The 115,343-nt window shown below is 70.6% G+C and carries 99 protein-coding genes (2 of these 99 running past the window's edge); 46 read left to right on the top strand and 53 right to left on the bottom strand.

Annotation, left to right across the window (positions count from 1 at the left end; translation table 11 throughout):
* Positions 1-992: the beginning of a beta-L-arabinofuranosidase domain-containing protein gene (locus BM342_RS04545; RefSeq protein WP_092964278.1), read on the bottom strand. The gene continues 3,163 nt to the left of window position 1, outside the view; the window shows 992 of its 4,155 coding nt (coding positions 1-992); the start codon lies at positions 990-992; its stop codon lies beyond the left edge, outside the window.
* A gap of 33 nt (positions 993-1,025) precedes the next feature.
* A complete protein-coding gene (locus BM342_RS04540) occupies positions 1,026-3,725 on the bottom strand; it encodes a LamG-like jellyroll fold domain-containing protein (protein WP_092964277.1) in 2,700 nt (899 codons plus the stop codon).
* Positions 3,726-4,104: 379 nt separating this feature from the next.
* On the opposite strand from BM342_RS04540, the gene BM342_RS04535 reads away from it, so the two are divergent.
* The 6 genes from BM342_RS04535 (at position 4,105) to BM342_RS04510 (ending at position 16,843) form a co-directional block, all read left to right on the top strand.
* Entirely contained in the window at positions 4,105-6,927 is a 2,823-nt protein-coding gene (locus BM342_RS04535) for an immunoglobulin-like domain-containing protein (RefSeq protein ID WP_255368514.1), read from the top strand.
* Positions 6,928-7,073: 146 nt separating this feature from the next.
* A complete protein-coding gene (locus BM342_RS04530) occupies positions 7,074-9,968 on the top strand; it encodes an immunoglobulin-like domain-containing protein (RefSeq protein WP_143109758.1) in 2,895 nt (964 codons plus the stop codon).
* Between the two features lie 29 nt (positions 9,969-9,997).
* On the top strand, positions 9,998-12,196 hold the full coding sequence (locus BM342_RS04525) for a family 43 glycosylhydrolase (protein WP_143109757.1): 2,199 nt from the start codon (positions 9,998-10,000) through the stop codon (positions 12,194-12,196).
* A gap of 138 nt (positions 12,197-12,334) precedes the next feature.
* Complete coding sequence (locus BM342_RS04520; protein ID WP_177232058.1) at positions 12,335-14,551, top strand: family 43 glycosylhydrolase; 2,217 nt, start codon at positions 12,335-12,337, stop codon at positions 14,549-14,551.
* 79 nt (positions 14,552-14,630) lie between these two features.
* Positions 14,631-14,972, top strand: a complete 342-nt coding sequence (locus tag BM342_RS04515) for a RidA family protein (RefSeq protein WP_092964272.1) — start codon at positions 14,631-14,633, stop codon at positions 14,970-14,972.
* A gap of 119 nt (positions 14,973-15,091) precedes the next feature.
* Complete coding sequence (locus BM342_RS04510) at positions 15,092-16,843, top strand: SulP family inorganic anion transporter (RefSeq protein WP_092964271.1); 1,752 nt, start codon at positions 15,092-15,094, stop codon at positions 16,841-16,843.
* 41 nt (positions 16,844-16,884) lie between these two features.
* Here BM342_RS04510 and BM342_RS04505 read toward each other — a convergent pair whose 3' ends face one another.
* A complete protein-coding gene (locus tag BM342_RS04505) occupies positions 16,885-18,021 on the bottom strand; it encodes a peptidoglycan-binding domain-containing protein (protein WP_255368513.1) in 1,137 nt (378 codons plus the stop codon).
* 155 nt (positions 18,022-18,176) lie between these two features.
* On the opposite strand from BM342_RS04505, the gene BM342_RS04500 reads away from it, so the two are divergent.
* Positions 18,177-18,593: a VOC family protein gene (locus BM342_RS04500; RefSeq protein ID WP_092964269.1), complete on the top strand. Its 417-nt coding sequence runs from the start codon at positions 18,177-18,179 to the stop codon at positions 18,591-18,593.
* A gap of 21 nt (positions 18,594-18,614) precedes the next feature.
* On the opposite strand, the gene BM342_RS04495 is transcribed toward BM342_RS04500, so the two are convergent.
* Positions 18,615-19,580 (bottom strand): LysR family transcriptional regulator, encoded by a 966-nt coding sequence (locus BM342_RS04495; RefSeq protein ID WP_092964268.1) that lies wholly within the window; start codon positions 19,578-19,580, stop codon positions 18,615-18,617.
* 77 nt (positions 19,581-19,657) lie between these two features.
* Here BM342_RS04495 and BM342_RS04490 point away from each other — a divergent pair, with 77 nt between their 5' ends.
* Positions 19,658-21,454 (top strand): L-aspartate oxidase, encoded by a 1,797-nt coding sequence (locus BM342_RS04490; protein WP_255368511.1) that lies wholly within the window; start codon positions 19,658-19,660, stop codon positions 21,452-21,454.
* 22 nt (positions 21,455-21,476) lie between these two features.
* Here BM342_RS04490 and BM342_RS04485 read toward each other — a convergent pair whose 3' ends face one another.
* Together BM342_RS04485 and BM342_RS04480 are read right to left on the bottom strand one after the other, a co-directional pair.
* Positions 21,477-22,388 (bottom strand): hypothetical protein, encoded by a 912-nt coding sequence (locus BM342_RS04485; RefSeq protein WP_092964267.1) that lies wholly within the window; start codon positions 22,386-22,388, stop codon positions 21,477-21,479.
* 61 nt (positions 22,389-22,449) lie between these two features.
* The gene (locus BM342_RS04480; protein ID WP_092964266.1) at positions 22,450-23,085 is read right to left on the bottom strand and encodes a hypothetical protein; all 636 of its coding nucleotides are present in this window, start codon (positions 23,083-23,085) and stop codon (positions 22,450-22,452) included.
* 83 nt (positions 23,086-23,168) lie between these two features.
* Here BM342_RS04480 and BM342_RS04475 point away from each other — a divergent pair, with 83 nt between their 5' ends.
* Positions 23,169-23,651: a DNA alkylation repair protein gene (locus tag BM342_RS04475; RefSeq protein WP_092964265.1), complete on the top strand. Its 483-nt coding sequence runs from the start codon at positions 23,169-23,171 to the stop codon at positions 23,649-23,651.
* A gap of 50 nt (positions 23,652-23,701) precedes the next feature.
* Here the strand turns inward: BM342_RS04475 and BM342_RS04470 are convergent, their stop codons facing one another.
* Entirely contained in the window at positions 23,702-24,412 is a 711-nt protein-coding gene (locus tag BM342_RS04470) for a response regulator (protein WP_092964264.1), read from the bottom strand.
* A complete protein-coding gene (locus BM342_RS04465) occupies positions 24,409-26,118 on the bottom strand; it encodes an ATP-binding protein (protein ID WP_092964263.1) in 1,710 nt (569 codons plus the stop codon). Before BM342_RS04465 ends, BM342_RS04470 begins: the two co-directional genes overlap by 4 nt.
* Before the next feature lie 116 nt (positions 26,119-26,234).
* On the opposite strand from BM342_RS04465, the gene BM342_RS04460 reads away from it, so the two are divergent.
* Together BM342_RS04460 and BM342_RS04455 are read left to right on the top strand one after the other, a co-directional pair.
* Positions 26,235-27,695, top strand: coding sequence for a cation:dicarboxylate symporter family transporter (locus tag BM342_RS04460; RefSeq protein WP_092964262.1), 1,461 nt, complete (start codon positions 26,235-26,237; stop codon positions 27,693-27,695).
* 61 nt (positions 27,696-27,756) lie between these two features.
* Entirely contained in the window at positions 27,757-28,566 is an 810-nt protein-coding gene (locus BM342_RS04455) for an HpcH/HpaI aldolase/citrate lyase family protein (RefSeq protein ID WP_092966518.1), read from the top strand.
* Here BM342_RS04455 and BM342_RS04450 read toward each other — a convergent pair.
* From BM342_RS04450 to BM342_RS04435, 4 genes are read right to left on the bottom strand one after another with little or no spacing between them, the layout of a single operon-like run.
* A complete protein-coding gene (locus BM342_RS04450) occupies positions 28,554-29,438 on the bottom strand; it encodes a DUF6999 family protein (RefSeq protein ID WP_177232057.1) in 885 nt (294 codons plus the stop codon). The genes BM342_RS04455 and BM342_RS04450 overlap by 13 nt on opposite strands.
* A gap of 1 nt (position 29,439) precedes the next feature.
* Positions 29,440-30,138, bottom strand: coding sequence for an iron-containing redox enzyme family protein (locus tag BM342_RS04445; RefSeq protein ID WP_092964261.1), 699 nt, complete (start codon positions 30,136-30,138; stop codon positions 29,440-29,442).
* On the bottom strand, positions 30,135-31,343 hold the full coding sequence (locus tag BM342_RS04440) for a 3-oxoacyl-[acyl-carrier-protein] synthase III C-terminal domain-containing protein (protein WP_092964260.1): 1,209 nt from the start codon (positions 31,341-31,343) through the stop codon (positions 30,135-30,137). Before BM342_RS04440 ends, BM342_RS04445 begins: the two co-directional genes overlap by 4 nt.
* 38 nt (positions 31,344-31,381) lie before the next feature.
* A complete protein-coding gene (locus tag BM342_RS04435; protein WP_092964259.1) occupies positions 31,382-32,182 on the bottom strand; it encodes a siderophore-interacting protein in 801 nt (266 codons plus the stop codon).
* Positions 32,183-32,417: 235 nt separating this feature from the next.
* Here BM342_RS04435 and BM342_RS04430 point away from each other — a divergent pair, with 235 nt between their 5' ends.
* The gene (locus BM342_RS04430) at positions 32,418-34,877 is read left to right on the top strand and encodes a phosphoketolase family protein (protein ID WP_092964258.1); all 2,460 of its coding nucleotides are present in this window, start codon (positions 32,418-32,420) and stop codon (positions 34,875-34,877) included.
* Positions 34,878-34,985: 108 nt separating this feature from the next.
* Here BM342_RS04430 and BM342_RS04425 read toward each other — a convergent pair whose 3' ends face one another.
* Complete coding sequence (locus BM342_RS04425; protein WP_092964257.1) at positions 34,986-35,588, bottom strand: uracil-DNA glycosylase family protein; 603 nt, start codon at positions 35,586-35,588, stop codon at positions 34,986-34,988.
* Between the two features lie 45 nt (positions 35,589-35,633).
* Positions 35,634-36,611 carry a zinc-binding dehydrogenase gene (locus BM342_RS04420; RefSeq protein ID WP_092966516.1) on the bottom strand — a complete coding sequence of 326 codons (978 nt, stop codon included), beginning with the start codon at positions 36,609-36,611 and terminating at the stop codon, positions 35,634-35,636.
* Between the two features lie 161 nt (positions 36,612-36,772).
* Here BM342_RS04420 and BM342_RS04415 point away from each other — a divergent pair, with 161 nt between their 5' ends.
* A complete protein-coding gene (locus BM342_RS04415; protein WP_092964256.1) occupies positions 36,773-37,165 on the top strand; it encodes a PPOX class F420-dependent oxidoreductase in 393 nt (130 codons plus the stop codon).
* A 205-nt stretch (positions 37,166-37,370) separates the two neighbouring features.
* On the opposite strand, the gene nrdF is transcribed toward BM342_RS04415, so the two are convergent.
* The 8 genes from nrdF to BM342_RS04375 form a co-directional block, all read right to left on the bottom strand.
* Positions 37,371-38,351, bottom strand: a complete 981-nt coding sequence (gene nrdF / locus BM342_RS04410; protein WP_092964255.1) for a class 1b ribonucleoside-diphosphate reductase subunit beta — start codon at positions 38,349-38,351, stop codon at positions 37,371-37,373.
* A gap of 39 nt (positions 38,352-38,390) precedes the next feature.
* Positions 38,391-40,496: a class 1b ribonucleoside-diphosphate reductase subunit alpha gene (nrdE, locus tag BM342_RS04405; RefSeq protein WP_092964254.1), complete on the bottom strand. Its 2,106-nt coding sequence runs from the start codon at positions 40,494-40,496 to the stop codon at positions 38,391-38,393.
* A 26-nt stretch (positions 40,497-40,522) separates the two neighbouring features.
* Positions 40,523-40,942, bottom strand: coding sequence for a class Ib ribonucleoside-diphosphate reductase assembly flavoprotein NrdI (gene nrdI / locus BM342_RS04400; protein ID WP_092964253.1), 420 nt, complete (start codon positions 40,940-40,942; stop codon positions 40,523-40,525).
* Positions 40,943-41,004: 62 nt separating this feature from the next.
* A complete protein-coding gene (gene nrdH / locus BM342_RS04395; RefSeq protein ID WP_092964252.1) occupies positions 41,005-41,238 on the bottom strand; it encodes a glutaredoxin-like protein NrdH in 234 nt (77 codons plus the stop codon).
* A 302-nt stretch (positions 41,239-41,540) separates the two neighbouring features.
* A complete protein-coding gene (locus BM342_RS04390) occupies positions 41,541-43,058 on the bottom strand; it encodes an acyltransferase family protein (protein ID WP_177232056.1) in 1,518 nt (505 codons plus the stop codon).
* Positions 43,059-43,228: 170 nt separating this feature from the next.
* Positions 43,229-43,900 (bottom strand): response regulator, encoded by a 672-nt coding sequence (locus BM342_RS04385; protein ID WP_092964250.1) that lies wholly within the window; start codon positions 43,898-43,900, stop codon positions 43,229-43,231.
* Positions 43,897-45,264 carry a sensor histidine kinase gene (locus BM342_RS04380; protein WP_143109756.1) on the bottom strand — a complete coding sequence of 456 codons (1,368 nt, stop codon included), beginning with the start codon at positions 45,262-45,264 and terminating at the stop codon, positions 43,897-43,899. Before BM342_RS04380 ends, BM342_RS04385 begins: the two co-directional genes overlap by 4 nt.
* Before the next feature lie 246 nt (positions 45,265-45,510).
* Positions 45,511-46,086 carry an HhH-GPD-type base excision DNA repair protein gene (locus BM342_RS04375; protein WP_092964248.1) on the bottom strand — a complete coding sequence of 192 codons (576 nt, stop codon included), beginning with the start codon at positions 46,084-46,086 and terminating at the stop codon, positions 45,511-45,513.
* Positions 46,087-46,247: 161 nt separating this feature from the next.
* Here BM342_RS04375 and BM342_RS04370 point away from each other — a divergent pair, with 161 nt between their 5' ends.
* Positions 46,248-46,637, top strand: coding sequence for a glyoxalase superfamily protein (locus tag BM342_RS04370; RefSeq protein ID WP_092964247.1), 390 nt, complete (start codon positions 46,248-46,250; stop codon positions 46,635-46,637).
* A 61-nt stretch (positions 46,638-46,698) separates the two neighbouring features.
* Positions 46,699-47,448, top strand: a complete 750-nt coding sequence (locus tag BM342_RS04365) for a maleylpyruvate isomerase family mycothiol-dependent enzyme (protein ID WP_092964246.1) — start codon at positions 46,699-46,701, stop codon at positions 47,446-47,448.
* Positions 47,449-47,561: 113 nt separating this feature from the next.
* Here BM342_RS04365 and mmsB read toward each other — a convergent pair whose 3' ends face one another.
* From mmsB to BM342_RS04345, 4 genes are all read right to left on the bottom strand, one after another.
* Entirely contained in the window at positions 47,562-48,806 is a 1,245-nt protein-coding gene (gene mmsB / locus BM342_RS04360; RefSeq protein ID WP_092964245.1) for a multiple monosaccharide ABC transporter permease, read from the bottom strand.
* 32 nt (positions 48,807-48,838) lie between these two features.
* Positions 48,839-50,368: a multiple monosaccharide ABC transporter ATP-binding protein gene (mmsA, locus tag BM342_RS04355; protein WP_092964244.1), complete on the bottom strand. Its 1,530-nt coding sequence runs from the start codon at positions 50,366-50,368 to the stop codon at positions 48,839-48,841.
* A gap of 128 nt (positions 50,369-50,496) precedes the next feature.
* Positions 50,497-51,594, bottom strand: a complete 1,098-nt coding sequence (gene chvE / locus BM342_RS04350; protein WP_092966514.1) for a multiple monosaccharide ABC transporter substrate-binding protein — start codon at positions 51,592-51,594, stop codon at positions 50,497-50,499.
* A 210-nt stretch (positions 51,595-51,804) separates the two neighbouring features.
* Entirely contained in the window at positions 51,805-52,527 is a 723-nt protein-coding gene (locus BM342_RS04345) for an L-ribulose-5-phosphate 4-epimerase (protein ID WP_092964243.1), read from the bottom strand.
* Positions 52,528-52,976: 449 nt separating this feature from the next.
* Here BM342_RS04345 and BM342_RS04340 point away from each other — a divergent pair, with 449 nt between their 5' ends.
* Positions 52,977-54,026 (top strand): LacI family DNA-binding transcriptional regulator, encoded by a 1,050-nt coding sequence (locus tag BM342_RS04340; RefSeq protein ID WP_092966512.1) that lies wholly within the window; start codon positions 52,977-52,979, stop codon positions 54,024-54,026.
* A gap of 64 nt (positions 54,027-54,090) precedes the next feature.
* On the opposite strand, the gene BM342_RS04335 is transcribed toward BM342_RS04340, so the two are convergent.
* The 12 genes from BM342_RS04335 to BM342_RS04280 form a co-directional block, all read right to left on the bottom strand.
* On the bottom strand, positions 54,091-55,656 hold the full coding sequence (locus tag BM342_RS04335; RefSeq protein ID WP_255368506.1) for an MFS transporter: 1,566 nt from the start codon (positions 55,654-55,656) through the stop codon (positions 54,091-54,093).
* A gap of 75 nt (positions 55,657-55,731) precedes the next feature.
* Positions 55,732-56,562: an aldo/keto reductase gene (locus BM342_RS04330; RefSeq protein ID WP_092964242.1), complete on the bottom strand. Its 831-nt coding sequence runs from the start codon at positions 56,560-56,562 to the stop codon at positions 55,732-55,734.
* A 142-nt stretch (positions 56,563-56,704) separates the two neighbouring features.
* Positions 56,705-57,652 carry a cyclase family protein gene (locus BM342_RS04325; protein WP_092964241.1) on the bottom strand — a complete coding sequence of 316 codons (948 nt, stop codon included), beginning with the start codon at positions 57,650-57,652 and terminating at the stop codon, positions 56,705-56,707.
* A complete protein-coding gene (locus BM342_RS04320) occupies positions 57,649-59,130 on the bottom strand; it encodes an APC family permease (protein WP_255368504.1) in 1,482 nt (493 codons plus the stop codon). The genes BM342_RS04325 and BM342_RS04320 overlap by 4 nt, the downstream gene beginning before the upstream one ends.
* Before the next feature lie 75 nt (positions 59,131-59,205).
* Positions 59,206-59,994 carry a slipin family protein gene (locus tag BM342_RS04315; protein WP_092964239.1) on the bottom strand — a complete coding sequence of 263 codons (789 nt, stop codon included), beginning with the start codon at positions 59,992-59,994 and terminating at the stop codon, positions 59,206-59,208.
* Positions 59,995-60,142: 148 nt separating this feature from the next.
* Complete coding sequence (locus BM342_RS04310) at positions 60,143-61,309, bottom strand: cystathionine gamma-synthase (RefSeq protein ID WP_092964238.1); 1,167 nt, start codon at positions 61,307-61,309, stop codon at positions 60,143-60,145.
* Between the two features lie 75 nt (positions 61,310-61,384).
* Entirely contained in the window at positions 61,385-62,752 is a 1,368-nt protein-coding gene (locus BM342_RS04305) for a cystathionine beta-synthase (protein ID WP_092964237.1), read from the bottom strand.
* A gap of 132 nt (positions 62,753-62,884) precedes the next feature.
* The gene (locus BM342_RS04300; RefSeq protein ID WP_092964236.1) at positions 62,885-64,360 is read right to left on the bottom strand and encodes a sugar porter family MFS transporter; all 1,476 of its coding nucleotides are present in this window, start codon (positions 64,358-64,360) and stop codon (positions 62,885-62,887) included.
* A 47-nt stretch (positions 64,361-64,407) separates the two neighbouring features.
* Positions 64,408-66,396 (bottom strand): ABC transporter ATP-binding protein, encoded by a 1,989-nt coding sequence (locus tag BM342_RS04295; RefSeq protein ID WP_255368503.1) that lies wholly within the window; start codon positions 66,394-66,396, stop codon positions 64,408-64,410.
* 132 nt (positions 66,397-66,528) lie between these two features.
* On the bottom strand, positions 66,529-67,524 hold the full coding sequence (locus BM342_RS04290) for a carbohydrate ABC transporter permease (RefSeq protein WP_092964235.1): 996 nt from the start codon (positions 67,522-67,524) through the stop codon (positions 66,529-66,531).
* Positions 67,521-68,489, bottom strand: a complete 969-nt coding sequence (locus BM342_RS04285; protein WP_092964234.1) for a carbohydrate ABC transporter permease — start codon at positions 68,487-68,489, stop codon at positions 67,521-67,523. Before BM342_RS04285 ends, BM342_RS04290 begins: the two co-directional genes overlap by 4 nt.
* Positions 68,490-68,617: 128 nt before the next feature.
* A complete protein-coding gene (locus BM342_RS04280) occupies positions 68,618-69,976 on the bottom strand; it encodes an ABC transporter substrate-binding protein (protein ID WP_092964233.1) in 1,359 nt (452 codons plus the stop codon).
* A 255-nt stretch (positions 69,977-70,231) separates the two neighbouring features.
* On the opposite strand from BM342_RS04280, the gene BM342_RS19405 reads away from it, so the two are divergent.
* Both BM342_RS19405 and BM342_RS04265 read left to right on the top strand, forming a co-directional pair.
* A complete protein-coding gene (locus tag BM342_RS19405; protein ID WP_177232055.1) occupies positions 70,232-71,314 on the top strand; it encodes a LacI family DNA-binding transcriptional regulator in 1,083 nt (360 codons plus the stop codon).
* Positions 71,315-71,429: 115 nt separating this feature from the next.
* Entirely contained in the window at positions 71,430-72,035 is a 606-nt protein-coding gene (locus tag BM342_RS04265; protein ID WP_092964231.1) for a peptidoglycan-binding domain-containing protein, read from the top strand.
* A 56-nt stretch (positions 72,036-72,091) separates the two neighbouring features.
* On the opposite strand, the gene BM342_RS04260 is transcribed toward BM342_RS04265, so the two are convergent.
* The 4 genes from BM342_RS04260 to rplJ all read right to left on the bottom strand — a co-directional run bounded on the left by BM342_RS04260 (position 72,092) and on the right by rplJ (position 74,949).
* A complete protein-coding gene (locus BM342_RS04260) occupies positions 72,092-73,393 on the bottom strand; it encodes an MFS transporter (RefSeq protein ID WP_092964230.1) in 1,302 nt (433 codons plus the stop codon).
* Complete coding sequence (locus tag BM342_RS04255) at positions 73,390-73,845, bottom strand: MarR family winged helix-turn-helix transcriptional regulator (protein WP_369823104.1); 456 nt, start codon at positions 73,843-73,845, stop codon at positions 73,390-73,392. The genes BM342_RS04260 and BM342_RS04255 overlap by 4 nt, the downstream gene beginning before the upstream one ends.
* A gap of 189 nt (positions 73,846-74,034) precedes the next feature.
* On the bottom strand, positions 74,035-74,412 hold the full coding sequence (gene rplL, locus BM342_RS04250) for a 50S ribosomal protein L7/L12 (RefSeq protein WP_092964228.1): 378 nt from the start codon (positions 74,410-74,412) through the stop codon (positions 74,035-74,037).
* 48 nt (positions 74,413-74,460) lie between these two features.
* On the bottom strand, positions 74,461-74,949 hold the full coding sequence (gene rplJ, locus BM342_RS04245; protein WP_092964227.1) for a 50S ribosomal protein L10: 489 nt from the start codon (positions 74,947-74,949) through the stop codon (positions 74,461-74,463).
* Between the two features lie 468 nt (positions 74,950-75,417).
* Between rplJ and BM342_RS04240 the strand changes: the two genes are divergently transcribed.
* Both BM342_RS04240 and BM342_RS04235 read left to right on the top strand, forming a co-directional pair.
* Positions 75,418-77,142, top strand: a complete 1,725-nt coding sequence (locus BM342_RS04240) for an MDR family MFS transporter (protein ID WP_092966506.1) — start codon at positions 75,418-75,420, stop codon at positions 77,140-77,142.
* Positions 77,143-77,152: 10 nt separating this feature from the next.
* The gene (locus BM342_RS04235) at positions 77,153-77,611 is read left to right on the top strand and encodes a MarR family winged helix-turn-helix transcriptional regulator (protein ID WP_177232054.1); all 459 of its coding nucleotides are present in this window, start codon (positions 77,153-77,155) and stop codon (positions 77,609-77,611) included.
* 133 nt (positions 77,612-77,744) lie between these two features.
* Here BM342_RS04235 and BM342_RS04230 read toward each other — a convergent pair whose 3' ends face one another.
* Together BM342_RS04230 and BM342_RS04225 are read right to left on the bottom strand one after the other, a co-directional pair.
* The gene (locus BM342_RS04230) at positions 77,745-79,325 is read right to left on the bottom strand and encodes a sensor histidine kinase (RefSeq protein ID WP_092964225.1); all 1,581 of its coding nucleotides are present in this window, start codon (positions 79,323-79,325) and stop codon (positions 77,745-77,747) included.
* A complete protein-coding gene (locus tag BM342_RS04225; protein ID WP_092964224.1) occupies positions 79,322-80,062 on the bottom strand; it encodes a response regulator transcription factor in 741 nt (246 codons plus the stop codon). Before BM342_RS04225 ends, BM342_RS04230 begins: the two co-directional genes overlap by 4 nt.
* A 207-nt stretch (positions 80,063-80,269) precedes the next feature.
* Here BM342_RS04225 and BM342_RS04220 point away from each other — a divergent pair, with 207 nt between their 5' ends.
* The 4 genes from BM342_RS04220 (at position 80,270) to BM342_RS04205 (ending at position 83,903) form a co-directional block, all read left to right on the top strand.
* Positions 80,270-81,787 (top strand): ABC transporter permease, encoded by a 1,518-nt coding sequence (locus BM342_RS04220; RefSeq protein ID WP_092964223.1) that lies wholly within the window; start codon positions 80,270-80,272, stop codon positions 81,785-81,787.
* Between the two features lie 62 nt (positions 81,788-81,849).
* Positions 81,850-82,518: an ABC transporter ATP-binding protein gene (locus BM342_RS04215; protein ID WP_092966504.1), complete on the top strand. Its 669-nt coding sequence runs from the start codon at positions 81,850-81,852 to the stop codon at positions 82,516-82,518.
* Between the two features lie 139 nt (positions 82,519-82,657).
* On the top strand, positions 82,658-83,455 hold the full coding sequence (locus BM342_RS04210) for an amidase domain-containing protein (RefSeq protein ID WP_177232053.1): 798 nt from the start codon (positions 82,658-82,660) through the stop codon (positions 83,453-83,455).
* A 49-nt stretch (positions 83,456-83,504) separates the two neighbouring features.
* Positions 83,505-83,903: a RidA family protein gene (locus BM342_RS04205; RefSeq protein WP_092964221.1), complete on the top strand. Its 399-nt coding sequence runs from the start codon at positions 83,505-83,507 to the stop codon at positions 83,901-83,903.
* Between the two features lie 15 nt (positions 83,904-83,918).
* On the opposite strand, the gene BM342_RS04200 is transcribed toward BM342_RS04205, so the two are convergent.
* Positions 83,919-84,305, bottom strand: a complete 387-nt coding sequence (locus BM342_RS04200; protein ID WP_177232052.1) for an SIP domain-containing protein — start codon at positions 84,303-84,305, stop codon at positions 83,919-83,921.
* 189 nt (positions 84,306-84,494) lie between these two features.
* Here BM342_RS04200 and BM342_RS04195 point away from each other — a divergent pair, with 189 nt between their 5' ends.
* The 8 genes from BM342_RS04195 (at position 84,495) to BM342_RS04160 (ending at position 90,681) form a co-directional block, all read left to right on the top strand.
* Positions 84,495-86,294 carry a molybdopterin-dependent oxidoreductase gene (locus BM342_RS04195; RefSeq protein WP_092964219.1) on the top strand — a complete coding sequence of 600 codons (1,800 nt, stop codon included), beginning with the start codon at positions 84,495-84,497 and terminating at the stop codon, positions 86,292-86,294.
* Between the two features lie 184 nt (positions 86,295-86,478).
* Entirely contained in the window at positions 86,479-87,120 is a 642-nt protein-coding gene (locus BM342_RS04190; RefSeq protein WP_092966502.1) for a YqaJ viral recombinase family protein, read from the top strand.
* 13 nt (positions 87,121-87,133) lie between these two features.
* The gene (locus BM342_RS04185; RefSeq protein ID WP_092964218.1) at positions 87,134-87,976 is read left to right on the top strand and encodes an alpha/beta fold hydrolase; all 843 of its coding nucleotides are present in this window, start codon (positions 87,134-87,136) and stop codon (positions 87,974-87,976) included.
* 154 nt (positions 87,977-88,130) lie between these two features.
* Positions 88,131-89,105, top strand: a complete 975-nt coding sequence (locus BM342_RS04180; RefSeq protein ID WP_092964217.1) for an NADP-dependent oxidoreductase — start codon at positions 88,131-88,133, stop codon at positions 89,103-89,105.
* Positions 89,106-89,250: 145 nt separating this feature from the next.
* The gene (locus tag BM342_RS04175) at positions 89,251-89,634 is read left to right on the top strand and encodes an MmcQ/YjbR family DNA-binding protein (RefSeq protein WP_092966500.1); all 384 of its coding nucleotides are present in this window, start codon (positions 89,251-89,253) and stop codon (positions 89,632-89,634) included.
* 9 nt (positions 89,635-89,643) lie between these two features.
* Entirely contained in the window at positions 89,644-90,048 is a 405-nt protein-coding gene (locus BM342_RS04170) for a DUF1801 domain-containing protein (RefSeq protein ID WP_092964216.1), read from the top strand.
* Positions 90,049-90,067: 19 nt separating this feature from the next.
* The gene (locus BM342_RS04165) at positions 90,068-90,409 is read left to right on the top strand and encodes a YciI family protein (protein WP_092964215.1); all 342 of its coding nucleotides are present in this window, start codon (positions 90,068-90,070) and stop codon (positions 90,407-90,409) included.
* A 23-nt stretch (positions 90,410-90,432) separates the two neighbouring features.
* Positions 90,433-90,681: a DUF1232 domain-containing protein gene (locus tag BM342_RS04160; RefSeq protein ID WP_143109754.1), complete on the top strand. Its 249-nt coding sequence runs from the start codon at positions 90,433-90,435 to the stop codon at positions 90,679-90,681.
* 78 nt (positions 90,682-90,759) lie between these two features.
* Here BM342_RS04160 and BM342_RS04155 read toward each other — a convergent pair whose 3' ends face one another.
* Positions 90,760-91,719 carry an ArsR/SmtB family transcription factor gene (locus BM342_RS04155; RefSeq protein WP_092964213.1) on the bottom strand — a complete coding sequence of 320 codons (960 nt, stop codon included), beginning with the start codon at positions 91,717-91,719 and terminating at the stop codon, positions 90,760-90,762.
* A gap of 56 nt (positions 91,720-91,775) precedes the next feature.
* Between BM342_RS04155 and BM342_RS04150 the strand changes: the two genes are divergently transcribed.
* Genes BM342_RS04150 through BM342_RS04140 form a run of 3 tightly spaced genes read left to right on the top strand, consistent with a single transcriptional unit; the run spans position 91,776 to position 95,296 of the window.
* The gene (locus BM342_RS04150) at positions 91,776-93,332 is read left to right on the top strand and encodes an MFS transporter (RefSeq protein ID WP_177232051.1); all 1,557 of its coding nucleotides are present in this window, start codon (positions 91,776-91,778) and stop codon (positions 93,330-93,332) included.
* 10 nt (positions 93,333-93,342) lie between these two features.
* The gene (locus tag BM342_RS04145) at positions 93,343-94,773 is read left to right on the top strand and encodes a cryptochrome/photolyase family protein (protein ID WP_092964211.1); all 1,431 of its coding nucleotides are present in this window, start codon (positions 93,343-93,345) and stop codon (positions 94,771-94,773) included.
* On the top strand, positions 94,754-95,296 hold the full coding sequence (locus BM342_RS04140) for a GNAT family N-acetyltransferase (protein ID WP_255368500.1): 543 nt from the start codon (positions 94,754-94,756) through the stop codon (positions 95,294-95,296). Before BM342_RS04145 ends, BM342_RS04140 begins: the two co-directional genes overlap by 20 nt.
* A gap of 22 nt (positions 95,297-95,318) precedes the next feature.
* Here the strand turns inward: BM342_RS04140 and BM342_RS04135 are convergent, their stop codons facing one another.
* From BM342_RS04135 to BM342_RS04120, 4 genes are all read right to left on the bottom strand, one after another.
* Positions 95,319-95,885, bottom strand: coding sequence for a GNAT family N-acetyltransferase (locus BM342_RS04135; protein WP_092964210.1), 567 nt, complete (start codon positions 95,883-95,885; stop codon positions 95,319-95,321).
* Positions 95,886-96,097: 212 nt separating this feature from the next.
* Positions 96,098-97,810 carry a malate synthase A gene (gene aceB / locus BM342_RS04130; RefSeq protein ID WP_255368499.1) on the bottom strand — a complete coding sequence of 571 codons (1,713 nt, stop codon included), beginning with the start codon at positions 97,808-97,810 and terminating at the stop codon, positions 96,098-96,100.
* Positions 97,811-97,842: 32 nt separating this feature from the next.
* Complete coding sequence (aceA, locus tag BM342_RS04125; RefSeq protein ID WP_092964209.1) at positions 97,843-99,177, bottom strand: isocitrate lyase; 1,335 nt, start codon at positions 99,175-99,177, stop codon at positions 97,843-97,845.
* Positions 99,178-99,501: 324 nt separating this feature from the next.
* On the bottom strand, positions 99,502-100,212 hold the full coding sequence (locus tag BM342_RS04120; RefSeq protein ID WP_092964208.1) for a hypothetical protein: 711 nt from the start codon (positions 100,210-100,212) through the stop codon (positions 99,502-99,504).
* A 492-nt stretch (positions 100,213-100,704) separates the two neighbouring features.
* Here BM342_RS04120 and BM342_RS04115 point away from each other — a divergent pair, with 492 nt between their 5' ends.
* Positions 100,705-101,070, top strand: coding sequence for a PadR family transcriptional regulator (locus tag BM342_RS04115; protein ID WP_092964207.1), 366 nt, complete (start codon positions 100,705-100,707; stop codon positions 101,068-101,070).
* A gap of 1 nt (position 101,071) precedes the next feature.
* Positions 101,072-102,625 (top strand): permease prefix domain 1-containing protein, encoded by a 1,554-nt coding sequence (locus BM342_RS04110; protein WP_218154892.1) that lies wholly within the window; start codon positions 101,072-101,074, stop codon positions 102,623-102,625.
* On the opposite strand, the gene BM342_RS04105 is transcribed toward BM342_RS04110, so the two are convergent.
* Together BM342_RS04105 and BM342_RS04100 are read right to left on the bottom strand one after the other, a co-directional pair.
* On the bottom strand, positions 102,565-103,902 hold the full coding sequence (locus tag BM342_RS04105) for a sensor histidine kinase (protein ID WP_092964205.1): 1,338 nt from the start codon (positions 103,900-103,902) through the stop codon (positions 102,565-102,567). The two genes, BM342_RS04110 and BM342_RS04105, sit on opposite strands and share 61 nt — an antisense overlap.
* On the bottom strand, positions 103,895-104,563 hold the full coding sequence (locus tag BM342_RS04100) for a response regulator transcription factor (protein ID WP_092964204.1): 669 nt from the start codon (positions 104,561-104,563) through the stop codon (positions 103,895-103,897). Before BM342_RS04100 ends, BM342_RS04105 begins: the two co-directional genes overlap by 8 nt.
* Before the next feature lie 145 nt (positions 104,564-104,708).
* On the opposite strand from BM342_RS04100, the gene BM342_RS04095 reads away from it, so the two are divergent.
* The 9 genes from BM342_RS04095 to BM342_RS04055 all read left to right on the top strand — a co-directional run bounded on the left by BM342_RS04095 (position 104,709) and on the right by BM342_RS04055 (position 114,465).
* A complete protein-coding gene (locus BM342_RS04095) occupies positions 104,709-105,278 on the top strand; it encodes a hypothetical protein (RefSeq protein WP_092964203.1) in 570 nt (189 codons plus the stop codon).
* Positions 105,275-106,420, top strand: coding sequence for a peptidoglycan-binding protein (locus BM342_RS04090; RefSeq protein ID WP_092964202.1), 1,146 nt, complete (start codon positions 105,275-105,277; stop codon positions 106,418-106,420). The genes BM342_RS04095 and BM342_RS04090 overlap by 4 nt, the downstream gene beginning before the upstream one ends.
* A complete protein-coding gene (locus BM342_RS04085; RefSeq protein ID WP_092964201.1) occupies positions 106,417-107,124 on the top strand; it encodes an ABC transporter ATP-binding protein in 708 nt (235 codons plus the stop codon). The genes BM342_RS04090 and BM342_RS04085 overlap by 4 nt, the downstream gene beginning before the upstream one ends.
* Positions 107,121-108,308: an ABC transporter permease gene (locus BM342_RS04080; RefSeq protein ID WP_255368498.1), complete on the top strand. Its 1,188-nt coding sequence runs from the start codon at positions 107,121-107,123 to the stop codon at positions 108,306-108,308. Before BM342_RS04085 ends, BM342_RS04080 begins: the two co-directional genes overlap by 4 nt.
* Positions 108,309-108,491: 183 nt before the next feature.
* Positions 108,492-109,676, top strand: coding sequence for an ABC transporter ATP-binding protein (locus BM342_RS04075; RefSeq protein WP_255368497.1), 1,185 nt, complete (start codon positions 108,492-108,494; stop codon positions 109,674-109,676).
* Positions 109,677-109,695: 19 nt separating this feature from the next.
* Positions 109,696-110,886: a polyamine ABC transporter substrate-binding protein gene (locus BM342_RS04070; protein ID WP_092964199.1), complete on the top strand. Its 1,191-nt coding sequence runs from the start codon at positions 109,696-109,698 to the stop codon at positions 110,884-110,886.
* Positions 110,879-111,838, top strand: coding sequence for an ABC transporter permease (locus BM342_RS04065; protein ID WP_255368495.1), 960 nt, complete (start codon positions 110,879-110,881; stop codon positions 111,836-111,838). The genes BM342_RS04070 and BM342_RS04065 overlap by 8 nt, the downstream gene beginning before the upstream one ends.
* Positions 111,835-112,698 carry an ABC transporter permease gene (locus BM342_RS04060; RefSeq protein ID WP_092964198.1) on the top strand — a complete coding sequence of 288 codons (864 nt, stop codon included), beginning with the start codon at positions 111,835-111,837 and terminating at the stop codon, positions 112,696-112,698. The genes BM342_RS04065 and BM342_RS04060 overlap by 4 nt, the downstream gene beginning before the upstream one ends.
* A gap of 111 nt (positions 112,699-112,809) precedes the next feature.
* Positions 112,810-114,465, top strand: coding sequence for an amidohydrolase (locus tag BM342_RS04055; RefSeq protein WP_092964197.1), 1,656 nt, complete (start codon positions 112,810-112,812; stop codon positions 114,463-114,465).
* Positions 114,466-114,492: 27 nt separating this feature from the next.
* Here BM342_RS04055 and BM342_RS04050 read toward each other — a convergent pair whose 3' ends face one another.
* Positions 114,493-115,343 carry the 3' portion of an NAD-dependent epimerase/dehydratase family protein gene (locus BM342_RS04050; protein ID WP_092966490.1) on the bottom strand. Its footprint extends 10 nt past the window's final position, so only the last 851 of its 861 coding nucleotides appear in the window; the start codon falls outside the window, past its right edge — the gene reads right to left on this strand; the stop codon is at positions 114,493-114,495.

The raw sequence follows: 115,343 nt of genomic DNA, 5'->3' as shown, positions 1-115,343 counted from the left end.
GTCGCCGTGAGGTGCACCTCGACGGCGTCGCCCTCGGGGCGCGTGACGTGGGCGGTGCCGCCTTCGATGTCGATCACGGTCTCGTCGGACGAGACCCACTCGATCGCGCTGCCCTTCGCGCCGACGGCGGGCACCCCGAAGTCCACCGTGGTGGTCGCGGGGAGCGAGATCGCGTCGAGGTCGGACTGCGCGACCGAGGCCGGGTCGAACGCCGGGTTGTTGCGCTTGGTGAGGGTCACGACGTCGGCGACGGTCGCGACGCCGTTGAAGAGCGCGTAGTCGTCGAGCAGGCCCTTCAGGTACGAGCCGTTGTAGTTCGGACCGTTGTAGCCGAGGGTCTTGGTGCTCGTGCCCTCGGAACCGAGCACGCCGGAGGCCGTCGCGCTGACGGGGGTCTTCACCGTCGCGGGCTGCAGCACGCCGTTGCGGTAGAACGCGACGGACTTCGTGGTGTGGTCGTACGTCGCGACGACGTGGGTCCACTGCCCGGCCGGGAAGAAGCTCGCACGGGCGGCGTCGACCGCGACCTTGTACGGCTGCCCGGTCGAGGGGCCGATCGACAGCGCGAGCGGTGTCGTGTCGGACTCCGACGTGAGGTACCAGCCGTCGGAGTTGTAGACCGTCTTGCTCCACGCGAAGACCTGCTCGGCCGTCATCGCGGCACTGGGGTTGTACCAGAACGAGACCGTGAGGTCCTGCGGCTGCAGGTTCGCGGCCGTGCCGAGCTTCAGCGCGGTCGACCCGTTGAACGAGAAGGCCTGGCCGCTGACGCCGGTCGCGTACGCGGCGGTGCCCCGCTGCAGGCCCACGGCGGCGGCGTTCGCGCTGGTGTCGGCGAGGGTGCCGTCGAGCTTCAGCTCGAGCACCTTCGACGACTCGATGCTGAGCTCGTCGGTCGCGGCGAGGGCCGCGGGTGCGGCCGACGCGGTGACGAGTCCGCCGAGGAGTGCGCCAACCGCGGCGAACGCGACGGTGCGTGCCAGTCTCGACATGGGAGTCCTTTCGAGGTGATCAGGAGGTGCGGGTCAGTTGCAGGCTCGGGCCGCGAAGGTCGCGGTCTTCGAGCCGGAGACGGATGTCGCGACGACCTCACCCGCCGGAACCGAGGCGAGTCGGCTGCTGAAGGTCTGGCTGGACGTCTTGCCGGCGGCGACGTGGACGGTCTTCGAGCCGTAGGGCGTGGCCACCGTGATCTCGGCCGCCGCGTCGGCGGTGTTCGCGATCTGGGTCACGAGCGCGACCTTGCCTGCGACGCAGCGGGTCTCGGCCTGCACGGTGAATTCCGGGCCCTGCTGGGTCGCCGTCACCACGACGCTCGCGCCGACGGCGACGGCCCGGCTGCTCGAGAGCACGCGGTCGGGCGCGTTCCAGGCGGTCGATCCGCCTGCGCCGGTCCACGTGTCGAGGTTGGCCGAGAAGGTGCTCACGACGCCGGTGACCGCATAGGTGCCGGGGGTCGTCAGGTCGACGGATGCCGCGTCCCAGGTCACGGGCCGCGTGGCCGTTCCGCGGTCGTAGGCGAGCTTCACCGCGGTGGTGGCGGGCAGCGCATCGGCGAGCGCACCGGCGGTGCTGCCCTGGGCGACCTCGACGGACCCGAGGTCGGTCGAGACGGCGGCCGAGGCATCCGCAGCCCTGACCGTGTCGTACTGGGCCTTGGTGAGCGAGATCACGCCGCCGTGCTTGGTGCTCGGGGCCATGAAGAAGCCGGGGTCGGTCAGCTGGGTCCAGCCGGCGTCGAGGTCCGTCGTGGTCATCGGCCGGTAGCCGGTCGAGGGGATGACGTCGACGTAGAGGTACCAGCGGTCCTCGCTGTGGCTCTTGAAGACGGCCGGGCCCTCGACTCCGCCGGCGTTGCCGCCCGCCCAGGCCGCGCCGATCTTCGTCTGGAGCTGGGTCCACGAGGTGCCGGGCTCCCACCAGCGGGCGGCCGTGGTCGACTCCATGTAGATGCCCTTGCCGAGGCCGTTGTCCTTCGTGATGCGGTAGGTCGTGCCGCCGTCCTGGATCATCGTGGTGTCGATCGCGTTGGCGCCCGGGTCGACGAACGGCCCGCCGTAGGCGTAGGTCCCCTGCGTGAAGTCGGTCGTGGCGCCCCACAGCACGCGGTTGTAGCTCGAGCCGCTGTGCTCGGGGTTCTGGTAGACGTTCGACGCCCAGTACAGGACGAACGCGCCGCGGCCGTCGGCGTAGTAGTCGTCGACCCAGGTCGCCTCGGGCGCCCAGGCCATGCCGAGCTCGGCGACCTCGGCGCCGCTGGCGTCGAGCGAGACGTCGATGCTGCGGGGCGAGCCCCAGCTCACGAGGTCGGTCGACTCCCAGACGAGCAGCTTCGTGCTGGCGCTCTTGGTCCAGTAGCACCAGCTCGTGCACGAGCCCGAGCCGCCGTCGCCGCCGAACACGCGCAGGTCGGTCGCGATGATGTAGTAGGTCTGCGTCTCGGGGTTGTAGGTCAGGTACGGGTCGCGGATGCCGGTGGTGCCGAGCTGCGAGGCGAGGATCGGCTTGCCGTCGTTCAGGGGGTCCCACTGCTCGGGGTCGTCGCCGCGCGAGACGTCGAGGTAGATCTTCTCGGCGTAGCCGGCGGAGTCCTCGATGAAGTGCACCATGAGGTAGCCGTAGTCGTCGGTCGACCCGGCTGCCGGGGCGACGCTCACCGGGATCTGCTTCGAGGCGGTCACGCCGCGCACGTTCGCGGTCGCGGTCACGGTGCCGGTCGCCGCCGGCGAACCGGGTGCCGGCTGCACGGCCTGCAGTGTCGTGCCGCTCGCGCCGAGCGCCAGGCCCGCCGAGGGGGCCGACCAGCTGAGCCGGGCCGCCGAGGAGGTCGGCAGGGTGATCGAGGAGTCGGTCAACGCGATGGGCTGGATCGCGTCGAGTGCGGCCTGGGCGCTCGTGGCGAAGGTCGAGGCGTGCATGCCGGCATCGGCATCCGACACGGCGGCGACCTCGGCGCCGGTGAGCGCGCGGTCGTAGGCGCGGAACGTCGAGACCTCGCCCTTGTAGAACGGGTCGGGCCAGGGCGACCGGCCGATCGCGTTGACCGTCTGGGTCGCGATCGACGACGGCTCGAGGGTCGTCGCGATCTGGCCGACCTTGGCGCCGTCGACGTAGAAGGCGAGCGTGTCGGCCGCGCCGTCGAGCACGGTCGTCACGCTGTACCAGCGGTCTGCGGCGAGCGAGTCGACGGCCCTGGCGTTCGCCTCGCCGCCGTTGCTCGCGGTGGTGATCGCCGTGCGCGCCTTGTCGCGCATCGAGGCGAAGAAGTACGAGGTGGTGCTGTCGCTGCCGATGTTCCAGAGGAAGTTGAAGGTCGTCAGCATGGAGGCGTCGAACTTCGTCTCGACGGTGATCGTGGCCGACTGCTTGCCCGCGAGCAGCCCGTCGGGCAGGCGCACCCAGTCGGCGGTGCTGGTCTTGGCGCCGCCCGTGAACTTCAGCGACGAGCCGGTCCAGAGCGCGTCGGTGCCGTTGACGACGGATGCCGCGCCGACCGTCGACGACCCGCCGGCCGTGTTCGGCACGCTGCTGCCCGTCGTCTGCGTGAAGAGGTACTCGGCCAGCAGGCCGGTGCGCGGCGCGGCGGCCGTCGCAGCGGCCGCGGGAGCGGCGGAGGCGAGCGCCCCTGCGAGCGGTGCGGCCGCGGTGGCGGAGACCAGGACGGCGGCGCCCAGGGCGAGCGCGACGGCTCTGAGGGCGCGGGGGACGGCAGCGTGCTTCGACATTGAGAGCTCCTGGGCCTTCGGCTTCGTTGGCGGGCTGGATCCGGTGTGGGAAACGTCTTGTTACCGGTAACGCGCTGACCGTAGCACAGACCCGAGAAGCCGCGCCAGAGATTTCGTGCGGTGAATATCCTCCGCTTCGAACCCTTGGCGATCTCGTAATGTGTCCGGTAACATTCGAGCGATCCTCGCCCCCCGTGGGCGCTTTCCGTCAATGGCGACTGCAAGGAGAACCATGCGACCGTCTGCCCTCCTCCCCACTTCTCGACCACGGCGATGGCTCGCCGGGGCCCTCTCCGGCGCCTTGGTCGGCGGCCTCTGCCTGGCCGTCCCGCTCTCCGCGTCGGCCGCCGAACCGCCCGCCGTGACCGCCCATTACGACATGACGCACGCCGGCAACCAGCTGCTCGACATCTCGGGCAACGGCCGCAACGCCACGCTCACGGGCTTCACCGACGCCTCGTTCGCCGATGCCGGCGGCGACGCCGTGCTCCGGTTCAAGAAGGACGGCTACGCGGCACTGCCGAAGGGCCTCGTGACCGCCTCCGACAACGCCTTCACCGTCGAGTACACGGTCGCCACCCAGACCGCCGCCAACCAGTTCGGCTGGGTCATCGGCGACGGCGTCGGCGCCTGGAACACCACGGCGCTCGGCAACCACGTGTTCGTGAACCCGCGCTCGGGCGAGTCCGCGTACAGCAACGCGGTGCTCTCGGGCATCCGCGTGAAGACCGGCACCGCCAACGGCGAGGTGCGCCTGCCGAACGGCGGCGGACTGAACGCCGGCTTCACGACGCTGACCCTCGTCGGCAACGGCAACGCGCTCACGCTCTACCGCGACGGGGTGCAGGTCTCGACGACGACCCACACCTACGCGATGAGCTCGATCATCCCGTCGGGCACGACCCTCGGCTACCTCGGCCGCTCGCTCTACACGGGCGACGCGCTCGTGCAGGCCGACGTCACCGACGTGAAGTTCTGGGATGTTGCGCTCACGCAGGCCGAGCTCTCGGCGAGCATGCCGACCGCTGCGGCGAAGTCCGCCGCGAACGAGGCGCTGCTGCGCGCGGACCTGCTGCCGACCGTGCTCGGAGCCAACCCCTCCGCCTCGCAGGTCACGCGCAACCTGAGCTTCCCGGCGTCGTCGAACGGCGTCGCCCTGACGTGGGCCTCGCAGAACACCGCGGTGATCTCGAACACGGGCGTCGTCTCGCGCACGGTCACGACCGACACCCCGGTGACGGTCACCGCCACCACCGCGACCGGCACGGTGATCACGTTCGCCTTCACGGTGCTCGCGGCCTCGCCGTCGGCCGACCTCGACGCGATCTCGCTCTCGGCGCGCACGACCGAGAACCTGCCGCTCGTCACGAAGGGCTCGGTCAACGGCTCGGCCATCACCTGGACCTCCTCCGACCCGGCGCTGGTCACCCCGACCGATGCCGGCTACACCGCACCCGCGGTCGGCTCGGCCGACCCGTTCGCCGGCGGCGGCCTCGTCGAGCGCCCGGCCTACGGCGAGGGCGACCGCACCGTCACGCTCACCGCGCACGCCGTGCTCGGCTCGGCCACGGTCGAGAAGTCGTTCACGGTGAAGGTCGCCGAACACGGCCGCACGGCCCCCGACGCCGGGTACGCCGCCGCCTACTTCAAGTCCGACGGCGACGAGAAGATCTACCAGGCCGCGACCTCGGGCAACGACTTCTTCACCTTCTCGCCCGTCAACGGCGGCGCCGCGGTGATCACGTCGACGTCCGACACGAAGGGCCTGCGCGACCCGTACATCCTGCGCTCGCACGACGGCGACAAGTACTACATGGTCGCCACCGACCTCTGCATCAGCTGCGGCACGGGCTGGGGCCCCGCACAGTCGGCCGGCAGCCTCAAGATCGAGGTCTGGGAGTCGGTCGATCTCGTGCACTGGACCCGCACCAACGGCATCGACAGCGGCATCACGGTCAACCAGCCCGAGGCGGGCATGACGTGGGCGCCCGAGGCGTACTGGGACGACGAGCTGCAGTCCTACGTCGTGTTCTTCGCCTCGCGCCTGTACTCCGACGCGTCGCACACGAACAGCGACAAGCTCTACGCGCGCATGTTCTCGGTGCTGACCCGCGACTTCAAGACGTTCACGTCGCCGCCCGCGAGCTGGCAGGACACCGGCTACGCGCGCATCGACTCGACCGTGACGAAGATCGGCGAGTACTACTACCGCTTCACCAAGAACGAGGAGAGCGGCGCCGCAGGCACGCTCGAGGCCGGCAAGGACATCTTCCTCGAGCGCTCGAAGGTGCTCACCGCGCCGACGACCGCGTCGAACTGGAGCGCCGACCCGAGCCAGACCTGGCAGCTCACCGACACGCGCATGACGAGCCTCGAGACCGGGCAGTCCGGCGAGGGCCCCGAGATCGTGAAGCTCAACGCGGGCGACCCGAACAACGCGAGCGGTGACGGCTACGCCTTCCTCGTCGACAACTACAGCGCCGGCGGCTACCGCGCCTTCGTCACCACGGGCTCGGAGATCGCCTCGAGCTCGCAGGCCGACCGGCTCTCGCAGCGCGCGAGCTGGAACGTGCGCCCCGTCGGCGGGCTGCCGACGAGCCCGCGTCACGGCGCCTTCGTGAGCGTGCCGCAGACGGTGCTCACGGCCATGCACGACTGGACCGGCATCTCGGCCGTCGCGTCGACCACCGAGCTGACCGCCGACGGCCGCGACGTCACCGCAGAGGTCGCCGCGGCCGACGACGGCGACGTCGCAGGCACGGTCACCTTCGCCGGCGGCGACTGGAGCAAGACCGTGAAGCTGCACGACGGCTCGGCGAGCGCCACCGTGCCCGCCGGCATCGGCGAGGTCACCGCGACGTACGACGGCTACGCCGACGGCCTGGTCGCGACCTCGACCTCGGAAGCCGTCGCGCTGCAGGGCGGCCTCGAGCTCCAGGCCACCGCCACGACCCGGTGCGTCGCCGGCAAGGTGTCGCTCGTCGTCACCGCGAAGAACGCCGACGACCAGCGCGCCGACGTCGCGATCCACACCTCCTACGGCGACAAGACGGTCTCGCTCGCAGCCGGGGCCTCGGTCTCGTCGACCTTCTCGACGCGCGCCGCCTCGATCCCCGCAGGCACGCTCACCCTCACGGGCAGCGCCGCAGACGGGTCCACCTTCGAGGGAGCGTTCCCCACCCCGTCGGCCAACTGCGGCTGACCCATCAGGCGGTTCCGGATGCCGCGGCGGCGCGTCGCGGCATGCGGAACCGTCTCCCGACGAGCACCACAACCCACGAGCACCACCCACCGGCGGCACCACGCACCGGCACCACAACACCGCACCACCACACACATTGGAGTGACATGCGCGACATCTTCGTGCGGAAGCTGCGGACGGGGGCCGCCGTCGTGGCGGCCGCCGCCGCCTTCGCCGCCGTCGGGGCCATCGCCCCGCAGTCCGCCGACGCCGCCGAGGCGCCGGCCCCGCTGATCCACTACACGTTCGACGCAGCCGCCGCAGGAGTCGTCGCCGACGCCTCGGGCAACGGCTACGACGGCGTCATCAAGCAGACGGGTGCGACCGTCGACGGCGGCGCCCTGTCGCTTCCCGGAGGCGCGCGCGCGAGCGCGGGCTACCTCGAGATCCCGACCGCCGGCCTCGTCGGCAAGACGCAGGTCACCGTCTCGACGTGGATCGAGAACCGCACCGGCCCCGCGAACGTGGCCGCCGCCTTCATCGGCGCGCCCGTGGCATCCGGCGCGTCGTACTCGTCGGCCTACTGGCTGCTCAACCCGACCAACCCGAGCGGCTACGTGAAGTCCGCGCTGACGAACACCGTCAGCGCGACCGCGCCGTGGGGCACCGAGGTCGGCGCGGGCGCGACCAACGCGGCCACCACCGGCATCAAGACGCCCACGGGCATGGCGCTGTACACGAGCGTCATCGACGGCGTCGCGGGCAAGCTCACGACATACGTCAACGGCACCCAGATCAGCCAGGTCACGATCGCGCGCAACGTGTCGTCGTTCGGCTCGAGCCTCGTGTCGTACCTCGGCCGCTCGACCTACGCCGACAACGGCTGGGCCGGATCGGTCGGCGACTACGCGGTGTACGGCTCCGCGCTCGACACCGCCACGGTGCAGCAGCTCTTCGCCGACCAGGCCCTCGCCGGTGCGACCGCGGCCGTCACGGTCGCCCCCACGGCGACCGCGAACTTCACGCTGCCGACGGCGAGCCACGGCGCGACCGTCTCGTGGGCGTCCGACTCGTCGGCGATCGCCGTGACCGGCGGCACCGCGACGGTGACCCGCCCCGCGGGCGGCTCCGCCGACGCCTCGGTCACGCTGACCGCGACGTTCACCGCGGGCGGCGCCACGGCGACCCGCACGTACGCCGTCACCGTGCCCGCGCAGCTCTCCGACCGGGCGAAGGTCGACGCCGATGCCGCGGCCCTCGCGCTGCCAGTCGACGCCGACGACGTGCGCACGAGCTTCTCGGTGCCGACCGTCGGCGCCAACGGCTCGGCCATCGCCTGGACCGTGACCGAGGGCGCCGCGGTCGCGACCGTGCGCGCCGGGGTCAAGACGGGCACCGCCACGATCACGATCACGCGCCCCGCGGCCTCCGCCGAGGTCGAGCTCACCGCGACCGCGACGAGCGGCGCTGCGACCGCCGCGCGCACGTTCGCGCTCACCGTGCCCGCGAAGCCCGCCGACGCCGGCGACCCCGAGGCCTACGTCTGGGCCTTCTTCACGGGCGAGGGGGCCGGCGCCGAGCGCGTCAGCCTCGCCGCCTCGAAGGGCAACGACGCACTGCGGTGGAACACGCTGAACGGCGGAGAGCCGATCTTCACCTCGACGCAGGGCACGACGGGCCTCCGCGACCCGTTCATCATCCGCTCGCACGAGGGCGACAAGTTCTACATGCTCGCCACCGACCTCAAGGTCGCCGGCCTCGCCGGCGGATTCACGACCGCGCAGCTCTCGGGCTCACTCGCGATCGAGGTCTGGGAGTCGACCGACCTCGTCAACTGGTCGAACCAGCGCCACATCCAGGTCTCGACGCCCTACGCGGGCAACACGTGGGCGCCCGAGGCGTACTGGGACGACGAACTCGGCCGCTACGTGGTGTTCTGGGCCTCGAACCTCTACGCCGACACCAATGCTGCCTCGCGCACGGCCGTGACCTACAACCGCATGATGTACGCCACGACCGACGACTTCGTCACGTTCTCGGACGCCCAGGTGTGGTCCGACGTCAAGCGCGGCACCGGCCTCGGCCTCATCGACTCGACGGTCGCCGAGCAGGACGGCATCTTCTACCGCTTCACGAAGGACGAGGCGTCGATGACCATCCGTGAGGAGAAGTCGACGAACCTGCTCGCCACGATCAGCGGCTCGCTGCCCGGCACCTCGGGCGCGGCCGACCAGTGGACGCTCGTGAAGGAGAAGGTCGCGACCGGCCTGCCGAACGGCGAGCCCGGCGGCACCTACTCGAGCGGCGAGGGGCCGAGCATCTTCCCGTCGAACCCGGGTGACGTGAACGGCTTCGAGTGGTACCTCTTCATCGACCAGCCGTCGTACCACGGCGGCCCGAACCACTACATCCCGTTCGGCTCGGGCGACATCGCCGACGGCGACTCGTGGCAGCCCCTCGGCACCACGCTGCGCGCGAACCTGCCGCAGAACAGCGACGGCGGCAAGCCGCGGCACGGCACCGTGATCCCGGTGACGCGCGCCGAGTACCAGAAGGTGCTCGAGGGCTACGCCCCGGCCGTCGCGGTCGCCGAGGTCGCCCCGATCACGGTGACGACCCGAGCCGGGGTCGCACCCGTGCTGCCGAAGGCGTCGCTCACGACCGCCGACGGCACCACGAAGCAGGCCGACGTCGTCTGGGCGAACGTGCCCGCCGCCGACTACGCCGCACCGGGCACCTTCACGGTGCGCGGCGTCGCCCAGGACGACTCGCGGATGCCGGTCACGGCGACCGTGACCGTCACGCCCGGCGTCGAGGTGGTCGCAGAGACGCGCTGCGTCGCCGGCAAGGTCTCGCTCGTCGCCAAGTCCACGAACCGCGGGTCGCAGTCGGCGAGCGCGAAGGTCTCGTCGGCATACGGCGAGCGCGAGATCGCGCTCGCGGCGGGTGCGACGCAGTCGCTCACGTTCTCGAGCCGCCTCGCGACCGTGCCCGCCGGGCAGGTCACCGCGACGGTCGACGGCGTGTCGGTCGCCGCGGCGTACGAGGGCCGCTCGTGCTGAGGCGCGCGCCCCGCGGCATCCGGAACCTGATGCGCACCGCCCTGGTCGCCGCGCTCGCACTCGGCAGCCTCACCGGCCTCGCGGCCCTCGACGCCGCGCAGGCCCCGGCCGCCGAGGCGATCGGCTCCGACACGTTCACCAACCCGCTCGCGCCCGACACGGCCGACCCGACGATCGAGTTCCACGACGGCAACTACTACCTGGTGTCGACGACGTGGGACAACCGGGTCGTCATGCGCAAGGCGCCGACCCTCGCCGGGCTCGGCACCACCAAGCCGGTCACGGTGTACTCCGACACCAACACCGGCCGCAACGGCAACATGTGGGCGCCCGAGCTGCAGCGCCTCGAGGGACCGAACGGCTGGCGCTGGTACCTCATGTACACGATGGGCGTATCGGGCAACTTCGGCACCCAGCACCTCCAGGTGATCGAGAGCGCTGCGGATGACCCGATGGGCCCCTACACGTACAAGGGCCGTCCGATCCCGACCGACGACTGGAACATCGACGGCGCGTACCTCGAGCTGAACGGGGAGCTGTTCGTGACCTGGTCGGCGTTCGCGCCCGACGGGCTGCAGAGCAACTACATCGCCCGCATGGCGAACCCGTGGACGGCGACCGGGCCGCTCAACATCCTGTCGCAGCCCACCGAGAGCTGGGAGGTCATCGGGCAGCCGGTGAACGAGGGTCCGATCCCGCTGCAGAAGGACGGTCGCACCTGGGTCGTCTACTCGGCGAGCTTCTGCGGCACCGAGGACTACCAGCTCGGCACGCTCGAGTACCTCGGCGGCGACCCCGTGCAGCAGGCCTCGTGGCAGAAGAGCGACGGACCCGTCTTCTCGAAGGCGAACGGCGCCTACGGCACCGGCCACAACGACTTCTTCACCTCGCCCGACGGCACCGAGACGTGGAACCTCTACCACGCCAACGCGCGCGCCGACGGCGGGTGCAGTCGCGAGCGGTCGGCCCGTGCGCAGGTCGTCGACTGGACGGATGCCGGCGAGCCCGACTTCGGCGTTCCGCAGGCGACGTCGACGGCCGTCGTGGTGCCGAGCGGCGAGAACGCGCCCATCACCGCGCAGGTCGAAGGCGCGCGCTGGAACCTCGTCAGCCGCACCACCGGACTGTGCGCCACCGTGCCGTCGGCCGAGAGCGGCGCCACGCTCGTGCAGGGCGACTGCACCTCGTCGCGGTCGCGCTTCGTGCTCGACACCACGGGCGACGGGTACCTCCGCGTAGTGAACGCCGTGAGCGGCACGGCCCTCGGGCCGGTCGCGTGCGCGACGACGTCGGGCGCCGCCGTGCAGCAGACGCCGTTCGTCACGACCGGCTGCCAGCAGTGGACCGTCGCACAGACGACCGGCGGATGGTCGAAGCTCACGAACCGCACGAGCGGCAAGGTGCTCGAGGCCGCCGGTGCGCCGACGGGCTCGGCCGGCTCGACGGGCGCCGCGATCGTGCAGTCGACCGCGAACGCCTCGGCCGGCCAGGACTGGGCGCTGCGCCCGGCCGGATCGGTCGCCGTCACGTCGATCGCCTCGGGCAAGGCCCTCGAGGTGCCCGGCTGCACGACCGCCGACGGCGCGATCCTGCAGCAGCGCGAGTACGCCGGCACCGCCTGCCAGGGCGTGACGTTCACGGCCGCCGCGAACGGCGAGTCCGAGCTCCACCTCGGCTCGGCGCCCGCGAAGTGCCTCTCGGTCACGGGCGGTTCGACCGCGGACTCCGCGACCGTCACCCAGGGCGCGTGCGGCATCGCCGGCAGCACCTGGCGCGTGCTCGTGGGCAACGACGGCGTCGTGGAGTTCCGCAACGGCACGAGCCTGAAGGCGCTCGACCTGTCATTCTGCGCTGCCGCCGACGGCACGCGGGTGCACCAGTACAGCGTGCTGAACAACGACTGCCAGCGCTACCGAATCGCCTCCGTCGCGGCCGACCCGATCGCACCCGCTGCGGTCGAGGCGACCGCAGCGACCCGTTGCGTCGCGGGCAAGGCGGTCGTCGTGGCCACCGTGCGCAACGCCGACGAGGTCGCCCTCGATGTCACGGCGACGAGCGCCTTCGGCGCCAAGCCGTTCGCACTCGACGCGGGCGACTCGGCGAGCGCGTCGTTCTCGAGCCGCGCCAAGGCGATCGCCGCGGGCACGGTGACCGTCACGGCCGCCGACCCCGCCGCATCCGGTCGCGCTCTGACCGTCACGACGGCATACCCCGCGACGGGCTGCTGAGGCATCCGCACCCCGAGCGCAACGACCTGGGCGCCGTCGCCGAACCGGCGGCGGCGCCCTCGTCGTCCGCGCCCGTGCGCACGACCCGCACGGCGCGCTCCAGACCAGCACCACCACCGAACGAATCGAGGATCGATGATGCTCTCTTCCGTATTCCGAGACCGGACCCGCGAGCCGCAACCACGCGGCGCGACGAGGCGACGGGTCGTCACGGCATCCGTCGTCGCGGGCGCCGTCGTGGCGTCGACGCTGCTCGCCGGGCCTCCGGCGCTCGCCGCCGACGCGCCGCCCCAGCCGATCGCGTCGTACGCGTTCGACGACGGCACCCTGCAGGACTCGGTGGGCACGGCCCACCTCACCGCATCGGGCACCGCCGCCGTGGCGACCGACGCCGAGCGCGGCAAGGTGCTGCGCCTCGACGGCACGACGAACGGGTTCGCCGCGTTCCCGCGAGGCTTCTTCGACGGGCGTTCGAACCTGACCGTCTCGCTGGACGTCAAGAGCGAGAAGGCGAGCGGCAACTTCTTCACGTTCGCGCTCGGCGCGGACTCGAACAAGTACTCCTTCTTCCGTGTACGCGGCGCCGACGTGCGCACCGCGATCACGCAGACCTCGTGGCAGAACGAGTCTGCCGTCACCGGCTCGGTCGCGAGCGGGGCGTGGCACCACTACGACCTCGTGTTCGCCGGGGCGAAGCTGACCGTGTACGTCGACGGCGCGAAGCTCGGCGAGAACTCCGCGCTGAACACGACGGTGTCCGACCTGGGGTCGAACCTGTACGGCTATCTGGGCAAGTCGCTCTACGCGGCCGACGAGTTCTTCAAGGGCTCGTTCGACGACGTGCAGGTGTTCGACCGGGCGCTCTCGGCATCCGAGGTGCTCACGAATGCCGGTGCGACCGATCAACTGACGGATGTCTCGCTGGCCGACCCCGCGCTGCTGAAGCTCGCCCCGATCGTGAACGGCACCGCCCGCACGGCGATCCTCCCGGTGAGGCCGGGCACGGATGCCTCGGCCGTCGCCCCGACGTTCGTCGCCGCCGCCGGAGTGACCGTGTCGCCCGCGTCGGGCACGACGGTCGACCTCCGCTCCCCTGTCACCTACACGCTGACGGCACCCGGCGGTGCGGCCTCGACGTGGACCCTGTCGGCGCAGGCTGTGAACAGCCCGGTGCTGCCCGGCCTGTACGCCGACCCGAACATCGCGGTCTTCGGCGACACCTACTATCTCTATGCCACGACCGACGGCACCGCGGGGTGGGGCGGCAGGGACTTCTACGTGTGGAAGTCGGCCGACCTCGTGAACTGGACCCGCTCCGAGCAGCCGTTCCTCACCCTCGACGGAGCCAATGGCAATGTGCCGTGGGCGACGGGCAACGCGTGGGCTCCCACGATCATCGAGCGCGACGGCCGGTACTTCTTCTACTTCAGCGGCCACAACGCCTCACTGAACCGCAAGACCATCGGCGTCGCGGTTGCTGACAGCCCCGAGGGGCCGTTCACCGCCCAGTCGACCGCGATGATCCTCAACAACGAGGCCGTGACCTCCGGCCAGGCCATCGATCCCGCCGCGTTCCACGACCCGGTGACGGGCAGGTACTACCTCTACTGGGGCAACGGCAGCCCGGTCATGGCCGAGCTGAGCGACACGATGACATCGCTGAAGCCCGGCACGATCTCGGCGATGAGCGGGCTCACGTCGTACCGCGAGGGTTCGTTCATGAACTACCGGGACGGCATCTACCACCTCACCTACGCGATCGACGACACCGGCTCCGAGAACTACCGGGTCGGCTACGCCACGTCGACGAGTGCGACCGGCCCATGGACGTACCGCGGCGTGATCCTGCAGAAGGACCTCTCGCTCGGCATCAAGGGCACGGGCCACAGCTCGATCCTCAACGTGCCGGGCACCGACGACTGGTACATCGCGTACCACCGCTTCGCCATGCCGAACGGCGACGGCACGCACCGGGAGACGACGATCGACCGGCTGACGATCGGGACCGACGGCCTCTTCCAGACCGTGACGCCGACGCTCACGAGCGTCGCGCCGCAGACGATCGGCGGGCAGGTCGAGGTATCGGCGGTCGCGTCCACTCGGTGCATCGCCGGCAGGGCCGTGCTCGCCGTCACCGCGACGAACGAGTCCGACGGGCCCGTCGCCGTCGACCTCGAGACGCCGTACGGCTCGAAGCAGGTCGTCCGCCTCGCCGCGGGCGCCTCGGCGAGCGCATCGTTCTCGAGCCGGCTCGTGGCGCTGCCCGCGGGTACGGCGACCGTCACGGCGACCGGGGCGGACGCCGCGGGCACCGACATCGCCTCGGTGGGCTACCCGGCGCGGAACTGCGGATGACGCGGCGACGCCCACGCGCACGTCACATGCCCAGCGGGGTCGGTACCCTGAAAGACCCCCCGAACCCAGAGGAGCTCCCGTGACCATTCAGCGCGTCCAGCCCGGACCCCGCATGAGCCAGGCCGTCGTGCACGGCGACACCGTCTACCTCGCCGGCCAGGTCGCCGAGGGCGCCTCGGTCGCCGAGCAGAGCCGCGCCGCGCTGGCACAGGTCGACGAGCTGCTCGCGGGCGTCGGCAGCGACCGGTCGAAGCTGCTCAACGTGACGATCTACCTGGCGGACATCGGGTCGTTCGCCGAGATGAACTCCGTGTGGGACACGTGGGTCGACGGCGCCAACCCGCCCGCCCGCGCGACGGTCGAGGCGAAGCTCGCGACGCCCGACTTCCTCGTCGAGTTCGCGGTCGTCGCCGCGCGCTGATCGCGCGATCGTCGAAGGGTCGGATGCCGCGGCATCCGACCCTTCGCTCTGTCCCCGTCGTCGCCGAGCGGCCATGATGGAGCCATGAACAGCCACGTCGGCGAGCGGCGGAGCGTGCGATGAGCGCTCCCCGCGATCGGCACCGGGGGCGCGGGGTCGCCCGGTTCGTCCCCGCGCTCGCCTGGATCCGCGGATACGATCGCCGCTGGCTCGCGGGCGACCTCATCGCCGGAGTGACGGTCGCGGCATTGATCGTCCCGAAGAACCTCGGCTACGCGGGCATCGCCGGGATCCCACTGCAGAACGGCCTCTACGCGGCCGCGGCTGGCGCCATCCTCTACGGGATCTTCGGAACCAGTCGCCAGATCTCCATGGGACCGAGTTCGGCGCTCGCCGCGGTGGCCGGTAGCGCGGTGCTCGCGACGGGTCTCTCCGACCAGGCCGACATCGCCTCGTTCGTCGCCGGCATCACGCTCGCCTCCGGCGTGCTCTTCATCCTCCTGTTCGTGCTCAGGATGGGCTGGATCGCGCAGTTCCTCTCACGTGCGGTGGTGACCGGGTTCCTGTTCGGAGCTGCCGTCGACGTGGTCATCTCGGAGCTTCCGAAGCTCACCGGCACCGACCCCGGCGGCTCAAACGCGATCCAGGAACTCTGGTCGTGGATCGGAACGCTCGACGAGACGCACTGGACCACCCTGGTCGTCGGCCTCGTGTCGCTCGTCGTGGTCTTCGGCGTCGGCAGGATCGCACCGCGCCTGCCCGGCGCGCTCGTGCTCGTCGTCGGCGGACTGCTCGCCTCGTGGCTGCTCGATCTCGGTGATCGGGGCGTGGCGCTCGTCGGAGACGTGCCGCGAGGTCTGCCGTCGTTCGCCGTGCCCGACCTCGGCCTGATGTGGGACAACGCGGCGACGGTGGGAATCGCCGCGGTCGCGCTCGTGCTGATCGGCTTCTCGCAGACCGCCGGCGACGCCAGGATGTTCGCGGCGAAGCACCGTTACCAGGTCGACATCGACCAGGAGTCGATCGCCCAAGGAGTGGCGAACGCCGGAGCCGGGCTCTTCCAGGGCATGCCGGTCTCGACCAGCCTGTCGGCGAGCTCGCTCAACGACCACTCCGGCGCCCGCACCGGACTCGCCTCGATCACGTCGGGGCTGACCGTCGTGCTGACGCTGCTGTTCCTGGCCCCGCTCTTCTCCGGGCTGCCGAAGCCCGTCCTTGCGGCCCTCATCATCGAGGCGGTCGTGATGGGCATGATCAACATCCCCGAGATGCGCCGCCTCGCGCGGGTGCAGCCGTTCGACTTCTGGATCGCGATCGCCGCGATCGCCGGCACCCTGGCCTTCGGCGTCCTGGCCGGCGTGATGATCGGCATCGGCCTGTCGATCATCTGGCTCATCGGGGTGGCGACGCATCCCAACATCGCGACGCTCGCACGGCAACCCGGAACGCAGGCCTTCCGCGACGTGAGCGAGCATCCCTCCGACGAGCGGGTCCCGGGCGTCGTCGTGATCCGCATGGACGGGGGACTGTTCTTCGCGACCTCCGACGCGCTCGAGGATCGCATCCGCGAGATCATCCACTCGACGCCCGACCTCACCGGCATCGTGCTCGACTGCGGGGGCATCAACTTCATCGACTCGCAGGGGTGCGCCAAGATGAACGACGTCGTCGAACTCGCAAGGGACTCCGACGTCACGCTCCGACTCGCCCGCCTGAAGCAGGCCGTCAGCACGACGCTGGCACGCGACGGCGTCCTGCAGCGCATCGGCGCGGACAACATCCACGGCAACGTCGACCGCGCGGTGCGTGCGCAGCTCGAGCATCAGGGGCCGCCACCGGCGCCGGGCGCGGATCGGCCCGCCGACGGCTGAACGCGCCGCGTCGAGCGAGCGACCGGTGCTGCCGTCGAGCCTCAGGGGCTCGGAGTGCTCGTGGGCGCCTCGGTCGGACTCGTCGGCGCGTCCGGCGCCGTGAGCTCGACGATCGCGTGCTCGAAGGCGGCGATCGTCGCGGCGTCGACCGCGCCGGTCGGTTCGACGCCGAGCTCGGTCTGGAACGCCTGCAACGCCTCCGTGAGGGCGTCGGTCCAGACTCCGTCGACCGGTCCGTCCCAGAAGCCGACGAGCTTCAACGTCTGCTGCACGGCGGCCGTCGAGGCCAGCGAGTCCTGCGCGGCCGCTCCGCCGAGTGCGGCCAGTTCGGCGTTGAGCGCTGCGGACGTGGCCTTGTCGACGGTGCCGGTGACCGGGAGTCCGTGTGCTTCCTGGAGGTCTTCGATCGCCTGCACGGTCAGCGGCCCCGACACCCCGTCGACGGTTCCCGAGTAGTACCCCGTCGTGGCGAGATCCTGCTGCAGCGCGAGGGTGTAGGCGCTCACGGCCGCCTCCGCCTGCACCTGCTGGTCCTCGGTGAGGCATCCGGCGTCGGCGAAGAGGCCGAGCCAGGCCATCTCGAGTGCGACGACCGCGCTGTTGAACAGCTCGGAGGCATCGGCCAGCGGCGTCTCGTCGGTGATCGAGGATTGCGCCGCCTCGAACTCGGACTCCGCCTGCTTCACCCGATCGACGGAGGCTGCGGGTGCGAGCGGGGTGCTCGTCGGTGCCGGAGGCGTGTCCGAAGGCGTGCCGGACGGTCCGGCCTCGGCCGCGGCGAGCGCCGCCCTGGCCTCTGCCAGTTCCTGCTCCGCAGTCTCGAGATCGTGTCGCGCGGCGGTCGCGGCCTCGGCGCCGTCGAACGCGTCGTCGCGAGGCTCGGCGAGGTCGGCGCCCGCAGCCCTGACGTCGCCGACGGTCGGGGCGCTGGCGGTCAGCACGTCGCTGTACCCGTCGACGGCGGCGATGTAGTCACCGCTCGCCTCGCAGAACGCCTGGGAGGCCGCGTCGAGGTCGGCTTGCGCGGTCGCGACGGCCTTCTCCTTCGCCGTGACCTGCGCCTTCGCCCGATCGACGCTGTCGGTGCTCGCTGCGCACCCGGCGAGGCCCGAGAGGGCGACGACCGATACGACCACGGTGGCGAGGAGCCCTGAGCGCTTCGAGCGGTGCGACGTCACGATGATCCCCCGATCACGAGATGGAACCCGGTCGCCTGCGGCTTCGCAGCGCCCGACGCTCATCCTGCCACTCGGCCTCTCGGATGCGGCGGCGATTCCGCGGATTCCGACGGCGCGTCGAGATGCGCGTCGCAGGCCGCTCATAGGATGTCCGGATGCCCCTCTTCGATCACCTCGGCCTCTCGGTCGAGGACCTGCCCCGCTCGATCGCCCAGTTCGATCCCGTGATGACCGCGCTCGGCTGCGACCGGAACGACGCTGACAACGGGGTGTCCTGGTCCCTCGGCGAGGAGGAGCTGATCCTCTTCCCCGCGCGCGAGCCGGGCAGCGGTCCGCACCGGCACGGCCGCGTCGGCTGGCAGCACCTCGCGTTCCCGATCGCCTCACGTGACGAGGTGGATCGCCTGCACGGCATCGCCCTCGCGGCGGGTTGGACCTCGGTGCGCGACCCGAAGCCCTACCCGCGTTTCAACGAGCGCTACTACGCGGCCTTCGTCGAGGACGACAACGGCATCCGCTTCGAGTTCATGTTCAATCCGCCGCGCGACGCCGCCGAGGCTGCGAGCGCCTGAGCCGATCCGGGCACGACCGGATCAGTCGCCCGGTTCGGCGACCCGCATGGTCGCACCCGCCCTCGCCGCGAACGCGGTGGCGCCCGCGGTGATCGTGCGGCGCATCACCTCGACGGCCGCGGTCGGCGCGACATCCGCGGGTCGCGCAACGCTGATCGTGCGCGACAGCGCGGAACCGGAGACGTCCGAGGGGCCGAGCTGCGGCCCTTCGAGGCGCACCGACCGGAGCCCGGGCCGGTCGATGAGCACCATCGCCGGTACGATCGCGACGCCGAGGCCGCGCTCCACGAATCGCAGCACGGCGTCCATCTCGGCGCCCTCGAGCACGACCTCGGGAGTCAGCCCCGACGTGCGGAACGCGGCATCCGTCGTGCTCCGCAGGTCGTAGCTCGAGCTGAACACGATCTGCGGCAGGGCTGCCACCTCGTCGAGTGCGATGGTGTCGCGGGCGGTCACCGGCGGCGCGGCTGCCGACGAGATGACCACGAGCTCCTCGACGAGCAGGGGCGTCACGGTGAAGCGCTCCGCCGCCGCGGCATCGGACGTGGTGATCAGTGCGAGGTCGAGTTCGCCGCCGGCGAGTTCGTCGAGCAGCCGACGCGACCCGTGCTCCGTCAGGTGCAGCTCGATCGCCGGATGCGCGGCGTGGAACGCGCTCAACACCTCCGCGACGAGGCTGATGCAAAGGGTCGGGGTCGCCCCGAGGCGCACCCGGCCGCGTTCGAGGCCCGCGAGCTCGGCGAGTTCGCGGCGCACCGACTCGGCGTCGGCGAGCATGCGGCGGGCCAGGGGCAGCAGCGACTCCCCTGCGACCGTGAGCGTGCTGCCCCCACGCGCCCGGTGGAACAGCTCCGCGCCGAGCTCGTGCTCGAGCGCCGCGATCTGGCGGCTCAGTGAGGGCTGGGCGAGGTAGAGCTCCTCGGCGGCGCGCGTGAAGTTGCCGAACCGGGCCACCTCGACGAAGCTGCGCAGTTGCTCGAGGTTCATATCGATAGCCTACGCGCATGGTTCTCATGAAATAGATGCATTGGAGTAATCGAAACCCCGAACCTAGCGTGGAGCGCATGACCACCTCAGGCACCTCCAATATCCGCGGCAGCGCCATCGGCAGCCCCTCCGCACACGGCACCGTCCCCGAACGGCAGATCTCCACGACCGTGCTCGTGATCGGCACCGGCGGGTCGGGCCTGCGCGCCGCGATCGAGCTCGCCGAGGCCGGCATCGACGTGCTCGCACTGGGCAAACGGCCCAAGTCCGATGCCCACACCTCCCTCGCGGCGGGCGGCATCAACGCCGCGCTCGCGACGATGGACGTCGACGACAGCTGGCAGCAGCACGCGGCGGACACGCTCAAGGAGAGTTACCTCCTCGCGGACCCGCGCACGGTCGAGACGGTGACGAAGGGCGCTGCCCGCGGCATCGACGACCTCGAGCGCTACGGCATGCCGTTCGCCCGCGAGGACGATGGCCGTATCTCGCAGCGCTTCTTCGGCGCGCACACCTACCGCCGCACCGCCTTCGCGGGCGACTACACCGGGCTCGAGATCCAGCGCACGCTCGTCAACCGGGCCGCACAGCTCGACGTGCCGATCCTCGACACGGTCTACGTCACGCGCATCCTCGTGAACGACGACGGCGCGGTCTTCGGCGCGTACGGCTTCGACCTCGAAGACGGAACCCGATACCTGATCCACGCCGACGCGGTCATCCTCGCCGCCGGCGGCCACAACCGCATCTGGCGGCGCACCTCGTCGCGCCGCGACGAGAACACGGGCGACTCGTGGCGGCTGGCCGTCGAGGCGGGCGGGCGCGTGCGCGACCCCGAGCTCGTGCAGTTCCACCCGTCGGGCATCATCGAGCCCGAGAACGCAGCAGGCACCCTCATCAGCGAGGCGGCGCGCGGCGAGGGCGGCATCCTCACCAACGGCCTCGGCGAACGCTTCATGGCGAAGTACGACCCCGAACGCATGGAGCTCTCGACGCGCGACCGGGTCGCCCTCGCCTGCTACACCGAGATCAAGGAGGGGCGCGGAACCCCCAACGGCGGTGTCTGGCTGGATGTCTCGCACCTGCCCCGCGAGACGATCATGCAGCGCCTCCCCCGCGTGTACCAGACCATGCTCGAGCTGCAGATGCTCGACATCACGAAGCAGCCGATCGAGATCGCGCCCACCGCGCACTACTCGATGGGCGGCGTGTGGGTGCGCCCAGACGACCACGGCACGGACGTGCCGGGCCTCTATGCCATCGGCGAGGCATCCTCCGGACTGCACGGCGCCAATCGCCTCGGCGGCAACTCGCTCATCGAGCTGCTCGTCTTCGGGCGCATCGTCGGGCAGGCCGCGATCGCCTACTCGGCGTCGCTCGACGCGCAGAGGCGCTCGGCCGCCGCGGTGCAGGCCGCGCGCGACGAGATCTCCGCGCTGCTCGCCTCCGACGGCACCGAGAACGTTCGGGCACTGCAGCGCGCCATCCGCAACACCATGACCGAGCACGCCGGCGTGGTGCGCGACGAGGCCGGTCTCCTCGCCGGCCTCGCCGAGCTCGACGCGATCGAGGCGCGCATCGCCGATATCGGCGTGCACCCCGACATCGCCGGCTACCAGGACCTGGCGCACGCCTTCGACCTGAAGTCGGCCGCGCTTGCCGCACGTGCGACCCTCGAGGCCGCGCTCGAACGGCGCGAGACCCGCGGATGCCACAACCGCAGCGACTTCCCGGCGCTCGACGAGTCCCTGCAGGTCAACCTCGTCTGGTCGCCGTCGTCGGGCATCACCCGCGAGGAGATCCCGGAGATCCCTGAGGAGATCGCGGCGCTCATGCGCGAGGAGGTCTCGGTCGCGGGCAAGCTCGTCGAGTAGGTCGCCGACGGGTTCGCCTGGGTCAGTCCAGTGCCGCGCGCAGTGCGTCGGCAGTCGCCCGGGCCGTCTCGGCGGCGGCCGACGCGCGGTCGTATGCGTGCTCGCGTTCGTCGGCGAGGTGTTCGGCCGCCGCGAGATCGCGCTCGGCCCGCGCGAGGCGCCGCTCGAGGTCCTGCTGCGCGGTGCGGAGCTCGTCGCGGGCGGCCCGCGCGTCGTCGAGCGCAGCACGCGCCTCGTCGCGCGGGCCCGAGGCGGCCTCGAGGGCGCGCTCGGCCGCAGCGGCCTCCTCCTCGGCCTCGGCAGCGGCCGCCACCGAAGCCTCGGCGGCACGTGCCGCTGCCTCGTCGGCCTGGCGTTGCTTCAGGGCGCGGCGGTCGCCGACCTCGTCGCGCGGCGGGGCTGCGGCCGAGCGTGCCGAAGCGCCCGGCGTCCACGCGGCAACCGCGTCGGTGAGGTCCACCTCGGTGCCGATGGCCTCGAGACTGCGGACGAGCCTGCCGCTGCGCACGGCATCGGTGGCCGCGGCATCCGTCATCGCGGCCTGCAGGGTCGACGCGACGTCGTCGAGCACCGGGCCCCGCACCGGATGCCCGAGTTCGTCGGCGAGCGCGCCGGCGTCGGCCGCGACCGCACCGACGACCTTGCGCCGCTCCCGTGCGAGGGCGGTGAGGGCGGCTGCGTCGACCTCCGCCTGCGCGGCGCGGAGCTGTGCTCCGAGCTCGAACAGCTGGTCGAGCTCATCGGGGCGCAGGCGCACGAGCTGGTTCACGAGCCAGGCGGGAGCAGACGGCTTCCGGAGCTCGGCCACCGCATCGGCCAAGGCCCGGTCGTCGGCGCGAAGCTGCTTCGCTCGGGCGTTGCGAGCCGCGGTGAACGCCTCGGGCGGCAGCCCGTAGAGCTCATCGGCGATCTCGGCGAGCGCGTCCTCGGCCATGCGTCCATCCTCACACCACGACGTGCAGCCGCGTCCAGAATCCAGAGTCGGAACGCAGGCGTCAGAACCACATCGACTGCGTGATGAAGAACACGCCGAACGCGCAGTAGGCGATCCACGAGGCAGTGGTGAGGATCGTGGTCGCACGGATCAGCCTCCACGCGCCGATGCGCTCGCGAACGGCATACCGTTCGGACCGCACGACGGACCCGGTGTAGATCAGCGGCATGTTCACGACGATCGCGAACCCGCCCGCGACGACGGCGAACGCTCCGAACACGGCCAGGCCGCCGTACCCGCCGACGCGGTCGACCGAGCCCATCACCGCGACCGTCACGACGACCAGCACGGCGAACGCGACGAGCATCGTGACCGCCGTGACGAGGGAGGCCCGCTGACGGAACAGCCCGAAACGGATCGCCTCGTCGTTGCGCGGCTCGTCTTCGGCTCCGCGCCATGCGCGACGGGCGACGACCTCTCGCACGACGATCGCCACAACCGTGTACGGCACGGCGGCGTAGGCGGCCGCCATGCCCGCGTACAGCGAGACCATGACACCCGGCGTGAAAGCGAAGATCGCAAACCCGACGGCGAGCAAAATCAGGGTCATCGCGGCGCTCGCGTACAAGCCCTGCGGCTTCGGCTCCGGAACCTCCGCCGCCGTTTCGGCGTGGACTCCCTCTTCGGTGTTCGACATCGCCCCGCCTTCCGAATTCGCGCCCGAGTCCGACCCTATGCCACCGTGCCGACGTGCCAGTCTCGCGGCCCGAGAATGGAACCGTGAGCGCAGCCGGTGAGTTCGTCGACGCGGCCCTGCGGTACGAGGGCGACGAGTACCGCGCCGACGACGTGCGAGAGCGCCTGGGCGGCGAGCTCGACTCGTACGGCGCGTCGGTCGGTGCCGTGCGCGGCACGATCCGCGACCTCGGCAACCGGCATCGCGACCTCGACCACGACGCGATCACGGCACTGAGCTCCGAGCTCTGGTCAGCGCCCGTGTACGAGCGCCGCCTCGCCGCGATCGTGCTCCTGCAGACCCACGTGCGCAAGCTCGGCAACTCCGACCTGACCCGCATCGAGGGATTCCTGCGCGAGTCATCCGTCGACGCGCTGACCACCCCGCTCATCGATGACGTCGTGCGCCCGTTGGTCGGCTCGCTCGACGGCGCCGCGCGCACCCGAGCGCTCGCCGTGCTCGCGCGCTGGGCCGACGACCCCGACCCGCGGCTGCGGAGAGCCGCACAGGGCGCACTGCGCACCTGAGACCGCACCCGACGTCGAGTCGCGTCGAGGCCGTGGGCACGGCGGATGCCTCAGCCCAGCCGCCACCGGTACTCGAGCTCCGGCCGACCGGGCGTGCCGTAGCGCGGCGCCCGCTCGACGGAGCCGTCGTCGGCGAGATGCTCGAGGTACCGGCGTGCCGTGACCCGGGAGATCGCCAGTTCGGCGGCGAGTTCGCTCGCCGACACCGCTTCGTCGCGCCCGCGCAGCGCCTTGACGATGCGGCCGAGCGTGTCGCCGGCGAGACCCTTCTCGAGCGGCGCAGACCCGGGCGACCGCAGGCGCGCGAGCGTCTGGTCGACCTCGTCCTGCGTGGTGACGCCGGCGCCCTCGGCGAAGCCGGCGCGGAACTCGACATAGCTCCGCATCCGATCGGCGAAGACCGGGAAGGTGAACGGCTTGATGAGGTAGGCGACGATGCCGAGATTCACCGAGGCACGCACCACCGAGACGTCGCGCACGGCCGAGATCGCGATGACGTCGACCTCGAGACCGGCGGTGCGGATGCGGCGGCAGAGCTCGATGCCGTGGATGTCGGGGAGGTTCATGTCGAGCAGCACGAGGTCGATGGAGCCGCGCCGCGAGTCGCCTCCGGGCAGCGAATCCCGCAGCAGCCGGATCGCCTCCTTGCCGTTGAGCGCCACGCCCGCCACGGCGAACCCGTCGAGTCGACGCAGGTACTCGGCGTGCGCCTCGGCGGTGATGGGCTCGTCGTCGACCACGAGCACGCGGACGTCGGTCATGCGCGGCCACTGCTCGTCGGAAGCCGTTGCGGCAACAGCACCGTGAAGACGGCGCCGACACCGCCCTCGCGTGGGGTCACGGCGACGGTGCCGCCGAGCCGCCGCACCGACTGCCCGACGAGGGCGAGGCCGAGGCCCCGGCCCGCCTCGCCGTGCTCCTTCGTCGAGAAGCCGCGCTGGAACACCCGCTCGGGATCGACGACCCCTGGGCCGTTGTCCGAGACCCGGACGCGCACCGCACGCGAAAAGGCGTCCGCGTCACCGCCGCCGCCCGCCGACGTGCCCTCCGTCACCACGTCGATCGCCACCTCCACGGTCGGGTCCGCGACGGAGACGGCCGGCTCCATGGTCGCGGCGACGGCATCGACCGCGTTGTCGATGAGGTTGCCGACGATCGTCACCCACTCGGCGGGCGGCACGTCCGTGTCGGCGATCGCGTCGTCGACCGAGATGGCGAGCTCGACGCCGCGTTCGCTCGCCTGCGCCGCCTTGCCGAACAGCAGGGCTGCGAGCACGGGCTCCTCGACGGCGCCCATGACCTCGTCGGCGAGCTCCTGCCGGGTGTCGAGCTCGTGGGCCGCGAACGCGAGCGCCTGTTCGGGCCGTCCGAGCTCGATCAGCGCGACGATCGTGTGCAGCCGGTTGGCGAACTCGTGCGTCTGCGAGCGCAGCGCGTCCGAGAGCGTGCGCATGGTGGCCAGCTCGCCCGCGAGCTGCTCGAGCTCGGTGCGGTCGCGCACCGTCGTGACCGTGCCGAGGATGCGCGCCGGGCCGGGGTTCGCCGCCGACGGCGTCGACACCGCGACGGCCTGGTTCACCACGAGCACGCGGTCGTCGGTGAGGTGCACCTCGTCGACCGCGACCGCTCCCCCGGCGAGCAGGTCTCGCAGCGACGCCGGCAGCTCGAGGTCGCGCACCGCGACCGGCTCGCCCGAGGCATCCGACGAGGGATGCCGCGGCAGGCCGAGCAGCTCGGTGGCCTGGTCGTTGGCGAGCACGAGCCGGCCCTGCGTATCGACGAGCAGCAGCCCCTCGCGCACGGAGTGCAACACGCCCTCGTAGTAGGCGAACATGCGGCTCATCTCTTCGGGCCCGCGCCCCCAGGTGACCCGCCGCAGGTAGCGGCTGAGCAGCCACGCGACGAGCGCCCCGAGCAGCAGGGTGACGAGCGCCGCCCCGAACACGATGGGCAGACGGGTGCCGAGCGCCGCCGAGAGGTTCGAGACCGTGACGCCCGCCGACACGATGCCGACCACCTCGCCCGAGGCGTCCTCGATGGGCACGGTCGACCGCATGCTGGGGCCGAGCGTGCCCGTGTACGTCTCGGTGAACGGCTCGCCGCGCAGCGCCGGCTCGATCGTGCCCTGGAACGGCAGGCCGATCTGCGAGACGTCGGGGTGCGTGTAGCGCGTGCGATCGGGGTTCATGATCGTCACGAAGTCGGTGTCGGTGTCGGCCATCACGTCGACGGCGTACGGCTGCAGCTCCGCCGTGGGGTCGTCGGTCGCGAGCGCCTCGACCACGAACGGGTTGTCGGCGATCGAGGTCGCGACGGCCATCGTCTTCGCCGCGGCATCCGCCTCGACATCGGCTCTCGCATCGGCCCACAACCAGATCGTGGCCGCCGTCGTGAGCACCGCGATGAAGCCGACCTGCACGACGAACAGGCGCGTGGCGATGCTCCATCGCCGCACCCACGCCGTCATGCCCACGAGACCAGTATGAACACAACGTCGTCGCCGGAGCCCGCTCGATCGAAGCTGTCAGCACTGATCGCAGGCCGGTCGCATCGCAGCGACCGCCATGAGGACGAGGAAGACCAATGGCAACGACGCATGCGGTGTCCGCACCCCAGAATCGCAAGGGGCGACGACTCGATCGCTCGCACTACCTCTACATCGCCGTCATCGTCGCGGTGGCCGCGGGCATCGGCGTGGGGCTGGCGTTCCCCGACTTCGCCGTGGGGCTGAAGCCCATCGGCGACGCCTTCATCGCGCTCATCAAGATGATGATCGCCCCCATCATCTTCTGCACGATCGTGCTCGGCGTCGGCTCGGTCGCCAAGGCCGCCACGGTCGGCAAGGTCGGCGGCCTCGCCCTCGGCTACTTCGTCGTGATGTCGACCTTCGCACTGGCGATCGGCCTCATCGTCGGCAACATCATCCACCCGGGCGCGGGCCTCGACATCTCGTCGACGACCTACGACACGTCCGACCTCAAGGCGGCGTCCACGACCGAGTTCCTGCTCGGCATCATCCCGACCACGTTCTTCGCGTCGCTCACGAGCGGCAGCATCCTGCAGGCCCTGTTCGTCGCGCTGCTCGTCGGCTTCGCGCTGCAGAAGATGGGTCCGAAGGGCGTGCCCGTGCTCGAGGCGATCCGCCACCTGCAGGTGCTCGTGTTCCGCATCCTCGCGATGATCATGTGGCTCGCGCCCATCGGCGCGTTCGGCGCCATCGCGGCCGTCGTCGGTGCGACGGGCGTCGCCGCACTCGTGGCGCTCGGCACGCTCATGGTGGCGTTCTACCTGACCTGCATCGTGTTCATCGTCGTGGTGCTCGGCCTGCTGCTGAAGCTCGTCACGGGCGTCAACATCTTCCGCATGATGAAGTACCTCGGCCGCGAGTACCTGCTCATCGTGTCCACGTCGTCGAGCGAGGTCGCACTGCCCCGCCTCATCGCCAAGATGGAGCACCTCGGCGTCTCGAAGCCGGTCGTCGGCATCACCGTGCCGACCGGCTACTCGTTCAACCTCGACGGCACCGCGATCTACCTCACGATGACGTCGCTGTTCATCGCCAGCGCGCTCGGCACCCCGCTCAGCATCCCCGAGCAGATCTCGCTCCTGCTGTTCATGATGATCGCCTCGAAGGGCGCAGCGGGAGTCACCGGCGCCGGTCTCGCGACCCTCGCCGGAGGCCTGCAGGCGCACCGCCCCGACCTCGTGAACGGCGTCGGCCTCATCGTGGGCATCGACCGCTTCATGAGCGAGGCCCGCGCCCTCACGAACTTCACCGGCAACGCCGTGGCCACCGTGCTCATCGGCACCTGGACCAAGCAGATCGACACCGTGCAGGTCGAGGAGGTGCTCTCGGGCCGTCGCCCCTTCGACGAGGCCACGATGAGCGCCGACGACCACCTCGGCGCCGACGAGCAGGCCTACGAGGATGCCGCGGGCTCGGCCACGCAGGCCGGTGACGACCGGCACATCTCCACCGGAGCCGTGGCGAGCATCGTCAACGGAACTTCCGCCCCCGAGAAGGAGTCCGCTCGTGTCCACTGACACGCTCGCCGAGATCCGGCCGCCGGTGTCGGCCGCCGCGACCAGCACCGTCGCACCCGCCATGGCCCGGTCGTGGCTGCTCGTCTCGGGCGCGAGACCAGAGGGATTCGCGGATGCCGCGGCATCCGGAGCCGATGCGCTCGTGCTCGACGTCGAGGACGCCGTGCCGGTGCCGGCGAAGGCGGCCGCCCGTGCGGCCGTGGCCGAGTGGCTCTCGACGGGCGGCCGCGCCTGGGTGCGGATCAACGATGCGACGACGACCCACTGGGGCGACGACCTCGACGCGCTGGGCACGATCGGCGGGGTCGACGGGCTCGAGGGCGTCGTGCTCGCGAAGGCGGAGTCCGTCGCGCAGGTCGCTGCCACCGCCGAACGCCTGCGGCCGGGCACGCAGATCATCGCCCTCATCGAGAGCGCGGTCGGACTGGAGGAGGCGTCCGCGATCGCGCGGCATCCGTCGACCTTCCGCCTCGCGTTCGGGGTCGGCGACTTCCGCCGCGACACCGGCATGGGCGCGAGCGAGATCGCGCTCGCCTACCCGCGCTCGCGGCTCGTGGTCGCGAGCCGGGCCGCCGGACTCCCCGGTCCGATCGACGGGCCGTCGCTCGGCACCGACCCCGAGACGGTGCGCGACCAGTCCGCGCACGCCGCCTCGCTCGGCATGACCGGCCGCCTCTGCCTGCATGGCGCCCAGGCCCCGGTCGTGAACGGCGCCCTGAGCCCCTCGGAGGACGACGTCGCCTGGGCGTCCGGCGTGCTCGCCGAGTTCGACGCCCGCGGCCGGGTGATCCGCGACGGGAGCGATCTGCCCAGGCTCGCCCGCGCCCGCGCGATCACCGCCGATGCGGCGGCGTTCGCCTACCCGGCCTGAGGCCTCCCGGAGGCCGGGTCCGACGCCGCCGCCGCCGCTGCTGCCGCCGCCGCCGCCGCGAGCTTCACGAGGTGCGCGTGGGCGTACTCGCAGATGAGGGCGTGCCGGTAGACCATGCGCGGCACGTCGACGTTGGAGTCCATCCAGAGGCTCAGCTCGCCGGTCTTCCAGTGCCGGAACGTGTCGTCGTCGCAGAGCACGGCGAGGATCTCGAGGAACGAGTCGTCGAACCGCATCGAGTGCACCGCGCGGCGGTACTCCTCCATGGTGAGCGCCATCGAGAACGGGATGTTCATGAAGCAGAGGGCAGTCTGGATGTCGAGGCGCAGCAGCCGCGCCCGTCGGCGTTCGGCATCGATGGGCGGGATGTCGAGCTCCGCGAAGTCGAGCTCCGACGCCGGCGGAGCCGTCAGCGGCACGCCGTCGAGCGCGATGAGCACGTCGTAGACGTTGACGTCGTGCTCGACGACCGCGTGGTCGCCGAGCTCCGCCAGGCTCACGGGTCGGAGCGTGACCGGCGGGATCGCGGCATCCGAGTTGCGCAGCACGAAGTTCACGAGGTTCGTCTCGATGACGAAGTGCCTGATCAGCAGTTCGACGGCGTCGGGCGAGACGAACCGGCGCAGGTACCAGATGCACAGCCGGTCCATGGTGGTCAGCGGCATCCACCGGAACGGCAGCACGCGCTTCACGGCCGAGACGAGCGCCACGACGACCCGCGAGAACGGCCGGGCGAGCGGGTAGAGCCATCGCCGCGACATCCGCCGCTGGTCGTCGACGATCTTGCGCACGACCGCGCGATCGATGGGCACGGCGGGGTCGACGGCCACCGCCGCCCACATGCTCGGATCGGAGCGCGGGGCCTCGGTCATCTCAGTGGTCCAGCTCTTCCAACTGCAGCGCATAGAGCCGGGCGACGACCTGGGCGCAGCGCACGACCTCATCGGCACCCGCCTCATCGACGATGCCCGATGTGAGAATCGCCTCGAGGTCGCCGGTGTGCGCGCTGTCGGCCTCCTGGTGGTACTGCATGAAGTGCACCTGGTTGTCGGCGAGGCCGAGCACCTCCTGGAACTGGTCGGCCCAGCCCGCCGCGCGCTTCGCCCCGAGGCCCTCGATGATGAACATCGCGCCGAGCAGCCCCACCGGGTTCGGTCGGTCGGCGTACGTGAACATGTAGCCGGAGAGCGCCTCGGAGCCGAGGTTCTTGCGACCCGCGCGCAGTTCGTCGAGCGAGCCGCCGATCGCCACGTAGTCGCGCTCGATCATCAGGAAGTCGCGGTGCTCCTCCTCGGCGTGGCGGATCGCGGCCGAGCGCAGCTCGAAGTGCTCGATGTCGAAGTTCGATGCGGCCCGCGAGATCCACGGCGAGCCGTCGACGACCTGCTGACGCAGGTTGAAGAGCAGGCGCTCGTAGTCGTGCAGCGTGACGGTGCCGTCGGCGAGGCGGCTGAGCACGGGCACCCGGTCGAGGCGCTCCTCCAGTTCGACCCAGACGTCGGCCAGCCGGTCGGCGAGGCTGTCGGCGACGGATGCCGCGGCATCCGTCGTGCTGATCGTGTCGGTCGTCATGCTGGGGCTCCTTGCTGGTCGGATGTCGCGGGCAGGTCTGATGCGTACTGATCGGATGTCGCAGGCCGGTCTGGTGCGGCCTGCCCGGGCGGGGCGACCACGGTGAGATGGGCGAACGCGAACGAGAAGCGACCCGATTCGGGCACCGCCAGCAGCACCGTCTCGCCGGGCCGGAAGCGGCCGGTGCGCCAGGCCTCCTCGAGGGCGATGAAGATGCTCGCCGACCCGGTGTTGCCGCGCGTCTCGAGGTTCGAGTACCAGCGGTCGGTGTCGAGCGTGGGCACCCGCCGCCGCAGTCCCTCGAACGCGAGGTCGCGGAAGATGTTCGTGCTGTAGTGGCACACGACGTGGTCGAGATGGCGCACGTCGACGAGTCCGATGTCGACGAGCTCCTCGAACTGCTTGAGGCCGGCATCGGCGAGGTCGTCGAGCACGCTCACATCCTGTCGCAGCAGGAACATGCCGGCGGCCTCGGCCTCGGCGATGCCGACGTCCTGCCACGTGCTGCCGACGGCCGGGTCGGTGCCGCTCATGCCCGCGCGCATGCACACGTCGTGCTCGTGCGCGAGCGACACTTGGCGCACCCAGTCGACGCGCAGCGACGGCTTGGTCGGGTGCGGCTGGAACTCGACGATGGCCGCCCCGGCGCCGTCGGAGAGCATCCAGCGCAGGAAGTGCGAGTCCATGCCCGCGCGGATGCCGTCGAACCGTCGCTGCCGCAGGCCGCGGCTCGACAGCTCGGAGCCGACGACTGCGGCCCGCGGGTGGTCGCCGAGCCGGATCTTGCTGACCGCCGCATCGAGCGCCGACAGGCTCGACGCGCAGACGCCCGACGCGGTGAGCAGCTGCATCGGTCCGCCGCCGAGGCGACCGTGCACCATCGACGCAAAGCCCGGCACGAGCACATCGCCCATCGTCGTCGCGCACGCGAGCATGCGCAGGTCTTCGGCCCGGATGCCGCGGTCGTCGAGTGCGGCCCGAAGCGCCTTGACGGCGAGCTCCTCGTTGAGCTCGGTCGGCTCGCCGTGCTCGTCGAGCGCGTAGTGCCGCGTGCGGATGCCGTTGTCGGCGAGGATGCGACGGCGGATGCGCTCGGTCACCGCATCGTCGCCGCCGAGGCGCGCGACGATGCCGTCGTTGTCGACCGGCTCACCCGGCAGGTACGAGCCGAAGCCCGTGAGATACGCGGTCGCCGTTGAACCCATGAGGAGACCCTAGGGCACCCGCAACGCGCGCGCCGGGGTCAGTCGCCCTCGTCGCGCGCGAACTCGGCCTTCCACTGCCGGAAGCCGTCTTCGCTGCGGCCGCGGCGCCAGTACCCCGAGACCGACAGCTGACTCCGGTCGAGCCCGCGCTCGGTGCGCAGGTACGGCCGCACCCCGCGCATGACCTCCTCGGCCTCGCCGTGCACGAACGCGTGCACCCGGCCGTTCGGCCAGTCGAGGTTCCGCACCGCATCGGTCAGCAGGCCGGCGCCCGTGCCGCCGTCGCGATGCACGAACTCGACGGATGCCCCGCTCGGCAACGTCAACTCGGGCTGGGCGTCGGCCGACTCGACGAGCACGACCACGCGAGCCACCGCGTCGGGCGGCAGCACCTCGAGCGCGGCGGTGAGGGCCGGCAGCGCCGACTCGTCGCCGACGAGCAGGTGCCAGTCGGCGGTCGGATCGGGGCGGTAGGCGCCTCCGGGGCCGTTCGCGAGCAGCACGTCACCGGCCTGCGCTGCCGCAGCCCACGGACCGGCGACCCCCTCGTCGCCGTGCACGACGAAGTCGATGTCGAGCGTGCCGGCCGCGACATCCGGATGCAGCGCCGTATAGGTGCGGACGACCGGCAGGTCTTCAGGCGGCATCGTGCCCCGCAGTTCGCGGATGTCGAGCTCGGCGGGATAGGTCACACCGGGCTTCGGGAAGACGAGCTTCACGTACCGGTCGGTGAACTCGCTGCCGAGGAACGCCGAGAGGTCGTCGCTGCGCAGGTGGATGCGGCGGAGCGCCGGGGTGACCCACGAGGTCGCGGTCACTTCGAGTCTGGTGGTCGGCATGCTCGTTCTCCTCGGATGCGCTTCGCCGACGCCCGCGGGCCTGCGGCGACAGCGGTTTCCGAGTGTAGGCGAGGGCGCTGCAGGTCCGGGCCTCGGCGATGCGAACGGACGCCCGGGTCCTGCGCGACCGACGGTTGAACGGCGGATGTCGGATGCGATCGTCCGTTGTCAGCCCGAGTCCGGTCTGCAACGCTGGGCTGAGGGGAACGGATCGGCGACGGACGGGGCGGGCTTCATGACGACGAACACGGTGACGCAGGGTTGGGCCGAAGGAACGGGCGAACCGCTCGACGAGCAGACGCTGGAGCAGCTGAACACCTGGTGGCGGGCGGCCAACTACCTCTCGATCGGGCAGATCTACCTGCTCGACAATCCGTTGCTGCGCAGGCCGCTCACCCGAGACGACGTCAAGCCGCGCCTGCTCGGCCACTGGGGCACGACGCCGGGGCTGAACTTCATCTACGCCCATCTCAATCGGGTGATCCAGGAGCGAAGCCTCAGCACGATCTACATCGCCGGCCCCGGCCACGGCGGGCCGGGCATGGTGGCCAACACGTACCTCGACGGCACGTACAGCGAGCTCTACGGGGCGATCGACCAGTCGACCGACGGGCTGCGGGCGCTCTTCCGGCAGTTCTCGTTCCCCGGCGGCATCCCGAGCCATGCGGCGCCCGAGACGCCCGGGTCGATCCACGAGGGCGGCGAGCTGGGCTACTCGCTCTCGCACGCCTACGGTGCCGCATTCGACAACCCCGACCTCCTGGTCGCGACCGTCGTCGGCGACGGCGAGGCCGAGACCGGCCCGCTGGCGACCGCCTGGCACTCCAACAAGTTCCTCGATCCGCTGCAAGACGGGGTGGTGCTGCCGATCCTGCACCTCAACGGCTACAAGATCGCGAATCCCACGGTGCTCGCCCGCATCCCCGAGTCCGAGCTGCTCGACCTCATGCGCGGCTACGGCCACACCCCGTACCTCGTCTCGGGCGGCTTCGACGGTGAGGACCCGATGGAGGTGCACCGGCGGTTCGCGGAGACCCTCGACGTCGTGCTCGACCAGATCGCGCGGATCAAGGCGGATGCCGCGGCCGGCACCCTCGAGGGTCGACCCGCCTGGCCGATGATCATCCTGCGCACCCCCAAGGGGTGGACGTGCCCGAAGGAGATCGACGGGCATCCCGCCGAAGACAACTGGCGCTCGCACCAGGTTCCGCTCTCGAACGCCCGCGACACCGAGGAGCACCTGCGCCTGCTCGAGGCGTGGCTGCAGTCGTACCGCCCTGAAGAACTGTTCGACGAGTCCGGAGCGCCGGTGCCGCTCGCGACCGCGTTGGCGCCGGCGGGCGACCTTCGCATGAGCGCGAACCCCGTCGCCAACGGTGGCCTGCTCCGCACCGAGCTCAGGCTGCCCGACTTCCGCGAGTACGCGGTCGACGTTCCATCACCGGGCGAGACCGTGAGCGAGGCGACCGCGGTGCTCGGCGGGTGGCTCCGCGACGTCATCACGGCGAACCCCACGAACTTCCGCATCTTCGGCCCCGACGAGACGGCGTCGAACCGGCTCCAGGCCGTGTTCGAGGTGACCGACAAACAGTGGAATGCCGAGCTGTGGCCGATCGATGCCGCCGACAACCACCTCGCGCGGGCGGGGCGCGTGATGGAGATGCTGAGCGAGCACCAGTGCGAGGGCTGGCTCGAGGGCTACCTGCTCACCGGCCGGCACGGCCTGCTCAACTCGTACGAGGCCTTCATCCACATCGTCGACTCCATGTTCAACCAGCACGCGAAGTGGCTGAACACCTCGAAGAAGATCCCGTGGCGCCGCCCGGTCAGCTCGCTCAACTACCTGCTGAGCTCGCACGTCTGGCGGCAGGACCACAACGGCCTCTCGCATCAGGACCCGGGGTTCATCGACCACGTCGTCAACAAGAAGGCCGAGGTCGTGCGGGTCTACCTCCCGTTCGACGCGAACACGCTCCTGTCGACGTACGACCACTGCCTCCGCACGGTCGACTACGTGAACGTCGTCGTCGCCGGAAAGCAGCCGGCGCCCAACTGGCTCACGATGGAGGAGGCGATCGCGCACTGCACGCGCGGCATCGGCCTGCTCGACTGGGCCGGCACCGAGCAGCCCGGCGAGAAGCCCGATGTCGTGCTCGCCGCGGCCGGCGACGTGCCGACGCTCGAGGTGCTCGCCGCCGCGAGCATCCTGCGCGACCGCGTGCCCTCGCTCGCGGTGCGGGTCGTCAACGTGGTCGACCTGATGCGCCTCCAGAACGACACCGAGCACCCGCACGGGCTCTCCGACCGCGACTTCGACGCCATCTTCACGGCCGATCGCCCGGTCGTGTTCGCCTACCACGGCTACCCGTGGCTCATCCATCGCCTCACCTACAAGCGGCACGGCCACGGTCAGCTCCACGTGCGCGGCTACAAGGAGGAGGGCACGACCACCACGCCGTTCGACATGGTCATGCTCAACCAGCTCGACCGCTTCCAGCTCGTGATCGACGTCATCGACCGGGTGCCCGGCCTCTCCGAGCGCGAGGGGCCGCTCCGTCAGGAGATGCACGATGCCAGGCTGCGCGCCCGCGCGTACACCCGCGCCCATGGCGAGGACGACCCCGAGGTCACCGGCTGGAGCTGGAGCGGCTCCGGCGGCAGCGGGCTGGGCGACACCGGCGACGACAACCGCTGAGCCGTTCGGTCGCTGCGTTTCGGTCCGTCGCCGGGCAGGCCCGTCCGATTCATCCGCTCGCCCGTCGCGCTCGTGCCTTCCGGCCGTCGGGCTGTCTGCCACATGCCGTCAAGCCGGAAGGATGTTCGGGTCGGCCAGCGCCGCCGCCACGGCCGTGCGGAGCTCAGGAACTGTCTCGGCCTCGAACCACGGGTTTCGCTGCTGCCATGCGATGTTGCGCGGTGACGGATGCACCACGGGGAAGACCTCCGGCCGAAAGTCGCGCCAGTGCTGCACCGTCTCGGTCAGGGTCGACCGCCGCGCCGGCAGGTAGGCGCGCTGGGCGTATGCGCCGACCAGCACGGTGAGCCGCACGTTCGCGAGCTGCTCGAAGAGCGACGGATGCCACGCGGCCGCGAAGTCCCGACGCGGCGGGGCATCGCCGCCAGAGGCCTTGCCGGGGAAGTAGAAGTCCATCGGCACGATCGCGAACGCCGCCGGATCGTGGAAGGTCTCGCGGTCCACGCCGAGCCAGCGGACGAGGGTGTCCCCGCTGGCATCGCTCCACGGGATGCCGGACTCCTGCGCCCGCCGGCCGGGCGCCTGGCCGATGAGCAGGATCCGCGATTCAGCCGATGCGGCGAACACGGGCTTCCACCCGCGCGCAGTGAACCCCGCGTTCGCCGCATCGGCCATGATCGCGTCGCGGATCCGCCCGATCTCCCCGCTCATCCCTCGCCGACCCGCCCGCCTCGAACTCCCTGGGTGACGCTCGCCTCAGGGGCGCAGCATGACCTTGCCGATGCGACCGGCGTCGAAGTTCGCGCGGCTCGCCTCGGCGATCTCGTCGAAACCGTAGGTCGCTTCGACGGGCAGCGTGATGACGCCCTCGCGCAGTCGCGTGAACACCTCGCCCATGAGCCGCGCGCGCTCCTCGGGCACCATGGTCGCGCTGACGCGGCTGCCCCAGAATCCCTTGACCGTGGCCTGCTTGAAGATCACGTCGCCCGACGGGATCTCCATGATCGGCGACGCCATGGCGCCGAACACCACGAGCGTGCCGTTCTCAGCCAGCAGCGAGACCACCTGCCCGCTGGCGGCACCGCCGACCGCGTCGACGCCCACCCGAATGGGCGCCCCGCCCGTGATCTCGGCGACGCGCTCGCGCCACCCGTCGTCGTCGGTCGCGACGACGTTGCCGATGCCCTGCCCGGCGAGCTCGTCGACGCCGGCGCCACGGCGCACGAGCCCGACCACGTTGATGCCGCGAGCCGGCCCGAGCTGGGCGAGCAACCGCCCGACCGCGCCGTTCGCGGCATTCTGCGCCAGCCAGTCACCGGGGTCGAGCCCGAGCGCGTCGAGCAGGCTGACCGCGCTGAACGGCATCGCGACGATCTGCGCGGCGACCTCGTCGGGCACGCCGTCGGGCAGTGGGATGAGTGCGGCCGCCGATGCGAGGAAGAACTCCGACCAGACGCCGAGCGTGCCGCCGGTCACGACGCGCTGCCCGATCGCCAGGTGCTCGACGCCCTCGCCGAGCGCATCGACGACGCCGAGCGCCTCGGTGCCGCCCACCGCAGGCAGGGTCGGCTTGTAGCCGTACGTGCCGCGCACCGTCCACAGGTCGTGGTTGTGGATCGGCGAGAGCACCAGCTTCACGCGAACCTGGCCGGGCCCGGGCTCCGGAACCGGGACCTCCTGCACCGACAACACCTCGGCCGGGTCTCCGAACTCGTCGTGCATGAGTGCCCGCATCATCGTCTGCTCCATCTTGCGCTCCTCCGTCGCCCGCCGATCCTCCGGCGGTGCACCTTCATCCAACGCCCCGGATCTGACCGTTGGCCGTGCACGGCCGGCAGAGCGAGCGGATGCCGCGCCCCCACATGTATCGACGACCGGGAGGGCAGGATGGAACCATGGCCACGATCGACTCCCTCACCGACGACGGGCGTCGGTTCGTCACCGACTCCCACCTCGCCACGCTCTCGACGATCGGGCCCGACGGCGGGCTCCACGTCGTCGCGGTCGGCTACACGGTCGACGCGGGAGTCGTGCGCATCATCACGAGCGACGGCAGCCAGAAGGTGCGCAACGTGGAGCGCGACGCACGGGCCACCGTGGCGCAGGTGTCCGGTCCGCAGTGGCTCAGCATCGCGGGCGAGGCGATCGTCGAACGCGACCCGCATGCGGTCGCCCACGCGGTCGCGCTCTACGCGCAGCGATACCGCCAGCCCCGCGTGAATCCGCGCCGCGTCGTCATCCGGCTCGAACCCGGTCGCGTGATGGGTTCCGCGGGCCTCCTCGGCTGAGGCTTGCGGCGGGGTCCCGTGGTCGGTTCCGGCCGCGCAGGGTTCACTCCGCGAATCGGATCGGGTGGGCAGCATCCGCATCCCACAGCCGAAACGGCGCCGGCCCACGTCATGAGCTGGCCGCAACGAGCCGCCTGATCACGCCGAGACGACGAGAGGGGCGGATGCCGCAGCATCCGCCCCTCCCATCGGTCTGGAATGACCTCTAGAAGTCCCAGTCCTCGTCTTCGGTCGAGACGGCCTTGCCGATGACGTACGACGAGCCGGAGCCCGAGAAGAAGTCGTGGTTCTCGTCGGCGTTCGGCGAGAGTGCCGAGAGGATCGCCGGGTTCACGTCGGTCACGGTCTTCGGGAACATGGCCTCGTAGCCGAGGTTCATGAGCGCCTTGTTGGCGTTGTAGTGCAGGAACTTCTTGACGTCTTCGGTCAGGCCGACGCCGTCGTAGAGGTCTTGCGTGTACTGCACCTCGTTGTCGTAGAGCTCGTAGAGCAGCGAGAATGTGTAGTCCTTCAGCTCTTCGCGCTCGGCCTCGGTGACGCGCTCGAGGCCCTTCTGGAACTTGTAGCCGATGTAGTACCCGTGCACGGCCTCGTCGCGGATGATGAGGCGGATCAGGTCGGCCGTGTTGGTGAGCTTCGCCCGCGACGACCAGTACATCGGCAGGTAGAAGCCCGAGTAGAAGAGGAAGCTCTCGAGCAGCGTCGAGGCGACCTTGCGCTTCAGCGGCGAGTCGCCCTGGTAGTACTCCATGACGATGGAGGCCTTCTTCTGCAGGTTCTCGTTCTCGACGCTCCACCGGAACGCCTCGTCGATCTCCTTCGTGGAGCACAGCGTCGAGAAGATCGACGAGTAGCTCTTCGCGTGCACCGACTCCATGAACGCGATGTTCGTGTAGACGGCCTCTTCGTGCGGCGTGATCGCGTCGGGAATCAGCGAGACGGCGCCGACCGTGCCCTGGATCGTGTCGAGCAGGGTCAGGCCCGTGAACACGCGCATCGTCAGCGTCTGCTCTTCGGAGGTGAGCGTGTTCCACGACTGGATGTCGTTCGACAGCGGCACCTTCTCGGGCAGCCAGAAGTTGTTCACCAAGCGGTTCCAGACCTCGAGGTCCTTGTCGTCCTGGATCTTGTTCCAGTTGATCGCCTGCACGTGGTCGACGAGCTTGAGCTTCTCGGGAGGGGTCATCCGCCTATGTCCTGTTCTTGAATTCCTGATCAGCGCCGATTACAGCATGCACGAGACGCACTCGGACATGTCCGTGCCCTCGAGCGCCATCTGCCGCAGACGGATGTAGTAGATCGTCTTGATGCCCTTGCGCCATGCGTAGATCTGGGCCTTGTTGATGTCGCGGGTGGTCGCGGTGTCCTTGAAGAACAGCGTGAGCGACAGGCCCTGGTCGACGTGCTGCGTCGCAGCGGCGTAGGTGTCGATGACCTTCTCGTAGCCGATCTCGTAGGCGTCCTGGTAGTACTCGAGGTTGTCGTTCGTCATGAACGCAGCCGGGTAGTACACGCGACCGAGCTTGCCCTCTTTGCGGATCTCGATCTTCGCCGCGATCGGGTGGATCGACGACGTCGAGTTGTTGATGTACGAGATCGAACCGGTCGGCGGCACGGCCTGCAGGTTCTGGTTGTAGATGCCGTGCTCCTGGATCGACGCCTTCAGTTCGAGCCAGTCGGCCTGCGTCGGGATGTGCACGTTCGAGTCGGCGAAGAGCTGCGTGACCTTGGCGGTCTCGGGCACCCACGCGGAATCGGTGTACTTGTCGAAGAACTCGCCCGACGCGTACTTGGAGTCTTCGAAGCCGACGAACGTCTCGCCGCGCTCCTTGGCGATGGCGTTCGACGCGCGCAGGGCGTGGAACAGCACCGTGTAGAAGTAGATGTTCGTGAAGTCGATGCCCTCTTCGCTGCCGTAGAAGACGCGCTCGCGAGCGAGGTAGCCGTGCAGGTTCATCTGGCCGAGGCCGATGGCGTGCGACTTGTCGTTGCCGTCTTCGATCGAACGCACCGAGGTGATGTGGCTCATGTTCGAGACCGCGGTGAGGCCTCGGATGGCCGTCTCGATGGTCTTGCCGAAGTCGGGCGAGTCCATGGTGAGGGCGATGTTCAGCGAACCGAGGTTGCAGCTGATGTCCTTGCCGATCTCGTTGTACGAGAGGTCCTCGTTGTACGTGGTCGGCGTGTTGACCTGCAGAATCTCGCTGCAGAGGTTCGACATGTTGATGCGACCCTTGATCGGGTTCGCCTTGTTCACCGTGTCCTCGAACACGATGTAGGGGTAGCCCGATTCGAACTGGATCTCGGCGATCGTCTGGAAGAACTCGCGTGCATTGATCTTGGTCTTCTTGATGCGCGGGTTGTCGACCATCTCGCGGTACTTCTCGGTGACCGAGATGTCGCCGAACGGCTTGCCGTAGACCTTCTCGACGTCGTACGGCGAGAAGAGGTACATGTCCTCGCCGTTCTTGGCGAGCTCGAACGTGATGTCGGGAACCACGACGCCGAGCGACAGCGTCTTGATGCGGATCTTCTCGTCGGCGTTCTCGCGCTTGGTGTCGAGGAACTTCATGATGTCGGGGTGGTGCGCGTTGAGGTACACCGCGCCGGCGCCCTGGCGGGCACCGAGCTGGTTGGCGTAGCTGAAGCTGTCTTCGAGGAGCTTCATCACGGGGATGATGCCGCTCGACTGGTTCTCGATCTGCTTGATCGGGGCACCCGCCTCGCGGATGTTCGAGAGCGAGAGCGCCACGCCGCCGCCGCGCTTCGAGAGCTGCAGGGCGGAGTTGATGCCGCGCGAGATCGACTCCATGTTGTCTTCGATGCGCAGCAGGAAGCACGAGACGAGCTCGCCGCGCTGCGCCTTGCCCGTGTTGAGGAACGTCGGGGTGGCCGGCTGGAAGCGGCCGCCGATGATCTCTTCCACCAGGTTGACGGCGAGCTGCTCGTCGCCCTGCGCGAGACCGAGGGCCGTCATGACGACGCGGTCCTCGAAGCGCTCGAGGTAGCGCTTGCCGTCGAACGTCTTGAGCGTGTAGCTCGTGTAGTACTTGAACGCGCCGAGGAACGTCTCGAAGCGGAACTTCTTCGAGTACGCCAGGTCGTTGAGCTTGGTGATGAACTCGAACGAGTACTGGTCGAGCACGGCCTGCTCGTAGTACTCCTTCTCGACGAGGTAGTCGAGGCGCTCCTTCAGCGAGTGGAAGAAGACGGTGTTCTGGTTGACGTGCTGCAGGAAGTACTCGCGCGCGGCCTCGCGGTCCTTGTCGAACTGGATCTGTCCGTCTTCGCCGTAGAGGTTCAGCATCGCGTTGAGCGAGTGGTAGTCCATACCCACGCGCGGCGCGTCGATCACGGCTACACCGCTGTCAGAAGCTGCTGCGTTGACCAAAATGCGTCCAATCCCTCGTTGACGGCGTTCACGTCGTCAGGTGTTCCGAATACTTCGAAGCGATACAGCGGAGGCACATGGCACTTCGCCGCGATGATGTCTGCGGCCAGGCAGTAACCCGTGCCGAAATTCGTGTTGCCGGCCCCGATGACCCCTCGGATCAGTGACCGGTTTCGCTCGTCGTTGAGGAACCGGATGACCTGTTTGGGTACGGCGCCGTTGCCGTCACCCCCGCCGTAGGTGGGGAGGACGAGCACATAGGGTTCGGATGCCTCGAGCGGCGCATCTTTCGCATGCAGCGGGATGCGGTCTGCCGGGCGTCCGAGTTTCTCGATGAAGCGCGCGGTGTTGCCCGAGACGCTCGAGAAGTAGACCAGATTCGTCATGCCGGGTGCTCTCCTTTCGCGCTGCGGTTCACTCTGCTGAGCTCACCGGCGCGAACAGGGAATCAGCCCAGGCGCGAGGCGAGCTCGGCGATCTTGTCGGGACGGAAGCCCGACCAGTGGTCTTCGTCGGTGATGACGACGGGGGCCTGCAGGTAGCCCAGCTCCTTGACGTGGGCGAGCGCGCCCTCGTCGGTCGAGACGTCGAGCACTTCGTACTCGATTCCCTTGCTGTCGAGCGCCCGGTACGTGGCGTTGCACTGCACGCAGGATGGCTTGGTGTAGACCGTGACCGTCATGTTCTCCCCTGTCTTCTCAGGCTCCGGAGGAGCCCGCCCCCGTGGTGTTTCTTAGCGAGTTCAATACTACATCTAGTGTCTGGCGAACTCACCCGACACAACATGCAGTAATTACATTCCTGTAGTTTTCCACCGCTTCATCCACAGTCCATCCCCAATCGGATGCCCCGGTGACCCGCGGATTCTCGCGGAGCCCGCCGAGGTTATCCACAGATGGAAATCAACCCGATTCCACGATTGTGGATAGCCCCCCGGGCGTGTCGCGAAGTACGACACTTAGGGGGTTCAGGATGCCGCGACCCCTACATATGGTGTTGTGGCTCCATGCTGCCACCACCCACCGACATCGCTGCGGCCGTTGCACGCGTGTCGCGGGGCCGCCCGATCGCCAGCGAGTTCGACTGCGAGTTCGACCCCGAATCCGACCGCGTGACCGGACGCTCGCGCGCGCCTCGGAGGGCGACCCCGAGCAGCGCGAGGGCCGTGATCGCCGTCCACGCACCGAAACCGAACACGAGCACCAAGCCGACGCCTAGGATGCCGCCGGCGACCGCGACCCCGACCGGCACCCGCACCGGCACCCGCACCCGGGCGAGCGCCGAGGCGCCCGGCAGGACGCGCGACGGCGACTCCCCCCTGCGCACGCCGCGCTCCCACCGCGCGAACACCAGCACCAACAGCGCGGTCGCGCCCGCCGCGGCGACGAGCCAGATCGGCCGGGTCGCCCACCACTCGGGCGTCAGCGGCACGGGCAGCGCGAGCCCCACGAGGCCGTGCAGCCAGAGCAGCACCCCGGCGAGCAGCACGAACGCGGGCATGTGCCAGAGGTAGAGCGTCATGCCCCACTCGCCGAAGCGCGCGATCGCGCGGGCGGGGCGGGGCCGCTCGGCCCATCGCCGCAGCGCCGGACGCACGAGCGAGAACAGCATGAGCTGGGCGACGCCGAGCACTACGAGGCAGACGGTCGGCGGGTTGAGGTTCATGAGCAGGTCGGGCGAGTAGGGCCCCGCGAGCGTCAGGGCGGCGAGCACCCCGAGTGCGGCCGGCGCGACGACGAGGCGTGCGGCACGCGGCATCCGCTCGACCGTGCCGTCGGCGAGCGCGAAGCCGAGCTGCTGCACCAGCAGCCAGACGGCGAGCAGGTTGGCGAACCCGATCGCGTCGACGCCGGTCGTCATGCGCACGCCGTCGACCACGACGACGACCGCGAGCAGCGCCCCGACGGTGCCGAACGGATGCCGCGCATGCGCGCGCGCCATGAGCGGCACGAGCGACGTGCAGGCGAGGTACACGGCGAGGAACCACAGCGGCTGCCCGATGCGGAATCCGGCGGTCGCGACGACCTCGGCGGGCAGTCCGGCCAGGGTCAGCGCGGCGAGCGCGAGACCGACGACGGCGACGAGCGCGATCGCGGGCCGCACGAGGCGGGCGAGCCGGCCGCGCACGTAGGCCGCGGCATCCGCTCCCTTCTCCTGCATGCGCCGCCACTGCGACCAGGCCGAGTAGCCGCCGATCACGAAGAAGAGGGGCATGATCTGCACGAACCAGGTGGCGGCCGCGAACCCGCTCCAGTGCTCGAGGGCGTTCTCGAGCACCGGGCCGCCGGCGCCCACGCTGACGCCGACCATCATGGCGTGCAGCGCAAACACCACGACGAGGCAGGCCGCACGGGCGGCATCGATCGCGGCGTCCCGGTGCGAGGCGCGCGGGTCGCGACCGGCGTCCGCGCGATCGACGTTCGCCCCGACGGGCGTTCGAGGCTTCGGCGCGGGTGCCGGCGCCCGGCCCGTCGCGGTGGTCCGCTCTGCGTGCAGCGTCACGATGGCGCTCCTCCCGGGGCGGCACCTCCGCCCGTGCGGGCAGGCTACGAACGCGGTGCATCCGTGGGCATCACCCGCCGGTGCGGTTCCCGCCCCCTACCCCGGTACGGGTCGAGCGGATGCCGCGGGCGCGCGCACGCACGACGCCCGCCCGCGGCATCCGCTCGCCCTCAGCGGCCGGGCTGCACCAGGCCGACGTCGTACGCGAAGACGACGGCGTGCACGCGGTCGCGTAGCGCGAGCTTGGCGAGGATCTTGCCGACGTGCGTCTTCACGGTCTGCTCGGCGATGAACAGCTCGGCGGCGATCTCGTGGTTCGATCGGCCTCTGGCGATGAGCTCGAGCACCTCGCGCTCGCGCGCAGTGAGCGAGGAGAGCAGATGGTCGTCGACGCGGGGAGTCGGCGCCGTGCGCGCGACCTCCTCGATGAGGCGACGGGTGACGCTCGGTGCGAGCAGCGCCTCGCCCGCGGCGATGACGCGGACGGCATGCACCACGTCGGCGGGCAGGGCGTCCTTCAGCAGGAACCCGCTCGCGCCTGCGCGCAGCGCCGCGTAGACGTACTCGTCGATGTCGAACGTCGTCAGCATGAGCACGCGCGGCACGTAGTCGCTCGATCGGGGCGGAGTCTGGAGCGCGCGCGTCGCCTCGATGCCGTTCATGCCGGGCATGCGCACGTCCATGACCACGACGTCGGGGCGCAGCTCGTGCGCGAGCTCCACGGCCTCGGCTCCGTCGGCGGCCTGGCCGACGACGGTGATGCCCTCGTGCGCGTCGAGCACGGCGGCGAATCCGGCGCGCACCATCGCCTGGTCGTCGGCGATGAGCACCGAGATCGTCACGAGTCCTCCCCGGCAGGGCCGTCGGCGGCGAGCGGCAACATCGCGCGCACCTCGAAACCGCCGTCGACGGTCTCACCGCTCTCGATCCTGCCACCCAGCATCCGCACGCGCTCCCGCATGCCGACCAGGCCATGACCCGCGCCGGCCTCGGGGCGGGTGATCACGGGCTCGCCCGCGGCATCCGTCACCGGGGCGTTGCGGACGACGAGGTCGAGGCCGGCCCGGGGACCCGACGCGCGCTCGACCCGTACGAGCGTCGCCGCACCTGGCGCGTGACGGAGCACGTTGCTCAGCGACTCCTGCACGATGCGGTACGCGGCGCGTGCCGTCGGACCGCCGTCGAGCAGTCCGGGGGCGATCTCGAGCGAGACCGGCACCCCGGCGCGTTCGACGCTCGCGACGAGCTCGGGCAGTTGCGCCAGCCCGGGCTGCGGCGCCGTCTCGGGTTCGCCCGCGGGGTCGCGCAGCACGCCCAGCAGCGCGCGCATCTCGGCCATCGCCGAGCGAGCGGATGCCGCGATCTCGGCGAACTCGGCCGTCGCCGCCTCGTCGAGCCCCGTGAGCCGATACGGCGCGCTCGACGCCTGCACCTGGATGATCGACATGCCGTGCGCGATCACGTCGTGCATCTCTCGCGCGATGCGCGTGCGCTCCTCGGCGATGAGGCGACGCTCGTGCTCGGCCGCGCTCACGCGGCGCTCGTCGTCGAGTGCGGCGCCCAACCGGGCCCGCCAGGCCGTCACCCCGAGCGCTGCCGAGAGCACGAGGGCGCTCACCGCGCCGCTGGTCACGAGGTTCGCGACCACCCCGTCGGGCGTCGCCCCATGCCCGGGCACGAATGCGATCGCGAGCGGCACGACGATCGCCCCGAGCCACAGCGCAGCCGCCGCATTGGACGAACCGCGCAGCACGAGCAGCACGAGCAGCGCGCAGAGCAGGATCAACTGCGTGACGGTGACCGGCCACGGCATGCCCGGGTCGGCGGTCGCGAGCAGGCCGAAGGCGGCCTGCCCGGCGAGGAACGCGGCCGCGGCCGCCCATCCGTTCCACATGGCGAGCAGCAGCGACCCGACCTGCACGAGCGCGATGCCGAAGGCCGCGGCGACATGCACGTGGTACACGGCGGCGTCGATCGGCACCGACACGGCGTACATGACGACCGCCACGAACGCCACGAGCACCCACGTCACGACGATCGGCTCGACGCCCGCGACGGGCGAGGCGAAGTCGCCCCTGCCACGTCGGCCGGACGGCGCGGCCCCGGATCGGTCGGTCGCAGCGCCTCCGGGGCGTGCGGCGGCGACGGCCGAGGGAGACGGCGGCGGAGGCGGAACGGGCGGACCCGGTCGTGATGCGGTGACCATGCCGTCACTCTGGCACGCACGCCGGGCGCGCACATCCCTCCATGGTGCGGTCGCGGCATCCCTCGCGGGTATGGGTCGGAGTGGCGGACCGGCCGAACTCCGGACCGGACCGGCGACCCGCCGAGCTGCGGCGGGCGGGCGTCGGCGTGTCGGCCGAGGCATCCGGAGTTCGGCAGGCGCGGCCGACGCGGCGCCCGCGGACCGCGTGTACGACCGCGACCGCGACCCGCGGCGCAGGCGACCCGCTCAGCCCTTGGCGGCCTTCGCTGCGGCCTTCGCCGCCTGCTTCGTCGCGCGCACCTTGGCCAGCGACTCGGGGTCGACGATGTCGGCGACCGAGCGGTAGGACTCGGCCTCGCCATAGGCTCCGGCCGCCTCGCGCCAGCCGGGCGCCTCGAGCCCGCACTGCTTGCCGAGCAGCGCGAGGAAGATGCGCGCCTTCTGGTCGCCGAACCCGGGCAGCGCCTTCAGTCGCTTCAGCACCTCGGCGCCCGTGGGCTCGCCGCGCGTCCAGATCTGGGAGGCGTCGCCGCCCCACTCGTCGCGCACGGCGGCGGCGAGGGTCTGCACGCGCTCGGCCATCGAGCCGGGGAACCGGTGCACGGCGGGCGTCTGCTTGAACGCCTCGACGAACGCGTCGGGCGCGACGCCGGCGATCACGACGGGGTCGATCGAGCCGACGCGATCGCGGATCTTCACCGGGCCCGCGAACGCGGACTCCATGGTGACCTGCTGGTCGAGCAGCATGCCCGTGAGCAGCGCGAACGCGTCGTCGCTCAGCAGTTCGTCGGCGGCGGGGTCTCCGGTGATGTGCAGTGCCATGCGCCCATCCTCCCACCGGAGCCGCCCGAGGCATCCGGAGCGCGGAGCCCGATCCCGAAGGGCGACGCATTCCGGACAGGAACTGACCGCATGCTTGGCGAGACTGGCCGCAGGCGATTCGATGGAACGGATCGCGTGCAACCCTACCGAGGAGTCACACCATGGACTGGAAGATCGAACTCATCCACGTGCCCGTCAGCGACGTCGACCGCGCGAAGGAGTTCTACGTCGAGAAGCTCGGGTTCAACGCCGACCACGACCAGCGCGTCAGCGACGACCTGCGCTTCGTGCAGCTGACGCCTCCGGGCTCGGCGTGCTCGATCGCGATCGGCGAGGGCCTCGGGGCCACGCTCGCACCGGGCTCGCTCGACGTGATCCAGGTCGTGATCGCCGACGCCGACGCCGTGCTCGCCGACCTCCGCGCCAAGGGCGTGGAGTGCGAGGGCGTCGACGAGCAGGCATGGGGCCGGTTCGTCACCGTGAAGGACCCCGACGGCAACACGTGGACGCTGCAGCAGCTGCCCGACTGGTCGCAGGGCGCGCAGGGCTAGCAGCGCCGTGAGCGGACGAGGGGCGGATGCCACGGCGCGCCCGCGCGCGTAGGCTGCATGCATGTCCGACCTCTCGCGCTACCTGCCGCTCTCGAACCGGCCGAAGCACGACGAGTCCGCCGTGACGAGCACGTGGAACGCGGAGCTCGCCGAGGTGCTGACCTCGCTGCTCGGCGCGCTCGCGCCGCTGTCCGACGCCGCATGGCAGACCACGAGCCGACGCGCGACCTGGACCGTGCACGACCTGCTCGCCCACCTCGCCTGGCGGCTCTCGACGCCGCGCGGCGAACGTTGGCGCGCGAGCGCACGCTCGCTCGCCGAGCAGGGCTTCAGCGGCGCGGCCGCCGAGCTCGCGATCGCGCGCCGCGCCTCCACCTCCGCCGACGGCTCCCCCACCGCCCTCATCTCGCGGTTCACGCGGCTGCGCGACGCGGCGGCCGGTGCCGGCGCGGCCGGGGTGTCAGCCCGAGGCTCCTCCGCCGACGCGATCGACGTCGGCACCGCCGGTGGTGACACCGTCCAGACCGGGATCGGCGCCCTCGCCGAGGCCGTGATCGCCGCACTCGACGTCTCCGCATCGCTCGGCGTCGCGATCACGGTGCCCGAACGCGCCTGCGGAGCCGTGGCCCTGCGCCGCGCGCTCGAGGCGCCGACCGAGATCAAGGCTGTGACGCGCGGCCGCACGCTCGCCGCGACCGACGCCGACTGGAGCTTCGGCCATGGCCCCGTGCTGCAGGGCACCTCGGCCGAGATCCTGCTGTTCCTCTACGGGCGCAGCGACACCGCGCCGAGCCCCGCGCCGCCCGCCTGACGACCGTCGCCCGCCGGCGGCATCCGCTCTCCCGATCGCGACCCTGGGCACGCCGAAGGGGCGGATGCCGCAGCATCCGCCCCTTCGTTCAGTTCACGCCCTGAGGCTCGACCTCAACGGCCGCCGCTGCGACGACGGTTGTAGACGTCGAAGGCGACCGCGAGCAGCAGCACGAGGCCCTTGACGACCTGCTGCCACTCGATGCCGAGGCCGATGATCGACATGCCGTTGTTCAGCACGCCGATGATCAGGCCACCGATGATCGCGCCGCCGATGGTGCCGACGCCGCCCTGCACCGCCGCGCCGCCGATGAAGGCCGCCGAGATCGCCTCGAGCTCGAAGCCGTCACCGGCCTTCGGACCTGCGAGGTTCAGGCGCGCCGTGAAGATGAGGCCGGCCAGCGCGGCCAGGGTGCCCATGTTGACGAACAGCCAGAAGTCGACGCGACGCGTCTTGATACCCGAGAGCTCGGCCGCGTGACGGTTGCCGCCGATCGCGTAGATGTGCCGGCCGAAGACCGTGCGGTTCATCACGATGCCGTAGACGAGGATCAGCACGGCGAGGATGATCAGCGTGATCGGGATGCCCTTGTACGACGCGAGCGAGTACGCGAAGAAGGCGATCGCGGCGGAGATGAGCACGAGCTTGATGACGAACCAGGCCATGGGCTCGACGTCCTGGCCGTACTTCTGACGGCCGCGACGGGTGCGCACCTGCTGCACGACGAGGATGATGATCGCCAGCGCGCCCACGCCGAGCGTCAGCGGATCGATCTCGAACTCGCCGAACAGGTCGGTCAGGAAGCCGTTGCCGAGGGCACGGTACTCGGCCGGGAACGAGCCGATGTTCGCGTTGCCGAGCACCACGAGCGCGAGGCCGCGGAAGATGAGCATGCCGGCCAGGGTCACGATGAACGCGGGGATGCCCACGAACGCGATCCAGAAGCCCTGCCAGACGCCGACGAGGGCGCCGATGCCGAGCGAGAGGATCACCGAGAGCCACCAGGGCAGGCCCCACTGCACGGCGAACACGCCGGAGCACGCGCCGACGAACGCGGCGACCGATCCGACCGACAGGTCGATGTGGCCGGCGATGATGACCATCACCATGCCGATGGCCAGCACGAGGATGTACCCGTTCTGCACCACCAGGTTGGAGATGTTCTGCGGGCGCAGCAGGATGCCGTCGGTGAGGATCGCGAACAGCACGACCACCGCGATGAGCGCGATGAAGATGCCGTTCTTGCCGAGGTCGGCCAGCACGTGGCTCAGACGGTCGGTGAACTTGTTGCTCGGCGGGTTGACGTTGCCGCCGGCCTGGATCGACTCGGTGGTGGGAACCGGAGTTGGGTTGGACATGGGGTCTCCTGTGATTCGCGCGCGCCGGGGCGTCAGCGCGGCTTTTCCATGGTCATGAGCTTGAGCATCGACTCGGGCGTGGCCTCGGCGATGGGGAGTTCGCCGGTGATGCGGCCCTCGGAGAGGGCGTACACGCGGTCGCAGATGCCGAGCAGTTCGGGTAGCTCGGACGAGATGACGATGATGCCCTTGCCCTGTGCGGCGAGCCGGTTGATGATCGTGTAGATCTCGTACTTGGCGCCGACGTCGATGCCTCGCGTGGGCTCATCGAGGATGAGCACGTCGGGGTCGGCGTAGATCCACTTCGACAGCACGACCTTCTGCTGGTTGCCGCCCGAGAGCTTGCCGGTCTTCACCAGCACGTTCGGCGCCTTGATGTTCATCGACTGCTTGAACTCGGTGGCGACCTTGTATTCCTCGTTGTCGTGCACGAGGCCGAACTTCTCGAGCTTCTTCAGCGACGCCATCGAGATGTTGCGCTTGATGTCCTCGATGAGGTTGAGGCCGAAGGTCTTGCGGTCCTCGGTCGCGTACGCGATGCCGTGGGCGATGGCCTCTGACACCGTGCGGGTCTTGATCTCCTTGCCGCGGAGGAACACCTTGCCCGAGATGCGCGAGCCGTAGCTCTGCCCGAACAGGCTCATCGCGAACTCGGTGCGCCCGGCGCCCATGAGCCCCGCGATGCCGACGATCTCGCCGGCGCGCACGTTGAGGTTGACGTTGTCGACCACGACGCGCGAGGAGTCCTGCGGGTGGTGGGCGGTCCAGTCCTCGACGCGGAGCAGTTCGTCGCCGAGGTTGGGGGTGTGGTCGGGGTACCGGTGCTCGAGGTCGCGACCGACCATGTCCTTGATGATGCGGTCCTCGGTCACCTCCTGCTTGGCGATCGTCTCGATCGTCTTGCCGTCGCGGATGACCGTGACGGAGTCGGCGACCTTCTTGATCTCGTTCAGCTTGTGGCTGATGATGATCGACGTGATGCCCTGCCCCTTGAGGTGCAGGATCAGGTCGAGCAGGTGATCGGAGTCCTCGTCGTTCAGTGCGGCGGTCGGCTCGTCGAGGATGAGCAGCTTCACCTCTTTCGAGAGCGCCTTCGCGATCTCGACGAGCTGCTGCTTGCCGACGCCGATGTCCATGATCTTCGTCGTCGGGTTCTCGCGCAGGCCCACGCGGGCGAGGAGCTTCTGCGCCTCGAAGTTCGTCTTGTTCCAGTCGATGAGGCCGCCGCGGCCCTTCAACTCGTTGTTGAGGAAGATGTTCTCGGCGATCGACAGGTACGGGCTGAGCGCGAGTTCCTGGTGGATGATGACGATGCCCTTGGCTTCGCTGTCCGTCAGGTCCTTGAACTCGACCGTCTCGTTCTCGAAGACGATGTCGCCGTCGTAGGTGCCGTGGGGGTAGACGCCCGAGAGCACCTTCATCAGCGTGGACTTGCCCGCGCCGTTCTCACCGCAGATGGCGTGGACTTCGCCGCGCTCGACCTCGATGGTCACGTTGGACAGTGCCTTCACGCCGGGGAAGGTCTTCGTGATGCCGCGCATCTCGAGAATGTTGGTGGTCATATCTGCTCCTGCTTCATCGCCGGTGCCCTGTCGGACGCGGATGCCGCGGCCGGACCTGAGGCGAGGATACTCCCCGCCCCAGGCACCGGCCGCGTCATCCCATCAGCGGGTCGACCCGGTCGGGTCGATCAGCCGTTGATCTCTTCTTCGGTCCAGTAGCCGCTGTCGACCAGGACCTCGGTGATGTTGTCCTTGACGACGATCTGCGACTCGAGGAGGTACGAGGGAACGACCTTCACGCCGTTGTCGTAGTCCTCGGTGTTGTTGACCTCGGGCTCCTCGCCGTTCAGGATCGCCGACGCCATGTCGACGGCGACCTTGGCCAGGTTGCGGGTGTCCTTGAAGATGGTGGCGTACTGCTCACCCGAGTTGATGGCCTTGACCGAGTCGAGCTCCGCGTCCTGGCCCGAGATGATCGGCCAGCCTTCGCCCACCGTGTAGCCGGCGTCCGTCAGGGCCGAGATGATGCCGCGCGACAGGCCGTCGTAGGGCGAGAGCACCGCGTTGACCGTCGAGCCGTCGGAGTACGTCGAGGTGAGGATGTTCTCCATGCGCTCCTGAGCGACCTCGCCGTCCCAGCGGAGGGTTGCGGCCTGCTCGAAGTCGGTCTGGCCCGACTTGACGACGAGGGTTCCGTCGTCGATCAGCGGCTGGAGGGTGTCGATCGCGCCGTTCCAGAAGAACGTGGCGTTGTTGTCGTCGGGCGAACCGGCGAACAGCTCGATGTTGAACGGACCCTTGGGTGCGTCCGAAGCCGGCGCGCCCTCGAGGTCGGTCAGGCCGAGGCCGTTGAGCAGCGAGGTGGCCTGCTGCACGCCGACGACGTAGTTGTCGAACGACGCGTAGTAGTCGACGTTCTCGGAGTCGCGGATGAGGCGGTCGTAGGCGATGACCGGGATGTCGGCGTCGGCCGCGTCCTGGAGCACCTGCGAGAGCGTGGTGCCGTCGATCGACGCGATGATCAGGGCCTCTGCGCCCTTGGTGATCATGTTCTCGATCTGGGAGACCTGCGTGGGGATGTCGTCCTCTGCGTACTGCAGGTCGACGGTGAAGCCCTGCTCCTCGAGCTGCTCCTTGACGGCGTCGCCGTCCTGGATCCAACGCTCCGAGCTCTTGGTGGGCATCGCGACGCCGATCAGGCCGCCGTCTCCGCCGCCGTCGCCGCTGCCGCTGTCGCCCGAGCCGCCCGAGCACGCCGCGAGTGCGAGCATGGAAGCGGCCGCCATCGTAGCGAGAAGCACCTTCTTCGTGTTCTTCACGGTGTTTCCTTTCACTGTGTCATTCATGGACGTCATCGTCTTGGTGACAGTCGGAGCGGCGGTGTCCATGAACGCCGCTCCCCCGCGTCATCCGTCGAGCGGATGTCGCAAGCTTGTGTTGTTGAGTTGAGTACGGATGTCGCGTGGTGCGCCTTCGCGCGGTCAGGCCCTCGTCGTTCAGGCCCTCGTGGCAGGCCGCCTCGCGTCGGAGGCCTGTCCGTAGACGTTCTGGTACCGGTCGTACAGCCGGTCGATCGCTTCCTGCGGGATCGGGACCAACGGGCCCGCCTCACGCGCCAGGTGCACCGTACGGGCGACATCCTCGACCATGACTGCAGCCTTGACCGCGTCCTTCGCCGACGCACCGATCGTGAACGGCCCATGATTGGCCATCAACACCGCCCGGCTGCGGTGACCGGTCAGGGTCTCCACGATGCCCCGACCGATCGAGTCGTCACCGATGATCGCGAACGGACCCACCGGGATCGGACCACCGAACTCATCGGCCATCGCCGTGATCACGCACGGGATCGGCTCGTTGCGTGCCGCCCACGCCACGGCGTAGGTCGAATGCGTGTGCACCACACCGCCGACCTCGGGCATGTTCCGGTACACGTACGCATGCGCCGCCGTATCCGACGACGGGCTGCGCTCAGCACCCGGAGTGCCCTCGATCACGTTGCCGTCCAGATCGCACAGGATCATGTTCTCCGGAGCCAGATCGTCGTACGACACCCCCGACGGCTTGATCACGAACAACTCCGCACCCGGCACCCGACCCGACACGTTGCCACCCGTCCACACCACCAAGCCGTACCGCGTCAACTCCGCATGCAACTTCGCGATCTCGGTGCGCACACGGGCGATGGCGACCTCGAGCTGGGGACCGTAGGAGCTCATGCGGCAACCGCCCGGAATGCTCCGAGGTGGTGGTGGTCGCCGTGGTTCACGTGCAGACTCCTTCGTCGATGGTGCGGGCGGTTCAGCCCCGGGGCTCTGGATCGGCGTCATGTGCCCGATCGATGTGACCGTTCACATGGCGACACTCATGTTAGCCCTACGTTGGCTCGAACTGTCAACTCGGCATCGGTCACGGATCGATAACGACCGCCGCGCACGCGATCGCGGCCGTATTCGACCCCGAATACCGCATGTGATCTGGCTGAACGCCAGCAATGACGGGCGCGATGGCGCCGGCGGACCTGAACGGCTTCCGTTCGGATCCCTTCCATCCGAGCCTGTTCGCGGGTGCCCGGGGCGCCGAATTTCATGTGACCGTCACATGTGTGACCGTCACATTCCCGGCCTGACGTGCATAATGAGGGGCAACCAGGCATGTGACCGTGCGCATGCCCGTGAACACGAACGAGGATGTGACCGTGGCAGACGAGACGCCGAAGGGCCGCGCGCCCAGCATCCGAGACGTCGCGCGACTGGCCGGAGTGTCGCATCAGACCGTCTCACGCGTGCTCAACCACCACCCGAGCATCCGCCCCGAGACGAAGCAGCGCGTGCTCGACGTCATGGAGCAGGTGCAGTACCAGCCGAACCGTGCCGCCCGCGCGCTCGTCACGAGTCGCTCGCACACCATCGGCATCCTCTCGTCGCAGAGCACCCAGTACGGACCCGCGTCGAGCATCACGGCCATCGAAGCCGCCGCACGCGAAGCCGGCTACTGGGTCAGCACGGCGAACATCGACTCCTCCGACGAGCGATCCATCGCCGACGGGCTCGCCCACCTGCTCGCCCAGGGCATCGAGGGCCTCGTGGTCATCGCCCCGCAGGCACGCGTGTTCGACACCCTCGCCCAACGCTCGATCGACGTGCCGCATGTGAGCCTGCAGTCGACCGGGCAGGACTCCGACCACACGCTCTCGGTCGACCAGATCGCCGGGGCGCGACTGGCGACCCGCCACCTCATCGAGCTCGGGCACCGGAACATCTACCACCTCACCGGTCCGCAGGACTGGATCGAGGCCGAGGCGCGCATGCGCGGGTTCCTCGAGGAGATGAGCGCGAGCGACGTGCCCACGACGGCCCCCATCCTCGGGGACTGGACCGCGGACTTCGGCTATCACGCCGGACGCGAGCTGCTCACCGTGCGCGACTTCACGGCGATCTTCTCGTCGAACGACCAGATGGCGCTCGGCCTGATGCACGCGATCCGCGACGCGGGACTCGAGATCCCGCGCGACGTGTCGATCGTCGGCTTCGACGACATCCCCGAGGCTGCGCACTTCTGGCCGCCGCTCACGACGGTTCGACAGGACTTCGCCGAGCTCGGCCGTCGCTGCGTGGCGCTGCTGCTCGGAAACATCGATCCCTCGGCGCCCGAGCACCGCGAGGTCATCGTGCCCGAACTCATCGTGCGGTCGTCGACGGGTCGCCCCGCCTTCTGAGCAGAGGGCCGCTCGCGCCTCGGAGCTGTGGAAGCCAGCGGGGCCGCGCCCGGCGGGATCCCGCTCAGCCGCGCGGCACTCCCGGAGGCCTCACGCGGCCCGCGATCACGACGCCGACGATCGCCACGGCGACGGTCACCGCGAAGTCGGCCGTGAAGGCGCCCGCGCCGATCGCCGACGACACGAGCGCGGTCACCGCGAGCGCGATCGAGGCGCCGAGCGACTCCGAGATCGTGAGCGCGGCGCTGTTGAAGCCCTGCTCGTCGCGCTTGGACTGCGCGAGCACCGAGACCGAGAACCGCGGGTACATGAAGCCCATCGAGGCCCCGGCGAGGGCCCATGCGACGAACGCGATCACGGGCGGCAGCGTGAACGCCGCCACCGCGAGCACGACGACGAGGGCGAGCACGAGGGTGAACGCGCCGATCTCGACCGCACGCGTATCGCTGACGCGGTGCGTGAGCCGGCCCTGCAGCCATGACGCGGCGGCCCACGTGAGGCCCGCCCCGGTGAGCACGACGCCCGCCAGGCTCGGAGACATGCCGTAGTTCTCGATGAAGAGGTACGGCAGGTACACCTCGCTGCCGAAGAAGGCGCCCGCGACCACGAACTTCACCGCGACCGTTGCGGGCATGCCGCGTGCGGCACGCAGGGTTCCGGGCGGCAGCAACGGGCGCGCGGCGAAGGCGGCGACCGCGATGCCGACGCCGGCTGCGATCCACCGCCATGGGTCGTCGAGCTCCTTCGAGAGCGACACCGCCAACGCGGCGACGGCCGTGAGGGTCGCCCAGCCGACGCGCCCGATGCTCCACGGCACCGATGCGTCGCCCTGCACGAGGTCGCGCACCCGCAGGATCGGCGGCACCATCATGGCCGCGGCCGGCACCACGATCACGATGACGCCCAGGAACACCCAGTGCCAGCTGAACGTCTCGGCGACGAGTCCCGCGAGCGCCGGGCCGACGATCGACGGGATCACCCAGGCGGCCGCGAACCCGGCGAAGACCCGGGCTCGCAACGCCTCGGGGTAGGCGCGGGCGACGATCACGTAGAGCGGCACGATCACGGCGGCTCCGCTCAGTCCGTGCACGAAGCGCCCGATGATGAAGACCGTCATGTCGGTGGCCGTGCCCGCGATGACGAGGCCGACGACGAACAGCGCCGCCGCCGTGATGAGCGACGGCAGCGGCCCCGAGCGGTCGGTCCAGTTGCCGGCGAGCACCATGCCGATGATGCCGGCGGCCAGCGGCACGGCGAACGCGAGCGCGAACATCGACTCGCCGTCGAGGTCGCGCACGACGAGCGGCATGATCGTCGTCACGGCCATCGCCTCGAACGCCGCGAGGAAGATCGTCGCGAACATGCCGATCGAGAGCCACGTGTACGGCGCGGAGAGCGGCCCCTTCGCGTCGGGCAGGCGGTCGCTGGTGGCAACGACGGGCGCCGCGGCATCCGTCACCTGGTGGGCGGACGCCTCGTGCACGGCCGATTCGTGGGCGGATGCCTCAGCCGACGCGTACGCCTCGGCTGCCGCAGCCAGCGAGTACTCAGTGGACTCGGCCTCAATGGACTCGGCCTCGCTCGACTCGATCTCGTCGTTCGCAGCCTCGTCGCCCGTTGATCGCCTCACTCGATCGAGCCTACGTCGTGCCGCCGACGTCGACGGCCGCGCACCCGGATATCGGGCCCGCCACCGCGCCGCGGGTCAGAGTTCTTCGTGCGTGTCGGGGTCTGCGCCCCAGATGCGCCCGCGCTCGAGACCCGCGATCGCGGCCATGTCGTCGTCGCCGAGCTCGAACGAGAACACGTCGAGGTTGGCCCGGCGTCGCTCGGCCTGCGAGGACTTCGGGATCGGCACCGACCCGAGCTGCACATGCCAGCGCAGCACGACCTGCGGCACCGACCGGCCGAGTCGTGCGGCGATCTCGGCGAGCACGGGCTCGTTCAGCAGGTCGCTCTTGCGCCCGAGCGGGCTCCAGCTCTCGGTGCGGATGCCGTGCTCAGCGTGATACCCGCGCAGGTCGTGCTGCGAGAAGTACGGGTGCAGCTCGACCTGGTTGACCACCGGCACGACCCCGGTCTCGTGCTCGAGCCGCTCGAGCATGGGCGCGGTGAAGTTCGAGACGCCGATCGAGCGCACGAGCCCCTTCTCGCGAAGTCGGATCATGGCCTTCCAGCTGTCGACGTACTTGTCGACGCTCGGGTTCGGCCAATGGATCAGGTAGAGGTCGAGCCAGTCGAGGTCGAGGCTGGCGCGCGACTCCTCGAAGCTCGCGAGCGTCTCGTCGAACCCGTGGTGGCGCCCGGGCAGCTTGGTGGCGACGAACAGGTCGCTGCGGTCGACGCCCGATCGGCGGATCGCCTCGCCCACGACGTCTTCGTTGCCGTAGTTGTAGGCGGTGTCGAGCAGGCGGTAGCCGTCGGAGATCGCGGCCGCGATCGCTTCGATGCCGATCTGCTCGTTGAGCCCGTAGGTGCCCAGGCCGATCGCGGGAATCGTGTTTCCGTCGAGCAGGGCGTACGAGGGAAGACTCATCCCCCCATCCTCACCCACTCGGGCGGCAGATGCACGACACCACAGCGAACGCGGCCCGATCGGGCGGCTTTCTCGACCGGCGCCTCCTCGACCGTGACTCCTCGACCGGCGCCTCGTCGACCGGCGACCCCTCGCCCGCCGGCTACTCCCCCGCCGCGGCCGGGACCTCGGCGAACGCCCGTACCGGGAACGTGCCGAATCCCTCGACCCGCGGCGGCACGGCCGTGAAGCGCGCACCGCGCACCGGCACCCGCTCGAGCCCGGTGAGGTGCTCCACGACGTGGATGCCCGCTTCGAGCAGCAGCGAGTGGGCCGGCCGTGTGCCGCCCGACTCGGTGTCGTCGATGTTCAGGGCGTCGATGCCGACGAGCGCCACCCCCGCGTCGACGAGATGCCGCGCGCCCGCTTCGGTGAGGAACGGCGACCCGTGGCCGTACTCGGGCGTGCCGAAGTGCCGGTCGAACCCGGTGTGCAGCAGCACGGCCGTGCCGGCGAGCTCACGGTCGAAGAAGACCTCGGCAGGGATGCCGCGGCTCGCCGCATCCGTGAGCCGGAACACCTCGGCGGGCAGCCCGACCAGGGTCTCGAGCGAGAGGCTCGCCAAGTCGCCCCCGTCCGCGTAGCGGTGGAAGGGGCTGTCGAGGTAGGTGCCGGTGTTGCCGATCAGCGTGATGAGGTCCATCGCGAACTCGGTGCCGGGTGCGTACACCCCGCGCGACGCCTCGCGCGTGAGGTGCGGCGTGATCACCGGGGCGGGCAGCCCGGGGTAGGTCACGAGCCCGGCGCGGATGGGGTGGCTGAGGTCGACGAGCCCGCCACGGGCAGGTGCGTGCGCAGCGTCGGTGCGGCCCGCGAGCGCCGGCTCGGGCACCACTCCCCGGGAACCTCGGTGCGCCTCCGCGACGACCTCGAGGTTCGTCAGGCGCACGCTGCCCACGAGCGTCAGCCCGAGGTGGCGCACGAGCAGCTCGCCGATCTCGGCCTCGGTCAGGTCGGCGGCGGGCAGGTCGAGGCGGAACGCTTCGGCGTGCAGCCCTCCCCCGTTCACGAACGCGATGTCGGCGTCGAAACGGGCGCGGTACTCGGTCACTCGGAGTCCTTCGGGTCGTCGTGGGTGATGGACGGGACGACGGATGCCGCGGCCGGCGCGGCGGGCACGAGCACCGGCGCCTCGGGCGGGCGCGGGTCGCCCGCGGCATCCGCTCGCTCGTCGGAGGGCGCAGCGCCCGTGGCCTGCCGTCGGCCGCGCACGCGCCGCACGATCGTCACGACGACCGCGGCGAGCGCGAGCACGGCCGGCACGAGGAGGTTCTGCCAGGCCAGCACGAGCAATCCCGCGGTCATGATCGTCGCGACGACGGCGAGCCACCAGCCGAACGACCAGCGCTTCAGCAGCAGGGTCGCGGCGAGCATGCCCGCGGCGTAGATCGCGACCATGTTGCTCGTGTGGATGAGGATGAACCCCGTCAGGTCGAGGTCGTTCAGCAGCATGAGGCCGAAGTACACGATGATGATGACGCCGGTGAGGGCGAGCGAGCGACGCGGCACCTGCCCGTCGGCGGCGCCCTTGGCGAAGAACCTCGGCAGGTCGCCGTCGCGGCCGAGTGCCGCGCCGAGCTTGCCGAAGGCGGGCAGGTAGGCGTTCATGACGCCGAGGGTGACGATCGCGGCGACGATCGCCACGAGCACGGGGCCGATGCCGGGCGCGGTCGTCTCGACGAGGTCGAGCAACGGCACCTGGCCGTCGCCCGCGCGGTCGCCGAGCACGGCCACGGTGACGAACTGCAGGGCGAGGTAGCCGGCGCCGACCACGACGACGGCGATGCCGGTCGCGAGCGGGATGATCTTGCGCGGGTTCCTGAACTCCCCGGCGATGTGGGTGCCGACCTCCCAGCCGGCGAACGCCCAGACGAACAGGCTGATGGCGACGCCCACGCCGCCCCAGCCGTTGGGGAGGAACGGCGTGAAGTTCGACGCTTCGGCGGCCGGGAAGGTCACGGCGACCACGCCGACGACGACCGCGATGAGCAGGCCCGTGAGCACGAACTGCACCCATCCGGCGACGCGCACGCCGAACCAGTTGACGATGAACGGCGGCACGAAGACGGCGAATCCGATGATCGGCACGGCCGACCGGTCGATGCCGAGCACGGCGACGACGTACTCGCCGCCGAGCACCGCGAGCACGGGGGCGCCGATGCAGACGCCGAAGTAGAACCAGTAGCCGGCCATGCGCGCGGCCGTGTCGCCGAGGGCGCGGCGCACGTAGCTCGCGACGCCGCCTGCGTCGGGGTACCGCGACGCGAGGGCGGCGAACGTGCCGGCGAGCGGGATCGAGAGCACGAGCACGACCGCCACCGCGACGATCGACGCCGGGCCTGCGGCGGCTGCGGCGAGTCCGGGCAGCACGAGGATGCCCGTTCCGAGCACGCTCGCGATGTAGAGGGCGGTGCCCTGCACGAGGCCGAGGCTGCCGTGGTGAGGGGTGCCCTCGCCCGTCGCGGGGTGGTCGGCCGCACCCGCGGCGGGCGCGGCGCTGGTCGCCACGGTGGTCTGGTTCGAAGTCACCCGCTCATTCTGGAGCATCCCTCCGGCGCGCGCGGCTGGCAGGAATGACACACATCATCGATTTCGTGCCAATGCCTACGCGCCCCGAACCTGCGCGACCGCGGACTCCCGGTCGATGAAGTTCGTGAGCTCGCCGATCGAGCTCATGAGCGGCGCCGGGAACACCACGAGCGTGTTCTTGTCGACTCCGACCTCGACGAGCGTCTGGAGGGTGCGCAGCTGGAGGGCGAGCGGATGCGACATCATCGTGTCGCTCGCGACGCCGAGCTGCACCGCCGCGAGCGACTCGCCCTCGGCGGCGATGATCTTCGCCCGCTTCTCGCGCTCGGCCTCGGCCTGCTTCGCCATGGCACGCTTCATCGAGTCGGGCAGCAGGATGTCCTTCAGCTCGACGAGGGTGACCTCGACGCCCCAGTCGAGCGTCGTGACATCGAGGATCTCGCGAATGTTCGCGTTGAGCGCAGCAGTGTCGGCGAGGGTCTCGTCGAGGTGGTGCTGTCCGACCACCCGACGCAGCGTGGTCTGGGCGATCTGCTCGATCGCGGAGTTCACGCTCTCGATCGCGATCACCGACTTCACGGGGTCCGCCACCCGGTAGTACGACACGGCCGACACCCCCACGGTGACGTTGTCCTTCGTGATGATGCCCTGCGACTGGATCGGGAGCGTCACGATGCGCAGCGACACCTTGGTCATCACGTCGACGATCGGGATGATGAACCGGATGCCCGGCTCGCGCACGCTCTGGAGCCGGCCGAAGCGCAGCACGACCCCTCGCTCGTACTGCTTCACGATCTTGACCGACATGAAGAAGAGGACGATCGCGACGGCGAGGATGACCAGGGCGACGATGAGAGCAACCATGGGAGTTCATCTCCTGAGGCGTCGGTGACGTGCCGCGCCTGCTCCCATTCTCCCACCGCGTGATCCCGAGGTCGCCGTGTACCCCGAGATGGGCCCCTAGGAGCGGTCGATCGGATGCCGCGGGCGGCCGCCCGCGGCATCCGAGGGCCTAGAGGCGGGCCAGCGCCGCGTCGATGTCGGCGAGCAGGTCGTCGGCATCCTCGATGCCGACCGAGAGTCGCACGATCGACTCGGCGACCTCGGCCTCGGTGCCGCGCACCGACGCGTGCGTCATCGACCACGGGTGGTTCACGAGCGACTCGACGCCGCCGAGCGACTCGGCGAGCTGGAACAGCGTCGTCGACTCGGCGAACCGGCGCGCCGCCGCACCGCCGCCGGCGAGCTCGATCGAGAGCATGCCGCCGAAGCCCGACATCTGGCGGGCGGCGAGCTCGTGCCCCGCGTGCGACTCGAGTCCCGGGTAGTAGACCCGCGCGATGCCGGCGTGCGACTCGAGGCGCTCGGCGATGAGCTGCGCCGTGGCGCTGTGCCGCTGCATCCGGATGCCCAGGGTCTTGATGCCGCGCGTCGTGAGGAACGCGTCGAACGGGCCAGAGACGGCGCCGGCCGCGAACTGCGTGAAGGTGACCTGCTCGGCGAGCTCCTCCTGACCGGGCGCGAACACGAGCGCCCCGCCGACGACGTCGGAGTGGCCGCCGAGGTACTTCGTCGTCGAGTGCACGACGACGTGCGCGCCGAGGGCGATCGGCTGCTGCAGCGCGGGCGTCGCGAACGTGTTGTCGACCACGACGAGCGCACCCGACTCGGCGCCGAGCGCCGCGAGCGCCGCGATGTCGGTGATCTTCATGAGCGGGTTCGAGGGGGTCTCGATCCAGAGCACCTTCGTGACGCCGGGTTCGATCGCGGCGCGCACCGCGTCGAGGTCGCCCAGGTCGACCGTGCTGTGCCGCACGCCCCAGGCGCCGTGCACCTTGCGGATCAGCCGGTGCGTGCCGCCGTAGACGTCGTTGCCGACCACGACGTGGTCGCCCGGCGCGAGCATCGTGCGCAGCAGCGCGTCCTCTGCGGCGAGGCCCGACGCGAACGAGAGCCCCCGGATGCCGCCCTCGAGCGCGGCGAGCTGGGTCTCGAGCGCCGTGCGGGTCGGATTTCCGCCGCGCGAGTACTCGTAGCCCTCGCGGAGGCCCCCGATGCCGTCCTGCACGTAGGTCGAGGTGAGGTAGACGGGCGGGATCACCGCGCCCGTCGTGGGGTCGAACGCCTGGCCGGCGTGGATGGCGAGCGTGTCGAAGCCCGCGCGATCGGAGATGTTCATGCGTGACATCCGTTCCTGGTTCTGGTGACGTCTGAGGGGTGTGCTGCGGGCGGTGGGACCCGCGGATGCCTGCGGCTACGCCGAGAGGTAGGTGAGCAGGTCGGTGCGCGTGATGACGCCGAGCGCCTTGCCGCCGTCGGTGACGAGCATCGCCTGCGCGTCGGCGAACGCGGACCGGGCCGCGGCGACCGGCTCGTTGACGCCGATGAGCGGCAGCTGGTCGCCGACCACGCCGCCGACCTCGTCGGTCAGCTTGACCTGGCCCGTGAAGACGAGGTCGAGCAGCACGTCCTCGGTGATCGTGCCCTTCACCTCGCCGAGCACGACGGGCGGCTCGGCCGAGAGCACGAGCAGCTGCGAGACGCCGGTGGTGGCCATGACGTCGATCGCCTCGCGCACGCTGTCGTTCGGGTGCACGTAGACCAGCGGGGCCGTGCGGTCGGCCTTCGTGGCGAGCACGTCGGCGATGGTGTGGCCCTCTGGCGCGTTCGAGAAGCCGTAGGCGCGCATCCACTTGTCGTTGAAGATCTTGCCGAGGTAGCCGCGGCCGCCGTCGGGCAGCAGCACGACGAACACGTCGTCGGGCGAGGCGTGCTCCGCGGCACGGAGCGCGGCCACGACCGCCATGCCGCTCGAGCCGCCGACGAGCAGCCCCTCCTCGCGGGCGAGACGCCGCGTCATCTCGAACGCGTCGCGGTCGGAGACGGCGAGCACCTCGTGGGGAACGGCCGGGTCGAACGTGTCCGGCCACATGTCCTCGCCGACGCCCTCGACGAAGTACGGGCGACCGGTGCCGCCCGAGTACACCGATCCCTCGGGATCGGCGCCGATGACGCGCACCCGATCACCCGAGATCTCGCGCAGGTACCGGCCGGTGCCGGTGATCGTGCCGCCCGTGCCGATGCCGGCCACGAAGTGCGTGACCTTGCCCTCGGTGTCGTTCCAGATCTCTGGGCCCGTGGTCTCGTAGTGCGCGCGGGGTCCGTTCGGGTTCGCGAACTGATTCGGCTTGTAGGCGCCCGGCGTCTCGCGCACGATGCGGTCGGAGACGCTGTAGTACGACTCCGGCCCGTCGGGTGCGACCGACGTCGGCGTCACGACGACCTCGGCGCCGTACGCCGTGAGCACGTTGCGCTTCTCCTCACCGAACTTGTCGGGCACGACGAAGATGCAGCGGTAGCCGCGCTGCTGCGCGACGAGCGCGAGCCCGACGCCCGTGTTGCCCGACGTCGGCTCGACGATCGTGCCGCCGGGCTTCAGCAGGCCGTCGCGCTCGGCCGCGTCGATCATCCGCGACGCGATGCGGTCCTTCACGGAGCCGCCGGGGTTCAGGTACTCGAGCTTCACGAGCACCGTGGCCTGCGTCACGCCCTCGACCACTCGGGTGAGCTTCACGAGCGGGGTGTTGCCGACGAGGTCGACGATGGATTCTGCGTACTTCATGGTGAGGGTTCTCCCCTGGGTGTCGTCATCGTGGTGCGCCGTGCACGGCCCGCTCGGCGGGCGCACGGCGCGAAAGGTCATGGTCGGTCTGAGCGACGACAACAACAACACGTGAGCAGCACGAGAGACACCCTACCCTGCGGCGGTCTGACTCGCGCGCCGTCGTTTGTCTCTCGCCGTGCCTGCCGCGAAGACCGCCTCGGAGTCCTCGAGCGCCATGCCCTTGGTCTCGGGCACCTTCCAGAGCACGAAGATGAACGAGAGCACCGCGAACGCGGCGTACATGGAGTAGGTCCAGAACAGCGAGAACTCGGACATCGGCGGGAACGACACCGTGATGAGGAAGTTCGCGATCCACTGCGCCGCGGCCGCGAGGCCGAGCGCCCGGCCGCGGATGCTGTTCGGGAAGATCTCGCCGAGCAGCACCCACACCAGCGGCCCCCACGAGAAGCCGAACGCGACCACGAACAGGTTCGCGGCGACGAGCGCGATCGGACCCCAGGCGCCCGGCAGGCTCACCTCGCCGTCGACGGTGACCGAATTCGCGAACGCGATCGCCATCGTCGCGAGCGTGACCGCCATGCCGGTCGAGCCGATGAGCAGCAGCGGGCGTCGGCCGACCTTGTCGACGAGGGCGATCGCGATGAACGTGACCACGATGTTCGTCACCGACGTGAGCACGCTGATCGTGAACGAGTCGGACTCGTCGAAGCCGACGGCCTTCCAGAGGGTCGTCGAGTAGTAGAAGATCACGTTGATGCCGACGAACTGCTGGAACACCGAGAGCAGGATGCCGATCCAGACGATGCCCTTGAGTCCGAGCACCGGGCCGCGGAGCGTGCCCTGCGCCTCGGCGACCTCGTCTCGGTGCAGCGATCCGGTGATGTCGGCGACGGCCTTCGCCGGGTCGGGGTTGCCGATGCGCTCGAGCACCTCTTCAGCCTGCTTGTCGCGCCCCGCCTTGACCAGGTAGCGCGGTGACTCCGGCAGCAGCAGCGCGATCGTGCCGTACACGATCGAGGGCACCGCGCACGCGATGAACATCCACCGCCACGCCTCGAGCCCGAACCAGAACGGCTGGTCGGCGCCGCCTGCGGCCGCCGCGAACAGCGCGTCGGAGAGCAGCGCGGCGAAGATGCCGAAGACGATCGCCAGCTGCTGCAGCGAGGCGAGCCTGCCGCGGATCGCACTCGGCGAGATCTCGGCGATGTAGGCCGGCGCCACGACCGAGGCGATGCCGATGCCCATGCCGCCGAGCACCCGCCAGACGATGAGGTCGACGACGCCGAACGCGAAGCCCGCACCGATCGACGAGACGAGGAAGAGCACGGCGCCGATGATCATCACCGGGATGCGGCCGAACCGGTCGGCCAGGCGCCCGGCGACCTCGGCGCCGATCGCGCAGCCGAGCAGCGCGCTCGCGACCGCGAAGCCGGTCACCGCCGCCGAGAGCCCGAACTCGTCCTGGATCGCGTCGACCGCGCCGTTGACCACCGAGGAGTCGAAGCCGAAGAGGAAGCCGCCGACGGCGCCGGCCGCGGCGAGCCCGATGACCTTCCGGTTCACGTTCTTCGGCAGTTTCGGTGCAGTGCCCTTGACATCGCTCATCGGATCCCCCTCGCCCTCATCGGCGCCCCCCGGCCGTGATGCCGAGCCTATCGCGCCAGCCCCGGAAGCTGGGCGGTCTGCTCCTGCTGCCGCGAGAGGCTCGCATAGACGCCTTCTGCGGCGACGAGCTCTGCATGCGTGCCCTGCTCGACGATGCGGCCGGCGACGACGACGAAGATCACGTCGGCCGCGACGACCGTCGACAGCCGGTGCGCGATCGCGATCGTCGTGCGACCCCTCGCGGCGTCGTCGAGCGCCTGCTGCACGACCCGCTCCGAGATCGTGTCGAGGGCGCTCGTGGCCTCGTCGAGCACGAGCACGGGCGGATCCTTGAGCAGCACGCGCGCGATGGCGATGCGCTGCTTCTCGCCGCCGGAGAGCCGGTAGCCCCGCTCACCCACCACGGTCGCATAGCCGTCGGCGAACGAGGCGATCGTCTCGTGGATGTTCGCGGCCCTGGCCGCCGCCTCGAGCTCGGCGTCGGTCGCGTCGGGCTTCGCGTAGCGCAGGTTCTCGGCGATCGAGGCGTGGAACAGGTAGGTCTCCTGGCTCACGATGCCGATGTTGCGCACCAACGACTCCTGCCGGAGCTCTCGCACGTCGTCTCCCGCGAAGCGCACCACGCCGCCGGTCGCCTCGTACAACCGCGGCACGAGGTACGACACGGTCGTCTTGCCCGCACCCGAGGGCCCGACGAACGCGGCGAACTGGCCCGGCTCGATCACGAAGCTCACCCCGTCGAGCGTCGGCGCCGAGTCCTCGGTCGCATCGGGATACCGGAACGTCACGTTCTCGAACTCCACCCGACCCAACGCGGTTCGGGATGCCGCGTCGCGCCCGCCCGACGAAGGCTCGCGTGCGTCGGTGCCGGCGCCCGCCGCGCCCGCGACCTCGCGCGCGTCGGGCGCGTCGCTGATGGTGGGGCGCAGGTCGAGGTACTCGAAGATGCGGGCGAACAGCGCACTCGAGGTCTGCAGGTCGAGCGAGACCCGCATGAGCGCCATGAGCGGGAACAGCAGTCGCGCCTGCACCGTGGTGAAGGCCACGATCGTGCCGGCCGTGACATCCGCCGCCCCGTTCGAGATGAGCAGGCCCGACGCGAGGTACACGATCGCGGGGATCGACGACATGAAGATGCCCACCATCGCGAAGAACCACTGGCCCGTCATCTGCTGGCGCACCTGCAGGCGGACCTGGTTGCGGTTCTCGTCGGCGTAGCGGTCGATCTCGTTCTGCTGCCGGGTGAACGACTTCGACAGCAGGATGCCCGAGACGCTCAGCGTCTCCTGCGTGATCGCCGTCATCTCGGACAGCGACTCCTGCGTCTCGCCCGCGATGCGCGCGCGAACCTTGCCCACGCGCCGCTGCGCGTAGACCATGAACGGCATCAGGATCAGCGCGACGATCGTGAGCTGCCAGTTCAGCAGCAGCATCGCGATGAATGCCGAGATCACCGTCACCGTGTTGCCGAGCACGCTCGAGACGGTGTTCGTGAGCACCGAGGCGACGCCGCCCACGTCGTTCTGGAGGCGCGACTGGATGACGCCCGTCTTCGTGCGCGTGAAGAAGCTCAGCTCCATCGACTGCAGGTGCGTGAACATGCGCACCCGCAGCGCGCCCATCACGTTGTTGCCGATCGTCGCGGTCATCCACGTCTGCCAGACGGCGAGGAGCGACGACACGACGTAGATGCCGATCATCGCGGCCACGATCCAGGCGAGCACCTGCAGGTTCGGGCCGGTCGTGGTGCCGTCGTTCGCCGGATCGGGCGGGAACAGTCCCTCGTCGAACGCGCGCTCGGTGAGCAGCGGCGGGATCACGCTGAGGCCTGCGCCCACGAGCACGAGCACGACCACGACCGTCAGCTGCCCGCGGTGCGGTCGGAACAGCTCGGCGATGCGACCCAGCAGGTTCGGGATCTTCGGCGCCTCGGCGTTCTCGGCGCGCTGCGCCGACTCGTCGGCCCCCGAGATGCGCGTGCGGGCCTTGCCGAACTTGCCCGTCTGCGATCCAGGCGGGCTCTGGTGCATGCTCATGGGCCAACCCTACGTCGGCCTTCGGACCCGGACGCCGACCCGGGAGGGGGCGTGCGGCGACCCCGCAGCGGGCGAACGGATGCCGCGAGCCCCCGCCCGCGGCATCCGTCTCCCCCTGCCCGTGAGAGCGCGCTACCCCTTGGTCGCCCCCGCGAGAAGCCCGCGCACGAAGTACCGCTGCAGACTGAAGAACACGATCAACGGGATGATGATCGAGATGAACGCGGCCGCGGTCAGCAGTTGCCAGTCCTGTCCCCTGGTGCCGACCAACTCCGCCAATCGTTGGGTGATGGGCGCGACGTCTTGCGTGCCGCCCGAGAAGATCAGCGCGACGAGCAGGTCGTTCCAGACCCAGATGAACTGGAAGATCGCGAACGACGCGAGCGCCGGGGTCGCGAGCGGCAGGACGATGCGGAAGAAGACCTGCCCGTGCGTGGCCCCGTCGACCCGAGCCGCTTCGATGACGTCGCCCGGGATGTCGGAGATGAAGTTGTGCAGCAGGAAGATCGCGAGCGGCAGGCCGAACATCGCGTGCGCGAGCCAGAGCGGCAGGTAGTTCTGCTCGGGGATGATCGGGACCACGTCGTGCAGCCACGCCTGCATCGGCCGCAGCACGGTCGAGAAGATCTGCAGCAGCGGCACGAGCGACATCTGGAGCGGGATGATCTGCAGTGCGAACACGAAGATGAACAGCCAGTTCACCCACTTGAACTTGATCCACGCGAACGCGTAGGCGGCCATGGCCGCGAACACCAGCGTGATCAGCGTGGCGACGACGGTGATCGCCACCGAGTTCACGATGTACGCACCGAGCTGCGGCGACGACGACGAGGCCGAGAAGAGCACGTCCTGGTAGTTCTCGAGCGTGAAGCCCGGGTTCTGGAAGATGGTCCACCAGCCGGTGGTGCGGATCAGCTCGGCCGGCCGGAACGACGAGATGAGCAGGCCGAACGTCGGGATCGTCCAGAGCACGGCGATGATGAGCGACGCGATCGTCGCGGTGCGCGAGGTGAGGCGCTTCTTGACCCGACCCGCCTTGGTGGCCGGCTCGTGCTCGGCGATCTCGGCGGCCTCGCCGTCGGCGAGCTCGCGGTCGATGGGGAGCTCGGGAGGGGCGACGCTGCTCATCGGATCTCCCTCTGCTTGCGAAGCACGTTGACGTTGTAGATGACGATCGGCAGCACCATGACGAAGAGGATCAGCGCGAGGGCCGAGCCTCGCCCGACCTCGCTCGCCCGGAACGCCTGGGTGTACATCTCGTTGGCGACGACGCTCGTGTTGAAGTTTCCGGCGGTCATCGTTCTCACGATGTCGAAGACCTTGAGCGTGGCTATGGAGATGGTCGTGAACACGACGACGAGCGATCCGCGGATGCCCGGAACGGTCACGTTCATGAAGCGCTGCCAGGCGTTGGTGCCGTCGAGCTGCGCGGCTTCGATCTGCTCGGTCGGGACGCCCTTGATCGCCGCGCTCAGCAGGACCATCGCGAACCCGGTCTGGACCCAGATCATGATGACGATCAGCAGGATCGTGTTGATCGGGTCGGTCTGCAGCCATTGCACCGGATCGCCGCCGAAGCCGACGACGATCGCGTTCAACAGGCCGATCTGCTCCCGGTCGCCCGAGCGGTACTCGTAGACGAACCGCCAGATGACGCTCGCGCCGACGAACGAGATCGCGATCGGCATGAACAGGATCACCTTGTAGAACTTCTCACCGCGGGACCGGTCGATGAACACCGCGTAGGCGAGGCCGATCACCGTCGAGACGACCGGCGCGAGCGCCACCCAGATGACCGTGTTGATCAGGGTGCGGATCGCCGCGGGCTGCGTGAACATCCACACGAAGTTGTCGAGGGTCCAGTCGCCGCCCTTGTCCTGGAACGCGAGGACGCCCGTGCGGATGGCGGGGTAGACCAGTCCGACCGCGAGGAAGAGCATCGCGGGCGCCAGGAACCCGGCCAGCTGCCAGTAGTCGCGCCCCTTCTTGGGCGCCTTGTCGATGAAGAAGATGAGGAGGCCGACGACCGCCGCGAACACGGCGAGCCCCATCACCACCTGCAGGATCTTGCCGAGCAGATCGGCCGTGGTCATCGCGCCTCCCGGATTCGTCGTTGAATGCAGTCGTCGTTGAGCTGGGTTGCCGAGGGGTGGGGCTCTGGGAACCCCACCCCTCGACTCTGCCGCAAACCCGGGTCAACCCGGGCGCGACACGAGGTGGATCAGCTGGTCGGCCAGCTGGCCTCGATGGTGTCGAGCACCTGCTTGGTGTCTTCTCCGCCGACCCAGGCCACGATGCCCTTCCAGAAGGAATCGGCGCCGACGGCACCGGGCATCAGGTCGGAACCGTCGAACCGGAACGTGGTCTCGGGGTCCTGGAGGATCTCGATGGACTGCACGAGCAGCTCGCTCGACGCGTTCTCGGGGTCGACACCCGTGTTGGCGCTGACCACGCCGCCGAGGCTGACGCGGTTGTTGGCCCAGGTGTCGCTCGACAGGAAGGCGCGCACGGCCTCGACCTCTTCGGCGTCGCGGAAGGCGACCGGGAACTCGCCACCGCCCGTGACCGCCTGCGGGTCGTCGGCGTTCACCGGCGGCAGCAGGAAGCCGAACACGTCGCCGTCGGACGCGACCTTGACCGCGTCGCCGCCGTCGGGGTTCCAGAAGGTCTCGTAGAACGAGGCCTGGTGGTGCAGCGAGCACTCGCCGTCGACGATCGGCAGGCCGGCCGTCTGGAACGCCTCGGTCACGAGCGTCGACACGTCGCCGATGCCGCCGTTAACCATGTCGTCGCTCTTGAGGTACTCGCCGACCGAGTCGAACGCCGTGGCGATCTGCGGGTCGTTGAACGGGATCTCGTGCGTGACCCACTGGTCGTAGACGTCGGCGCCGGCCTGGCGGAGCACGAAGTCCTCGACCCAGTCGGTGCCCGGCCAGCCGGTCGCGTCACCGGACTCGAGGCCGACGCACCAGGGCTTGTGGTCGCCCTCGGCCGCGATGGTCTCGGACAGCGTCTTCAGCTCGTCGAGGGTCTTGGGGATCTCGTAGCCCTTGTCCTGGAACTCGGTCGGCGAGTACCAGACGTAGCCCTTGATGCTCGCCATGAGCGGCGCGGCGTAGAAGGTGCCGTCGTAGGTGCCGTACTTCTTCCAGTCTTCGGACCACCACTTGTCGACGTTGTCTTCGACCGGCTGCGATGCGGGGATCAGCCAGCCGCCGTCGGCGAGACGGGCGAGCAGGCCCGGCTGGGGCACGATGCCGATGTCGGGGGCGTTGCCGCCCTCGGCGAGCACGGCGATCTGCGCCTCGAACTCGCTCGAGCCCTGGTAGTCGATCGAGATGCCCGTGCACTCCTCGAAGTCGGCCCACGACTCGTTGAGTCGATCGGCCTCGAGGTCGAGGATGGTGCCTGCGATGGTGACCTCGGCGCCGTCGAACGTGCCGTACGCCTCGTAGTCGCCGCAGTCGGCGGGTCCGGCCGATTCTTCGGCGATGTCACCGGTGCAGGCCGTGAGCGTGAGGCCGAGTGCTGCGGCCGCCACGAGCGAAGCCGTCAAACGGCGATGCCCTCTGAGTCTCATGTCTTCTCCTCGTTGAGTAGCGAATGTGGTGCAGGGGCGGACCCGGAACCGGTTCCATCGGCAACGCTAGGCGACGGCGGAGCGAGCGCACAAGCGTTTCGTGGTCACGATCCGACAACCCTGCGGGTCTCCGTGCGGACGGAGCGTGAGAACGCTCTCTCGCTCCGACGGACCGAACCACTGGGATCGGTTCCATTTTCACACCGGGTCGCACTACGATCAGCCTCGGAGCAGCCCGACGGAGGGGGGCCACGCATGCCGGCGATCGGCGACGTCGCACGCCTCGCAGGCGTCTCGAAGGCCACGGCGTCGCGTGCACTGTCGGGCCGCGGCCACGTCGCCGACGAGACGCGTCGCAGGGTGCAGCTCGCGGCATCCGAGATCGGCTACATCGCCTCGCCCGACGCCGCGAGCCTCGTGACGGGCCGCACGAAGAACATCGGCGTGGTGATCCCGTTCGTGAACCGGTGGTTCTTCGGCACCGTGCTCGACGGCATCGAGCGCACGCTGCTCGCAGCGGGATACGACCTCACGCTGTACAACCTGCCGCGATCCGGGCCCGAACGCTCGCGCGTGTTCGACTTCTTCCTGGCCCGCAAGCGCGTCGACGCCGTGATCGTGATCGGCGTCGACCTGACCTCGGGCGAGATCCGCGGGCTCGAACGCCGCGAGAAGCCCGTGGTGTGCATCGGCGGCAGCGGCGAGGTGACGGCGCGCCTGTCGATCGACGACTTCGGGGTCGGCGTGCTCGCGGCCTCCCACCTGATGCACCTCGGCCACAGGCGCATCGCGCATCTCGCCGGCACGGGCGCCGCCGAACTCCCGCACAGCGTGCAGGGGCAACGCGCGGCCGGGTTCCTCGATGCGACGGATGCCGCGGGCCTGCCCCTGCGGTCGGGCGAGGTCGTCGACGGCGCCGACGGTCTCGACGATCTCGACGACGACTCCGGCACGATGCTGGTCGAGGCGGAGATGAGCATGCCGGGCGGGTTCGCCGCGGCGCTCCAGCTGCTGGGGCACCCCGCGCACCGGCCGACCGCGGTGTTCGCGGCATCCGACGAGATGGCCTTCGGCGTGATCCGCGCGGCCGAACGGCTCGGGTTGTCGATCCCGCGGGAGCTCTCGGTCATCGGCGTCGACGACCACGAGCACTCCGAGCTCTTCGACCTCACGACGATCGCGCAGTCGCCGTCGGATCAGGGGCGGCTCGCGGTCGAGGTCGCGCTGCGCATGCTCGGGGGCGATCCGGGCGTCGCAGCCGATCCGCTGCCCGACTCGGGCGCGCCCATGCCGACGCGACTGGTCGTGCGCGGCAGCACGGCTCGCGCCGGCGGCTGATCCCGGCCGGCGGCCGCACGGCACGTCTCAGGGTGCACCCTCACGCGGCGAACGCCCGCCGGTCGTATCGTGCGCAGCGAACGCCCCGGGTCGGGGCGGGAATCGAGGGAGCATCATGGCCACGGGCACCGACATCATCACCGCGACCGACGGGTCGACCCTGCAGCGGATCGCCCACGCCGGCGGGTACACCGGCCCGAACGACGGCGTTCCGGGCCCGAACACCTGGAAGGGCCTGCAACAGGTGGCGAAGGGCTACGCGTACGCCGGCCATCTCGACGGCACGCCGGGCCCGGCGACCTGGGACGCACTGCAGCGCCTCGCCGCGAAGGGCGGGTACACCGGCCCGAACGACGGCGTCATGGGGCCGAACTCGTGGAAGGGCGTGCAGACCGTGCTGACGTGGTTCGGCTACGCGGGCCACATCGACGGCGTCCCGGGCCACGACACGAACGCGGCCCTCCAGGTGCTCGGACGCCTCGGCGGCTACTTCGGACCGTACGACGGCGTGCTCGGCCCCAACTCCTGGCGCGGCGTGCAGACGGTGCTCACGGGCGCGGGCTACGCCGGGCCGATCGACGGCGTGCCCGGACCGAACACGTGGAAGGCCCTGCAGCGCATCGCGCAGCGCGGCGGCTACACGGGTGCGATCGACGGCGTGCCCGGACCCCGGACCTACGCCGGCCTGCTGGAACTCCTGGTGCGGAGCGAGCACGACTGACGCGCACACGACCGCGATGCCGTCGGCCCGCGCCGGCGACGACCGGCGCGGGCCGCTCAGGCGGCGTCGCCGACGGTGATCGCCTCGGCCTCGACCTGCGCCGACTCGGGCTCGCCGTCGACGCGACGCAGCGCGCGGTGGCCGAGCACCACGATGAGCGCGGCCACGACCACCGACCCGGCGGCGGCGTAGTACGGCGCCTCGGGCGAGATGAGGCGTGCGAGCTCGGCCGCGGCGGGCGGCGCGACGGCACCGCCGAGGAACCGCACCGACGAGTACGCGCTCGACGCGACCGAGCGCTGCAGGTCGGTGGCCTCCATGACGCACTCGGTGAGCACGGTGTTCAGCACACCGAGCACGAGCCCGCCGACGACGATCCAGACCACGAGCCACGCCGGCGATTCGATCGACAGGCCCGCCGCGGCGAGCACGGCCGCCAGCAGGGGCAGTGCGATCCACAGCACGCGGGTGCGCGGCATCCGTGCGGTGAGCAGTGGCGCGACGAAGACCGAGGTGATCGCGAGGGCGACGCCCCAGCCGAAGAACGTGAAGCCCAGGCCGAGCGCGTCGAAGCCGAGCGGGAACGGCGAGTACGCCAGCAGCACGAAGAAGCCGATGTTGTAGAACAGCGCCGCGGCGGCGAGCACTGCGAGCGCCGGCCGGCGAAGCGCCCTGATCGGCGCCGACAGTCGCGTCGGCTCGGGCTTGGCCGCATCCGGATCGCGCTTGAGCAGCACGAGGATCGCGATGAAGCCGATCGCCATGAGCGCTGCCGTGCCGAAGAACGGGCCGCGCCAGCTGAGGTGGCCGAGCAGGCCGCCGAGCAGCGGGCCGATGGCGATGCCGAGTCCGAGGGCGGCCTCGTAGAGGATGATCGCCGAGCCGGTGCCGCCCGAGGCCGCGCCGACGATCGTCGCGAGCGCGGTCGAGATGAACAGCGCGTTGCCGAGACCCCAACCGGCGCGGAAGCCGATGATCGACTCGACGTCCTGCGCGAGGCCGGCCGCGGCCGCGAACACGACGATGATGGCCAACCCGATGAGCAGGGTCTTCTTCGCGCCGATGCGGCTCGAGATCCAGCTCGTGCCGAGCATCGCGAACCCCGTGACGAGCAGGTAGCTCGTGAAGAGCATCTCGGTCTCGGTCGGCGTCGCCTGCAGGCTCTCGGCGATCGCCGGCAGGATCGGGTCGACGAGGCCGATGCCCATGAAGGCGATGACACTCGCGAACGCGACGGCCCAGACCGCCTTCGGCTGCTTCAGGATCGAGCCGGATGCCGCGTGGCCGCCGTGCTTCGAGGCGGCGGGCGGAGCCGGGGTGGGCGCGACGGCGGGAACGGTGCCGGTCTGCGCGCTCATGCCGACTTCCCCTCGCGGAGCGCCTCGCGCGCACGCTCGAGCCGCGAGCGCACGATCTCGACCGAGTCCGCGAGCGTCTGCAGCTCGTCGTCGGTGAGGTCGTCGAACGTGGGCTCGAGGGCCGCGGTGATCTCGTCGCGCCAGGCCGCGAGGGCGGCGAGGCCCTTCGGGTCGGCCGAGATGAGCCAGGCTCGCGCGTCGTCGACGTCGGCGATGCGCCGGATCCATCCGCGCTCGTCGAGCGTGTGCACGAGCTTGGTCATGGTGGGCTGGCTCACCCTGCTGACCCGCGCGAGCTCGCCGAGCCGCATGGGGCCGAGGTCGCGCAGCACGACGATCGTGCGCCAGATCGCGGGCGATTCGGCATTGCCGCTGACGGATGCCGCGAGTCGGGTGAGTCGGTTGTTCACGGAGACGAGGTCTCCGAGCACGGTGCGCAGTTCTGAGGTCACCATCCGAGTATACATAGCCAAGCTATGCAATTGGGTTCGCGCGACCGATTCGCCGGCCAGACACGGGGTCGCGGACGACGGCGCCGCAGACGACGGATGCCCCGTGGCTCATGACGAGCCACGGGGCATCCGTGTGCTTGGTGACGCAGGTCACCTCAAGCCGCGAGCGCCGAGAACCGGCGCACGGGATTACTTGAGGGTGACGGTGGCGCCAGCAGCCTCGAGGGCCTCCTTGGCCTTCTCGGCGGTCTCCTTGTTCGCGCCCTCGAGCACGGCCTTGGGAGCACCGTCGACGACGGCCTTGGCCTCGCCGAGGCCGAGCGAGGTGAGCTCGCGGACGGTCTTGATGACCTGGATCTTCTTGTCGCCGGCAGCCTCGAGGATGACGTCGAAGGAGTCCTTCTCCTCAACCTCTTCAGCAGCAGCGCCAGCGCCGCCGGCAACGGCGACGGGAGCAGCAGCGGTGACTTCGAACTTCTCCTCGAACGCCTTCACGAACTCGCTGAGCTCGACAAGCGTCAGGCCGGCAAACTGCTCGAGCAGCTCTTCGGTGGTGAGCTTCGCCATGATGTATCTCCTAATAAATGGGGTTTGTAGAACGAGAACGTCGGGCGCTTACGCGGCCTCGGCGGTCTCCAGCTTTTCGCGAAGCGCGTCGATGGTGGCGGCAGCCTTGCCCATCGTCGCCTTCATCATTCCCGCTGCCTTCGCAAGCAGAACCTCACGGCTCTCGAGCGAGGCGTACTTGTTGACCTCGTCGGCGTTGAGGGTCTTGCCCTCGAAGACGCCGCCCTTGATCACAAGATTCGGGTTTGCCTTGGCGAAGTCACGAACGGCCTTGGCGGTGGCGACGAAGTCGCCGTGCACGAAGGCGACGGCGGACGGACCGGTGAGGTCGTCGTCCAGCGTCGTGATCCCCGCGTTGTTCGCGGCGATCTTGGTCAGCGTGTTCTTCACCACGGCGTAGCTCGCGTCCTGACGGATGCTGTTGCGCAGCTGCTTGAGCTGTGCAACCGTCAGGCCGCGGTATTCGGTCAGCAGAACGGCAGCAGAGCTCTCGAACAGGTTCGTGAGTTCGGCAACCGAGGCTTCCTTGTTCGCCATGGCCACTCCTTGAGTATTCAACGTGCATCACGGTGGCGATGCACGGCTTCGGATCGCGACTGGGTGGCGAGGTGTTGCGAGCAAACAAAAAGGCTCCGGCGCAGTTGCGCGGAGCCTGGGCCGATTCGCATCGGAAAGTCTTCGTCACACCTGCGCGGGCCCTTGCTTTCGCAAGACTTCGGTCGGCTCTTCGGGGTGGAACCCGAGCGGCACGACAACCAGCGGTCTTCGGCTTCGGACCACATTACCGGATGTCGCATGCGCGGCCAAATCGAGGCCGCAGGCGCCCGCCCGCGACATCCGCCCATCGAATCGACCCACGTGGGAATAGTTGACCGAGGTCCAAAGTTGACTCAATGCAACCATTTATATATAGTTGCTCTATATCAACCTTGTGAATACGCAAGACGTGCAAGACGTAAGGAAACACACGTGACTTCTGTGGCAGACAAGCCCACGACCGGCAGCATGCCGGCCGCGCCGGCGCAACGCACCCCGCGCGAGGTGATCGTCGCGATCTCCGGCCTCGTCGTGGCGATGTTCGTCGCCGTCATCTCCGGCACGGTCGTCTCGACCTCGATGCCGCTCATCATCGCCGACCTCGGCGGCGACCAGACCGCCTACACCTGGGTCATCACCGCGAGCCTGCTCGCCATGGCCGTCTCGACCCCGATCTGGGGCAAGCTCGCCGACCTGGTGAACCGCAAGGTGCTGCTCATCTCGGCGATCGGCCTGTTCGTCGTCGGCACGGCGATCGCCGGCTTCGCGCAGGACACCACGACCCTCATCGCCGTGCGCGTGATCCAGGGCCTCGGCGCGGGCGGCCTCATGTCGCTCGTCATGATCCTCATCGCGGTCATCATCTCGCCGCGCGAGCGCGGCAAGTACATGGGCTTCGTCGGCGGCATCATGGCCGTCGCGACCATCGGCGGCCCGCTGCTCGGCGGCGTCATCACCGACGCGTGGGGTTGGCGCGCCAACTTCTTCCTGCCGGTGCCGCTCGCGATCATCGCGCTCATCGTCATCCAGCTCACCCTGCACCTGCCCCCGATGCCGAAGCGCGCCGTGAAGATCGACTACGTCGGCATCGCGCTGCTCACGGTCGGCGTCTCGCTCCTGCTGATCTGGGTCTCCCTCGGCGGCAGCGAGTTCGAGTGGGACTCCATGACCAGCTTCGTCACGATCGGCGTGTCCGCTGCGGCCATCATCGGCTTCATCGTCACCGAGTTCTTCGTGGCAGAACCCATCGTCCCGATGACGCTCTTCAAGAACCGCACGTTCACGCTCGCCGTCATCGCGTCCGTCGCGATCGGCGTCTCGATGTTCGCGACCAGCGTGTTCCTCGCCCAGTACTTCCAGCTCGCCCGTGGCGCGACCCCGACCGAGTCGGGCCTCATGACGATCCCCATGATCGTCGGCCAGATGGGCGCCTCGATCCTGATCGGCGCACTCATCAGCAAGTTCGGCAAGTGGAAGCGCTTCATGGTGCTCGGCTCCGTGCTCGTCGTCGCCGGCGCCTACCTCATGACCACGCTCCACTACGACACCGACTACGGCCTCGTCAGCGTCTACATGGTCGTGCTCGGCGCGGGCCTCGGCATGGTCATGCAGAACCTCACGCTCGTCGTGCAGAACGACACCCCGGCCTCGCAGCTCGGGGCCGCCAGCTCGAACGTGAACTTCTTCCGCACGATCGCGGGCACCATCGGCGTGACCATCATGGGCTCGCTGCTGGCCACGCAGGTCACGACGCACATCACGTCGGGCCTGAAGAACTTCACGCCCACCTCCCCTGAGGAGATCGACGCGCTGAAGGGCCTCGCCGGCGGCGGCATCCCCCACGTCTCGCAGCTGCCCGAGAGCGTCCGCGTGATCATCGAGAACGCCTACGGCAACGGCATCGCCGATGTCTTCTGGGTCGCCGTGCCGCTCGCGGTGCTCAGCGTGCTCGCGATCGCGTTCCTGCCGAACAAGGCGCTCTCGACGAAGACCGCGGCCGAGAGCCTGAAGGAGGAGTTCGAGCAGGTCGCGATCGACCTGGCCGAAGCCGAGATCGGTGCTCCGGTGACCTCGTCGATCCAGCTCGTCGAGGCGGATGCCGCGGCAGACGCGCCGTCGAAGGCGACCGCCGGCTCGGGCGACCGCCCGTCGCGGGCCGGCTCCGACACGGCCGAGAACACGACCGCCCGATAACATGACCACCGTGACCGAGGCCAGCGCAGCAGCCCCTGCTACCGCCACCGACGAGGCCATCGCCGAAGTCGAGCAGCAGGTGAGCATGCTCTTCAGCCGGGTGCGGCTCGTCTGGAAGGAGGCCGCGCAGCAGATCCACCCCGACCTGCAGCCCGCGGCGTACAAGCTCCTCTCGACGATCGTGCGCCTCGGCACCACGAACGCGCACGTGCTGGCCGAGACGTTCGAGATGGACAAGTCCGTCGTCAGCCGACAGGTGCGGGCGCTCGAGGAGCTCGGCCTGGTCGAGACCAGGGCCGACGAGCGCGACGGCCGGGTGCGGGTGCTCGTCGCGACCGAACTCGCGATCGAGCGGGTCAGCCGGGTGCGCGAAGCCAACCAGCAGCGCCTCCGCGACGTGCTGGCCGGGTACCCCGAGGCCGAGCTCCGGAGCTTCTCCGAGTTGCTCCGGCGCATCGCCGAGGCATGACCCCGGTCGCACGGGTCCGCACGAAGGCCCGCCCTCCATCCGGAGGGCGGGCCTTCGTCGTCGGTGCACCGGTCGAGGGGCGCCGGCCTCGACACGCACTTCGCGCTACTCGACCGGCGATACGCGCTTCGCGCTACTCGACCGGCGAGGCGGGCGGGGCTGCGGGCAGGCGAACGGTGAACACCGTGGAACCGGGCTCGCTCTCGACGTCGACCTCGCCGTCGTGCGCCTCGACCACCGCACGCACGATCGCGAGCCCGAGTCCGGTGCTGCCGGCGCGGCGCGAGCGCGAGGAATCGCCGCGGGCGAAGCGCTCGAACAGCGACCCGATCAGTTCGGGCGGCACGCCGGGCCCGTCGTCGCTCACGCGAAGCACCACCTCGTCGCACTCTCGCTCGAGCGAAGCCACCACGTGCGTGCCGTCCGGCGTGTGCACCCGGGCGTTGGCGAGCAGGTTCGTGACGACCTGGCGCAGGCGTGGTTCATCGCCGACGACGGTGGTGTAGGCATCCGTGGCCCGCACCTCCCAGTCGTGATCGGGCCCTGCTGCCTGGGCGTCGCCGACGGCCTCGCCGAGCATGCGCCCGAGATCGACGGGCAGGGCGCCGAGCTCGCGGCCCTCGTCGAGCCGGGCGAGCAGCAGCAGGTCCTCGACGAGTTCGGTCATGCGCACCGACTCCGCCTCGATGCGCGAGATCGCGTGCGTCACGTCGGGCGGCAGGTCGCCGCCGTGCAGGCGCGTGAGCTCGGCGTAGCCGCGGATCGATGCGAGCGGGGTGCGCAGTTCGTGCGAGGCGTCGGCGACGAACCGTCGCACCTTTCGCTCGCTGTGCTCGCGCGCGGTCAGCGCGGAAGCCACGTGCCCGAGCATGCGGTTGAAGGCGGTGCCGAGCCGGCCGACCTCGGTGCGCTCGTCGTCGACGGGCACGCGTTCGGTCAGGTCGACGTCGCCCCGGTCGAGGGGGCGCTCCGAGACGGCACGGGCGGTCTCGGTCACGCGCTCGAGCGGCTCGAGCGCACGCCGCACCACGAACGGGCCCACGGCGAGCGCGAGCAGCAGTCCGCCGATGGCGACGACTGCGACGGTGATCGCGAGCTGGGTCGTCTGCGCCGTGACGGCGTCGAGCGGCAGCGCCAGCACGATGCGCATGTCGGGAGCGGTCTCGACCGCGAGCGAACGGTAGTCGCCCAGGTCGCCGGCCGTGACGGTGTGCACCTGGCGGTCGATCGGCACCTCGCCCAGCGCTGCCGTCGCGGCCGGACCCGCGGGCTGGAACTCCCCCTGCGCGATGTAGGCGGCGTCGGACTGGTCGCCGACGAAGACCGCCCCGAGCGTGCCGTCGGGCTGGCCGGGCACGCTGAGGAACTCGCGCACCGCCAGGCCGGGATTGTTCGGGACGTTCGGCCCGGTCGCACCGCCCGCCCGTTCTGCCGCGGCGCGCAGGCTCGAGTCGAGGCGTTCGACGCTCGACGCGTGGAAGAGCGCGACCGTCGCGACGCCGATGACGGCGCTCATCGCGATGAGCAGGCCCGCCACGAGGGCGAGCAGTCGGCGGCGCAGCGTCCACGATGCCCGGGCGCCCACGGCGCGTGACTGCCGGGATTCGCCGCCCGTGCCAGCCTCGCGGTCGAGCAACGCGAGCCCCGAAGTGCTCGCCTGCTCGGCGTCGGCCCGCGCGGCGGCGGCGTGGCCGGGGTCGCCTGGCTTCGTCATCCGGCGGCCTTGATCATGTAGCCCGCACCGCGCACGGTGTGGATCATGGGCTCGCGCCCCGCGTCGATCTTCTTGCGCAGGTAGGAGATGTAGAGCTCGACGACCGATTCCTTGCCGCCGAAGTCGTACGACCACACCCGGTCGAGGATCTGCGCCTTGCTGAGCACGCGGCGCGGGTTGCGCATCAGGAAGCGCAGCAGTTCGAACTCGGTCGCCGTGAGCTCGATCGGGGTGCCGTCGCGCTCCACCTCGTAGCTGTCCTCGTCGAGGCTGAGGTCGCCGACCACGAGCACCGGGTCCTTCGCGTTGGCCAGCGTCAGCGACGAGCGACGGATGAGTCCGCGCAGTCGCGCGACGACCTCTTCGAGGCTGAACGGCTTGGTGACGTAGTCGTCGCCGCCTGCGGTGAGGCCGGCGATGCGGTCGTCGAGCGAGTCCTTCGCGGTGAGGAACAGCACGGGCGTCTCGGTGCCGTCGGCACGCACCCGCTGGAGCACCTCGAGCCCGTCGATGTCGGGCAGCATGATGTCGAGCACGATCGCGTCGGGGCGGAACTCCCGGGCGACCTTCACCGCGCTGAGGCCGTCGGCTGCGGTGCGCACGTCCCACCCCTCGTAGCGCAGGGCCATCTTCAGCAGGTCGGTGAGCGAGTGCTCGTCGTCGACCACGAGCACGCGGACCATGGATCCGTCGCCCTTGGCGATCTGGGGGGCGCGATGCGTTGCAGCGGTCGTCATGACTCCAGTATCCGCGTCGCACTATGCGTTTCCTATGAACCTCTTGTGCGGATGCCTCGCGCTCGCCGTACGGCGAACAGGACCGGACCCGGCGACCGAGGGTCATGGCCGATTCATAGCCACCGGCAAGGGCGGGCAAAGCGCCCGTCCCTACCGTCGTGCTCGGCGCCCCGCCCGGTGCGTTCGCCCAGACCCCCGAGGATTCCCATGTTCTTCACGTACCTCCGGCGAGAGCTCGCCGGCCGCCGCAGACAGACGGCGATCATCGCCATCGGGATGGCGCTCGCGATCGCACTCGTCATCATCGTCAACTCCGTCGCTTCGGGGGTGAAGGCCGCCCAGGCCTCCGTGCTCGAGTCGGTCTACGGCGTCGGCACCGACATCACGGTCACCCAGACCCCGACCGCACCCACCGAGGGCGAGGGCGGCGGCCCGCGCTTCGAGTTCGGCTCGGGCGACGGCACCACCACCGACGGCACGACCGAGATCAGCCAGTCCCGCCTGATGGCCGGCTTCGGTTCGAGCACGTTCGATGCGAGCGCCCTCGACACCGTGCTCGGCGTCGACAACGTGGCGGCGGCCTCGGGCACGCTCTCGCTCACGAACACGACGTTCAACGGAGAGATGCCCGACTTCAGCCAGCAGCAGGGCACCGACGGCGGCACCGGTCCGAGCGCCGACCAGCAGGCCGCTCCCCCGCAGGGCGGCTCGGACGGTGCCGGCGGCAGCGCGTTCGACGTCGACTCGTTCAGCGTGCTCGGCCTCGACCCGTCGGCCGACGCCATCGGCCCGCTCTCGGCGGTCTCCCTCGCCGAGGGCCGCACGCTCGACACCGACGACATCGGCGCGTACGTCGCCGTGCTCGATGCCGACTACGCGACGAGCGCCGAGCTCGCCGTGGGCGACACGCTGAACATCGGCGGCACCGACTTCGAGATCGTCGGCACCGTGACCTCGAACGCCGCCGACTCGGCGAGCGCGTCGAACGTGTACATCCCGCTCGACGTCGCCCAGACGCTGTCGGGTGAGGACGGCATGCTCTCGAACATCTACGTGCAGGCCGCATCGTCGACCGACATCGCCCAGGTGCAGGCCGACATCGAGGCCGCGCTGCCCGACGCGACCGTGTCGACGCAGGAGGACCTCGCCTCGAGCGTCTCGGGTTCGCTCAGCACGGCCTCCGACCTCGTCTCGAACCTCGGGCTCTGGCTCTCGCTCGCCGTGCTCGTGGCCGCGTTCCTCATCGCGATCCTGTTCACGATCTCGGGCGTCACCCGACGCACCCGCGAGTTCGGCACCCTGAAGGCGATCGGCTGGTCGAACCGCCGCATCACCGGCCAGGTCGCCGGCGAGTCGCTCGTGCAGGGCCTCATCGGCGGTGCGCTCGGCATCGCGATCGGGCTCATCGGCATCGTCGTGATCAACGTCATCGCCCCGACCCTCTCGGGCAGCGCCTCGAGCGGCGGCTTCGACATGGCCGCGGGTCCCGGCGGCGGCTCGGCCGGCGGCGACGCGGCATCCGCAGGCGGCGGTCGCTCGTTCGGCGGCCCCATGGGCCAGACGGCCGCGGCCACGACCGAGGTCGCGCTGAACGCGCCCATCACGGTCTCGGTCATCGCCATCGCCGTGGGCATCGCGATCCTCGGCGGCCTGCTCGCCGGCGCGATCGGCGGATGGCGCGCTTCACGGCTGCGCCCCGCCGAGGCGCTGCGCAGCGTCGGCTGACGCCGGCGCACCGGCATCCGCTCGCTCGCGGGCTCTCGAACCGAATCGCATCGAAGGACACCATGTACACGCTCACGAAACTCACGAAGACCTACCAGCAGGGCAACCGAACGGTGCACGCCCTCAAGAACGTCGACCTGCACATCAGGTCGGGACAGCACGTCGCCATCCAGGGGCCGACCGGCGGTGGCAAGTCGACCCTGCTGCAGATGCTCGGCGGGCTCGACCGGCCCACCTCGGGCACGATCACCATCGGCGACGACGACATCTCGAAGATGCCAGACGGCAGGCTCGCGAAGATCCGCGCGAAGGAGGTCGGGTTCGTCTTCCAGAACTTCAACCTCATCCCGACGCTCACCGCCCAGGAGAACGTCGAGACCGCGCTCGAACCGCTCGGCGTCTCCGGCGACCAGCGTGCGAAGCGGGCCGCGGAGGCGCTCGCGTCGGTCGGGCTCGCCGACCGCGGCGGTCACCTGCCGAGCGAGCTCTCCGGCGGCCAGCAGCAGCGCGTCGCGATCGCCCGCGCGCTCGTGAAGGAGCCGGACGTGCTCCTCGCCGACGAGCCGACGGGCGCGCTCGACGAGGAGACCCGCGACGAGATCCTCGAGATCCTCGAGGGCCTGCACCGCGACCGCGGGCTCACGCTCATCGTCGTCACGCACGACTCCGCGGTGGCCAAGCGAGCCGAGCGCCGCCTGCACATCAAGGCCGGCACGGTCACCGAGCGCTGACCCCGCCGGGCACCGACGGGACGGATGCCGCAGCCGCGACGTGCGGCTGCGGCATCCGTCGCCCCGTCGCGGCCGCCTGCGGGCGGATTCCTACCGCAGGCAGAGGGGATGCACAGGCTCGATGCATACGGTCGAATGGATGACCCGCCCCGATGAGCCCACAGCGTTCCCTGCCGATGCCGAGCCCGCCGAGCTTTCGGGCGCCGACGAGATGACCGATGCCGACCGCCGCCGCATGTACCGGCGACGCCGCATGCTGGCCGTGGCAGCCGTCGTGACCGTGCTCGCGGTCGGATGCGGCTTCGTCGCCATCGGCTGGGCATCGGCGACGCAGGGCACCGCGTCGCCCGACGAGACGGCGCACGACTCGGTCGAGGTGCAGGAGTCGGCGGCGCAGGCGGATGCCTCGGCCGCACCCGATTCGGGCCTGCAGCTCGACTGGGCCTCGCTCGACCCCGCCGTCTCGGAACAGATGCAGTACGTGCAGGACAACTGGGACAGCACCTGGAGCGACGAGTACGGCTTCATCGACGAGAACGACTGCATGGACTTCGCGAGCCAGTCGCTCATCGCCCGGGGCTGGGTCGAAGACGAGGACTGGTGGTACGCCGTGGGCGACGCCTATTCGAGCTCGGCCGCCTGGCGCAGCTCGACCGCGTTCATGGAGTACCTCGAGTCGCGCCCGGATCTCGCGACCATGCTCACCGACGACCAGCGCGACCAGGTGAAGGTCGGCGACATCGTGCAGTTCGACTGGGACGACTCGGGCGACCGCGATCACACCGGCATCGTCACGGCGGTCGTGACGAACGACGACGGCTCGATCGACGTGCTCTACGCCGGCCACACGGATGCCACGTGGGACCGCTCGGTCGACTACGCGATCACCGAGATGCACCCGGGCGGCGACGTGACCTACTGGAGCATCACCGGCTGAGTTCCGGATGTCTAGTCCGGATGTCGGTGGGCGGGCGTAGACCGGACGCATGGAGATCACGCACCTCAACCCGCCGTCGCTGCACCGCAGCCCGGCCTTCAGCCAGGGTGTGCTCGTCACCGGGGCGCACCACACCCTCTACGTCGGAGGGCAGAACGGCGTCGATGCCGAAGGCGTCGTCGTCGAGGGCGGCCTCGGGCCGCAGACCCGTCGCGCCATGCAGAACCTGCTCGCCGTGCTCGCCGAGGCGGGTGCCGACCAGACCAACGTGGTGTCGCTCACGATCACGCTCGTGGCCGGTGCCGACGCGACCGAGGGCTACCAGGCGTCGGCCGAGGTCTGGGGGCGGCACGCGACGACCGTGCAGGTCATCCAGGTCGCCGGGTTCGCGAACCCCGCGTTCGTCGTCGAGGTGAGCGCGATCGCGGCGATCCCGGCCGAGGGCTGAACCGCCCGTCGAAGATCAGATCGCGGCGAGCTCGCGGTCGAGGCGGCTCGCGAACGTGGCGACCACGTCTGACGAACGCGCGCCGAGCCAGATCGAGATCTCGACGCCACCCTCGGGGCGCATCCACTCGTCGAGCCAGGCATCGACGGCCGCGACGAGCGACTGACCGCGCGGGGCGACCGTTCCCTGCGGGCGCTCGCGGAACACCCAGTGCACGCCGATGCCGGTCGGCGCCTCGATGGGCACGATCTGCACGGCGTTGAACGCCTCGATGAAGACCAGGCCGGTCGCGTTCGGATCGCAGTCGGCGAGCCGGGATCGGATCGCCGCGACGTCGCCCGTGTCGCCGGCCATGAGCACGCGTGCCGCCGGCGGCGTGCTCGGTCGCATCCTGCTGACCATGGACCAGCCTCTCCTCGGAATGGGTTCTCCGTTCATCTTAGGTTTGCCTTACCTATTGCGCAACGCGAGCACAGCGAACTCGAAGCCTGCGCCGATCGTCGCCGGCGACGAGCGGCCAATCCGGCTCGCCGCCCGTGCCGAACCACCGGTGACGGGCGGACGACTCCGCGCCGCGAACGGAGGCGCGACATGGAGCACGACGCAGGGCGATCGGGCGGCCACGACCGCTCCGGCACGGACTTCAGGTCTCCGGCTTCACCCGTGCGGGCGCGGCTGCGCTGGTGGTCGCTCGCCTCGCTCGCCGGCGTCATCAGCGCCGGGGTGTTCCTCGCCGCCGCCGAACTCGTCTCGTTCCTCGTCGCGCGCGACGGCAGCCCGATCCTCGCGGTCGGGTCGTTCGTCATCGACATCGTGCCGCGATGGGCGAAGGAGCTCGCCATCGAGGTGTTCGGCGCGAACGACAAGCTCGCGCTCCTCGGCGGCCTCGGCCTCGCGGTGCTCGTCGCCGCCGCCGTCACGGGCGTGCTGCAGTTCGTGCGCCCGCCCCTCGGCGTGGTCGCACTCGGCCTCGCCGGCGCGCTCTCGTTCGCCGCCATCGTCACCCGCACGGGCGCGACCGCGTTCGCCTGGCTTCCTCCCGTCGTCGGCACCGCGGCGGGCATCGTCGTGCTGCATCTGCTCGTCTTCCGGCTGCGCGCGTGGCGCGACGACCGCGCTGCGGCTGCCGCGCGCCACGCATCGGCCACGTCCGCCGCGGCGAAGGCGAAGGCCGCGCAGGCGGCCGCCACCGCGGAGGCGGCGTGGGCGCCTGCTGCCCCGGAGACGGGGATCCCGGCCCCTGCACCGAAGCCTGCACCGGCGCCCGTGACGGCGACCGAAGACCCCGGCGAGCGCGCGAAGGGCGGCCGCGCCGCGGCATCCGTCGACCGTCGCGGGTTCTTCGTGCTCGCGGGGCTGGCAGCGGCATCCGCACTCGTGGTCGGCGTCGGCTCGCGCGTGGCCGGCGCCGCGACGAGCTCGATCGCCGCCGTTCGCAAGGCGCTGAGGCTGCCCGCGCCGAACTCGACGGTGATGATTCCGGATGGCGCCGAGCTCGACATCCCCGGCATCACGCCGTTGTACACGCCGAACGCCGACTTCTACCGGGTCGATACCGCGCTGACCGTGCCCTCGGTCGACCCGGCGACCTGGCGGCTCGTGGTCGACGGCATGGTCGGCGAGCGCGTGGAGCTCACCTTCGACGACCTCGTGGCCATGGGCCTCGACGAATACTCGATCACGCTGACCTGCGTCTCGAACGAGGTCGGCGGCGACCTGCTCGGCACGGCGAAGTGGCTGGGCGTGCCCGTGCGCGACGTGCTGGCCCTGGCGCGCCCTGGAGCCGACGCCGACATGGTGCTGTCCCGGAGCGTCGACGGGTTCACCGCGTCGACACCGCTCGGTTCGCTCACCGACGCCGGACTCGACGCGATCCTCGCGGTCGCCATGAACGGCGAGCCGCTGCCGCTCGAGCACGGCTTCCCGGTGCGGATGGTCGTGCCCGGCCTCTACGGCTACGTCTCGGCGACGAAGTGGGTGACCGAGCTGAAGGTCACGCGCTTCGACGCGGAGGAGGCGTACTGGACCCCGCGCGGCTACAGCGCGAAGGCGCCGATCAAGCTCTCGTCGCGCATCGACACCCCTCGTCTCGACAAGGCCGTCCGACCTGGGACGACCGTGATCGCCGGTGTCGCCTGGGCGCAGACCGTCGGCATCGAGCGGGTCGAGGTGCAGATCGACGACGCCGACTGGCAGCTCGCGACCCTCTCGAACCCGGTCAACGCCGACACCTGGGTGCAGTGGTTCCTCGAGTGGGAGGCGACGAGCGGCACCCACAACGTGACCGTGCGGGCGACGGACCGCGACGGCAACCTGCAGGTCGAGGAACGCGCGCCCATCGCGCCCGACGGGTCGACCGGATGGCAGCGCCGACTCGTGCAGGTGGGCTGAACCCGCTCGGCTCGAGCCGGACGCCGAACCCGGGAGTCGGCTGCCGACCGATCGGACACACCGAAGTCGCCGTCCGCAGGTGGGCGGCCCGCGATACTCTCTCTGGGTGCCCGACTCCCCCTTCGCGCTCTTCGATCTCACGCCGGACGGCGATCTGCGTGAGACCGGAGTCCAGCGCGGCTCGATCACGCCGCCGGCGAAGCTGCCGCACGAGACGCGCGTCGTGGCCGACTCGAGCGACCGGGTCGCCTGGCTGCGGGCACGATCGCAGGGTGTGACCGCGACCGACGCAGCGAAGCTCGCGACCCGCACGTCCGTGAAGTCCGCGGCCTGGGAGAAGCTCCACGGCGCCCCGCGCAGCTTCGGCGGCAGCCGCTACACCGACCACGGCCGCGAGCGCGAGCCCGTGATCGCCGCGTGGGCGGCGCGCACGCACGGCATGAGCCACTCCTCGCTGCTCTTCCACGCGGCATCCGACCGCCGCCACCTCGCCACGCCCGACGGCCTGCGCGTGCACGACGGCGTGCTCGAGCTGTGCGAGATCAAGACCACGTCGAAGCCGTGGCGCGCCGTGCCCCGCAGCTACCTGCGGCAGGTGTGGTGGCAGCAGTACGTGCTCGGCGCAGAGCGCACGCTCATCGTGTGGGAGCAGCACGACGACTTCGTGCCCGTCGGGCCCGAGCCGCTCTGCCGGTGGATCGAGCGAGACGACGACCAGATCGCGATCCTCGTGCAACTGGCCGGCGAGCTGCTCGAGGCGATCCGGCCCACGCAGGCGCCCGCACAAGACGCACGCGCGTACTACCGGCCGAGCGTTCTGGCATGACGGTCGAGATCGCATGACGGTCGTGCTCCTGCACGGGCTCGGCGCCGACCGCCGTCAGCCCCTCACGCTGCTCGAACCCATGGTCCACGAGGTGCTCGGCGACGACGAACTCGTCATCGCGCCCGACGTGCGGGCGCACGGCGGATTCCTCGAGATCGGCCATGCCGACGACTTCGCGCTCGACCGCCTCGCGGCCGAGGTCGCCGCAGCCGTGCGCCGCGACCTCGCCGAGGCCGCGGTCGAGCGGGCCAACGACGCCGCAGGCCGTGGCGGTCGCGCTGCCGGCGCCGACGGCCTCGATCTCGATGCGCCGCTCACCATCATGGGCATCTCCATGGGCGCGGCGATCGCCCTGCGCATCGCCCTCGACGGACTGCTTCCCGTCGAACGCGCGGTGTTCATCCGTCCGTCGTTCGACGACCGCCCGGTGCCTGAGAACCTCCGCGCATTCCCCGTGATCGGGCAGGTGCTCGCCGACGCCGGGGCCTCCGGCGCGGCCGAGTTCCAGGAGCGCGAGGTCTACCAGAGGGTCGCCGAGATCTCCCCGCTCGGGGCGCGCGGCCTGCTCGCCCAGTTCACCGCCCCCGATGCCGCGCGCCGGGCCATGCGGCTCGTCGAGATCCCCCGCAACCGGGCGTTCCGCGACGACGCCGAACTGGCCGAGCTCGAGCACCGCGGCATCCGCTCGCTCGTGGTCGGCGCCCTGCGCGACCCCGTGCACCCGCTGCCCACGGCCGAGCGCTGGGCCGCCGGTGTCGCCGGACCCCTGCTCGTGCTGCCGGCCCGTGACGACGGCCCCGCCGCCCAGGGGCACGTGCTCACCGAGCAGGTCGGGCGCTGGCTGCGCGACTTCTAGCGGCTCCGCGCCCGCCTGGCGCTGTTCTGCCCCTGCTCCTGCCCTGCCCGGGCTGCCTCCGAAACAGCGGAGGATCGGAGCGACACGCCGCCGCCACGCGGCGTGTCGCCGAAACTCTCCGACGACTCGGCGACGCTCGCGCGAGGATGGTCGCATGACCGACACGATGCGCGCCCTGGTGATCGACCGCACGGGCGAGGCCGACGAACTGCACCTCGCCGACGTGCCGCGACCGACGCGCATCAGCGACGAGGTGGTCGTGCGGGTCGTGGCCGCGGGTGTCAACCCGATCGACGTCAAGACGCGCGCGGGCAGGGGTACGTCGGCCGCGATCACGGGCTACCCCGCCGTGCTCGGAAACGACTTCGCGGGCGTCGTCGAGCAGGTGCCGTACGCGTCGCACCCGCTGCACGTCGGCGATCGGGTCTACGGCGCCGCCCGCCCGCCGCGCACGCCCGGCACGTTCGCCGAGTTCGTGACGGTCTCGTCGATGAGCGTGGCGCCCATGCCCGCCTCGCTCGGCTTCGTCGAGGCCGCAGCCCTGCCGATCGCGGCGCTGACCGCGTGGGGTGCGATCGTCGACGTCGCGCGCGTCCACGACGGACAGCGCGTGCTGGTGCACGCCGGCGCGGGCGGCGTCGGCCACCTGGCCGTGCAGCTGGCCGCCTACTTCGGCGCCCACGTCACCGCGACCTGCGGACCCGACAACGTCGAGTTCGTGCAGGGACTGGGCGCCGAACGCGTCATCGACTACCGTTCCGAGCGCTTCGAAGCGGTCGCAGGCGAGCAGGACGTCGTCATCGACCTCATCGGCAACGTGAAGGATGACACGGGCACGCGTTCGCTCGACGTGCTCCGCCGCGGCGGGCTGCTCGTCAACGTGCCGACCGGATCGTGGCCGACCATGGCCGACGAGGCGGCCGCCCGCGGCATCCGCGCGACCGGATACTCGTGCTCCCCCGACGCCCGCACGCTCGCCGTGCTCACACGACTCGTCGACGACGGCGCCCTGCGCGTGCACGTCGACCGTGAACTGCCGCTCGAGTCCGGTGCCGAGGCGCACCGCCTCGTCGAGGGCGGGCACGTGCGGGGCAAGGTCGTGCTGCGCGTCGCACCCGACCCCGAGTAGGGCTTCGTTCGAGCGAGCGGATGCCGCGGCATCCGCAATTCGTCAGTTCGGAGTTCGCGCGGCAGCAGTGCAGACCGCCGCAGCGCCGACCGTCGCAGTGGCGAGCGCTCCGGCCGTGTCGGTGGCGCTGCGTATGCTCGCCCTCGTGGCCACCCTCGACGACCTGCGCCGCACGGCCGAGACCCTGCCGGGCAGCGAGGAGCGCGCGACGACCGGCGGCGCCGCCTGGTTCGTGCGCAACAAGCTCTACGCGTGGGAGTGCCACCCGTGGCCGAGCATCCCCGAAGAGGTGCGCGCGATCGTCGCGGCAGAGCTCGTCGTCGGCGTCAAGGTCGCCGATCCGGTCGACGCCATGGCGCTCAAGCAGATGGCGCCCGACGTGTTCCTGCGCACGACGACCCCGTGGGGCGAGCCCAAGATCGCGTTCCGAATGGCGGGCATCGAGCTCGATCACCTCGCCGAGCTCGTGACCGAGGCCTGGCGCGTGCAGGCGCCCAAGTACCTGCGGCGCGAGTTCGACGAGCGCTAGCATCGCCGCATGCCCGCCCGCTTCGCGACCGTCGACGAATTCCTCGCCGCCCAGGCCCCCGAGCGCCGAGCCGACGTCGAGGCGCTTCGTGCGCTCGTGCGCGAAGCCGGCCCCGGGCTGGTCGAGATCGTGAAGTGGAATTCGCCCAGCTACACGCTCGACGGCGTCGATCGGCTCACGATCAACGCCCCGGGCAAGGGACCGCTTCGGCTCATCCTCCACTTCGGCACCGAGCGGGCAGAAGAGAAGGGTGCCGTGTCGAGATTCGCAGGCGACCCCGAGGGGCTGCTCACGTGGCATTCCGACATCCGTGCCAGCCTCACGCTGCCGTCCGCCCAGGACCTCGATGGCCGGCGTGAGGCGATCGTCGCCGTCATCCGCGCCTGGTTGGCGGAGGACGGCTCGAACCGATGAACGACGAGGAGTCAGCACGATGACGAAGTACCTGATCTCGTTCCCGAGCAGCGCCATGGTCGTCTCGGCTGACGACCTGCCGGCCGTGGCGGATGCCGCGCACGCCGTCGTCCAGGAGGCGAAGGACGCCGGCGTCTGGGTGTTCGGCGGCGGCATCGACGAGGGCGTCGCGCCCGTCATGGTCGACGGCGACGGAACGGTCACCGAAGGCACCTACCCGCAGACGACGCAGTTCGACGGCGGATACACCGTGCTGGAACTCCCGACCCGCGCGGCCGCCCTCGAGTGGGCCGCCAAGATCGCGACCGCCTGCCGGTGCGCGCAGGAGGTCCGGGAATTCATGTACGACCCCGAGAGCTGAGGCCCGTTCCCGTCGAGCGCCGCGTGCCGCACACTGGAGGCATGTGGTGGAGCTTTCTCAAGGCGGTCCGATCCGGTGAGCACCGGATCGCGCCGGTGACGTGGGTCGCCGCGATCGCGGCGACCGTCTACGCGATCTCGCCGATCGACCTGATGCCCGAACTCGTGCTCGGCCCGCTCGGGCTCGCCGACGACCTCGGCCTGTGGGGCATGCTCGCGCTGCTGGTCGTTCGGGAGCAGCGACGGTGGCTCGCCGCCCCCGGCGCGAAGTAGGCCGCGCCGCGACAAGGTGAGCGAGCGGTGAGCGGATGCCGCGGCATCCGCTCGCGCACGATCGGGCGAATCCCCAGGTCAGCCCGAGCGCGACTCGAGCAGGGCCGAACCGAGCTCGCTGCGCAGGTAGAGCACGCTGCGGCCGTAGCGGGTACTGACGAGCAGGCCGGCGTCGCGCAGCACGCGCAGGTGCTGGTTCACGGCCGAGGCGGTGACGCCGAAGCGCACCCCGAGCTCGGTCGATGACGCGGGGTCGCCGAGGGCGGCGAGCAGGCTCGCGCGCGTCTCGCCGAGCACCGCGGCGACCGCGGCGGGATTGGCCACGGGCTCGGCCTCCCAGAGGGCGCCCTGGCCCCTGGCCGAGTAGAGGATCATCGGCGGCCCGTCGCCGATCGGCGCCGAGGCGCGACGCGTGAACATCGTGGGCATGAGGGTGAGGCCGTTGCCGTCGATCGCGAGCGTTCGATCCTTCGGGTCTGCGAGGCGCACGGAGACCACGCCGTGGTCGTAGGCGATGCGCGGCGAGAGGCCGTTCAGCATGCTCGCGACTCCGGCCTGCGCGATCTGACGGCCGCGGTAGACGACGTCGGCCTCGAGCACGGCGCGCATGCGCGGCCAGTACGGTTCGAAGCAGGTCTCCCAGAGCTGTGACAGGGCACGGATGATGCGGCGCAGCGCCTGGCTCGTCGACCCGGCGAACACCTCTGGCACGTGCCCGTGCACGGCGACGAGGTCGCTGCGGAACACGTCGGGCGGCGTCGCGGCGAGCGCGCGAAACTCGTCTTCGAGGCGCGTGAGCGGCGACGCCGGGCGGGGGTTCAAGAAGTCGGGCGTCCACATGCGTTCGTCGATGAGCGCCCCGAGCACGTGCATGTCGAGCCGTTCGCGGGCCTCCTCGGTGCGGCGCAGCCAGCCGAGCTGCAGCGGGAACCTCGCGGGCTCGCGGATCGCGCGCAACGACAGCCCGAGTTCGCACAGGGGTGAGAGCGCGAAGCGCACGGCTCCGACGTCGTCCTCGTTCAGCACGTACCGCAACATGTAGCACAACGCTACATCGATTTCGCCCGGTCGAGGCTCCCAGCAGGATCGAACCCGTGAGCCCTACCTCCAGCCCCGACACCTCGTCACTGCCCGTCATCGAACCCGATCTCGACGCCGCCGCCGCGAGCATCGACGAAGCGGATGCCGCGGCGCAGGCGTCGCCGGCCACGCAGGCGGATGCGGCGGGCGGCGGGGGCACGGCGAAGCCGGGTCTGGCGGCCCGCATCGCAGCATCCGTCTCCGACCCGGTGCTGCGGATCCTCGTGACGGCGACCCTCATCAGCCGGGTCGGGCGGGGCATCTTCCTCACGATCACGGTGCTGTACTTCACGCTCGTGGTGGGGCTCCCGGCGCACGAGATCGCGATCGTGCTGGGCGCCGCGAGCGCGGCCGGCATCGTCGCCTCGCTCGCGGGCGGCTGGCTCGCCGACCGCATGAGCGCCCGGCGGGTGCTGCTCGTGTTCACGACCCTCGAGGGACTCGGCCTGCTCTGCTACGCCGTCACGGGCGACTTCGTCTCGGCGCTGGTCGTCGCCGTGATCGTCGGCGCGTTCGGGCAGGGCGCGAACTCGACGCGCATGGCGATCCTCGCGCGGGCGTTCGAACCCGAGCAGCGGGTGCACGCCCGCGCGGTGCTGCGCACGGTCACGAACGTGTCGATCGCCGTCGGCTCGGGGCTCGGCGCGCTCGCCCTCGCGATCGGCACGCCCGAGGCGTACCGGATCCTGCTCGTCGCAGCCGGCGGGCTGTACCTGCTCGCGCTCGTGCGGCTCGTGAAGCTACCCGCGAGCGTCGACGCCCGACCGGTTCCTCCGGTGACGGGCGCGGTCGGGGTGGTCGCCGCCTTGGACGGCACCGTCGACGACGACCTGCCCGAGGCGGACGAGGCGGATGCCGCGGGCGGCCGCGCATCGCAAGGTCGCCGCCCCGAGGCATCCGCTCGCCCGACGCCCTCGACGAAGCGTCGCAGCCGCTTCGCGCACTCGCCCTGGCGCGACCCGCGCTACCTCGCGCTCACGGCCCTCAGCGCGATCTTCGGCATGCAGTTCGGCGTCGCCGAGATCGGCGTGCCGCTGTGGATCGCGCATGAGACCGACGCCTCGGCCGTGCTGGTGTCGGCCGTGCTCATCCTCAACACGGTCATCGTCGTGCTGTTCCAGGTGCCGCTCTCGCGCGGGACCCACGACCTGCGCCGCGCCGGGCGCGTGTCGGCGATCGCCGCGTGGCTCATGGCCGCGACGTGCCTCGTCTACGCCGCGGCCGCGGGCCTGCCGGTGTGGTTCTCGGTCGTGTTCATCGTGCTCGCCTCGATCACGCACGCGTTCGCCGAGGTGCTCTCGCAGGCCGGGGGCTGGGGCCTGAGCTTCGAGCTCGCCGACCCCGTGCAAGCTGGCACCTACCAGGGCGTCTACTCGATGGGCTACTCGATCGGCGCGACGCTCGCCCCCGCCGTCGTGACCGCGACGGCACTCAGCATGGGCCTCACGGGGTGGGCGATCCTCGCGGTGATCTTCCTCGCGTCGGGGCTCGGCACGTGGGCGATCGCGCGAGCGGCGGCGAGTCGGGCGGACGCCGCGGCGGCCCGCCTGGCCGTCGGAGGCGTCGGGTAGGGTCGGGCGCATGCCCGCCGCGCCGACGATCGTCTGGTTCCGCGACGACCTGCGCGTCGGCGACCATCCGGCGCTCGCGGCCGCGGCCGAGCGTGGTGCGCCGGTCGTGTGCGTGTTCGTGCTCGACGAGGAGTCGCACGGCATCCGCCCGCTCGGCGGGGCGGCGCGGTGGTGGCTGCACGGCTCGCTCGAGGCCCTGCGTGCCGACCTCGAGGCGCTCGGCACGGACCTCGTGCTGCGACGCGGCCCCGCCGGCCGCGTGATCCGCTCGCTGGTCGATGAGACCGGTGCCGACGCCGTCTTCTGGAACCGCCGCTACGGCGGCCCCGAGCGCGAGGTCGACACCGAGCTGAAGTCGGGGCTCGGCGACGACGGGCTCGAGGTGAAGAGCTTCGACGCGAACCTGCTCTTCGAGCCGTGGACGATCCGCACCGGGCAGGGCACGCCCTACTCGGTCTTCACGCCGTTCTGGCGCGCCTGCCTCTCGGCGCCCGAGCCGCGGCATCCGCTCGCCGTACCCGACGCGATCGACGCGTACGTTCCGGATGTCGCGAGCGACGACCTCGCATCGTGGCACCTGCTGCCGACCCGCCCCGACTGGGCGGCGGGCCTTCGCGAGACGTGGACGCCCGGCTCGGCCGCGGCGCACGACCGGCTCGCGGAGTTCCTCGACGAGCGACTCGGCGACTACGACGCCGCGCGCGACCGCCCGGCCGCGGTCGACGCGACCTCGCGCCTGTCGCCGCACCTGAGGTGGGGCGAGATCAGCCCGTTCGAGGTGTGGCACGCGGTGCGCGAACGCCGTGCGGGTGCCGGGGGCGGCAGGGGCGCCGGGAGCGGAGGCGAGGCGACGAGCCGGGCCCGGTTCCTCGCCGAGCTCGGGTGGCGCGAGTTCGCCTGGCACGTGCTCTTCCATGCGCCCGACCTCGCGACCCGCAACTGGCGCGCCGAGTTCGACGCGTTCCCGTGGCCGCGCCTGCACCCGACCGCGCTGCGCGCGTGGGAGGAAGGACGCACGGGTGTGCCCCTCGTCGACGCCGGCATGCGCGAGCTCTGGCGCACGGGATCGATGCACAACCGCGTGCGCATGGTCACGGCGTCGTTCCTCACGAAGAACCTGCTCATCGACTGGCGCCGCGGCGAGCAGTGGTTCTGGGACACGCTCGTCGACGCCGACGCGGCCTCGAACCCGTTCAACTGGCAGTGGGTGGCAGGTTCGGGGGCCGATGCCGCGCCCTACTTCCGCGTGTTCAATCCGCTGCTGCAGGCGAAGAAGTTCGATCCGCGCGGCGACTACGTGCGGCGCTGGGTGCCCGAGGCGGACGGCGACGACTACCCCGAGCCGATCGTGGACCTCGGCGAGTCGCGTGCGGCCGCGCTCGCGGGCTACCAGTCCGTGAAGGCGGCCATGGGAGCGGCTCGTGCGGCGACCCCATCCTGAGATCCGGCTCGCCGCGCCCGGCGAGCTCGAACTCCTCGAGCAACTCGAGAACGACGCCGACGGGCTGTTCATCGAGCGGTTCCGGCCGACGTCGTGGCGACCCGCGCCCGATGCCGCGACCCGAGCGGCGCAGCCCGGGTTCATCCTGGTCGCCGTCGTCGAGGGCAGCGACGGCGACGGCGACCGGACGACCGTCGTCGGCTTCGCCCAGGTGCTCGAGCACGACGGCCACGTGCACCTCGAGCAGCTCTCGGTCTCGCCCGCGCACGCACGCCGCGGACACGGCCGCCGACTCGTCGAGGCGGCGATCGCCCACGCAGCAGCCCTCGGCTACGCGGAGATCACCCTGCGCACCTACGCCGACGTCCCGTGGAACGGACCGTTCTACCGCAGCTGCGGATTCGTCGAGTCCGACCCGGCCACGCCCTGGCATCGCGAACTCGCCGAGCACGATCTCGGCCTGCCCGGCGGGCCCGCGAGCGGCATCACGAGTCGGCGCATCCAGATGACCGCCCGCTGCTGAACGACGCGCGCCGCGCGATACCTCAGGAACCGCCCCCGCCACCGCCGGCGCCAGCCGATCGCATGAGCACCCAGTCGTCCTCGTAGCGATCGCCGAGCTTGAAGTGCTTGCGGCCCGTCTTCACGAAGCCGTGCTTCTCGTAGAAGCGGATCGCCCGGGCGTTCTCGTCGTTCACGCCGAGCCAGATCGACGCGACGCCGGTCGCGAGTGCCGCCTCGACCGTGGCCTCCATGAGCGGCCCGGCCACCGAACCCGAACCGTGCGCGGCCTTGCGGGTGTAGCACTTGCTGAGCTCGATCGTCGGGCGCTCGGTCACGACGGCCGAGACGTCGGTGTCGGTCGGGTCGCCGGCGATGAGCATCGTGTAGCCGACCAGCGTTCCCTCGCCGTCCTCGGCGACCACCAGCATCCGCCCGGCATCGGCGAGGTGCTCGTCGAAGCGCTCGACCGTGAAGTTCGTCGCGATGAACTCGGCGATCGCCTCTGCGGTGGTCGAGGGCGGGCAGGCGAGCGGGAACGTGTCGGCCGCGAGTTCGGCGAGCGCCGCGGCATCCGTCGGTCTGGCCTGGCGAATCGTGGTTCGGGTCACGACTCGCCATTCTCGCAGGCCGACGGATGCCGCCGCGCGCCGGTGACGCCCGGCGACACCGGACGCCGATCGCCCGCCCGCGCCGAGAGGGCCGCGCCGTCCGTCGCACCTTCCGGGATCGCCGGATGCGGTCGACGCGGCCCTTCGGGAACCGCGGCGGTGCCGAGTCGCCCGGGGTTCCCGACAGCGGGATGACCGGGCGACTCGACCGTTCAGAGGAACCGGGCGTACGCCCCCACCGTGAGGAAGGTCGGGAACTCGGGCTCGAGCGCCACCGTGCGGAACACCGAGATCGAGTCGTCGAACCGGTCGCCCTCGAAGCGGGGCAGTGCGGCGACGGCCTCGGCCATGAGGCGCACGATCGACGTCTGGTCGATGCGTGTGCCCTCGGCGGTGACGGTGTTGTTGTCGAGCCACTGCCAGACCTGCGAGCGCGAGATCTCCGCGGTCGCGGCGTCCTCCATGAGGTTGTCGATCGCGGCGGCCCCCGTGCCGCGGAGCCACGACTCGATGTAGCGGATCGCGATCGAGATGTTGTCGCGCACGCCGGCCTCGGTGACCTCGCCGCCGATCGACGGGATGTCGAGCAGGTCGGCCGCCGTCACCTCGACGTCGTCGCGCAGGCGGTCGACCTGGTTGGGTCGGTCGCCGAGCACGGCGTCGAACTCCGCACGAGCGGTGGGGATCAGGTCGGGGTGCGCGACCCACGTGCCGTCGAAGCCGTCGCCCGCCTCGCGGCGCTTGTCGGCCGAGACCGCGGTCAGCGCGCGCTCGGTCACCTCGGGGTCGCGGCGGTTCGGGATGAACGCGCTCATGCCGCCGATGGCATGTGCCCCGCGCTTGTGGCACGTCTGCACGAGCAGCTCGGTGTAGGCCCGCATGAACGGCACCGTCATGGTGATCGCCTTACGGTCGGGGAAGACCCAGCGACGACCACGGGAGCGGAACGTCTTCACGATCGAGAAGATGTAGTCCCAGCGGCCGGCGTTGAGGCCCGCGCAGTGGTCGCGCAGCTCGTAGAGGATCTCGTCCATCTGGAACGCGGCCTGGATCGTCTCGATGAGCACGGTCGCGCGGATCGTGCCCTGCGGGATGCCGAGCGCGTTCTGCGAGAACACGAAGATGTCGTTCCAGAGCTTCGCCTCGCGGTGCGACTCGAGCTTCGGCAGGTAGAAGTACGGCCCGCGACCGGCGGCGATGAGCGCCTGCGCGTTGTGGAAGAAGTACAGCCCGAAGTCGACGAGCGAACCCGAGGCGTGCATGGCGCGCCCGGCGCGGTCGTGGAACGTGAGGTGCTTCTCGACGAGGTGCCAGCCGCGCGGACGCATCACGATCGTCGGCGTCTCCGACGCGGTGACGCGGTACTCCTTGCCCTCGGGGCTCGTGTACGCGAGGTCGCCGCGCAGGAAGTCGAACAGCGTGACCTGCCCGCCGATGACGTTCTCCCAGGTGGGGCTCGTGGCGTCCTCCTGGTCGGCGAGCCAGACCTTCGCGCCCGAGTTCAGCGCGTTGATCGCCATCTTGCGGTCGGTCGGACCCGTGATCTCGACGCGACGGTCCTCGAGGCCGGGGCCGGGGCCCGCGACGCGCCAGGTGCTGTCGTCACGGATCCATGCCGTCTCGGGCATGAAGCGCGGGTCACGGCCGTTCGCCGCGTCGACGCGGGTCTGCAGGCGCTCGGCGAGCAGCTCGTGCCGGGTGCCGGCGAATCGGTCGTGCAGCGCCGCGAGGAAGGCGAGCGCCTCGGGCGTGAGGATCTCCTCGGCCCGGCCGACGGATGCCTCGCGCTCCGCGCCCGAACGGGCGAGCTCGATGCGCGGCTCGACGGTCTGGAAGCTGCCGGTGGCGGGCTTCGGCTCGGGGCGGCGTGCGGATGCGGCATCCGTTCGCTCGCGCTCGAGGGTCATGGTCGGTGTCGTGTTCATGGTCTTCTGCTCCTGTCCGGCCGGGGCCGTGGTCAGTGCTGGAACTGGTCTTCCTCGGTCGATCCGACGAGGGCGAGCGTCGCGCTGTTGGGGTTCAGCGCCGTGGCGATCTGGTCGAAGTAGCCGGTGCCGACCTCGCGCTGGTGGCGCGTGGCGGTGTAGCCGGATGCCTCCGAGGCGAATTCCGCCTCCTGGAGCTCGACGTAGGCCGACATGTGACGCTCGTTGTAGTCCTTGGCGAGCGTGAACATGCCGTGGTTCAGGGAGTGGAAGCCGGCGAGCGTGATGAACTGGAACGCGTAGCCCATCGACGCGAGCTCGCGCTGGAACTTCGCGATCTGGTCGTCGTCGAGGTGGCGCTTCCAGTTGAAGCTCGGCGAGCAGTTGTAGCTCAGGCGCTTGCCCGGGAACTTCGCGTGCACGGCCTCGGCGAAGCGGCGCGCGAGGTCGAGGTCGGGCTCGGCCGACTCGACCCAGAGCAGGTCGGCGTACTCGGCGTAGGCGAGGCCGCGGGCGATGACTGGCTCGATGCCGTTCTGCACGTTGTAGAAGCCCTCTGCGGTGCGCTCGCCCGTGACGAACGGCTTGTCGCGCTCGTCGTGGTCGCTCGTGATGAGGGTCGCGGCGAGCGCGTCGGTGCGGGCGATGATGATCGAGGGCACGCCCGCGACATCCGCCGCCAGACGGGCCGCGTTGATCGTGCGGATATGCTGGCTCGTCGGAATGAGCACCTTGCCGCCCATGTGGCCGCACTTCTTCTCGCTCGCGAGCTGGTCCTCCCAGTGCACGCCCGCCGCGCCGGCCTCGATCATCTGGTGCATGAGCTCGTAGGCGTTCAGCGGCCCGCCGAAGCCGGCCTCGGCGTCGGCGACGATGGGGGCCATCCAGTCGGTGATGCCGGTCTCGGCCTCGTTGCCCTGCTCGATCTGGCCGGTGCGAAGCAGCGCGTTGTTGATGCGGCGCACGACGGCCGGCACCGAGTTCGCGGGGTAGAGCGACTGGTCGGGGTAGGTCTGGCCGCTGAGGTTCGCGTCGGCCGCGACCTGCCAGCCCGACAGGTAGATCGCCTTGAGGCCTGCGCGCACCTGCTGCACGGCCTGGTTGCCGGTGAGGGCGCCGAGCGCGGCCGACCACTGCGGGTCCTCCTGGCGCTCGAAGGCATTGCCCGTGTTCTGCTGGATGTCCTCCCACAGGCGCTCGGCGCCGCGGCGAGCGAGCGTGCGGTCCTCGCGCACCGGTCCGCGCAGGGCGATGACGTCTTCTGCGGTGTAGTCGCGCTTCACGCCCTCCCAGCGCGGGTTCGCGTCCCACTCGAGCTGCAGTTCGGCTGCGGTCTGGGTCTGGTCGCCGGGGCGGTTCGTGCTCATCGTCGTGCTCCTTCGGTGCGGTCCGGCGCTGCCTCGGTGTGGCCTCGGCTGCGGTCGGATGTCTCTGGCGGATGTCTCCTGCGGCCCTTCCGGCGTCTGCCTCGACGCCTTCCGGGGTGGCTGTGGTTCCACTCTGCGGGCCGCCGGGGCACCCCGACCGACGGTTCGGGGGGTGAACTTCCGCGGTATTTCCGCGCCGCGGAAACATGCCCGGCTGCCCGCGCCCCGCCCGCCGTACGCACGCCATCGTTCGGTCGCCCGTGGCCGGAATACCCGCATCGAAGCGACCACGAGTGACCGAACGACGGGCGCGGGGCCGGCGTGTCAGCGCCGCCATCCTCGTTCGAGCAGCGCGGATTCCGCGCGCGCCACGAGTTCAGCGCGGGGCATCCGTTTCGTCGCCCTGATCACGAGCCAGCCGTCGGCGGCGAGGTCGTTGAGCCTCGTGACATCCGTCGTCCATTGCTCGAGGTCGAGCCGATGCTGCTCGCCGTCATACTCGACGAGCACCCGATAGGCGCGGAACACGAGGTCTCCGCGCGTGCGGCGACCGGATCGGAGCTCGATGACCCCATTCGGTTCGGGTTCGGGGAGGCCCGCGCGGATCAGGGCGAGGCGCGCGAGCGTCTCGGGGCGCGAGTAGGAATCCGCGCGGAGGTCCGCCCGAGCTCGGCGCAGCTTCGCCGCGCCCGCTCGGTTGCCGTGACGCACGATCGCCCGGTCGATCTCGTCGAACGTCGCCATCGGCGACGGCAGGCCCACGAGCCGGTCACCGGCGGCGACGAGGTCGTCATGTCGGAGCAGACCCGCGAGCGAGCACCAGGCATCGGCCGGTGCCAGCACGCGGAGCCCGCGAACCTGCCGGACCAACGGATGCCCCGTCGTGGAGTATCCGGCGACGCCGCTCCGCCTCGGTGCCCGGCCGCCTTCGAGAGCGGTCACGTGCACGCGTGCGTCGCGTTCGACGGCGCGCGGCAACGGGAGGCCGAGCAGCATCGCTGCCGTGGCGTGCGAGAAGACCTGGCCGGGGGGCATGACGGTGGCGTACGCGGCGCACCGATGCGCGACTGCCTCATCGGCGCGGGGCGCCCGGACTCCACGGAACGGTCGGGCCAGGTCGCCGCTGCGGAGCCTGCGCCGCGAAACCCCGGATGCGATCGCCTCAGGAGCCGTGAACGGCCGATCGACGAGGGATACCGGAAGCGGAGTCGGTCGACGCATCCGACGAGTGTGCCGGTCGGCTCGGCGCGCGCCCGGAGCGGACGTCGCCCGAGTGCGTTTCGACGATCCGGCCGCGCCTGGGGAGGAGCGCTCGCCGTGTGAGCACCCCCGATCCCCCGTCGTTCAGTCACTTGTGGTCGCTCTCCGGCGCGCGAAGCGACCACACGTGACTGAACGACGGGGACGGGGCGCGAGGTGCGAGGTGCGAGGTGCGAGGCGCGAGTGGCGATACCTCGCAGTGCGAGGTATATTGCTGATCCAGATACCTTGAGCTGCAAGGTACGCACCAACGCAGGAGGGAACACCATGCGCATCGGCAAAGACCTCGTCGCGGCGGCCGCGACCCCGGTCGTGCTCGGCATCCTCGCCGACGGCGAGTCGTACGGGTACGCGATCCTGCAGCGCATCACCGCGCTCTCTGGCGGCGAGCTCGAGTGGAGCGACGGCATGCTCTACCCCCTGCTGCACCGGCTCGAGCGCCTCGGCCACGTGCACTCCGAGTGGCGCCAGTCCGACACCGGGCGCCCGCGCAAGCACTACCGCCTGACCGAGCAGGGGGCCGGCGTGCTCGCCGAGCAGCGGCGCCAGTGGTCGGTCGTGGGCGACGTGCTGAGCAAGGTCTGGCCCGACGACGGCGGCCCGCGCATGCGCCTGGCCTTCGGGACGGTCTGACATGGCGCCCGAGACCCCGCGCTCGGCCGCAACGGACGGCCCCGACCGCCCTGACGCCGCGACCCCGGCCGACGGCCACGGACACGCTCCCAGGCCCGGCCCCGGCGCTCCTGATGAGCTCGGCGCACTCGTCGCCTCCTGGCGCGCATGGATGCAGCGCCACGACGCCGTGACCAGCGCAGACCTCGACGAGCTCGAGAGCCACCTGCTCGACCGCGTCGACGCACTGCGCGAGGTCGGACTCCACGAAGACGAGGCGTTCCTCGTGGCCGTCAAACGCCTCGGCGCGGTCGACGACCTCTCGCACGAGTACGCCCGCGTGCACTCCGAGCGCCTCTGGAAGCAGCTCGTGCTCGACGACGACTCGGGCGCTCAGGGCGCGCCGGGCACGGACGGGTACGCCGAGGCATCCGGAGCCCTCGACCGAGCGGATGCCGCGGGCCGGCGCACCCCGTTCTGGAAGCGCTCCAACGGGCTCGCCGTCGCCCTCGGGCTCGGCGTCGGCGCCGGACTCGCGGTCACGGCTGCGAGGCTGCTCGGCGCGGATCCCGCGTTCTTCCTCCGGAACCTCTCGGTGCTCGTGCTCCCGTTCCTCGCGGCCTGGTTCGTGTGGCGGCACCGCCCGCCCCGCGGACCGGTGCTGGCCGTCGCGGGCGCGTTCATGCTGGCCGCCCTCGTGCTCAACGTGTTCCCGTGGGGCGAGCCGGGCGACCTGTACGTCTTCGGCGTGCCGCCGACCGACACCGAGCTCATCGCGTCGATCGCCGCCATCGTCGGACTGTGGCTGGTGACCGGACTCGCATATGTCGGAGGCGGTTGGCGCCGCAGCGACTCGCGGATGGACTTCGTGCGCTTCAGCGGCGAATGGGTCGTGTACTACGTGCTCATCGCGCTCGTCGGCGGCGCGCTGTCGGCGCTCACGATCGGCGTGTTCTCGACGATCGGCGTCGACGTGTTCTGGTTCTTCAACGACTGGGTGCTGCCGTGCGCGATCCCGGGCGCGGTACTCGTGGCCGCCTGGCTCGTCGATGCCAAGCAGCGCGTGATCGAGAACATCGCCCCCGTGCTCACGAAGGTCTTCACGCCGCTGTTCACGCTCATGCTCATCGCGCTCGTGGTCGCCGCGACCCTGCAGTGGAACATCGTCGACGCCGATCGCGAGCTCCTCATCGCCTTCGACCTCGTGCTCGTCGTCGTGCTCGGGCTGCTCGTGTACTCGTACTCGTCGCGCGACCCGCTGCAGCGTCCCGGCTGGTTCGACCGCATCCAGCTCGTCATGCTCGTCGCGGCGCTCGTGGTCGACCTCTTCGTGCTCGTCGCGATGGTCGGGCGCACCGGCGAGTTCGGCTTCAGCCCGAACAAGACGGCCTCGCTCGGGCTCAACCTGATCCTGCTCGCGAACCTGGCCTGGGCCGCGTGGCTGCAGCTCGGATTCCTCCGCGGGCGCGAGCCGTTCGACCGCCTCGAGCGCTGGCAGACGGGGTACCTGCCGGTCTACCTCGCCTGGGCCGCGATCCTCGTGGTCGTCTTCCCGCCGGTCTTCGGCTTCGCCTGAGCGGCGGCCTCGCGCGGGAACCGCACGGCGACGCGAAGCCCGCCGTTCGCTCGGGGCACGAGCTGCAGCGCCGCTCCGTGGCGTTCGGCGATCGCCGCGACGATCGAGAGTCCGAGCCCGCGGCCGCGCTGGGCGGCCGCGCTCGTGCGCCCGCGGACCCGGAAGAACGGCGCGGTGAGCTCGGCCACCGTCGCCGGATCGAGCTCGGCACCGCTGTTCGCGACCTCGATGGTCCTCGAGCGTCTCGTGGTGCGGGTCGACACCCGCACGACCCCGCCGCGCACGTTGTGCCGGATGCCGTTCTGCACGAGGTTCACGAGCATCTGCCTGAGCAGCACGCGATCACCCGAGACCGTTCCGGGTGCGACCGCGAGATCGATGCGCACTCCGGCGAGCGCCGCCTCGGGCCGCGCCTCCTCGACGACGGATGCCGCGAGCTCGCCGAGCTCGATCGGTTCCGTGCTCGCCTCGCCGGCCTCGGCCTCGGAGAGGTCGAGCAGCGCCTCGACCGTCGCGATGCTGCGCTCGTTGGTTTCGCGCAGGCGCTCCAGCAGGGCCGTGCCCGCGGCACTCCCGGCGCCCGCAGCGCCGGCAGCGCCCGCCGCATCCCCGGCGCCCGCCGAACTCAACGCGACGTCGAGCATGGCCCGGGTGGTGGCGAGCGGCGTGCGGAGCTCGTGCGAGGCGTTCGCCGCGAACCGCCGATGGGCCCCGAGCGACCGCTCGAGCCCCTCGAGCATCTCGTCGAACGTGTCGGCGAGGTCGGTGATCTCGTCGCGGGGGCCGCCGAGCGCGATGCGGTGGTCGAGGTGGCCGCGTGCGGCACGATGGGCGGCCAGGTTGACCTCCTGGAGCGGCCGCAGCATCCGCCCGGCGACGAACCAACCGGCCCACGCGCCGACGGCCGCGAGCACCACGAGCGCGCCCGCCGAGACCCAGAGCAGCAGCTGCAGGATGTCGTCGCGCGAGCCGACGACGACCGACGCGGAGGTCGTCTCGGCGAGGATGCCGGGGTCGTAGGTGGGCACGGCGGTGCCGGCGACCAGGTCGGCCGACTCGCTCGGCACGCTGAGCATCGCGACGGAGCCGTCGGCCGTCGCCCCCGCGAGCGGGGTGGCGGCGGCGAACTCGTACGTCGGCACGAGCCCGATGAAGAAGGCAATGATCGCGAGCATCACGGCGCCCGCGACGACGAGCAGGCCGGCGTAGGTGAGCGCGAGCCGCGCCCGGACCGTCAGCCGGAACGTCCGAGGGGCGGATGCCGCGGCGTCACCCACGCGGCACGTCGATCGCGTAGCCGGCACCCGGGTCGGTGCGGATCATCCACGGCTCGCCGAGCTTGCGCCGGAGCGTGGAGATGGTCATCTTCACGGAGTTCGTGAAGGGGTTCGCGTTCTCGTCCCACGCCTTCTCGAGCAGGGTCTCGGCGCTGACGACGCCTCCTGCGGCGCGCATGAGCACCTCGAGCACCGAGAACTCCTTGCGGCTGAGCCGCACGAAACGGCCGTCGCGGTACACCTCGCGACGGAAGGGATCGAGCGTGACCCCGGCGCCCTCGAGGCGCGGCGGAAGCGCCGTGAACCTCCGGCGGCCGAGTGCCCGCACCCTGGCCACGAGCTCAGGGAACTCGAACGGCTTGGCGAGGTAGTCGTCGGCGCCGAGCTCGAAGCCGCCGACCTTGTCGCCGAGCCGCCTGGCCGCGGTGAGCATGAGGATCGCCGGGCGCTCCTCGCGCGCGGCGAGCGTTCGGCAGACCTCGTCGCCGTGCACGCCGGGAAGGTCGCGGTCGAGCAGGATCACGTCGTAGTCGTTCACGTCGACCGCGAAGAGCGCCGCCTCGCCGTCTGGCGCGAGGTCGGCGGCGATCGCCTCGAGCGCGAGTCCGGCTCGCACGGCCTCGGCGAGGTACGGCTCGTCTTCCACGATCAGCACGCGCACTCGGTTCCTCCAGTCATCGGCCGAACCTCCAGTGAACCCCGCCGAGGGTAACGAAAAGGTCAGCGCCGCCTTTTACTCCGCTACGACCGCGCTGTGAGTGTGCTGGGTTCCGGCACCGATTCCGGGGCCCGACGAAAGGACCACCATGAACCACCTCACCCGGCGTCGACCCCGCGCGCTGCTCGCCCTGGCGGGCATCGGCCTGGTCGTCGCGCTTTCGGCGTGCACGCCGAACGCATCCGACGCCCCCGACCTCGCCGCGGGCGACTCGGACGCCGCCTACGACGACTGGTCGCTCGAGTTCGGCGACTGCATGAAGGCCGAGGGCGTCGACGTGTCGATGACCATGGGCTCCACCACCGGCGATTCCGGCGATGCCGGCGGCGACGACACGACGACCGGCTCGCTCGACTCGGTCGATCCGGGCGAGATCGACCTCGAGGCGATGGAGGCGGCCCACGAGAAGTGCATCGAGCAGGTCGGCGAGCCGCCCGTGCAGCCGGGCATGCCCGACGCAGACGAACTGAACGAGGCGATGCTCGCGTTCGCCGCGTGCATGCGCGAGGCCGGATACGACTACCGCGACCCCGAGATCTCAGCGGACGGCGGCATGGTCTCGATGCAGGCCATGTCGATCGACGAGGTCGACCCCGCGGTCATGGACGCCTGCAACGACGAGGCGGGCTTCCCCGAGATGCCCGGAGACGACGAATGACCGCGCCGGAGCCTGCGGGCGAGTCTGCGCTCGAGCCCGCTGTCGAGCCGACGACGGATGCCGCGCCCTCCCGAAGCCCTCGACGCCGACGCCGGGCATGGCTCATCGCCTTCGCCGGCATCGCGACGACCGGCATCGTCGCGGCCGTGCTGCTCGCAGGCCGCCCGCAGGCCTCGGCATCCGACGCCGATCACGGAACCGACCTCGGCGAGGTGCAGACCCAGACCGTCGCCAGGGGCGACCTCACCGAGCGCGTGCGCATCTCGGGTCGACTCGCGTACGGCGGGGTGCACGATCTCGGCACCTCGCTCGGCGGCACCGTGACCTCCATGCCCGGCGTCGGCACCGTCGTCGATCGCGGCGGCGAGCTGTTCCGCGTTGACGACCGGCCGGTCGTGCTGCTCATCGGGTCGCTGCCGATGTGGCGGCCGTTCGCGTCGGGCATGGAGGACGGCCCCGACGTGCTGCAGCTCGAGCAGAACCTCGCGGCCCTCGGGTTCTTCGACCGCGAGCCCGACGAGGAGTTCGCCTGGTCGACCCAGGAGGCGATCGAGGCGTGGCAGGAGTCCCTCGGCCTCGAAGAGACCGGGGTCATCGAACCCGGACGCGTCGTGTTCGCCGATGCACCGCAACGCATCGCCGCGCAGAAGGCCCGCATCGGCGATGCCGCAGGCGCTGCCGTCGTCTCGGTCTCGAGCACCGGTAAGCGCGTGACCGCCGACATCGCGCCGAACCTCGCCGAGGTCGCGGCCGTGGGCGCGAAGGTGACGCTGAGCCTGCCCGGCGGCGGCGCGGTCGAGGGCACCGTCTCGGCCGTCGGGTCCCCCGCAGAGCAGGACGACGGACAGGGCGGCAAGAAGGTGAAGCTGCCCGTGACGATCTCGCTCGACGACCCGGCGAGCGCCGAGGGATTCGACGACGTCACCGTGACGGGCGAACTCACCTCCGTCAAGCGCGAGGACGCCCTGCTGGTGCCCGTGCTCGCGCTGCTCGCGACGGCCGGCGGCGGCTCAGTGGTCGAGGTCGTCGAGGGCGGCGAGTCGAAGCTCGTGCCGGTCGAGCTCGGCGCCTTCGCCGACGGCTTCGTCGAGGTGACGGGCGGCGATCTCGAGGCCGGCGACGAGATCGTGGTGGCGAAGTGAGCGCCCCGCTCGTCTCGCTCCGCGGCGTCTCGCGGTCGTACGGGTCGCCGCCCACGCTCGCCCTGTCTGCGGTCGACCTCGACATCGATCGCGGCGAGATGCTCGCGATCGTCGGCCCGAGCGGCTCGGGCAAGTCGACGCTGCTGAACCTGATCGGCACGCTCGACCGGCCGAGCTCGGGCGAGCTGCACCTCGACGGGCACGACACCGGCGACCTGACCGATGCGGAGCTGTCGGCGCTCCGGGCGCACACCATCGGATTCGTCTTCCAGCAGTACCACCTCGCCGAAGGAGTCAGCGCGCTGGACAACGTGGCCACCGGCCTGCTCTACACGGGCGTGCCGGCGCGCGAGCGTCGGGCGCGCGCCGCGACGGCGCTCGAGCGGGTGGGGCTCGCGCCCCGTGCGCACCATCGGCCGCACGAGCTCTCGGGAGGTGAGCGCCAGCGCGTCGCGATCGCCCGCGCGGTGGTCGGCGAGCCGCCGCTCGTGCTCGCCGACGAGCCCACCGGGGCGCTCGACTCGCGGTCGGGTGCGACCGTCGTCTCGATCCTCGGCGAGCTGAACGCGTCGGGCACGACGGTCGTCGTCATCACGCACGACCAGCAGGTCGCCGAGCGGATGCCGCGGCAGCTCGGCATCCGCGACGGCCGGCTCGTCGGCGATCGACGGGTCGAGCGCGTGCCACTGAGGGTGGCATCGTGAACGGCCTGCGCTCGCGGCTGCGCACCGGCGACCTGGTGGGACTGGGATTCCACGGGCTGCGGGCACGTCCGATGCGAGCCGCGCTCTCGGCGCTCGGCATCGCGATCGGCATCGCGGCGATGATCGCCGTCGTCGGCATCTCGACCTCGAGCGAGGCGCTCGTGAAGCAGCGCCTCGCCGCCCTCGGCACGAACCTGCTCACCGCTTCGGCGGGCAAGGACTTCTTCGGGGCGGACACCGCCCTGCCCTCCGACGCCGTCGACCGCGTGCGTCGCGTCGACGGCGTCGAGCAGGCGAGCTGGACCTCGGTGCTCGACCAGGTCCACGTCTACCGGAACGACCGCGTCGACCGAGGGGCGACCCAGGGGCTCTCGGTCGCGGCGACCGATCTCGAACTGCTCGGAACGACGAGCTCGACCCTCGCGTCGGGCTCGTGGCTGAACGCGACGTCGGAACGGTATCCGGCGGTGGTGCTGGGCGCGAAGGTCGCCGAGCGCCTCGGCATCGTGAGCGTCGGGAGCATGGTGCAGATCGGCGACCAGGAGTTCACGGTCGTCGGCATCCTCGCCCGCTCGCCGCTCGCACCCGAGCTCGACGTGACGGCGCTCGTCGGCGGCCCGATCGCGAGCGAGCTCTTCGCCTTCGACGGTTCGCCGACGACCGTCTACGAACGCGGCGACGACGAGCGGGTGGCCGAGGTCCGGCGACTCCTGCCCTCGACGATCGACCCGGAGTCGCCGACCGAGGTGAAGGTCAGTCGCCCGTCCGATGCGCTCGCGGCGAAGAACACGATCGACCAGGCGTTCACGGGGCTGCTCGTCGGCATCGGCTCGATCGCCCTGCTCGTCGGCGGCATCGGCGTCGCGAACACCATGGTCATCACGGTGCTCGAGCGACGTCAGGAGATCGGCCTGCGCCGGTCGCTGGGCGCGACGCGCGGGCACATCCGCTCCCAGTTCCTCGTCGAGGCGATGCTGCTCGCGCTCTGCGGCGGCATCGCGGGCACCGTGATCGGCTGGGCGATCACGGCGGTCGTCGCCGCCTCGAACGGGTGGCTGGTCGCGGTGCCCGCCGCGGTGCTCGTCGCCGGAGTGGCCGCGACGGTGGTCGTCGGGGCGGTCGCGGGTGCGCTTCCCGCCGCACGAGCGGCGCGCACCTCGCCGACGGCCGCGCTCAACAGCTGATCCCGCCGCACGCATCCCGGGGCGGATGCCGGCGGCCCGACCGACCAGACGGACTGTCGGGCCGCGGCATCCGCTCACGATGGAGTGTCTCGTCAACGCGGGTTCGCGTTGCACGGACCCCGCCGCAGGGATTGAATGGGCCTCCGGCGCGATGGCGCGCGGGTGAACAGGAGGCGTCATCAAGTGACCACGACAACCACGATCGAGGCCGGCGCAGGAACGGCTCCGGGCACCGGCGCATCCCGCGGCGAAGCTCCCGGAACCGTCGTCATCGACACGGTCACGAAGCGCTACGGCGACGCGACCGCCGTCGACGGCCTGTCGCTCACGATCCAGGCGGGCGAGTTCATCTCGCTGCTCGGCCCCTCGGGTTGCGGCAAGACCACGACGCTGCGCATGATCGCGGGCTTCGAGCATCCGGATGCCGGCGACATCCGCGTGTCCGGGCGTTCCGTGCTCGGCGTGCCGCCGTATCGGCGCGACGTGAACACGGTGTTCCAGGCCTACGCGCTGTTCCCGCACCTGTCGGTCGCCGAGAACGTCGCCTACGGCCTGCAGCAGAAGCGCACGCCGAAGTCCGAGATCCGCGAGCGCGTCGTCGACGCCCTCGACCTCGCCCAGATGCGCGGCTTCGCCGACCGCAAGCCCACCCAGCTCTCGGGCGGCCAGCAGCAGCGCGTCGCGCTCGCACGCGCCCTCGTGAACCGCCCGTCGGTGCTGCTGCTCGACGAGCCGCTCGGCGCCCTCGACCGGCAGCTTCGCGAGGAGATGCAGCTCGAGCTGAAGCTCCTGCAGTCGCGTCTCGGCATCACGTTCGTGTTCGTCACCCACGATCAGGGCGAGGCGCTCTCGATGAGCGACCGCATCGCGATCATGCGCAACGGACGCATCGAGCAGCTCGCCGACGCCGACACCGTGTACGCCCGCCCGGCCTCGGCCTACGTCGCCGCGTTCGTCGGCCAGCAGAACTTCTTCCGCGGCACGGCCGTCGAGGGCGGCGCGGCCGTCGACTCGGCGCACGCGCTCGTGCGCGGCGCCTCCGCCGGACTCCAGGAGGGCACGGCTGGCCTCGCGGCGGTGCGCCCCGAGTTCGTCAGCCTCGCAGCAGACGCCGGCGACGCGGCATCCGACGCCGTGAACACCGCGCGGGGCACGCTCATCGGCGTCTCGCACCAGGGCGAGACGATGCAGTACCTCGTGCAGCTGGCCGACGACCAGAGCGTCATCGCGCGGCGACCGACCCCCGAGGCCCCGCAGGTCGCGGTCGGCGACGCCGTCGTGTGCTCGTGGCGCGCCGAGAGCGTGATGCTGTTCCCGGCCGACGATGCGGCGACCGCCGGCGGCTACGTCGCGCCGCCCACGGCCTGAACCCGATCAGGAGCACTCGATGGCATCCGAACCCGACATCCGCATCCTCGCGCCCACGGGCGCGGCCAAGACGATCCGCCGCGAGCTCACGCGGCGCCGGTTCCTGAGCTTCGCCGCGGCGACGGCCGGCGCGGCGGGCGTGACCGCCACCCTCGCCGGCTGCGCGCCGAGGAGCGCCGCCACGACGACCCAGGCGTCGGGCGGCGCACTCGAGGACCGCCTCTCGATCTACACCTGGGGCGACTACGACGCACCCGACGTGCTCGACTCGTTCACCGCCGACCTCGGTCCGAAGGTGTCGCTGAGCGCCTTCAACTCCAACGAGGAGATGGTGGCCAAGCTCGTCGGCGCCCGCGGCACGAGCGGCTACGACATCGTGGTTCCCACTGGCACGTTCATCGCGCAGATGGCCGAGCACGGGCTGCTGTCGAAGCTGAACCGCGACCTGATCCCGAACATCGAGCACGTCGACCCGGCGTTCCTCGGGCGGGCATGGGACCCCGACAACGAGTACTCGATCTGCAAGGCATGGGGCACGACCGGATTCGTCTACGACGTGACCCTGATCAAGCGCGAGCTCAAGGACTGGAACGACTTCATCGACGCGGCGCAGAACGAGGCGAGCGGCAAGACGTCGGTGCTCGACGACCCCGCCGAGCTCACGGGCCTCTACTTCTGGGCCAACGGGGTCCCGTGGAACACGACCGACGAGGCCGAGCTCGACGCGGCCGAGAAGTTCCTCGTCGAGGAGCTCGCGCCGCACATCTCGGCGTTCGATCCGTACCCGGGCGGCGGCGCGATCCCGCAGGCGACGCAGATGCTCATGCAGTCGTACAACGGCGACGCGCGGCTCGGGATCCTCGAGAGCCCCGACCCCGACCGCTGGAAGTTCGTGCTCGGCTCGCCGACGACCGAACTCTGGATGGACAACTGGGCGATCCCCGCCGGCGCACCGCACCCCGAGGCCGCCCACGCCTTCATCAACTACGTGCTCACTCCCGAGAACGCGCTCGACGAGCTCGACTACATCGGGTACCACACGGGCGCGAAGGACGCCGAGCAGGCGGCGGCCGATGCCGGCCTGCCGATGCTCGACCTCGTGTTCTTCACGCCCGAGCAGCTCGCGACCATGCACGAGGGCGAGCTCACCGAGGCGCAGGAGCGCATCGTGCAGATCTGGAACAAGATGAAGGCGGCCGCCGGTGCGTAGACGATCCCCAGGATTCCTGCTCGCCGCGCCCGCATGGGCCTGGCTGCTGATCTTCTTCATCGCCCCGGTGGCGATGGTCGTGTGGTTCAGCTTCGGCTACAAGCCGAGCATCTTCGCGACCCAGGCGACCGACAGGCTCTCGTTCGACCGGTACGCCGAGGTGCTCGACCCGACCTTCTTCGCGACGTTCCAGAACACGCTCTGGGTGGGCGTGGCCGGCACGGTGCTCTGCTTCCTCATCGGCCTGCCGGTCGCGTACTGGATGGCGGTCAAGGCGCCGCCGTCGAAGCGCGGCCTGCTCGTCGCGCTCGTGATGGTGCCGTTCTGGACCAACTTCCTCGTGCGCACCATCGGCTGGCAGGTGATCCTCTCGCCCGAGGGCTGGCTGTCGTCGATGCTCCAGGCGATCGGGTTCGAACCCCTCGCGATCCTGAACACGCGCGGCGCGGTGCTGATCGGCGTCGTCTACAACTACCTGCCGCTCATGATCCTGCCGTTGTTCGTGGCGTTCGACCGGGTCAACGGCCCGCTCCGCGAAGCGTCGAAGGACCTCGGCGCCGGCAAGTGGACCACGTTCTTCCGCGTCACGCTGCCGCTCGCGCAGCCCGGCATCATCGCGGGCGTGCTGCTCGTGTACATCCCGCTGATGGGCGACTACATCACGGCGACCGTGCTCGGCGGGGCGAAGGGCAACATGGTCGGCCAGCTGGTCGCCAGCCAGTTCCAGACCGCGCAGAACTGGGCCCTGGGCTCGGCGATGGCGGTCGTGCTCATCTTCGTGATCCTGCTCACGGCGGGCATCGGGGCGGGCATCGTCTGGCTCGTCTCCTGGCCGTTCCGGGCACGCAACCGCCTGGTGATCGGTGCCGCGGCCTCCGCACCGACGGCGCCCGCGGCACCTGCCGGGCCCGCGACATCCGCCCCGATTCGTGAAGAGGAGGTCGTCGCATGAGCGACCGGCTGACCCAGCGACCCCGCAAGTCGTGGTCGGACGTCGCGTTCAACGTGTGGGGCGTCCTCGTGATGCTCTTCCTGTTCGCGCCGATCCTCGTGATCATCGTCTCGTCGTTCAACGTGGGGCGCCTGCTCGTCTCGTGGGACCACTTCGGATTCGACTCGTTCCTCGCGCTGCTCGCGAAGCCCGCGATCCGCGACGCCGTCTGGATCTCGGTGCAGACGGGCTTCATCGCCGCCCTCGTCGCGACGGTGCTGGGCACCCTCGCGGGCATCGCGATGGCGCGGCATCCGGGCAAGTGGGTCTGGTGGTTCCTCGGCCTGCTGCTGCTCGTGTCGGTGACGCCCGAGATCGTCGACGCGGTCGCGCTGCTGCCCTGGATGGTGTTCCTCGGCCAGGACCTCGGCATGTCGCTGTTCAACGACGGCATCGTGCGCCTCGTGATCGGCCACTCGCTGTTCTCGGTCGCGGTCGTGTCGTACCTGGTGCGCGCTCGCCTCGTCGGCCAGGAGGCGAACCTCGAGGAGGCGTCGGCCGACCTCTACGCGACGCCCACGCGCACGTTCCGCAAGGTCACGCTGCCGCTCGCGATGCCCGCGGTGCTCGCCGGGTTCCTGCTCTCGTTCACGCTGAGCCTCGACAACACCGTCATCGCGGCGTTCGTCTCGGTCTCGGGCTCGACGCCGTGGCCGGTGTACGTGCTGAGCGCGCTGCGCAGCGGCCTGCGGCCCGAGATCGCGGCCGTCTCGACGATCATGCTCGTGCTGACGCTCATCGCGCTCGGCCTCGTGGCGTACGTGCTGCGCCGCGCAGGCGACTCCGCGGCCGACATCGCCCGCACCATGGGCGGCGGCTGAGCCGCGCGGTCCTCGACCCCGGCACGTCACCGCCACCCCGTTCAGTTCACGACCATCGGATGCCGCGGGCTCGCCCCCGCGGCATCCGTCATCCGCGCACCAAGGAGCCTCATGACCTACGCCGACCTCGTCTTCTCGGGCGGACCCGTCTTCACCGCGACGACCCAGCGCACGCGTGCATCGGCCGTGGCCGTCACCGCCGGACGCATCGTCGCCGTCGGCCACGACGAGGTGCGCGAGCTCATCGGCCCCGAGACCGAGCACGTCGACCTGGCGGGCCGCATGCTCGTGCCCGGGTTCCAGGACGCCCATGTGCACCCGGTGTGGGGCGGGCTCGACCTCATGCGCTGCAACCTCGCGGAGCTCGAGACGCGCGAGGCGTACCTCGACGAGATCCGCGCGTACGCCGACGCCAACCCCGAGGCGGAGTGGGTGCTCGGCGGCGGCTGGTCGATGTCGGCGTTCCCCGGCGGAACCCCCACGGCCGCCGACCTCGACACCGTGGTGCCCGACCGCCCGGCGTTCCTGCCGAACCGCGACGGGCACGGGGCTTGGGTGAACTCCGCGGCACTGCGACTCGCCGGCATCGACGCGAACACACCCGACCCGAGCGACGGGCGCATCGAGCGCGACGCCGCCGGCGCGCCGTCCGGAACCCTGCACGAGGGCGCGATGGGACTCGTGAACCGGCTGCTGCCGCGAACGACCGACGACGAGCTCATGCAGGCGCTGCTGCTCGGGCAGGAGTACCTGCACTCCTACGGCATCACGGCGTGGCAGGACGCGATCGTCGGCAGCTACGGCGACGCGGGCGACCCCGGCCCCGCGTACGTCGCGGCCGCAGCCGCGGGCAAGCTGACCGGGCGCGTGGTCGGGGCGATCTGGTGGGACCGCCTGCGCGGCCTCGAGCAGATCGACGAGCTCGTCGCCAAGCGCGAGGCGTACCGCGGCGGCCGCTTCGCCGCGACGAGCATCAAGATCATGCAGGACGGCGTCGCCGAGAACTTCACGGCCGCGATGCTCGAGCCGTACTGCGACGGCCACGGCCACTTCACCGACAACTCGGGCATCTCGTTCGTCGACCCGGCCGTGCTCGCGCCCGCGGCGGCGAAGCTCGACGAGCTCGGGTTCCAGCTGCACTTCCACGCGATCGGCGACCGGGCCGTGCGCGAGTGCCTCGACGCCGTCGAGCACGCGATCGCCGCCAACGGCCGCGGCGACCGCCGCCACCACATCGCCCACATCCAGGTCGTGCACCCCGACGACATCCGCCGGTTCCGCGAGCTCGACGTCGTGGCGAACATGCAGTCGCTCTGGGCTGCGCTCGAGCCGCAGATGGTCGAACTGACCCTGCCGTTCCTCGGCTCGCCGCGCGACGCGTGGCAGTACCCGTTCGGCGACCTGCAGCGCTCTGGCGCCGTGCTCGCCGCGGGCAGCGACTGGTCGGTCTCGACGCCGAACCCGCTCGCGGCGATCCACGTGGCGGTGAACCGCGTCGCGGCACCCGGATACGAGGAGGGCGAGTACGACGTGTTCCTCCCCGACCAGGCGATCGACCTCGCGACCTCGCTCACCGCGTACACGGCGGGCTCGGCCTACGTGAACCACCTCGACGACGTCACCGGCACGATCGAGGTCGGCAAGTACGCCGACCTCGTCGTGCTCGACCGCGATCCGTTCGACGGACCCGCTACGCAGATCGGCGCGACACGCGTGCTGCAGACCTTCGTCGAGGGCGAGCGCGTGTACGCGGCATCCGACGCCTGACGCACGCGCCCCGCACCCCGCGACCCGTCAGACGCCGGCCGGCACGACCTCGTCGAGCACGCTCGCGCGCTGCGGCACCCAGCCGAGTGCGCGGGCCTTCGCGCCGTCGGCCGCCTGGTCGAGCAGCAGCGCGTCGGCGAAGGCCGCTCCGAGGCGCTCGCGCGTCGCCGCGACGGCTTCGGTGACGACGCCTGGGGCTCCGGATGCCGCGGCCGCCGCCTCGGCGAGCGCCCGCACCTTCACCGGCGCGCCGTCGGAGCCGATCACGCGGCCGGCTGCGGCTGGGCTCGTGAGCGCCACCAGGTAGAGCTGCGCGAGGTCGTCGACGTGCACGAACGACCAGCGCTGCTCGCCGTCGCCGACGAGCGTGAGCTCGCCGTCGGCGGTCGTCGGTGCGTCGGTCACGAGGTTCAGCAGTCCCTTGCCCTGGCCGTAGACGATGCCCGGAGCGACGATCACCGCGTCGACCCCCGAGGTGAGCAGGCGCTCCTCGATCGGCACGCGCCAGGCGACGAGCGCGGGTGGCGCGAGCGGGCCGTCGTCGACGATCGCACCGCCGCCGTACTCCCAGACGCCGCTCGTGAGCACGAAGCGCTTGGCCGTGCCCGAGAACGCCTGCACCGCCGCGTCGACCACGGCGGCGTTGAACGCCTCGGCGTCGGCGTCGGGAGCCGCGGCGTGGATCGCGCCGTCGACGTCGGCCAGCACGCGTGCGAACCACGCGACATCCGTCACGTCGCCGACGAGCGCGGTGGCGCCGCGGGCGGCGACCTGTTCGGCCGCGCGGTCGCTGCGGACGACGGCGAGCACGTCGTGCCCGTCGTCGAGGAGGGCGTCGAGGACGGCGGATCCGATGTACCCGGTCGCGCCGGTGAGGA

The organism is Agromyces sp. CF514 (genome assembly GCF_900113185.1).
Taxonomy (GTDB): Bacteria; Actinomycetota; Actinomycetes; order Actinomycetales; family Microbacteriaceae; genus Agromyces.
Note: the sequence above shows the minus strand (reverse complement) of the source record. Positions and strands in the feature narration are given on the sequence as shown.

Bases quoted from the DNA above. Each gene is read 5' to 3' on its own strand.
- mmsB (WP_092964245.1), bottom strand. From the start codon at position 48,806: ATGTCCAACCCAACTCCGGTTCCCACCACCGAGTCGATCCAGGCCGGC.
- aceA (WP_092964209.1), bottom strand. From the start codon at position 99,177: ATGAGCACGAACCGCCCCGGCGACCAGACCCAGACCGCAGCCGAACTG.
- mmsA (WP_092964244.1), bottom strand. From the start codon at position 50,368: ATGACCACCAACATTCTCGAGATGCGCGGCATCACGAAGACCTTCCCC.
- nrdE (WP_092964254.1), bottom strand. From the start codon at position 40,496: ATGGACTACCACTCGCTCAACGCGATGCTGAACCTCTACGGCGAAGAC.
- BM342_RS04420 (WP_092966516.1), bottom strand. From the start codon at position 36,611: ATGCGGGCACTCATGCACGACGAGTTCGGAGACCCGGCCGAGGTGTTG.
- BM342_RS04180 (WP_092964217.1), top strand. From the start codon at position 88,131: ATGACCGACACGATGCGCGCCCTGGTGATCGACCGCACGGGCGAGGCC.
- BM342_RS04145 (WP_092964211.1), top strand. From the start codon at position 93,343: ATGCCCGCCGCGCCGACGATCGTCTGGTTCCGCGACGACCTGCGCGTC.
- BM342_RS04380 (WP_143109756.1), bottom strand. From the start codon at position 45,264: ATGGTCACCGCATCACGACCGGGTCCGCCCGTTCCGCCTCCGCCGCCG.
- BM342_RS04445 (WP_092964261.1), bottom strand. From the start codon at position 30,138: ATGACGACCGACACGATCAGCACGACGGATGCCGCGGCATCCGTCGCC.
- BM342_RS04115 (WP_092964207.1), top strand. From the start codon at position 100,705: ATGCGCATCGGCAAAGACCTCGTCGCGGCGGCCGCGACCCCGGTCGTG.
- BM342_RS04490 (WP_255368511.1), top strand. From the start codon at position 19,658: ATGACCACCTCAGGCACCTCCAATATCCGCGGCAGCGCCATCGGCAGC.
- BM342_RS04185 (WP_092964218.1), top strand. From the start codon at position 87,134: ATGACGGTCGTGCTCCTGCACGGGCTCGGCGCCGACCGCCGTCAGCCC.
- BM342_RS04510 (WP_092964271.1), top strand. From the start codon at position 15,092: ATGAGCGCTCCCCGCGATCGGCACCGGGGGCGCGGGGTCGCCCGGTTC.
- BM342_RS04210 (WP_177232053.1), top strand. From the start codon at position 82,658: ATGACCCGCCCCGATGAGCCCACAGCGTTCCCTGCCGATGCCGAGCCC.
- BM342_RS04155 (WP_092964213.1), bottom strand. From the start codon at position 91,719: ATGTTGCGGTACGTGCTGAACGAGGACGACGTCGGAGCCGTGCGCTTC.
- BM342_RS04455 (WP_092966518.1), top strand. From the start codon at position 27,757: ATGGCCCGGTCGTGGCTGCTCGTCTCGGGCGCGAGACCAGAGGGATTC.
- BM342_RS04365 (WP_092964246.1), top strand. From the start codon at position 46,699: ATGTCCGACCTCTCGCGCTACCTGCCGCTCTCGAACCGGCCGAAGCAC.
- BM342_RS04285 (WP_092964234.1), bottom strand. From the start codon at position 68,489: ATGACCACGGCCGATCTGCTCGGCAAGATCCTGCAGGTGGTGATGGGG.
- BM342_RS04525 (WP_143109757.1), top strand. From the start codon at position 9,998: ATGCGCACCGCCCTGGTCGCCGCGCTCGCACTCGGCAGCCTCACCGGC.
- BM342_RS04230 (WP_092964225.1), bottom strand. From the start codon at position 79,325: ATGACGAAGCCAGGCGACCCCGGCCACGCCGCCGCCGCGCGGGCCGAC.
- rplJ (WP_092964227.1), bottom strand. From the start codon at position 74,949: ATGGCGAACAAGGAAGCCTCGGTTGCCGAACTCACGAACCTGTTCGAG.
- BM342_RS04260 (WP_092964230.1), bottom strand. From the start codon at position 73,393: ATGAGCGCGCAGACCGGCACCGTTCCCGCCGTCGCGCCCACCCCGGCT.
- BM342_RS04520 (WP_177232058.1), top strand. From the start codon at position 12,335: ATGCTCTCTTCCGTATTCCGAGACCGGACCCGCGAGCCGCAACCACGC.
- BM342_RS04165 (WP_092964215.1), top strand. From the start codon at position 90,068: ATGACGAAGTACCTGATCTCGTTCCCGAGCAGCGCCATGGTCGTCTCG.
- BM342_RS04450 (WP_177232057.1), bottom strand. From the start codon at position 29,438: ATGACCGAGGCCCCGCGCTCCGATCCGAGCATGTGGGCGGCGGTGGCC.
- BM342_RS04110 (WP_218154892.1), top strand. From the start codon at position 101,072: ATGGCGCCCGAGACCCCGCGCTCGGCCGCAACGGACGGCCCCGACCGC.
- BM342_RS04435 (WP_092964259.1), bottom strand. From the start codon at position 32,182: ATGCCGACCACCAGACTCGAAGTGACCGCGACCTCGTGGGTCACCCCG.
- BM342_RS04310 (WP_092964238.1), bottom strand. From the start codon at position 61,309: ATGAACATCTCCGATCGCGCGGGCTTCGACACGCTCGCCATCCACGCC.
- BM342_RS04120 (WP_092964208.1), bottom strand. From the start codon at position 100,212: ATGCCCCCCGGCCAGGTCTTCTCGCACGCCACGGCAGCGATGCTGCTC.
- BM342_RS04225 (WP_092964224.1), bottom strand. From the start codon at position 80,062: ATGACGACCGCTGCAACGCATCGCGCCCCCCAGATCGCCAAGGGCGAC.
- BM342_RS04370 (WP_092964247.1), top strand. From the start codon at position 46,248: ATGGACTGGAAGATCGAACTCATCCACGTGCCCGTCAGCGACGTCGAC.
- aceB (WP_255368499.1), bottom strand. From the start codon at position 97,810: ATGAACACGACACCGACCATGACCCTCGAGCGCGAGCGAACGGATGCC.
- BM342_RS04345 (WP_092964243.1), bottom strand. From the start codon at position 52,527: ATGAGCTCCTACGGTCCCCAGCTCGAGGTCGCCATCGCCCGTGTGCGC.
- rplL (WP_092964228.1), bottom strand. From the start codon at position 74,412: ATGGCGAAGCTCACCACCGAAGAGCTGCTCGAGCAGTTTGCCGGCCTG.
- BM342_RS19405 (WP_177232055.1), top strand. From the start codon at position 70,232: ATGCCGGCGATCGGCGACGTCGCACGCCTCGCAGGCGTCTCGAAGGCC.
- BM342_RS04200 (WP_177232052.1), bottom strand. From the start codon at position 84,305: ATGGTCAGCAGGATGCGACCGAGCACGCCGCCGGCGGCACGCGTGCTC.
- BM342_RS04485 (WP_092964267.1), bottom strand. From the start codon at position 22,388: ATGGCCGAGGACGCGCTCGCCGAGATCGCCGATGAGCTCTACGGGCTG.
- BM342_RS04500 (WP_092964269.1), top strand. From the start codon at position 18,177: ATGCCCCTCTTCGATCACCTCGGCCTCTCGGTCGAGGACCTGCCCCGC.
- BM342_RS04470 (WP_092964264.1), bottom strand. From the start codon at position 24,412: ATGACCGACGTCCGCGTGCTCGTGGTCGACGACGAGCCCATCACCGCC.
- BM342_RS04305 (WP_092964237.1), bottom strand. From the start codon at position 62,752: ATGAAGTACGCAGAATCCATCGTCGACCTCGTCGGCAACACCCCGCTC.
- BM342_RS04440 (WP_092964260.1), bottom strand. From the start codon at position 31,343: ATGGGTTCAACGGCGACCGCGTATCTCACGGGCTTCGGCTCGTACCTG.
- BM342_RS04460 (WP_092964262.1), top strand. From the start codon at position 26,235: ATGGCAACGACGCATGCGGTGTCCGCACCCCAGAATCGCAAGGGGCGA.
- BM342_RS04095 (WP_092964203.1), top strand. From the start codon at position 104,709: ATGAACCACCTCACCCGGCGTCGACCCCGCGCGCTGCTCGCCCTGGCG.
- BM342_RS04090 (WP_092964202.1), top strand. From the start codon at position 105,275: ATGACCGCGCCGGAGCCTGCGGGCGAGTCTGCGCTCGAGCCCGCTGTC.
- BM342_RS04220 (WP_092964223.1), top strand. From the start codon at position 80,270: ATGTTCTTCACGTACCTCCGGCGAGAGCTCGCCGGCCGCCGCAGACAG.
- BM342_RS04060 (WP_092964198.1), top strand. From the start codon at position 111,835: ATGAGCGACCGGCTGACCCAGCGACCCCGCAAGTCGTGGTCGGACGTC.
- BM342_RS04265 (WP_092964231.1), top strand. From the start codon at position 71,430: ATGGCCACGGGCACCGACATCATCACCGCGACCGACGGGTCGACCCTG.
- BM342_RS04330 (WP_092964242.1), bottom strand. From the start codon at position 56,562: ATGAGTCTTCCCTCGTACGCCCTGCTCGACGGAAACACGATTCCCGCG.
- nrdF (WP_092964255.1), bottom strand. From the start codon at position 38,351: ATGACCCCTCCCGAGAAGCTCAAGCTCGTCGACCACGTGCAGGCGATC.
- BM342_RS04195 (WP_092964219.1), top strand. From the start codon at position 84,495: ATGGAGCACGACGCAGGGCGATCGGGCGGCCACGACCGCTCCGGCACG.
- BM342_RS04425 (WP_092964257.1), bottom strand. From the start codon at position 35,588: ATGAGCGGGGAGATCGGGCGGATCCGCGACGCGATCATGGCCGATGCG.
- BM342_RS04290 (WP_092964235.1), bottom strand. From the start codon at position 67,524: ATGAGCAGCGTCGCCCCTCCCGAGCTCCCCATCGACCGCGAGCTCGCC.
- BM342_RS04540 (WP_092964277.1), bottom strand. From the start codon at position 3,725: ATGTCGAAGCACGCTGCCGTCCCCCGCGCCCTCAGAGCCGTCGCGCTC.
- BM342_RS04495 (WP_092964268.1), bottom strand. From the start codon at position 19,580: ATGAACCTCGAGCAACTGCGCAGCTTCGTCGAGGTGGCCCGGTTCGGC.
- BM342_RS04430 (WP_092964258.1), top strand. From the start codon at position 32,418: ATGACGACGAACACGGTGACGCAGGGTTGGGCCGAAGGAACGGGCGAA.
- BM342_RS04170 (WP_092964216.1), top strand. From the start codon at position 89,644: ATGCCCGCCCGCTTCGCGACCGTCGACGAATTCCTCGCCGCCCAGGCC.
- BM342_RS04205 (WP_092964221.1), top strand. From the start codon at position 83,505: ATGGAGATCACGCACCTCAACCCGCCGTCGCTGCACCGCAGCCCGGCC.
- BM342_RS04315 (WP_092964239.1), bottom strand. From the start codon at position 59,994: ATGGTTGCTCTCATCGTCGCCCTGGTCATCCTCGCCGTCGCGATCGTC.
- BM342_RS04535 (WP_255368514.1), top strand. From the start codon at position 4,105: ATGACGCACGCCGGCAACCAGCTGCTCGACATCTCGGGCAACGGCCGC.
- BM342_RS04280 (WP_092964233.1), bottom strand. From the start codon at position 69,976: ATGAGACTCAGAGGGCATCGCCGTTTGACGGCTTCGCTCGTGGCGGCC.
- nrdI (WP_092964253.1), bottom strand. From the start codon at position 40,942: ATGACGAATCTGGTCTACTTCTCGAGCGTCTCGGGCAACACCGCGCGC.
- BM342_RS04300 (WP_092964236.1), bottom strand. From the start codon at position 64,360: ATGAGCGATGTCAAGGGCACTGCACCGAAACTGCCGAAGAACGTGAAC.
- BM342_RS04480 (WP_092964266.1), bottom strand. From the start codon at position 23,085: ATGTCGAACACCGAAGAGGGAGTCCACGCCGAAACGGCGGCGGAGGTT.
- BM342_RS04530 (WP_143109758.1), top strand. From the start codon at position 7,074: ATGCGCGACATCTTCGTGCGGAAGCTGCGGACGGGGGCCGCCGTCGTG.
- BM342_RS04295 (WP_255368503.1), bottom strand. From the start codon at position 66,396: ATGAGCATGCACCAGAGCCCGCCTGGATCGCAGACGGGCAAGTTCGGC.
- BM342_RS04465 (WP_092964263.1), bottom strand. From the start codon at position 26,118: ATGACGGCGTGGGTGCGGCGATGGAGCATCGCCACGCGCCTGTTCGTC.
- BM342_RS04415 (WP_092964256.1), top strand. From the start codon at position 36,773: ATGGCCACGATCGACTCCCTCACCGACGACGGGCGTCGGTTCGTCACC.
- BM342_RS04070 (WP_092964199.1), top strand. From the start codon at position 109,696: ATGGCATCCGAACCCGACATCCGCATCCTCGCGCCCACGGGCGCGGCC.
- BM342_RS04340 (WP_092966512.1), top strand. From the start codon at position 52,977: ATGCCCGTGAACACGAACGAGGATGTGACCGTGGCAGACGAGACGCCG.
- nrdH (WP_092964252.1), bottom strand. From the start codon at position 41,238: ATGACGGTCACGGTCTACACCAAGCCATCCTGCGTGCAGTGCAACGCC.
- BM342_RS04240 (WP_092966506.1), top strand. From the start codon at position 75,418: ATGCCGGCCGCGCCGGCGCAACGCACCCCGCGCGAGGTGATCGTCGCG.
- BM342_RS04215 (WP_092966504.1), top strand. From the start codon at position 81,850: ATGTACACGCTCACGAAACTCACGAAGACCTACCAGCAGGGCAACCGA.
- BM342_RS04375 (WP_092964248.1), bottom strand. From the start codon at position 46,086: ATGGCACTGCACATCACCGGAGACCCCGCCGCCGACGAACTGCTGAGC.
- chvE (WP_092966514.1), bottom strand. From the start codon at position 51,594: ATGGCGGCCGCTTCCATGCTCGCACTCGCGGCGTGCTCGGGCGGCTCG.
- BM342_RS04055 (WP_092964197.1), top strand. From the start codon at position 112,810: ATGACCTACGCCGACCTCGTCTTCTCGGGCGGACCCGTCTTCACCGCG.